The sequence below is a fragment of the Paenibacillus sp. sgz302191 genome (assembly GCF_057749925.1).
The window spans coordinates 1-115343 of the sequence record NZ_JBYLHY010000017.1 but is presented as its reverse complement, the minus strand read 5'-3'; the positions used below and the strand labels follow the sequence as shown (position 1 = coordinate 115343).

Annotated in this window: 95 protein-coding genes, 1 pseudogene, 2 riboswitches and 1 other annotated feature (1 of these 99 running past the window's edge); of the genes and pseudogenes, 76 read left to right on the top strand and 20 right to left on the bottom strand. The window is 50.3% G+C overall.

Annotation, left to right across the window (positions count from 1 at the left end; genetic code table 11):
- The 6 genes from metA to AC3G2T_RS23265 form a co-directional block, all read left to right on the top strand.
- Window positions 1-22: the 3' end of a homoserine O-acetyltransferase MetA gene (metA, locus tag AC3G2T_RS23290; protein WP_488437076.1), read on the top strand. 917 nt of this gene lie to the left of the window's left edge; only the last 22 of its 939 coding nucleotides appear in the window; its start codon lies off the left edge, out of view; its stop codon occupies window positions 20-22.
- A complete protein-coding gene (locus AC3G2T_RS23285; protein WP_488437075.1) occupies window positions 22-1191 on the top strand; it encodes an aminotransferase class I/II-fold pyridoxal phosphate-dependent enzyme in 1170 nt (389 codons plus the stop codon). Before metA ends, AC3G2T_RS23285 begins: the two co-directional genes overlap by 1 nt.
- Complete coding sequence (locus tag AC3G2T_RS23280; RefSeq protein WP_488437074.1) at window positions 1188-2360, top strand: trans-sulfuration enzyme family protein; 1173 nt, start codon at window positions 1188-1190, stop codon at window positions 2358-2360. Before AC3G2T_RS23285 ends, AC3G2T_RS23280 begins: the two co-directional genes overlap by 4 nt.
- 167 nt (window positions 2361-2527) lie before the next feature.
- Complete coding sequence (gene mqnC / locus AC3G2T_RS23275; RefSeq protein ID WP_488437073.1) at window positions 2528-3664, top strand: cyclic dehypoxanthinyl futalosine synthase; 1137 nt, start codon at window positions 2528-2530, stop codon at window positions 3662-3664.
- A 222-nt stretch (window positions 3665-3886) separates the two neighbouring features.
- A complete protein-coding gene (locus AC3G2T_RS23270; RefSeq protein WP_488437072.1) occupies window positions 3887-4351 on the top strand; it encodes a GNAT family N-acetyltransferase in 465 nt (154 codons plus the stop codon).
- A 12-nt stretch (window positions 4352-4363) separates the two neighbouring features.
- Window positions 4364-4627 (top strand): hypothetical protein, encoded by a 264-nt coding sequence (locus tag AC3G2T_RS23265; RefSeq protein WP_474686938.1) that lies wholly within the window; start codon window positions 4364-4366, stop codon window positions 4625-4627.
- Here the strand turns inward: AC3G2T_RS23265 and AC3G2T_RS23260 are convergent.
- The 3 genes from AC3G2T_RS23260 to AC3G2T_RS23250 all read right to left on the bottom strand — a co-directional run bounded on the left by AC3G2T_RS23260 (window position 4624) and on the right by AC3G2T_RS23250 (window position 6883).
- Window positions 4624-4866 carry a hypothetical protein gene (locus AC3G2T_RS23260; RefSeq protein ID WP_488437071.1) on the bottom strand — a complete coding sequence of 81 codons (243 nt, stop codon included), beginning with the start codon at window positions 4864-4866 and terminating at the stop codon, window positions 4624-4626. The genes AC3G2T_RS23265 and AC3G2T_RS23260 overlap by 4 nt on opposite strands.
- Window positions 4867-5298: 432 nt before the next feature.
- Window positions 5299-5526 (bottom strand): hypothetical protein, encoded by a 228-nt coding sequence (locus AC3G2T_RS23255; RefSeq protein ID WP_474686941.1) that lies wholly within the window; start codon window positions 5524-5526, stop codon window positions 5299-5301.
- Between the two features lie 256 nt (window positions 5527-5782).
- Window positions 5783-6883: a GGDEF domain-containing protein gene (locus tag AC3G2T_RS23250; RefSeq protein WP_488437070.1), complete on the bottom strand. Its 1101-nt coding sequence runs from the start codon at window positions 6881-6883 to the stop codon at window positions 5783-5785.
- A 200-nt stretch (window positions 6884-7083) separates the two neighbouring features.
- Between AC3G2T_RS23250 and ytxC the strand changes: the two genes are divergently transcribed.
- From ytxC to AC3G2T_RS23220, 6 genes are all read left to right on the top strand, one after another.
- The gene (gene ytxC / locus AC3G2T_RS23245) at window positions 7084-8010 is read left to right on the top strand and encodes a sporulation protein YtxC (RefSeq protein WP_488437069.1); all 927 of its coding nucleotides are present in this window, start codon (window positions 7084-7086) and stop codon (window positions 8008-8010) included.
- A gap of 341 nt (window positions 8011-8351) precedes the next feature.
- Window positions 8352-10286 (top strand): threonine--tRNA ligase, encoded by a 1935-nt coding sequence (gene thrS / locus AC3G2T_RS23240; RefSeq protein WP_474686946.1) that lies wholly within the window; start codon window positions 8352-8354, stop codon window positions 10284-10286.
- A 165-nt stretch (window positions 10287-10451) separates the two neighbouring features.
- Entirely contained in the window at window positions 10452-11177 is a 726-nt protein-coding gene (locus AC3G2T_RS23235) for a 3D domain-containing protein (RefSeq protein WP_474686947.1), read from the top strand.
- A gap of 81 nt (window positions 11178-11258) precedes the next feature.
- Window positions 11259-11384, top strand: a complete 126-nt coding sequence (locus tag AC3G2T_RS23230) for a hypothetical protein (RefSeq protein ID WP_474686949.1) — start codon at window positions 11259-11261, stop codon at window positions 11382-11384.
- Between the two features lie 133 nt (window positions 11385-11517).
- A complete protein-coding gene (locus AC3G2T_RS23225; RefSeq protein ID WP_488437068.1) occupies window positions 11518-13047 on the top strand; it encodes a methyl-accepting chemotaxis protein in 1530 nt (509 codons plus the stop codon).
- Window positions 13048-13125: 78 nt separating this feature from the next.
- Window positions 13126-13506: a hypothetical protein gene (locus AC3G2T_RS23220; RefSeq protein ID WP_474686952.1), complete on the top strand. Its 381-nt coding sequence runs from the start codon at window positions 13126-13128 to the stop codon at window positions 13504-13506.
- A 1259-nt stretch (window positions 13507-14765) separates the two neighbouring features.
- On the opposite strand, the gene AC3G2T_RS23215 is transcribed toward AC3G2T_RS23220, so the two are convergent.
- Complete coding sequence (locus AC3G2T_RS23215) at window positions 14766-16055, bottom strand: ammonium transporter (RefSeq protein ID WP_474683468.1); 1290 nt, start codon at window positions 16053-16055, stop codon at window positions 14766-14768.
- A 273-nt stretch (window positions 16056-16328) separates the two neighbouring features.
- Here AC3G2T_RS23215 and liaF point away from each other — a divergent pair, with 273 nt between their 5' ends.
- From liaF to AC3G2T_RS23155, 12 genes are all read left to right on the top strand, one after another.
- A complete protein-coding gene (gene liaF / locus AC3G2T_RS23210; protein ID WP_488437067.1) occupies window positions 16329-17444 on the top strand; it encodes a cell wall-active antibiotics response protein LiaF in 1116 nt (371 codons plus the stop codon).
- A gap of 9 nt (window positions 17445-17453) precedes the next feature.
- A complete protein-coding gene (locus AC3G2T_RS23205) occupies window positions 17454-18515 on the top strand; it encodes a HAMP domain-containing sensor histidine kinase (RefSeq protein ID WP_488437066.1) in 1062 nt (353 codons plus the stop codon).
- Complete coding sequence (locus AC3G2T_RS23200) at window positions 18512-19162, top strand: response regulator (RefSeq protein WP_474683471.1); 651 nt, start codon at window positions 18512-18514, stop codon at window positions 19160-19162. Before AC3G2T_RS23205 ends, AC3G2T_RS23200 begins: the two co-directional genes overlap by 4 nt.
- 90 nt (window positions 19163-19252) lie before the next feature.
- The gene (locus AC3G2T_RS23195) at window positions 19253-19666 is read left to right on the top strand and encodes a YugN family protein (protein WP_488437065.1); all 414 of its coding nucleotides are present in this window, start codon (window positions 19253-19255) and stop codon (window positions 19664-19666) included.
- A 150-nt stretch (window positions 19667-19816) separates the two neighbouring features.
- The gene (locus AC3G2T_RS23190; protein WP_488437064.1) at window positions 19817-21409 is read left to right on the top strand and encodes a S1C family serine protease; all 1593 of its coding nucleotides are present in this window, start codon (window positions 19817-19819) and stop codon (window positions 21407-21409) included.
- 139 nt (window positions 21410-21548) lie between these two features.
- Window positions 21549-22238 (top strand): response regulator transcription factor, encoded by a 690-nt coding sequence (locus tag AC3G2T_RS23185; protein ID WP_474683474.1) that lies wholly within the window; start codon window positions 21549-21551, stop codon window positions 22236-22238.
- A gap of 3 nt (window positions 22239-22241) precedes the next feature.
- Window positions 22242-23717, top strand: coding sequence for a sensor histidine kinase (locus tag AC3G2T_RS23180; protein ID WP_474683475.1), 1476 nt, complete (start codon window positions 22242-22244; stop codon window positions 23715-23717).
- 50 nt (window positions 23718-23767) lie between these two features.
- Window positions 23768-24724, top strand: a complete 957-nt coding sequence (locus AC3G2T_RS23175; RefSeq protein ID WP_488437063.1) for a 4-hydroxy-3-methylbut-2-enyl diphosphate reductase — start codon at window positions 23768-23770, stop codon at window positions 24722-24724.
- A 55-nt stretch (window positions 24725-24779) separates the two neighbouring features.
- Entirely contained in the window at window positions 24780-25301 is a 522-nt protein-coding gene (locus AC3G2T_RS23170; RefSeq protein ID WP_474683477.1) for a DUF2062 domain-containing protein, read from the top strand.
- A gap of 183 nt (window positions 25302-25484) precedes the next feature.
- Entirely contained in the window at window positions 25485-26528 is a 1044-nt protein-coding gene (gene aroF / locus AC3G2T_RS23165) for a 3-deoxy-7-phosphoheptulonate synthase (RefSeq protein WP_488437062.1), read from the top strand.
- A 238-nt stretch (window positions 26529-26766) separates the two neighbouring features.
- Window positions 26767-28191 (top strand): type I glutamate--ammonia ligase, encoded by a 1425-nt coding sequence (gene glnA / locus AC3G2T_RS23160; RefSeq protein WP_488437061.1) that lies wholly within the window; start codon window positions 26767-26769, stop codon window positions 28189-28191.
- Window positions 28192-28303: 112 nt separating this feature from the next.
- Complete coding sequence (locus AC3G2T_RS23155) at window positions 28304-28849, top strand: NADPH-dependent FMN reductase (RefSeq protein WP_474683480.1); 546 nt, start codon at window positions 28304-28306, stop codon at window positions 28847-28849.
- A gap of 53 nt (window positions 28850-28902) precedes the next feature.
- Here the strand turns inward: AC3G2T_RS23155 and AC3G2T_RS23150 are convergent, their stop codons facing one another.
- A complete protein-coding gene (locus AC3G2T_RS23150; RefSeq protein WP_488437060.1) occupies window positions 28903-29151 on the bottom strand; it encodes a hypothetical protein in 249 nt (82 codons plus the stop codon).
- A gap of 216 nt (window positions 29152-29367) precedes the next feature.
- On the opposite strand from AC3G2T_RS23150, the gene AC3G2T_RS23145 reads away from it, so the two are divergent.
- Window positions 29368-29895, top strand: a complete 528-nt coding sequence (locus AC3G2T_RS23145; RefSeq protein WP_488437059.1) for a mismatch-specific DNA-glycosylase — start codon at window positions 29368-29370, stop codon at window positions 29893-29895.
- Window positions 29892-30512, top strand: coding sequence for an NUDIX hydrolase (locus tag AC3G2T_RS23140; protein WP_474683482.1), 621 nt, complete (start codon window positions 29892-29894; stop codon window positions 30510-30512). Before AC3G2T_RS23145 ends, AC3G2T_RS23140 begins: the two co-directional genes overlap by 4 nt.
- A gap of 162 nt (window positions 30513-30674) precedes the next feature.
- Here AC3G2T_RS23140 and AC3G2T_RS23135 read toward each other — a convergent pair whose 3' ends face one another.
- Together AC3G2T_RS23135 and thpR are read right to left on the bottom strand one after the other, a co-directional pair.
- Complete coding sequence (locus tag AC3G2T_RS23135; RefSeq protein WP_474683483.1) at window positions 30675-31847, bottom strand: aminotransferase class I/II-fold pyridoxal phosphate-dependent enzyme; 1173 nt, start codon at window positions 31845-31847, stop codon at window positions 30675-30677.
- Window positions 31848-31889: 42 nt separating this feature from the next.
- Window positions 31890-32128, bottom strand: a binding site (T-box leader).
- A 704-nt stretch (window positions 32129-32832) separates the two neighbouring features.
- Window positions 32833-33435: an RNA 2',3'-cyclic phosphodiesterase gene (gene thpR, locus AC3G2T_RS23130; RefSeq protein ID WP_488437058.1), complete on the bottom strand. Its 603-nt coding sequence runs from the start codon at window positions 33433-33435 to the stop codon at window positions 32833-32835.
- A 140-nt stretch (window positions 33436-33575) separates the two neighbouring features.
- Between thpR and serC the strand changes: the two genes are divergently transcribed.
- The 5 genes from serC to metE all read left to right on the top strand — a co-directional run bounded on the left by serC (window position 33576) and on the right by metE (window position 41637).
- On the top strand, window positions 33576-34664 hold the full coding sequence (gene serC / locus AC3G2T_RS23125) for a 3-phosphoserine/phosphohydroxythreonine transaminase (protein ID WP_488437057.1): 1089 nt from the start codon (window positions 33576-33578) through the stop codon (window positions 34662-34664).
- Window positions 34665-35146: 482 nt separating this feature from the next.
- Window positions 35147-35353, top strand: a riboswitch (cobalamin riboswitch).
- A gap of 137 nt (window positions 35354-35490) precedes the next feature.
- The gene (gene nrdI / locus AC3G2T_RS23120) at window positions 35491-35850 is read left to right on the top strand and encodes a class Ib ribonucleoside-diphosphate reductase assembly flavoprotein NrdI (RefSeq protein ID WP_474683486.1); all 360 of its coding nucleotides are present in this window, start codon (window positions 35491-35493) and stop codon (window positions 35848-35850) included.
- Window positions 35837-37921 (top strand): class 1b ribonucleoside-diphosphate reductase subunit alpha, encoded by a 2085-nt coding sequence (gene nrdE, locus AC3G2T_RS23115; RefSeq protein ID WP_474683487.1) that lies wholly within the window; start codon window positions 35837-35839, stop codon window positions 37919-37921. Before nrdI ends, nrdE begins: the two co-directional genes overlap by 14 nt.
- 22 nt (window positions 37922-37943) lie before the next feature.
- Window positions 37944-38912 (top strand): class 1b ribonucleoside-diphosphate reductase subunit beta, encoded by a 969-nt coding sequence (gene nrdF / locus AC3G2T_RS23110; protein ID WP_474683488.1) that lies wholly within the window; start codon window positions 37944-37946, stop codon window positions 38910-38912.
- A 65-nt stretch (window positions 38913-38977) separates the two neighbouring features.
- Window positions 38978-39187, top strand: a riboswitch (cobalamin riboswitch).
- A 146-nt stretch (window positions 39188-39333) separates the two neighbouring features.
- A complete protein-coding gene (gene metE, locus AC3G2T_RS23105; protein ID WP_488437056.1) occupies window positions 39334-41637 on the top strand; it encodes a 5-methyltetrahydropteroyltriglutamate--homocysteine S-methyltransferase in 2304 nt (767 codons plus the stop codon).
- 94 nt (window positions 41638-41731) lie between these two features.
- Here metE and AC3G2T_RS23100 read toward each other — a convergent pair whose 3' ends face one another.
- A complete protein-coding gene (locus AC3G2T_RS23100; protein WP_474683490.1) occupies window positions 41732-42445 on the bottom strand; it encodes a response regulator transcription factor in 714 nt (237 codons plus the stop codon).
- A 144-nt stretch (window positions 42446-42589) separates the two neighbouring features.
- Here AC3G2T_RS23100 and trmL point away from each other — a divergent pair, with 144 nt between their 5' ends.
- A complete protein-coding gene (gene trmL / locus AC3G2T_RS23095) occupies window positions 42590-43054 on the top strand; it encodes a tRNA (uridine(34)/cytosine(34)/5-carboxymethylaminomethyluridine(34)-2'-O)-methyltransferase TrmL (RefSeq protein WP_474683663.1) in 465 nt (154 codons plus the stop codon).
- A gap of 99 nt (window positions 43055-43153) precedes the next feature.
- On the opposite strand, the gene AC3G2T_RS23090 is transcribed toward trmL, so the two are convergent.
- On the bottom strand, window positions 43154-44356 hold the full coding sequence (locus AC3G2T_RS23090) for a sialidase family protein (RefSeq protein WP_488437055.1): 1203 nt from the start codon (window positions 44354-44356) through the stop codon (window positions 43154-43156).
- A 324-nt stretch (window positions 44357-44680) separates the two neighbouring features.
- Between AC3G2T_RS23090 and AC3G2T_RS23085 the strand changes: the two genes are divergently transcribed.
- The 6 genes from AC3G2T_RS23085 to AC3G2T_RS23060 all read left to right on the top strand — a co-directional run bounded on the left by AC3G2T_RS23085 (window position 44681) and on the right by AC3G2T_RS23060 (window position 52436).
- Complete coding sequence (locus AC3G2T_RS23085; protein WP_488437054.1) at window positions 44681-46483, top strand: PrpR N-terminal domain-containing protein; 1803 nt, start codon at window positions 44681-44683, stop codon at window positions 46481-46483.
- 786 nt (window positions 46484-47269) lie between these two features.
- Entirely contained in the window at window positions 47270-48862 is a 1593-nt protein-coding gene (locus AC3G2T_RS23080; protein ID WP_474683493.1) for a type 2 periplasmic-binding domain-containing protein, read from the top strand.
- A 120-nt stretch (window positions 48863-48982) separates the two neighbouring features.
- Entirely contained in the window at window positions 48983-49954 is a 972-nt protein-coding gene (locus AC3G2T_RS23075; protein WP_474683494.1) for an ABC transporter permease, read from the top strand.
- A 12-nt stretch (window positions 49955-49966) separates the two neighbouring features.
- A complete protein-coding gene (locus tag AC3G2T_RS23070) occupies window positions 49967-50842 on the top strand; it encodes a carbohydrate ABC transporter permease (protein ID WP_474683495.1) in 876 nt (291 codons plus the stop codon).
- Window positions 50843-50884: 42 nt separating this feature from the next.
- Window positions 50885-51973, top strand: coding sequence for a sialidase family protein (locus AC3G2T_RS23065; protein WP_488437053.1), 1089 nt, complete (start codon window positions 50885-50887; stop codon window positions 51971-51973).
- Between the two features lie 208 nt (window positions 51974-52181).
- Window positions 52182-52436, top strand: a complete 255-nt coding sequence (locus AC3G2T_RS23060; protein WP_474683664.1) for an AbrB/MazE/SpoVT family DNA-binding domain-containing protein — start codon at window positions 52182-52184, stop codon at window positions 52434-52436.
- Window positions 52437-52716: 280 nt separating this feature from the next.
- Here AC3G2T_RS23060 and AC3G2T_RS23055 read toward each other — a convergent pair whose 3' ends face one another.
- The 4 genes from AC3G2T_RS23055 to AC3G2T_RS23040 are packed head-to-tail and all read right to left on the bottom strand — an operon-like array spanning window position 52717 to window position 57668.
- Window positions 52717-53784 carry a phosphodiester glycosidase family protein gene (locus tag AC3G2T_RS23055; RefSeq protein ID WP_474683497.1) on the bottom strand — a complete coding sequence of 356 codons (1068 nt, stop codon included), beginning with the start codon at window positions 53782-53784 and terminating at the stop codon, window positions 52717-52719.
- Window positions 53784-54215: a hypothetical protein gene (locus tag AC3G2T_RS23050; RefSeq protein ID WP_474683498.1), complete on the bottom strand. Its 432-nt coding sequence runs from the start codon at window positions 54213-54215 to the stop codon at window positions 53784-53786. The genes AC3G2T_RS23055 and AC3G2T_RS23050 overlap by 1 nt, the downstream gene beginning before the upstream one ends.
- A gap of 46 nt (window positions 54216-54261) precedes the next feature.
- Window positions 54262-55884 (bottom strand): response regulator, encoded by a 1623-nt coding sequence (locus AC3G2T_RS23045; RefSeq protein WP_474683499.1) that lies wholly within the window; start codon window positions 55882-55884, stop codon window positions 54262-54264.
- On the bottom strand, window positions 55881-57668 hold the full coding sequence (locus tag AC3G2T_RS23040) for a cache domain-containing sensor histidine kinase (RefSeq protein ID WP_488437052.1): 1788 nt from the start codon (window positions 57666-57668) through the stop codon (window positions 55881-55883). The genes AC3G2T_RS23045 and AC3G2T_RS23040 overlap by 4 nt, the downstream gene beginning before the upstream one ends.
- A 176-nt stretch (window positions 57669-57844) precedes the next feature.
- On the opposite strand from AC3G2T_RS23040, the gene AC3G2T_RS23035 reads away from it, so the two are divergent.
- The 5 genes from AC3G2T_RS23035 to AC3G2T_RS23015 all read left to right on the top strand — a co-directional run bounded on the left by AC3G2T_RS23035 (window position 57845) and on the right by AC3G2T_RS23015 (window position 63416).
- Window positions 57845-58711, top strand: a complete 867-nt coding sequence (locus AC3G2T_RS23035; protein ID WP_474683665.1) for a carbohydrate ABC transporter permease — start codon at window positions 57845-57847, stop codon at window positions 58709-58711.
- A complete protein-coding gene (locus AC3G2T_RS23030; protein WP_488437051.1) occupies window positions 58712-59548 on the top strand; it encodes a carbohydrate ABC transporter permease in 837 nt (278 codons plus the stop codon).
- A 144-nt stretch (window positions 59549-59692) separates the two neighbouring features.
- On the top strand, window positions 59693-61015 hold the full coding sequence (locus AC3G2T_RS23025) for an ABC transporter substrate-binding protein (RefSeq protein WP_474683502.1): 1323 nt from the start codon (window positions 59693-59695) through the stop codon (window positions 61013-61015).
- A gap of 108 nt (window positions 61016-61123) precedes the next feature.
- Window positions 61124-62353 carry an MFS transporter gene (locus AC3G2T_RS23020; RefSeq protein ID WP_488437050.1) on the top strand — a complete coding sequence of 410 codons (1230 nt, stop codon included), beginning with the start codon at window positions 61124-61126 and terminating at the stop codon, window positions 62351-62353.
- A 112-nt stretch (window positions 62354-62465) separates the two neighbouring features.
- The gene (locus tag AC3G2T_RS23015) at window positions 62466-63416 is read left to right on the top strand and encodes an NAD(P)/FAD-dependent oxidoreductase (RefSeq protein ID WP_488437049.1); all 951 of its coding nucleotides are present in this window, start codon (window positions 62466-62468) and stop codon (window positions 63414-63416) included.
- Between the two features lie 164 nt (window positions 63417-63580).
- Here the strand turns inward: AC3G2T_RS23015 and AC3G2T_RS23010 are convergent, their stop codons facing one another.
- A complete protein-coding gene (locus AC3G2T_RS23010; RefSeq protein ID WP_488437048.1) occupies window positions 63581-64300 on the bottom strand; it encodes a DUF2161 domain-containing phosphodiesterase in 720 nt (239 codons plus the stop codon).
- Window positions 64301-64469: 169 nt separating this feature from the next.
- Here AC3G2T_RS23010 and AC3G2T_RS23005 point away from each other — a divergent pair, with 169 nt between their 5' ends.
- The 5 genes and pseudogenes from AC3G2T_RS23005 (at window position 64470) to AC3G2T_RS22985 (ending at window position 69049) form a co-directional block, all read left to right on the top strand.
- Window positions 64470-65789 carry a sn-glycerol-1-phosphate dehydrogenase gene (locus tag AC3G2T_RS23005; protein ID WP_488437047.1) on the top strand — a complete coding sequence of 440 codons (1320 nt, stop codon included), beginning with the start codon at window positions 64470-64472 and terminating at the stop codon, window positions 65787-65789.
- 397 nt (window positions 65790-66186) lie between these two features.
- Window positions 66187-66387: a hypothetical protein gene (locus AC3G2T_RS23000; RefSeq protein WP_488437046.1), complete on the top strand. Its 201-nt coding sequence runs from the start codon at window positions 66187-66189 to the stop codon at window positions 66385-66387.
- Between the two features lie 110 nt (window positions 66388-66497).
- Window positions 66498-66743 (top strand): annotated as a pseudogene (locus tag AC3G2T_RS22995) (IclR family transcriptional regulator domain-containing protein); the annotation flags it as partial.
- Between the two features lie 67 nt (window positions 66744-66810).
- The gene (locus AC3G2T_RS22990; RefSeq protein WP_474683671.1) at window positions 66811-66996 is read left to right on the top strand and encodes a hypothetical protein; all 186 of its coding nucleotides are present in this window, start codon (window positions 66811-66813) and stop codon (window positions 66994-66996) included.
- 157 nt (window positions 66997-67153) lie between these two features.
- Complete coding sequence (locus AC3G2T_RS22985) at window positions 67154-69049, top strand: PrkA family serine protein kinase (protein WP_488437045.1); 1896 nt, start codon at window positions 67154-67156, stop codon at window positions 69047-69049.
- Here the strand turns inward: AC3G2T_RS22985 and AC3G2T_RS22980 are convergent.
- The 4 genes from AC3G2T_RS22980 to AC3G2T_RS22965 all read right to left on the bottom strand — a co-directional run bounded on the left by AC3G2T_RS22980 (window position 69022) and on the right by AC3G2T_RS22965 (window position 75214).
- A complete protein-coding gene (locus tag AC3G2T_RS22980) occupies window positions 69022-69573 on the bottom strand; it encodes a hypothetical protein (RefSeq protein WP_488437044.1) in 552 nt (183 codons plus the stop codon). The two genes, AC3G2T_RS22985 and AC3G2T_RS22980, sit on opposite strands and share 28 nt — an antisense overlap.
- 276 nt (window positions 69574-69849) lie before the next feature.
- Window positions 69850-71412 (bottom strand): PAS domain S-box protein, encoded by a 1563-nt coding sequence (locus tag AC3G2T_RS22975; protein WP_474683509.1) that lies wholly within the window; start codon window positions 71410-71412, stop codon window positions 69850-69852.
- A 392-nt stretch (window positions 71413-71804) separates the two neighbouring features.
- Window positions 71805-73400 (bottom strand): response regulator, encoded by a 1596-nt coding sequence (locus AC3G2T_RS22970; protein ID WP_488437043.1) that lies wholly within the window; start codon window positions 73398-73400, stop codon window positions 71805-71807.
- On the bottom strand, window positions 73397-75214 hold the full coding sequence (locus AC3G2T_RS22965) for a cache domain-containing sensor histidine kinase (RefSeq protein WP_488437042.1): 1818 nt from the start codon (window positions 75212-75214) through the stop codon (window positions 73397-73399). Before AC3G2T_RS22965 ends, AC3G2T_RS22970 begins: the two co-directional genes overlap by 4 nt.
- Before the next feature lie 193 nt (window positions 75215-75407).
- Between AC3G2T_RS22965 and AC3G2T_RS22960 the strand changes: the two genes are divergently transcribed.
- The 10 genes from AC3G2T_RS22960 to AC3G2T_RS22915 all read left to right on the top strand — a co-directional run bounded on the left by AC3G2T_RS22960 (window position 75408) and on the right by AC3G2T_RS22915 (window position 90207).
- Window positions 75408-76748, top strand: coding sequence for an ABC transporter substrate-binding protein (locus tag AC3G2T_RS22960; protein WP_488437041.1), 1341 nt, complete (start codon window positions 75408-75410; stop codon window positions 76746-76748).
- 86 nt (window positions 76749-76834) lie between these two features.
- On the top strand, window positions 76835-77725 hold the full coding sequence (locus tag AC3G2T_RS22955) for a carbohydrate ABC transporter permease (RefSeq protein ID WP_474683513.1): 891 nt from the start codon (window positions 76835-76837) through the stop codon (window positions 77723-77725).
- Window positions 77726-77737: 12 nt separating this feature from the next.
- Window positions 77738-78562 (top strand): carbohydrate ABC transporter permease, encoded by an 825-nt coding sequence (locus AC3G2T_RS22950; RefSeq protein ID WP_488437040.1) that lies wholly within the window; start codon window positions 77738-77740, stop codon window positions 78560-78562.
- Window positions 78563-78769: 207 nt separating this feature from the next.
- On the top strand, window positions 78770-80353 hold the full coding sequence (locus tag AC3G2T_RS22945) for a family 20 glycosylhydrolase (protein ID WP_488437039.1): 1584 nt from the start codon (window positions 78770-78772) through the stop codon (window positions 80351-80353).
- 179 nt (window positions 80354-80532) lie between these two features.
- Window positions 80533-82542 carry a beta-galactosidase gene (locus AC3G2T_RS22940; protein ID WP_488437091.1) on the top strand — a complete coding sequence of 670 codons (2010 nt, stop codon included), beginning with the start codon at window positions 80533-80535 and terminating at the stop codon, window positions 82540-82542.
- A 217-nt stretch (window positions 82543-82759) separates the two neighbouring features.
- The gene (locus tag AC3G2T_RS22935; protein ID WP_474683516.1) at window positions 82760-84274 is read left to right on the top strand and encodes an apiosidase-like domain-containing protein; all 1515 of its coding nucleotides are present in this window, start codon (window positions 82760-82762) and stop codon (window positions 84272-84274) included.
- 179 nt (window positions 84275-84453) lie between these two features.
- A complete protein-coding gene (locus AC3G2T_RS22930) occupies window positions 84454-86229 on the top strand; it encodes a family 43 glycosylhydrolase (protein ID WP_488437038.1) in 1776 nt (591 codons plus the stop codon).
- A gap of 36 nt (window positions 86230-86265) precedes the next feature.
- A complete protein-coding gene (locus AC3G2T_RS22925; RefSeq protein ID WP_488437037.1) occupies window positions 86266-87801 on the top strand; it encodes a DUF5597 domain-containing protein in 1536 nt (511 codons plus the stop codon).
- A gap of 236 nt (window positions 87802-88037) precedes the next feature.
- Window positions 88038-89186, top strand: coding sequence for a mandelate racemase/muconate lactonizing enzyme family protein (locus AC3G2T_RS22920; RefSeq protein ID WP_488437036.1), 1149 nt, complete (start codon window positions 88038-88040; stop codon window positions 89184-89186).
- 16 nt (window positions 89187-89202) lie between these two features.
- Window positions 89203-90207 (top strand): alcohol dehydrogenase catalytic domain-containing protein, encoded by a 1005-nt coding sequence (locus AC3G2T_RS22915; protein WP_488437035.1) that lies wholly within the window; start codon window positions 89203-89205, stop codon window positions 90205-90207.
- A 52-nt stretch (window positions 90208-90259) separates the two neighbouring features.
- Here AC3G2T_RS22915 and AC3G2T_RS22910 read toward each other — a convergent pair whose 3' ends face one another.
- Window positions 90260-90889 carry a GntR family transcriptional regulator gene (locus AC3G2T_RS22910; protein ID WP_488437034.1) on the bottom strand — a complete coding sequence of 210 codons (630 nt, stop codon included), beginning with the start codon at window positions 90887-90889 and terminating at the stop codon, window positions 90260-90262.
- Window positions 90890-90963: 74 nt separating this feature from the next.
- Here AC3G2T_RS22910 and AC3G2T_RS22905 point away from each other — a divergent pair, with 74 nt between their 5' ends.
- The 12 genes from AC3G2T_RS22905 to AC3G2T_RS22850 all read left to right on the top strand — a co-directional run bounded on the left by AC3G2T_RS22905 (window position 90964) and on the right by AC3G2T_RS22850 (window position 105959).
- Entirely contained in the window at window positions 90964-91599 is a 636-nt protein-coding gene (locus AC3G2T_RS22905; protein ID WP_488437033.1) for a GntR family transcriptional regulator, read from the top strand.
- 99 nt (window positions 91600-91698) lie between these two features.
- Window positions 91699-92556, top strand: a complete 858-nt coding sequence (locus AC3G2T_RS22900; protein WP_488437032.1) for a fumarylacetoacetate hydrolase family protein — start codon at window positions 91699-91701, stop codon at window positions 92554-92556.
- Window positions 92557-92579: 23 nt separating this feature from the next.
- Window positions 92580-93347, top strand: coding sequence for an SDR family NAD(P)-dependent oxidoreductase (locus AC3G2T_RS22895; protein ID WP_488437031.1), 768 nt, complete (start codon window positions 92580-92582; stop codon window positions 93345-93347).
- A gap of 34 nt (window positions 93348-93381) precedes the next feature.
- Window positions 93382-94311, top strand: a complete 930-nt coding sequence (locus AC3G2T_RS22890; RefSeq protein ID WP_488437030.1) for an SMP-30/gluconolactonase/LRE family protein — start codon at window positions 93382-93384, stop codon at window positions 94309-94311.
- A gap of 323 nt (window positions 94312-94634) precedes the next feature.
- Window positions 94635-96356 carry a sensor histidine kinase gene (locus AC3G2T_RS22885; protein ID WP_488437029.1) on the top strand — a complete coding sequence of 574 codons (1722 nt, stop codon included), beginning with the start codon at window positions 94635-94637 and terminating at the stop codon, window positions 96354-96356.
- A gap of 5 nt (window positions 96357-96361) precedes the next feature.
- Window positions 96362-97969, top strand: coding sequence for a response regulator transcription factor (locus AC3G2T_RS22880; RefSeq protein ID WP_488437028.1), 1608 nt, complete (start codon window positions 96362-96364; stop codon window positions 97967-97969).
- A 231-nt stretch (window positions 97970-98200) separates the two neighbouring features.
- The gene (locus tag AC3G2T_RS22875; protein ID WP_488437027.1) at window positions 98201-99940 is read left to right on the top strand and encodes an extracellular solute-binding protein; all 1740 of its coding nucleotides are present in this window, start codon (window positions 98201-98203) and stop codon (window positions 99938-99940) included.
- Window positions 99941-100013: 73 nt separating this feature from the next.
- Complete coding sequence (locus AC3G2T_RS22870; protein WP_488437026.1) at window positions 100014-100970, top strand: ABC transporter permease; 957 nt, start codon at window positions 100014-100016, stop codon at window positions 100968-100970.
- 22 nt (window positions 100971-100992) lie between these two features.
- The gene (locus AC3G2T_RS22865) at window positions 100993-101877 is read left to right on the top strand and encodes a carbohydrate ABC transporter permease (protein WP_474683530.1); all 885 of its coding nucleotides are present in this window, start codon (window positions 100993-100995) and stop codon (window positions 101875-101877) included.
- Window positions 101878-101927: 50 nt separating this feature from the next.
- Window positions 101928-103004, top strand: coding sequence for a family 43 glycosylhydrolase (locus tag AC3G2T_RS22860; RefSeq protein WP_474683531.1), 1077 nt, complete (start codon window positions 101928-101930; stop codon window positions 103002-103004).
- Window positions 103005-103038: 34 nt separating this feature from the next.
- On the top strand, window positions 103039-105483 hold the full coding sequence (locus AC3G2T_RS22855) for a glycoside hydrolase family 3 N-terminal domain-containing protein (RefSeq protein WP_488437025.1): 2445 nt from the start codon (window positions 103039-103041) through the stop codon (window positions 105481-105483).
- 221 nt (window positions 105484-105704) lie between these two features.
- A complete protein-coding gene (locus AC3G2T_RS22850; protein ID WP_488437024.1) occupies window positions 105705-105959 on the top strand; it encodes a glycoside hydrolase family 78 protein in 255 nt (84 codons plus the stop codon).
- Between the two features lie 32 nt (window positions 105960-105991).
- Here the strand turns inward: AC3G2T_RS22850 and AC3G2T_RS22845 are convergent, their stop codons facing one another.
- Window positions 105992-106738, bottom strand: a complete 747-nt coding sequence (locus AC3G2T_RS22845) for a TetR/AcrR family transcriptional regulator (protein ID WP_488437023.1) — start codon at window positions 106736-106738, stop codon at window positions 105992-105994.
- 158 nt (window positions 106739-106896) lie between these two features.
- On the opposite strand from AC3G2T_RS22845, the gene AC3G2T_RS22840 reads away from it, so the two are divergent.
- From AC3G2T_RS22840 to AC3G2T_RS22815, 6 genes are all read left to right on the top strand, one after another.
- Entirely contained in the window at window positions 106897-110271 is a 3375-nt protein-coding gene (locus AC3G2T_RS22840) for an S-layer homology domain-containing protein (RefSeq protein ID WP_488437022.1), read from the top strand.
- Between the two features lie 907 nt (window positions 110272-111178).
- On the top strand, window positions 111179-112198 hold the full coding sequence (locus AC3G2T_RS22835; protein ID WP_488437021.1) for an SDR family oxidoreductase: 1020 nt from the start codon (window positions 111179-111181) through the stop codon (window positions 112196-112198).
- Window positions 112199-112550: 352 nt separating this feature from the next.
- Window positions 112551-113003, top strand: coding sequence for an RrF2 family transcriptional regulator (locus AC3G2T_RS22830; protein WP_488437090.1), 453 nt, complete (start codon window positions 112551-112553; stop codon window positions 113001-113003).
- A gap of 252 nt (window positions 113004-113255) precedes the next feature.
- Window positions 113256-114299 carry an NAD-dependent epimerase/dehydratase family protein gene (locus tag AC3G2T_RS22825; protein WP_488437020.1) on the top strand — a complete coding sequence of 348 codons (1044 nt, stop codon included), beginning with the start codon at window positions 113256-113258 and terminating at the stop codon, window positions 114297-114299.
- Window positions 114300-114538: 239 nt separating this feature from the next.
- On the top strand, window positions 114539-114805 hold the full coding sequence (locus tag AC3G2T_RS22820; RefSeq protein WP_488437019.1) for an MBL fold metallo-hydrolase: 267 nt from the start codon (window positions 114539-114541) through the stop codon (window positions 114803-114805).
- Between the two features lie 58 nt (window positions 114806-114863).
- The gene (locus tag AC3G2T_RS22815) at window positions 114864-115118 is read left to right on the top strand and encodes a hypothetical protein (RefSeq protein WP_488437018.1); all 255 of its coding nucleotides are present in this window, start codon (window positions 114864-114866) and stop codon (window positions 115116-115118) included.
- The last annotated feature ends 225 nt before the right edge of the window (window positions 115119-115343 follow it).

Below are 115343 nucleotides of genomic sequence, written 5' to 3'. Positions count from 1 at the left end.
AGAAAGGCAGGTACAGGTTTAATGAAAATCGAAAGTCGTCTTGCTCAAATCGGTTCACAAAACGAGCCCGCAACCGGAGCGGTCAGCTTCCCGGTCTATCAAGCTACCGCGTTCCGCCATCCGAAGCTCGGACAAAGCACTGGTTTTGACTACGCGCGTACCAAAAGCCCGACCCGCAAAGTGCTCGAAGACGCGATCGCCGAACTGGAATCCGGTGACGCAGGCTTTGCCTGCTCATCGGGCATGGCTGCGCTGCAAACGATCTTCGCCTACTTCAGCCAGGGTGATCATCTGATCGTATCGCTGGATCTGTACGGCGGAACGTACCGCTTGCTGGAAAAGATCATGAGCCGCTTCGGCGTGACGGCCAGCTACGTGGATACGAATGATTTGGACGGTTTGGAAGCCGCTTGCCGGCCGAATACGAAAGGCATTGTGATCGAGACGCCTACCAATCCGCTGATGATGATTACCGATATTGAGCTTGTATGTACCTGGGCCCGTAAAAAGGGCATCGTGTCTATCGTCGACAACACGCTTTTGACGCCATTTCTGCAGCGGCCGATCGAGCTTGGCGCGGACATTGTCATTCACAGCGCGACGAAGTACCTGGGCGGTCACAACGACGTGCTCGCCGGACTGATCGTCACGAAAGGCAAAGAGCTTTCCGAGCAGATGGCTTTTCTGCACAACTCCATCGGCGCGGTGCTCGGCCCGCAGGACAGCTGGCTGCTCATGCGAGGCATGAAGACGCTCGCGCTGCGCATGGAGCGCCATGAGTTCAATGCGACGGCGATCGCCAAGTTCCTGCAGGAACATCCGCTCGTCGATGAAGTGTTCTACCCGGCGTTTGAGTCCCATCCGGGCTACGCGATCCAAAACAGGCAGTCGAGCGGCAACACCGGCATCTTCTCCTTTAAAGTGAAGGACGCTCGCCTGGTCGAGCCGGTTTTGCGCCACATCCGGCTGATCGCCTTCGCGGAAAGCCTTGGCGGCGTCGAATCGCTGATGACGTACCCGGCCGTGCAAACCCATGCGGATATTCCGCTGGAAATCCGCCAGCAAGTAGGCGTCGACGACCGCCTGCTGCGGTTCTCCGTGGGCATCGAGCACATCGATGACCTGATTGCCGATCTGGCGCGCGCGCTGGACCTTGCGCAAGCGGAGCTGGAGGGAGGCGCCGCCCGATGAGCGCTCACGATAAAGAAAACCGCAAGCCGCACGGCAAATTTGCGACCCGGTTGATCCATTTCGGCGCGGAAATCGACGAAACGACAGGGGCGTCCAGCGTGCCGCTGTACCAGGCATCGACTTTTCATCAGGCGGATCTCGAAGTTTCGCCGGAGTATGACTATACGCGTTCCGGCAACCCGACCCGCCAAGCTTTGGAAGATTACATCGCGCTTCTGGAAGGCGGTGTACGCGGCTTTGCGTTCGCTTCCGGCATGGCGGCGATTTCATCGGCTTTCATGCTGCTGTCCAGCGGCGATCACGTCATCTGTACGGAGGACGTGTACGGCGGCACTTACCGTCTGCTGACGACGATTATGAATCGCATGGGCGTCGAATCGACGTTCGTCGATATGACCGATATGGATCAGGTGCGGGCCGCGCTGCGTCCGAACACCAAAGCCGTGTTCATCGAAACGCCGTCCAATCCGACGCTCAAAATTACCGACATCGGCGAAGTCGCCGCGTGGTCCAAAGAGCACGGACTTCTGACTATGCTCGACAACACGTTCATGACTCCATACCACCAGCGCCCTATAGAGCTGGGCATTGACATCGTGCTGCACAGCGCGACGAAATTTCTCGGCGGTCACAGCGACGTCTTGGCCGGATTGGCCGTCGTGGCGAATGACAACCTGGGGGGCCGGATGAAGCAGATCCAGAACGGCATGGGCAACGTGCTCGGCATTCAGGATTCCTGGCTGCTTATTCGCGGAATGAAGACGCTGCAGACGCGTATGGAAGCATCCGAGAAAAGCGCGCGCAGACTTGCCGAATGGCTGTCCGAGAAGCCGGATATCGATTTTGTGTACTACCCCGGGCTGCCGAACCATCCGCGGAGAGACATTCATGAGAAGCAGTCCTCCGGCTATGGCGCTGTCGTTTCTTTTGACGTAGGCTCCGGTGAAAAAGCGAAAAAATTGCTTAGCAAAGTTCGGATTCCGCTCGTTGCGGTGAGCTTGGGCGCCGTAGAAAGCATCCTCTCTTATCCGGCTATGATGTCCCACGCTGCCATGCCCAAAGAAGTGCGGCTGCAGCGCGGCATCACCGACGGTCTCATCCGCTACTCCGTAGGGCTTGAAGATATCGAGGACATAATTGAGGATCTGGAGCAGGCGCTCCGGGGCTAGATGCATATGCAGCAACGCGAAGTGTACACGGCGCGTTGCTGTTTGGTTTTTTTGGACGGATTCCCGTCTGTAAGTTTTAGGTATTGGCACAATTAGCCGTGACTGTTCGGCGGAAAATATGTTACGATAAGCGTATACAAGTGCTTAGAAAAGAGGAGTGAGTAGACGTGAAACCGATTGATCGCATCTTACATAAAGCTTCGGCTGGCGGACGGATTGATGTAGAGGAATGCATCACGCTGTTCGAATCCGACCAAATAGAAAAAATGGGCCATACCGCCAATCAAATTATGCAAAAATGGCACCCGGAGCCGATTACGACTTTCGTCATCGGACGCAACATCAACTATACGAACATCTGCGACGTTTATTGCAGATTTTGCGCTTTTTACCGGCCTCCAGGCTCGGAGGAAGGCTATGTACTGCCGGATGAGACGATTTTCCAAAAAATTCAGGAGACCCTTGATGTAGAAGGAACGGAAATCCTCATGCAGGGAGGGACGAACCCGAACCTTCCGTTCAGCTATTACACGAATTTGCTGCGGGAAATCAAGAAGCGTTTTAACATTACGATGCACTCTTTTTCTCCGGCGGAAATTATGAAAATGCAGGACGTGTCGGACGGACTGTCCCTCGAAGAAGTCGTACGCCAGCTGCATGAAGCCGGATTGGACTCGCTTCCGGGCGGAGGCGCGGAAATTTTGGATGACCGGACAAGACGCAAAATCAGCAAATTGAAAGGCTCCTGGCGCGATTGGATGAACGTGATGCAAACGGCGCATAAGCTCGGCATGCACACGACCGGCACGATGGTGATCGGTTTCGGAGAGTCGATGGAGGAGCGCGCGCTGCACTTGCTCCGCATCCGGGACGCGCAGGACGATGTGCTGCTGCAAAAACTGAATACGCCGGGCTTCCTGGCGTTTATTCCGTGGACGTTCCAGCCCGACAATACGAACATGAAGGTCGAAAAAGCGTCGCCCGAGGAGTACCTCAAGACGCTCGCGATCAGCCGGATCATGCTCGATAACATCCCGAATTTCCAGTCCTCCTGGGTTACGATGGGACCGGAAATCGGCAAACTGACGCTCAGCTACGGCTGCAACGACTTCGGCAGCACAATGATCGAAGAAAACGTCGTATCTGCCGCGGGCACCACGCACAAAGTCAACATCGGCTCGACGCTGCAAATCATCCGCGAAGCGGGCAAAATCCCCGCACAGCGCAACACAAAATACGAGACTCTGCGCGTATTCAACGACGAGAGCGCGAAGGTGGATCGGGATTTTGTAATGCAGAACTAGGCAATAGCAGCATAATTATAGCGCTTATCTAATATGAATCCGCTGGAAGGATAAATATTTGGATAAGCGTTTTTTTGTCGTGCAGGAGCAGCAAGAGGGCAATTTTGGCCTTAAACAGACCATCCAGGGCCTTGCTCCAATAGGGGGAATGAGTTACAACAGCGATAAATGAATGGTACAATGAATTACAAACCGTGATGAGCAATAATTCGGGGGTGCGCAATGTATATCAGAACATACAATTCATCGGATCATGATGCTGTGTGGGAACTTCACAATCTAGGTTTAAATCAGACAGGTACAAATCTGGGAAATGGAAATTGGGATGATGATTTACATGATATAGAAAGCGTTTATCTTCAAAATCGCGGTGAGTTTTTAGTCGGGGTTGTTGACGAAAGGGTCGTTGCAATGGGAGCGTTCAGAAAAACGTCGGATACCTCTGCTGAAATAAAAAGAATGAGGGTACGTCCGGATTTTCAAGGGAAGGGTTGCGGGCGGTTGATTTACGAAAGTCTTGAAGCTAGTGCCGTCAGGCTGGGATATAAAAAACTGCATTTGGACACGACGGCCAAACAATCGCCTGCTCTAAAACTCTATGAAAAATTTGGATTCAAAGAAACAAGCAGGGCTATGTTTAATGGTTTAGAACTTATTTTTTATGAGAAAACGATAGACAACCGTTAAGGGAGATGACAAATGAAGCTAAAAAGAACAGCTTGGGCTGCATTCGCTATCGTGTTTGGATGCTCCTTGATTTTAGCGTACTCCGTACCGTCTTTCGCCTGCGCTTGTGAAGGAGAGGCCCCTAATGACCTCGGTGGCTATGCAATTTTCTTTCTTGGAATTTTTATTTTTCTAAGTATTACTGTGTTTACCATGATAATGTCGATTAAAGTATTGATGCATTGGAGAAGCTCCAACAATAAAAACAAAACCCCAGTAAATGGGGCGAAAGATTAGAAAATCCTGCAGGTGTCCAACAAAACAATAGCAAGCAAGTCAAACAAAACCAAAGGCAAAATAAACGGAAAAAAGGAGATGTGTGCTTTTCCATCTTTACGGTTCGGTACAACTTTGAGATATACTCTGGAGCCGTCGACTTTCGCAATTTTGCCTCTGTACGTTCCATGAATGGTTGTGATTTGAACGGTTCGGTTCACATATTTTTTGCATTTATTTCTCATTGCAATTACGGACATTGTTTGTCCACCTCCTTACCAGTTGATAGATTAGTATATGATTGGAGATAGAATTGTGTGTGGATTTATGTTAGAAGAATGGATCTAATCTACCGAATGATCGTACATTTTTAATAGAGTAGGCGACACTTTAGTTTTTACGTCGTTGGAGAAATTTAGAAGGCGGGATACGGCTCTTTTTGCGTGGGATCAATATGATAACGTATGGGTGTATAGCGGCGATGTGGGAACTTATGTGTGGCATAAAGATCATGAAGAAAACTGGAGCAAAGCTGCATATGCATCAAATAAGAGTCTAGCTCCTCCTGATGTATTTAAAAAGATTCGACCTAATCTCTTTGGAAATTAGCCGGAATCAAAACCCGCCTTGCGGCAAACGCATGGCGGGTTTGAGTTTTTATGAGCAAGGTGGAGGCCGCCCACAAGCCAGAGCTAGTCACAAACTCTGCCTAGTTGCGCGAAAAAACCTGCAAAAGTACAGTTTTTTGCTCGATGGATACGCTGGCCACGAAAAATTCCTGCAATTGTGCAGGCTTTTTGCCGCGAATAGGGGCTCTGGTTCATTTTCATCGAAAATACCTGCACAATTGCAGGCTTTTCGCCAAAATGGACCACGTTTACGAAAAAAACCTGCACTTTTGCAGGTATTTTCCCTTCCAAGCCGCCTTGCCCCCATCACTTCAGCACTGCAACCTGTATAGGAGATACGGGTCCCGTTCAGTACTGCAACCTGTATAGGAGAGACGAGTTCCATTCAGCGCCACAACCCGTGTAGGAGAGACGAGTTCCATTCAGTACTGCAACCCGTGTAGGAGAGACGAGTTCCATTCAACGCCGCAACCTGTGAAGGAGAGGCATGGCCTACTTCACGCCGCGCAACCCGAGTAAGGGAGGCACGGGTTGCGCCGCTGTCAAGTCAATTAGCCTCCTCAAACGCAGGGGTATAGATGACGGTTTTGTTTTTGCCGGTTTTTTTGGCTTTGTACAAAGCCTGGTCTGCGCCGGTGAAAAGCTGTTCTTTGCTGCTTCCTTTTAGATACTGGCTGAGACCTATGCTGATCGTTACCGCGTGGCCGTTGCATTCCTCGTACTTCGTTTGCGAAACGTGCCAGCGGATATGCTCAAGGATCTCGAATACCTCTGAAATGCTTTTTTCCGTGAAAATAATCGCAAATTCTTCGCCGCCATACCTGGCTGCAAAATCGTTGAGTCCCACCCGCTCTTTCAATACGGCGCCTACTTTTTTCAGTACGGCGTCACCGGCTCTATGCCCGTAGGTGTCGTTGATTTTTTTGAAATTATCAATGTCGAGCACGGCCACATGGATGAATAAATACCCGCATTCACTTTGCTCGATAAGCTTTTCCAAATATTCATGAAACGAAATGTGATTGTATAGATCGGTCAAGGCATCCGTTTTTGAGAGCTTGTCCATCAATATATTTTTGATCATGAGCTCTTGCTTCGACTCTGTAGTTTTTCTCAGGTTGTCCAGCAGCTCGACGCCGTGCCTCATAATGCCGAGGGCAATGAAGGAGGCAAATCCGACAATCGGGATCATGGAGACGAGGTCCTGGGGCATGTAGCCCGCAAAATGGCTCAATCGATTCAGATAAAGGATGAAAATCGAAATGCCCGTCAGTGCGATGGAAAATATAATTCGTGATCGCTGGAAATAAAAAATCGCTATGAGAATCGGCAGCAGCAGGCTGAGTATCACGCTTTTCACGTCAGGATTTACATAAATGACGATAAAAACAATTATCGCGCCGCCGCTGATAACACAATAATCCAAAAGCTGATCGGCGAATTTGTGGGCGATTTCCAATATAAGCATGACGAGAATCATGACCAGCGTCGGAATGGCGATATGTTTGAGCACATCGTGGTCACTGGCTTGCCCATAGAGGAGGTGGAGGAATTCTACAGGAATGAGCGCTATGATAACTCCCCAGTAAATGTTGATCAGTTTGCGGTTCCATTTTTTCCTGTCTTGGCTATACGCGTTCGCTTCCATCGGCATTTCACTCCACTGAATATCCTACTTAGGAACTAAGCATCTGTATCATACCACGAATAACTCGCCAATTGGAATAACTTTCCTTGAAAATTCGACAATACTTGCTAACATCAGCTGGCAAATTGTTCGTTGTATATCTAATTCTGATCGACCATATACTTTTATCAGGATGTACAGATGGAAAGGAGAGTGGGGTCATGGAGCTGTTTGCAATTGCTGTTATGAATGCGGATGAATCTTATGTCAGTAAGCTAAGTTCACAGATCGAGAACGAGCTGAGGCTTTTACATATGCTTCAAGTAAAATATACGCTGCATGGAAAATATGCATACATTTATGGGGAAGCGGATTTGAAAAAAGAGGATCCGGCGTCCTTGCAAAGCAAGCTGACGGAAGGGCTTGCCGGCGTGCTGGCGGATCATATTATTACGGTCAAAGAACCGTCCATTCTCCGCGAATTGATGAGCAAGGAGTTTAAATTCGAAGCCAAGGAAGATATGGATCTCGTTGCGGGATACTGCAACCAGTTATTGGACGGCAAGAGCGATTTTGCCGAGTCTGCGCGTTCCACCCTTGGAGTGGGGACTGCCCGTCGCAAGCAAATATTGGTGCAGCTGCTTATTCAGTATTTGAAAGAGCGGCACGAGTTTGTATTGGAAGGCTTTCTTCGGTTCCGGCTGCAGGAGTATTTGGGCGAATTGCGGGAAATTATCGAGTATGCAGTCGATGAATTTATGATGGACCGACAGTACCAGGAGTTTATTTCTCTGCTCCAGTATTTCGTATATATTCAGGAAGCCAAAATACCCGCGGCTCATCTGATTCATAAAGGCGGGCACGAATTTGCTATATTGAACGAGCGGTTTGAGCCAATCGATACGAATGAAGTGGATGCGACTTTCAAGCTTGAAGTGCTGGAAAAAGACATTAATTTCGAAGATATGATTGTCAGCACCCTGATTTCCGTGTCTCCCGCCACCATTTACATCCACACCCGGGAACCGGAAGTTCCGATTATTAAGACGATCATGCAAATATTTGAAGACAGAACGAGCGTGTGCTCATACTGCCGTCTGTGTCATTCCCGTCTGGGCGACCGCCAACAGGATCAGCTTTACCCTTGACCTCGGCCGCTGAGCCAACTATAATAGATGCGAAGGCGTTAAGATCAAAGATACGAATTTGTTGCATGAGCTGTTCAGAGAGAGGAGACCCGGCTGCAAGCTCCTTCAGTGAATCTGCAAGTTTACCCCTTTGAAGCCGTGCTGTGGAACTTGGCTTTTTAACAGGCTAACAGTAAACCGCACCGCGTCATCCCCGTTACCGGATGCTGATGAGGGTTCGCTATACATCCATCGGATGCCGGCGAATCGAACTAGGGTGGAACCACGAGCTGAACGCACTCGTCCCTTTTGGGATGAGTGCTTTTTTGCGTTCATAACGATGTTACAGGAGGATGCAGGACATGGTTGTACAAGTGAAATTGCCTGATGGGGCGATCAGAGAGTATGCAGTCGGCACAACAATTGAACAGGTGGCGGAGTCGATTTCGACCGGACTCAAGAAAAACGCGATTGGAGGCAAAGTGAACGGCAAGCCGGTTGACCTTTCGTTTGCTTTGGAGCATGATGCGGATGTGGAAATTTTGACGCTCGACAGCGAAGACGGACTGGAAATATACCGTCACAGCACGGCCCATCTGATGGCTCAGGCGATTAAACGCATTTATGGGCAAAAAGCGGTCAAACTGGGCATCGGGCCTGTTATCGAGGACGGTTTTTATTACGACATCGATCTGGAATCGCCGCTGAACCCGGAAGATCTCGTCAAGATCGAAAAGGAAATGGAGCGCATCGTGCAGGAGAATCTGCCGATTACCCGCAGAGTCGTAAGCCGCGAAGAAGCGGTTCGCATTTTCTCGGAGCCGGAAGATCCGCTGAAGCTGGAATTGATTCGCGATCTTCCTGAGGAAGCCGTCATTACGATTTATGATCAAGGCGAATTTTTCGATCTTTGCCGCGGACCGCATCTGCCTTCTACCGGAAGAATCAAAGCGTTCAAGCTGCTCAGCGTCGCGGGAGCCTACTGGCGCGGAGACGCCAAGAACAAAATGCTGCAGCGCATTTACGGAACGGCGTTCCCGAAAAAAGCGCAGCTCGACGAGCACCTTCACCTGCTGGAAGAAGCGAAGAAACGGGATCACCGCAAGCTCGGCAAAGAGCTGAAAATGTTCGCTTTCTCCCGCGAGGTTGGCCAAGGGCTGCCGCTTTGGCTGCCGAATGGCGCGAAGCTTCGCCGGACGATGGAGAGATACATTGTCGATTTGGAAGAACGTCTGGGCTACAGCCACGTCTACACACCGGTGCTTGCCAATGTAGAGCTGTACAAAACTTCCGGCCATTGGGAGCACTACCATGAAGATATGTTCCCAAAAATGATTATGGACAACGAGGAGCTCGTGCTTCGTCCGATGAACTGCCCGCATCATATGATGGTGTACAAAAGCGACATGCGCAGCTACCGCGACCTGCCTGTAAGGATCGCCGAACTTGGAACGATGCACCGCTACGAAATGTCCGGCGCTTTGACAGGGCTGCACCGCGTCCGCGCGATGACTTTGAACGATGCGCACATTTTCTGCCGTCCGGATCAAATCAAAGAGGAATTCGCGAGAGTCGTCAACCTGATCCGCGAAGTGTACGAGGATTTCGGCATCACCGATTACCGCTTCCGCCTGTCTTACCGCGATCCGAAGGATACGGAGAAATATTTTCCGGATGATGAAATGTGGGAAACTTCGCAGCGGATGCTGCGCGAGGTGGTAGAGGAGCTTGGCCTGCCGTTCTTCGAAGCCGAAGGCGAAGCGGCCTTCTACGGTCCGAAGCTCGACGTTCAGATCAAGACGGCGCTCAAGAAAGAAGAGACGCTTTCCACGGCGCAGCTGGATTTCCTGCTGCCTGAGCGCTTCCAGCTGGAGTATATCGGCGAGGATGGCCAAAAGCACCGACCTGTCGTTATTCATCGAGGCATTATCAGCACCATGGAGCGGATGACCGCATTTTTGCTGGAAAATTTCGCCGGAGCGCTGCCGACATGGCTCATGCCGGTACAAGCGAAAGTGATTCCGGTTTCGCCGAACTACGAGGCTTATTCCAATCAAGTCACTGAGCGCCTGCTGCGCGCCGGCATCCGCGTCGAAGCCGATAACCGCAACGAGAAGCTCGGATATAAAATCAGGGAAGCCCAATTGGAAAAAATCCCTTACATGCTCGTTGTGGGCGAAAATGAAGTGACCGGCGAAAGCTTGTCCGTCCGCAAGCGGGGGCAAGGCGATCTGGGCACGCATCCGGTCGCGCAGGTTATTGAAATGATCAGCGAAGAGATTCGCAGCAAAAAATAAAAAACGGTTTTTGGCAGGGGAGCCCCAGGCTCTCCTGTTTTTTTGTTTTTTATATGCATAAGTCGGCATAATCAGGAAACCTTAACAGTGAGTCCGGACCCTTCGCAGGTATAAAGCGGGGAGGAGTTGGACAACCTGCTATAGTAGGGGGAGGTATCGAAAATTATGTTGACTGAAATGTTGAGCCAGTCCAAATGGTTCAGTTTGCTTTTGCTCGTTAATATGCTGTTTGCATTTTTCGGACACGATGACGCCCAAGTTGCCCAGCCGCAGCGGCAGGTTCAATCGGCGTCGGCGGACACTTACACCGATTCCGGCTCAAACGGGCAGGCCGTCCGTTCAATTCCAAGCTATGGCGCGGCGGACGCCGCCACTTATATACCGATGAAGCTGGAAGAAGCTCCGCTGCAAACCGCGCCTGCGGCGATTCCCGTATCCAGGGAGCAGCAGGCAAACTTCAAATATGCGCCTAAACTGGACTCTGACTTGTCTAAACTGAAGGCGGTGGAAGTTGTGGCCACGGGGTATTTCGCAGGCAAGGAATCGACAGGCAAAAACCCGGATCACCCGGAATACGGAATTACGTACTCGGGAATTAAAGTAAAGCGCGATGACAAAGCTTTGTCTACGATCGCCGCCGATCCGACGGTATTCCCGCTGGGTACCGTTTTGTTCATACCCGGTTACGGATATGGAGTCGTAGCGGATATCGGCAGCGCCATCAAGGGCAAAAAAATCGACTTGTATTTCGATACGAAAGATCAGGTTTACAAAGAATGGGGCAAGAAAACCGTTAAAGTTTATATCGTGAAAAACGGAACGGGCAAAGTGACCGAAATGATTTGGAACCAGCTGAAGGATGAGATTTTGGCGCCGAGCAAGGCGCTTTAGACTCCAGAAGCGAGCCGTAAATTTTTCCATCATAATTACTCCTGCTTGGGAAACACTATTTATATAGGGGAGGTGATGGACATGGCTAAGAACAACAACAAAAAACCGGCACAAGAAGTGGAATTTGCCTCCGAAGCTGCAGTACCTAACAAACAGTCGCAGCAGCAGGCGAACACTCAAACTCAAAACCAAAGCCAAAATCAATAACGAAATAAACAACATAACCGAAAGAGGGACAATCTTGTCTCTCTTTTTATTTTTCTTTTCAACCTCTGCTTTTTTCGATATAATGTAACAAAAAATAACATAAGTTCCTTTTTGGGAGGGGTGCCAATTACCTATGAAAGAAGATGCGAAAAGCACAAGCTTGCTCTACGGATTCATTCTGCTCGGGATTGCAGTCAGCTTATTGTCAGTCATGTGGCCGTCCCGGTTGCTGATTGCCGCCACGCTGGCTGTTTTTTTGTTTTTGGGGGTTTATTTAACGCTTCGGCGCCCGAATTTTTCGAGATCTTCCGGACAACGCGCGGAGCAGCTGCAGCAGGAAGAACAAATGATCGCGTTTATCCGGGAGTCGCAAGTAGTGGCGGACCGTTTGGCGGGCGCGGTCGAAGAAGTGAGCCGTTCCGTCGGGCAGCTGAACCGAATCGCCGATGCTTCCATTCAAGGCGAGGAAGAGCTCAAAGCGCGGAGCAGCCAGGCGGTCGGGCGATTGCAGGGAGCGTTTGCATCCATGCAGCAGGTAGCTGCAGCGGCCGATCAAATATTGGACTCCTCCGTTCATATGCACCGCGAAAGCGAGCAGACGAAAAATACGGTCGTTGACGTATGCAGATCGTTGAATGCAACCGACGAAGTTATGAATGATTTGCACAAAAATACCGATATCATGCAAAAGAAAATACAGGATCTTACCGTACATACGTCCAAGATCGAGGAAATCAACATATTTATTGCCGAGGTTGTGGCCCAGACTTCGCTTCTGGCCTTGAACGCTTCTATCGAAGCGGCACGGGCGGGCGAACAGGGGCGCGGTTTTTCCGTCGTGGCGCAGGAGATTAAAAAGCTGGCTGCACAGAGCCATGATGCGGTCACCCGCTCTTCCGAAATCCTCACATCCATTGAAAGCGGCGTTTCTCAAGTCGTTGCGGCTGTAGCAGAGGAGAAAAAATCCGTCGAGCACGGAATTTTAGAAATGAAAGTGATGAAGGAAAAAATCGATGAGATTTTTTCACTGGTTCTCCACGTGAACGGCCTCGTGTCGGGCACAACGAGCGCTACGGAACAGCAATCGTCGTTAGTTGCAGGTGCGGCGTCATCGCTCGGCCATGTCGTCGACTTGATGAACGAGACCATGACAAGCGTAGAGGACACGCTGGAACAAATGAAAAAGCAGCGCAAGGAAGTAGCGATGCTGCAAAATATGAAGCAAAATCTGGGGCGCTCCTCGGCAGAATTAATTACCGCCATTCAGGCGGTCAATCTCCGGAAGCGCGAAGCGGCGGCTCATGCGAATGTCAATGAGATGAAGCGGGTGCTTGGCTCCATTGTTCTGATGCCTGACATCGTATCGCTGGATGAAGGGACGCATGCTTCGCAGTTGAGCGCCGTTTTGCGAAAAACGGAAGGGATCGAAGCGATTTGGTCGAATCGCGCGGACGGTACCTTCATCTATTCCTTGCCGGAAGCGGGCTTGGCTAATGCCAAAGGCCGGGAGTGGTGGAAACGGGCTATGGAAGGCGAGCTGTTCATATCTGAAGAGTACGTGTCGGCCATTACCAAAAAACCATGCATTACGCTGTCCAAAGCTGTACTTGACGCGCATGGAACCCCTGTCGGTGTCGTGGGAATCGATTTAGAGCTGAAATAATAGTTCTCATTTTTATTGTTTTAGTGTAAAATAAGATTACTGTGATGAATGTTAACATGGGGAGATAGGTGACATGTTATGTTAAGTGCAATGCAATCGGACGGAACGCCTCAAAGTAAAACAAGAAAAGCTGCCGAAATATTTCCGTTTCTGGAAGCGTATATTGCCCGCAGGGAGCAGCAAGTTGCGGAAATCGAGCAAGTGGTCGAACGCTATGAGAGGAAAAGATTGAAAGAAGAACGGGCGTACCAATCGATGTCTTCTTTTCGGCGCATGTTCTCGGGCAAGAAACCGGATCATCATCTGGCGGTCGAATATATTCATTATGTAAAGAAACCGATGGAACAAGTGCGGAAGCTGCGCGAGGAGATCGACCAAGCGCGCGCCATTCTGAATGATTCCAAGCCGAACGATGACATTGCCGTACCGGCCGAGCTCGAGCAGCACTTATTTGAATAAGCGTTGAGCGTGAGCAAGCAAAAGAACCTTCGAATCCGCAAGTGAAGTGGATTCGAAGGTTCTTTATTATTTTTAAAAATCTCATTTGGGCGGGGGTTAACAATCGCAAATGGAATTTTCCGGGACGGCCCCGTTCTTACACACGGTGCCGGACAAAGATTCAAGAATGAGTAGGCCCAGGCCGTTTATGAACGGGTGGGAGCGTGTGTGCCTGCAATCATACAGGCACCAGAACCCCGCGCTGGGGCTGGTGGCACAATCTGTCCGGCTGCTGCACTGGAAGAAAAAAAATGCAAACGTCAGCTACCCAGAACCCCCACGTCAGAGCTGATGGCACAATCGGCCCGGCTGCTGCACTGGAAGAAAAAAATGCAAACGTCTGCAACCCAGAACCCCCACGTCAGAGTTGATGGCACAATCGGCCCGGCTGCGGCACGGAAGAAAATGTGCAAACGTCAGGCTATCCAGAACCCCCACGCAGAGGTGATAGCACAATCTGCCAGACTGCGGCACGGAAGAAAATATGCAAACGTCAGGCTACCCAGAACCCCCACGCCAGAGGTGATAGCACAATCTGCCAGACTGCGGCACGGAAGAAAATATGCAAACGTCAGGCTACCCAGAACCCCTACGTCAGAGGTGATAGCCAAAATCTGCCAGACTGCGGCACGGAAGAAAATATGCAAACGTCAGGCTACCCAGAACCCCCACGCCAGAGGTGATAGCCCAAATCTGCCCGGCTCACGAAGAAAACCTGCAAAAATACATGAATTTGTGTCCTTGATCGCTGGCCACGAACAATTCCTGCAATTGTGCAGGCTTTTTACCGAATATATGGACTTAGATTCACTTTCAGCGAAAATTCCTGCACTTTTGCAGGCTTTTCGCCAAAATAAGCCATTTTCAAAGAAAAAGCCCGCACTTTCGCAGGCTTTTTCTTTGACGAGCCGACTCGTGCCCCTCGCTGAGCAGCGACACAAGTGGTCGACCGACCGCCGTCATGCAGCGCAACACCGCGCGCGGTGCGAATCTGCGTGGATTAGGCGCGATAGAGAAAATTGGCTGAACGGAAATAATCTGATTTTCGCAGATTTTCTCCCCGATGTACTCAACCGGCTGCCGCGCCGCGCAGCGCGACAACGCGCGCTGCGCGGCACCTCCCGCCCAGCGCGGCACCTCCCGCCCAGCGCCACGACGCACGCCGGGAGCGGCTCTGCGCCCCTTCGATGCAGAGCGCGCTTCCCTGGCATGCGCGGAGCTTATTTGCCGCCCTTCAACTCGCCCAAATCGATGAAGCCGTCTTCCTGGCTGTATGCAGGCACGCCGTGGATGCCGACGTCCAGGCCGACCAGTTCTTCATCTTTGCTGACGCGAAGCGGAACGGCGAGGTTGATCAGCTTCAGGACCCCCCATGTCAGCAAATATCCCCAGATGCAAACGACTGCAAGGCCGAGAGCCTGCACGCCGAGCAGCCCGAACCCGCCTCCGTAAAACAATCCGGCTGTTCCTTCGCGGATAGCATCCGGCTGCGCGAACAAGCCTACTGCAACGGTTCCGATACACCCGCTGATGCCGTGAACTGGGAATGCGCCTACAGGATCGTCGATTCCCTTGGATTCCAATATTTCAGTGGCATACACCATGGCGATTCCGCATACGATTCCGATAATAATGGCCGCGACGTCACTTACAAACGCACATCCGGCGGTAATCCCGACAAGGCCCGCCAATGCGCCGTTGATGACCATCGGAGGATCGGCTTTGCGGTACCGAAACATGGTGAACAAAATGCAGGTTGCGCTTCCGGCCGCAGCGGACAGCATCGTCGTTACCGCAATATGTCCGATGGAGGTATTCGTAGCGCTGAGCGTGCTTCCCGAGTTGAAGCCGAACCAGCCGAACCAGAGAATAAAGGCGCCTACGGACGCGAGCGGCAAGTTGGACGGAGGCACGATGTTGGCCGACCCGTTTGCCGAAAATTTGCCGATGCGGGGACCGATAATGATGGCTGCCGCGAGCGCCGAGAAGCCCCCGAGAGCGTGTATGACGGCGGACCCGGCAAAATCGACCATGCCCAGCTTACCCAGCCATCCGTTAGCGGCCCAAACCCAATGGCCTGCGATCGGATAAATCATTCCCGTCATGGCGATTGTATATAAAATATAGGCGCGGAAATTGATTCTCTCGGCAACGGCGCCGGATACGATAGAGATGACCGCGATAACGAAAGCACATTGAAACAGCCAGTACGTTTCATGGGATATGGATAAATCGATATGTGTCAAGTCTCCTCCCATGAAAAATCCGCTCGTGCCGATGAAGCCGCCGGCATCTTTTCCGTACATGAGCCCAAAGCCGACAAAATAAAAAATAAGTGCCCCGAAAGCGATATCGACGAACACTTTCATAATGATGCTTACCGCATTTTTTTGCCTGACAAAGCCTGCTTCCAGCAAGGCGAAGCCGCCTTCCATGAGCAAAATCATGGCTGCCGTCAGAACGACCCAAATGGTGTCCAAACCGCTGGAAAGCTGTTTAATTGCATCCATTATCCCATCTCTCCTTGTATATTGAGCAATACTTTCGCCTAAATTATACGTTTCTGATGATAAACATGTCAACGAATGACGTAAGAATACGTAACATATTATCCGTAATGTTCGTAATCTGCCAAAAAGCATGTAAGTTATTTCGCATATACCTGCAAAAACTCGGTCTCCAGACTGAGGACACCTTCAATCCCTCGTCTCTTTTCATTGCCGGCTGCATCTTATAGACTAGAGGTATCTTAACAAACACGTACACAATTGGAGGAAGCAAGCATGAATCCGAATCTGTTCGGGCGAATCTTCTGGGGGCTTATTCTTGTCACCGCAGGCGCATTTTTCCTGCTGGATCAAATGGGGCTCATCAAAATCGATATCGCGTATATCTTTTCCACTTACTGGCCAATCATTCTCATTTTCTATGGTTTGACGGGATTCGTTTGGCAGCGCAAGTATCATTGGGGAAGTTCCGTCTGGAGTGTACTGCTGTGCGGGGTAGGCACCATTTTTTTGCTTCATAACTTGAAGCTTACCGATTTGTCGATCGGGGAAATGTTTCGATACCTTTGGCCGGTGGCGCTGATTTTGTTCGGGCTGAATGTGATTTTCAAACCTTGGAAAAAGCATTCGCACGCCGATCGGGATGCTTACCGCGATGCGAAAAGAGACGCAAGGGAAGCGCGGCGCGCGGCGCTCCGCGAAGAGCGCGAGAAATACAAGCGTCAATGGAAGGAATTCAAGTGGGAGCATCATGCGTCATCCGATGCATCGGCCCATAAGGAAGACAAGCCCGAGATCAAGAGAGAACTGAGCGAAGAAGAGAAGGCGGTGCTGAAAGACATTCACGGCGAGTTTGATCCGCACAAATACGGCGATGCTTGGAAAACTGCGGAGGAAACCGCTTCGATTAACCTGTCCAAGCATGAAGACGCGACCGGCAAATCGCAGAGGGGGCTCCATCACAATCACCGGCATCCGCGCTATCAAACGTTTGGCGGCGATCATTCCGGAGATACGATTCACAGGCACGGCTTTATCGGCGACGTGCACATGGGGCAGGAGCCATGGGAGCTCAAGCCGCTGCACATCTCTCATTTTATCGGGGATTCCGTCATCGATTTGACCCGCGCCTCCGTTCCTTTGGGGGAGACGCCGATTTTTGTGACGGCTTTTATCGGGGACGTGAAAATTTTTATTCCCAACGATATCGATCTGGAGGTCAAAGTGATGGCCAGCTCGTTTATCGGGGATATGAAGGTACTCGATCGCCGGGAAAGCGGGTTTATGAGCAGCGTTCGGACGGAAACCGCCCATTTTGACGAGGCGCAGCGGAAGCTGATCGTGACGACCAGCATGTTTATCGGAGATATTACGATTAAAAAAATAGGTTGAGGTCGGATCATGTACAAATTGCGGATGTTCAATATGAAGTGGCAGTTGTTGAGCTACTTCTTTATTGCAAGCTTGATCATAGTGTCCAGCATCTTTATCGCGCTTGAATATTTCCAGGATTATTTCGCTTACTGGGAATTCAAAATGTGGTTTTTGATCGCCATTCTGGCGGTTTGTTTATCCACGGGCTATGTGGCAACGAGAAGGTGGCAGCGCAAAGTGGACGAACTTCACCTGGCCATGCTGGAAATATCGAAAGGCAACTTTTCCAGCCGGATTGAACTGGAACCGGTCGAGCCTTTCCTCTACCTGTATGATACGTTCAATACGATGGCTTCGGCTATCGAGGCCCGCGTACAGCTGCTGCAGCAGTTGGGCGAGGCCGAGGCGATTCGCGACCAGGAACTCACCGAAACCGCGGTCATGGAAGAGAGGCGGAGGCTTGCGCGCGATCTGCATGATACGGTCAGCCAGGAGCTGTTCGCTATCCATATGTCGGCGTCCTCGCTTCCGAAAATGCTGGAAAAAAATCCGGCCGCAGCCGAAGGCGTCATGACTCAACTGATTCAAATGTCGCATCATGCGCAAAAGCAGATGCGCGGACTCATCTCGCAGCTGAGGCCGATCGAGCTGAACGATATGACGCTGCAAGAAGCTCTGGAGAAATGGTTCCCCGAATACTGCCGGGCCCATGAACTTCAGGGCCAGCTTGATGTTATCCTCGGCGAAGCCATATCCGAAGCGATCGAGCACCAGCTGTTTCTCATCGTACAGGAAGGGATGGCGAATGTCGTTAAGCACGCTTCCGCGAAGGAAGTTCGCCTGTCGATTCACGAGCGGGAGCACCAATACATTTTGCAGCTGCAGGATAACGGCCAGGGCTTTGAACGGAGCGGCATTCCTTCGGCCTCGCACGGGCTGACGACGATGAAGGAAAGAGCGCAGAAGCTCGGCGGCGATGTGGAAATCTTCAGCAAACCGGGAGCGGGAACGAGGGTGCAGGTGAAAATTCCGCGTTTTGCGGACGATACCGAAGAAGCGATTGTCAAAAGGAGAGGAAAAGTCGAATGAGTAACGCGATAAAAATTATGATCGTCGATGATCACGATATGGTCCGGGTGGGGCTACGAACTTATATATCTTTGGAACCGGATTTGGAAGTGATCGGGGAAGCCGGCAACGGAAAAGAAGCGCTCGACCTGCTGGAGGGCGCACTTGCGGAATCGCTCCCGGACATCGTGCTGATGGATCTGACGATGCCTGTCATGGACGGTATTGCCGCCACCAAGCTGATCGGCGAAAAATATCCCCGGACCAGAGTCATCATGCTGACGAGTTTCCTGGAAGAGGCGAAGGTCGTTGAAGCGATCGAGTCCGGGGCCATCAGCTATATGCTCAAAACCGTCTCATCGGATCAGCTCGTCCATGCCATTCAGAGCGCATACCGCGGTATGCCGGTCATGAATTCCGACGTTTCTCTCGCGCTGACCAGAGGGATCCGGCAAAAAAGCGCCAAGCCTGAGGAGGACGTACTCACGACCCGCGAAAAAGAAGTGCTTCTCCTCATCGCCGATGGGAAGAGCAATAAAGAAATATCCGAAGAGCTGTTTATCAGCATCAAAACGGTAAAAACCCACGTCAGCAATTTGCTGATGAAGTGCGAGCTGGAGGACCGGACGCAGCTTGCCATCTACGCCCACCGCAAAGGATGGGTTTGACCGGAGGCGGATTCGCACATAAAATCTACATTTTGGCACATTCTAAAGCGTAAGAACTTCAATTCGAACGACTAAAGGAGTGTCAGACCCATGCAACTCATTTCTTCCTCGCTGGAGCAAGTGCAGGAGAGTTTCGGCAGTGTGCGTGAACGCCTGCATGAATTCGACTTTGCCCTGGGCGGCAACTGGGACTACGATCACGGATATTTCGACCGGCATTTGGACGAGGCGAACAAAGTTTGGCTGCGCATCCCGTTCCAAGTCGTAACCGGTCGAATCGAAGGCGACAGTGAGGCGACGGATGCTGTCGTCAGGCTCGGAACGCCCTTTGTGCTTAAGCATGTATATAATGAAGGACTCGATTACGATGCCGAAGCGGCAACTTACGGCGCAATGGTCGATCAATTTCAGACGCCTCTCGATTCCGACGCGAAAATTGAGGGAAACTGGATCGAAGAAGCGGCGGAATTACTGCAAAAAGTGGAGCAATCCTGGGCGCAATAAGCAAAATTTGTTTTTTTACCTCCCGTTTATTGATTTTTAATGTTGGTTTAAGGTTATGGGTGCATGATAGAGCCATAGACAACTAGACCTACAATATTTGGACCCCATAGCATGCACTCATTCTTATTCAAACATGGAGGTAAGAAAAATATGGAAGACAATAAAAAGGATTACAGCGATTTTTTCAAGCCGCAGAACAACGATAACGGCTCGGACAAACCGCACAACGAGCAATCATCCAACCAAGAAAGGCCTTCCTACTATTATTCTTACGGTCCTTACAAGTCGGCATTCAGCGATAACAACAGCTCGGAGCCTTTGACCACATCGGTTTCTGGCGCAGAGGGCACATCAAGCGTTGAAGTGACCCCGCCCAAAAACCTGCGTTCGTTCAGCTTCCAGTCCGAGTCGGGGCAACCGGGAGGTCCGGGGCAATGGGATTACAATACACGTAAACGTACGTCCGGCAAAAGCATTTTCGCCGCCTTCATGGCAGGCGCTCTGGTAGTTGGCGCATTGATGTTCGGAGCGGACAAAATGAATCTGTTCACAGGCCATCAACCGCTGTCAGCCAGCAGCTCTTCCGCATCGACGAAAACTTCGGCCGCTGGCTCAAGCAGCGGCAGCAACGATTTGAAAAACGTAGGACTCGACTTCGCGCGTCCGAACAACATCTCCGAGATTGCGCAAAATGCGGGTCCGGCCGTAGTCAAAGTCGAATCTTTTGTCAAGGCGAAGAAATCGACCCGCGGCAGCGGAAATTCCTTGTTCGACGATCCGTTCTTCCGCCAATTTTTCGGCGATGAAGGCAGCGGCGGCAGTGGCGGTGGAAGCCAAAACGACAACCAGCAAGATTCAGGCAGCGGCACCTTGCAGGAAGCGGGCATGGGTACAGGGTTTATTTTTGAAAAATCCGGCTACATTTTGACCAATGAGCACGTGGTCGACGGCTCCGACGAAGTTCACGTAACCGTTCAAGGCTACGACAAGCCGTTTACCGCCAAGCTGCTGGGCAACAGCTACGATCTCGACTTGGCGGTGCTCAAAATCGAAGGCGCCAAAGACTTCCCGATCCTTCCGCTCGGCAAAGCCGAAGACGTGAACGTCGGCGACTGGGTCGTCGCGATCGGCAACCCTTACGGGTTCGACCATACCGTAACCGTCGGCGTGCTCAGCGCCAAAGAGCGTCCGATCAGCATTCCGGATTCCAAGGGAACCCGCGAGTACAAACATTTGCTGCAAACCGACGCATCGATTAACCCCGGCAACTCCGGCGGTCCGCTGCTGAACTTGAACGGCGAAGTTATCGGCATCAATACGGCGGTAAGCGCGCAGGCGCAAGGCATCGGATTTGCGATTCCGACCAGCACGATCTCATCCGTTCTCGAAAACTTGAAAAACAACGTGGAAATTCCAAAAGAGCCGGTTCCGTATTTGGGCGTAGGCTTGCAGGATATCGGCAAGGATTGGGTCAGCGAACTGAAGCTTGAAAATACGGACGGCGCCCTTGTAGGCAGCGTTCAGCGCAAAAGCCCAGCTTTCCAAGCCGGACTGCGCCAATATGACGTCATCGTCGATATCAACGGCGCCAAAGTGAAAAGCTCGCAAGATCTGATCACGAAAGTTCAGGCGACCAAAGTAGGCGACAAAGTGACGCTGGGTGTTATCCGCGACGGCAAACGCATGGAAGTCCCCGTAACGATAGGCGATAAAAACACATTGTCGGCGACAACCAACAAATAAGACTCAGTTGCATTAAAGGAAGTGGAGACCCGCGGCCGCAAGCTTGCAGGCTCTGCTTTCTTTTTGCTTTCGCGCGATTTTGTTACAATGTATATATCAGGGTTGTAAAATGAAGGGTACAAGAAAGGCGGCTGCTTGCATGAGAGAAAAAATTTTAGTAATAGACGATGACGAAAAAATCACTTCAATGTTGAGGCGGGGCCTTGCCTTTGAAGGATATATGGTAGTGACCGCAAGCAATGGCGCCGAAGGCTTGAAGCAGACGCTGCTGAACGATCCGAATCTGATCGTTCTCGATGTGATGATGCCGCAGATCGACGGCTGGGAGGTCGTGCGCCGGGTTCGCGAGAGCGGCAGCGAGGTGCCGATCTTGATGCTGACGGCCAAGGACGAAATCAGCGACCGGGTCAAAGGTCTCGACCTCGGCGCCGACGATTACCTCGTGAAGCCTTTCGCGCTCGAGGAATTGCTGGCGCGGGTCCGTGTACTGCTGCGCAGACGCGCGGAGCGTCCGGAGCAGCCGACAAACCGGCTGACTTACGAAGATGTGACGCTCGATCTGGATACGCGCGAAGTTTTTCGCGAAGACAAGCTTGTCGAACTGACGACGAAGGAGTTCGATCTGCTGCATTTGTTTATGCTGAATCCGAAGCGGGTGCTGTCCCGGGACATCATCATGGAAAAAATTTGGGGCTACGATTACAGCGGCGAATCCAACGTGCTCGAAGTTTACATCGCCCTGCTTCGCCAAAAAACTGAAGAACACGGGCACAAGCGGATCATCCAGACAGTCCGCGGCGCCGGCTACGTGTTGAGGGGGGAATCGTAAGCGATGTCTCTCCGCCTCCGACTAACGCTCTGGTATTCCGGCATATTGGCGGTGACCATGCTTGTTTTCGGTATCGGGCTTTATTTTTTTCTGAACTATTTTTTGTATGATGGCGTGAAAAGCGATCTCAAAGAGGAAGCCGAAATGAGCTATTCCCGCGTGCAAAAAAGCGTCGCTCTTTCGATCAAAGGGCTGGTCATCGATCTGGAGTTGGAAAACAGAGACTTGAATTCCAATAACATCTCATTGCAGCTGTACAACGTAAAGCTCAAAACGGTGACCCGTTCGGCATTGCTGCTATACAACGGCATTGCTCTGCCTGTTCCGCCGCTTGACAAATTTGCGCATACACCGTCTTATTTTGAAAAGACGAAAGTAGCCGGGAACCAGGATATCCTCATTTATCACATGGGAATATACGGGAGCCTGGACAGACCGGATGAATTGGTCGGGGTGCTGGAGGCTGCTTTTCCGATCGGACACTATGAGTCGACCCTGCTCAAATTGCGTTATGCGCTGGTATTCTGGGCTTTGATTACGATTGTTCTGGCTGCATCCTTGGGCTGGTTCATGTCCAGAAAAGCGTTGATGCCTATCGATCAGGTCATCGAGGCGGCGAATCAGATCGAGAGCGGGACTGACCTTGAGAAGCGGATTCTTTATGACGGTCCGCAGGATGAAATCGGCCGCTTGACGGAAACGATCAACGGAATGCTGTCCCGCATTCAAGTGACGTATTCCGATCTGGAGGAAGCTTACCGGGCTCAGCGCCGCTTTGTATCGGATGCTTCCCACGAGCTGCGGACGCCGCTTACGACGATACGCGGGAATGTGGATTTGCTTGAGAAAATGTGGAAGCAGACTTCCGGCAATGCGCAGCTCGCCACGCCGGATCAAATGCAAATATCGCTGGAAGCGATGCAGGATATCGCCGGTGAAGCGCAGCGCATGAGCAGGCTGGTGAACGATCTGCTCGCGCTTGCGCGGGCGGATGCGGGAGTGCAGATGGAGATGTCCGAGCTCGATATGCTGCCGCTTGTTCAGGAGGTCATACGCCGAACGCAATTTTTGTCGCGTACAGCCGACTGGCAGGTGGGCGATCTGGATGCGCTGAACGACGCCGTCGTGCAGGGAAACCGCGACTATTTGCAGCAGCTTTTGTTCATTTTCATCGAAAATGCGTTCAAATATACGCCGTCAGGCGTCGTCATGCTCGATGCGCTTCGCTCGCCGGGCCTTGTCGGACTGCGGATCGCCGATACCGGGATCGGCATGAACAAGGAAGATGTGCCGCACATTTTCGACCGTTTTTATCGCGCGGATCTGTCCAGAGGCCAGACGAGCGGCACAGGACTCGGCTTGTCGATCGCCAAATGGATTATTGACGAGCACCGCGGCTCGATCGAAGTTACAACCCGCAAAGACGAAGGCAGCACTTTCATCATCTGGCTTCCCGCCAACTTCCCTCTAACCGTTTAATCCGTTATAATGAAAGAACAAAACTTATATCCGGAGCAGGTGGAGCAAGCATGAAAGTTGTCAAAATATCGCCAAGAGGCTACTGCTACGGCGTCGTAGACGCAATGGCTTTGGCTATGCAAACGGCTAAAAACCTGAATCTGCCAAGGCCTATATATATATTAGGAATGATCGTGCATAATTCGCACGTGACCGACTTCTTTAAGGAAGAAGGCGTAATTACGCTCGACGGCGAGAATCGTCTGGACATTTTGGAGCAAATCGATACCGGAACGGTCATCTTTACGGCGCACGGCGTTTCTCCGGAAGTAAGGCGCATGGCGCGGGAAAAGGGGCTTACCGTCGTTGACGCCACATGTCCGGACGTTACCAAAACCCATGACCTGATCCGCGAAAAGGCTGCCGATGGCTATGACGTGATATATATCGGCAAGAAGGGCCATCCCGAGCCGGAAGGCGCTGTCGGAGTCGCTCCGGGACACGTGCATCTGATCGAGAAGCTGGAGGAAGCGGAGAAGCTGGACATCCGTTCGGAACGAATTATTATTACGAATCAAACGACGATGAGCCAGTGGGACATCAAACATATTATGAACCGCCTGCTGGAGCTGTTTCCCAAAGCCGAGATTCACAATGAAATATGTCTGGCTACCCAGGTACGGCAGGAGGCGGTGGCCGAGCAGGCCAAAGAAGCCGATCTGGTCATCGTCGTCGGAGATCCGAAGAGCAACAATTCCAACCGTCTGGCCCAAGTATCGGAGGAAATTGCGGGCGTCAAGGCGTACCGGATATCCGATATCACCGAGTTGGACCGGAACTGGCTTGCCCATGTTCGCCAGGTAGGCGTCACTTCGGGCGCTTCCACGCCGACTCCGATCACCAAAGAGGTCATTGCGTATTTGGAGAGCTACGATCAGAAAGACGAAACCACTTGGGAATTGAAACGTACTATAAATATGAAGAAGCTCATCCCGGCTGCAAAATCCAAAACAGCGGCGAGCGAGTAATTGTTACCAATTCAACTTGATAGGATTGAGAACCGGCATGCAAAGTGCACAGAAGGTGAAACCCAAACATATTCGCTACGATTGGAAAAGCACCAAGAAATGGTTCAAGTATAAGTATTTGCTGCTTTTGCGTGCCAAAGGGGGGCCGTCAAAAGTAGCGCGGGGATTTTCGATCGGTTTGGCAGTCGAAATGTTCACGCTGCCTACGGCCGGATTTGCCTTCCTTCTCATCTTTCCTCTAGTATATTTGCTAAGAGCGAATTTGGCGGGGGCATTAATCGGATTTGTGTTCGGCAAAATCATTTATATCCCGCTCGCATTTTTGAACAAGCATGTCGGAGACTTGCTGGTTCCCAAGCCTTTTAAACATTATCTCATTCATCATTTGCCCGACCTGTTATCGAATATTATCCGCGGAAGCCTGGATTTGATCGTAGGCGGGATGGTCGTTGGAACGATGCTCGGCATTATTATGTATTTCCCTATTTTATTGCTGCTGAAATATCATACGAACCGCAGGAAAGAAAAGCGCAGAATTCGCAAGGCGGAGCTCCTTTTGCCGAACGGCGCGGAATAAAAAAATAAATTAGTGCTTGACGAACTTTCGTCAAGCATTGTATATTTACTTTAGTGATTAAAAGCGTAGAAGCGAGCAAGCGTTTAAGCATTTAAGCGTTCAAGGGGTTATGCGACAAGTTGGAGTAACATAGTTTATCGGCCAGCAGTAGACTGGTTCATATTTTAAGGAGCGTGAATTCAGATGATCGCAATTACATCGAACAAAATTTCCGGCGAGCGGATCCAGGAGCTCGTTCAATGGATTGAAAAGCACGACGTGCAAGCGCACGTATCCAAAGGGGAAGACCGCACGGTTATCGGTATTATCGGCAAAGCGGATCCCAAGATGGCGGAGCAGCTTCGTCAAATGTCGGGAGTTGAGCAAGTGGTGAAAATTTCCAAATCCTACAAGCTGGCGAGCCGTGACTTCCACCCGGCCGACACGGTGATCAAGATCAAAGACGTGGAAATCGGCGGAGAACAGCTCATCATCATGGGCGGCCCTTGCGCGGTGGAATCTCCGGAGCAAATCGACGAGATCGCCCGTCTGGTCAAAGCCGCAGGCGGCCAAGTGCTCCGCGGCGGCGCATTCAAGCCGAGAACAGGTCCTTACAGCTTCCAGGGCGTAGGCGTCGAAGGCTTGATCATGATGGCCGAAGCGGGCAAAAAGCACGGCCTTCTGACCATCACGGAAGTGATGACGCCGGAATACGTGGACGTATGCGCGGAATACGCAGATATCCTGCAGGTGGGAACGCGCAATATGCAAAACTTCGATCTGCTTCGCAAATTGGGAACGATTCAGACGCCTGTACTGTTGAAGCGCGGCTTCAGCTCTACATATGACGAGTTCCTGAACGCGGCCGAATACATTCTTGCAGGCGGAAATCCGAACGTTATGCTCTGCGAACGCGGAATCCGAACATTTGAAACCTACACGCGCAACACACTGGATCTTTCGGCAATTCCGGTGCTCAAACAGCTCAGCCACCTGCCTGTCATTTCCGATCCGAGCCACGGCACGGGCCGCCGCGAACTGGTAGAGCCGATGACCAAAGCATCGGTTGCAGCCGGAGCGGACGGTTTGATTATCGAAATGCATACGGATCCTGATAATTCAATGACAGGCGACGGCGTGCAATCCCTGTTCCCGGATCAATTTGCCAAATTGCTGGTCGATTTGGAAAAGCTCGCACCGCTTCTCGGAAAGAAATTCGATACGAAAAAAGAGCCGATTTTGGCTTAAATAAAGCTCTCACCGGAGGCTGCGCTTCTTCGAAAACGAAGAAGCCGGCCTTTTTCCTGCTTTTATCACAAATCTGTGAACAGTGTAAGCATAGCTGACACATCCATAAAAAATACCTGACATAAGTATTGACGGTAAGAAGTTAAAAGCTATATAATATGTGCAAGATAACAAGAAAAAGTTGAACAATCATCACGCAAAGTACGTTGAATGTACGGAAATAGGAGGTATTTTTAAAATGTCAGTTCAAAACGTGTTGAACCTCATCAAGGAAAAAAACATCGAGTGGGTAGATTTCCGTTTCGTAGGTCTTTCCGGTAAACAGCAGCATATTTCTTTGCCTGCGACGGAAGTGGACGAAGATACTTTCGTAAACGGCGTAGCTTTTGACGGTTCCTCTATCCCGGGCTTCCGTGGTATCGAACAATCTGACATGGTTATGATGCCAGATACCGAGACTGCGTATGTAGATCCTTTTACAGCGCATCCGACTTTGGTTATTATGAGCAACATTCATACTCCAGAGGGCGAACGCTATGACCGCGATCCTCGCAGCATCGCTCAAAAAGCTGAAGAGTACCTGCAAACTACAGGTATCGGTACAACTGCAAATTTTGCTCCTGAATCCGAGTTCTTCATCTTTGACGATGTGCGTTACGAGTCCGGCATGAACAAATCCTACTTTGAAGTGGATTCCGAAGAAGCAGCGTGGAACTCCGGCCGCAAAGAAGAAGGCGGAAACCTGGCTTACAAAATCCCTGTTAAAGGCGGTTACGTTCCAGTAGCTCCAACCGACAGCCAACAGGACATTCGTTCCGAAATGTGCCGTCTGCTTGCGGAGACAGGTCTTCGCATCGAGCGTCACCATCACGAAGTTGCTACAGCGGGTCAAGCTGAAATCAACTTCCGTTTCGACACTTTGACTAAAACTGCAGACAACCTGCTCAAATACAAATACATCGTTTCCAACACAGCTAGACAATACGGCAAAGTGGCAACATTCATGCCAAAACCTCTGTTCGGCGACAACGGCAGCGGTATGCACGTTCATATGTCCATCTTCAACGGCGGAGAGCCTCTGTTCTATGAAAAAGGCGCTTACGCGAACTTGAGCGAAATGGCTATGCATTACATCGGCGGTATCCTGTACCACGCTCCTGCGCTGATTGCAATCACAAACCCAAGCACGAACTCTTTCAAACGCCTGGTTCCTGGTTACGAAGCGCCGGTTAACCTGGTATTCTCCAAAGGCAACCGTTCCGCAGCCGTTCGTATTCCGATCGCAGCTGTGACTCCTAAAGGCTGCCGCATCGAGTTCCGTACTCCGGACAGCACGGCTAACCCATACCTTGCTTTCGCAGCTATGCTGATGGCGGGTCTTGACGGTATCAAAAAGAAAATCGATCCGACCGCTCTTGGTTACGGTCCTTTCGACAAAAACATCTATGAAATGTCCGATGCTGAAAAAGCGGAAATCCGCAGCGTTCCTGGCACGCTGGACGAAGCTTTGGACGCTCTTGCGGCAGATTCCGACTTCTTGCTTGAAGGCGGCGTATTTACGCAAGATTTCATCGACAACTACATCGAATTCAAACGCGGAGAAGCAAAACAAGTGGCTATCCGCATTCATCCGCACGAGTACTCCCTGTACTTCGATTGCTAATCTGTACGCTCTTATACTATTATTAAACAAGCTGGTTCTTCGGCAGTCATTTGCCGGAGGACCAGTTTTTGCATCTAAATACGACACCCACTGACGGGAAGGATGAGCTGGAATGAACATAGCCTTACTTGCGGGAAGCAATCGGAAAGCGGCAGCGAGCACGGGGCTGGCCAAATATATCAAGCAGGCGATCGAGCGGAAGGGCAATCAGGCTGTGTTGATTGATTTGTATGCAGCGCCTCTGCCATTTTATTCGCCCGACACGGTATATACCGATCACGAAGGGCTGGCCGCGCTGGCAAAAGCGATGCTGGGTGCCGACGGCATCGTGCTCGCATCGCCGGAATATCACGGCAGCATGACCGGCGTTCTCAAAAATGCGCTCGATCACCTTGGGCAGGATCATTTTAAGGGCAAAGCCGTGCTCGCAGCCAGTTCCGCCGGAGGGGCGGTCGGCGTCAGCACGCTCCAACATATGCAAGTAACGGTGCGCAACCTGCACGGCATCAACTGCCCGGAATGGATCTCGATCGGCGGCGATCAGAGAGCAGGCTTTGAAGACGGGCCTATAGAAGCCCAGATAAGCCCCAATGTGCAAGCCCGCGTTCACCGGGCGGTTGACGCTTTTCTGCATCTGGCGGGCTTGCTTAGGAAATAAGCATGGCTCTAGCCGGATGGGGGGGCTGGAGCCCTAAAGTTTGGCGCGGCCGTTCATGAAATGGCTGGCTGAGCAGCCCGGAAAACCTGCGAAAGTGCAGGTTTTTTCCGGGAAAGCGGCTCGTTTTGGCGAAATTCCTGCAATTGTGCAGGAATTTTCGATGAAAATGAGCCTGAGCCCGCGTGTTCGATGAAAAACCTGCACATTTGCAGGAATTTTTCGTTGCCGGCGTATTGACGAGCAAAAACCTGCACTTTTGCAGGTTTTCTTCGCGCAGCCGGGCAGATGTGCTGCTGGGCCAAGCAGGCTGCCCTGTGTCAATGCGCAGCCAGAGCTGTAACGGTACCGCCGATGATTTCCGGCGGTCATCTCCAGCGGACTGTACTAAAGCCATGAATCTTGGCTGAGGAACTGGCCGGACTCAATTGGCAAGCTTGGCGTGTCAATGCCTTTTAGTGGTAAAATGATAGAGAATTGGAGAACGAACGAATAGCGGGAAGAGCGGCAAGGAGAAACCCATGGAAGCAAAGCCAATAACCGACCATTTGCAGCATCATTTGCGGATTCTTTTTATCGGCTACAATCCGAGTATCCGCTCGGGAGAGACGGGCCATCATTATGCGAGCCCAAGCAACCGTTTTTATCGCATTTTGCATGCGGCTGGGTTGACGGATCGCTTGTACAAGCCTCAGGAGGACGGGGACATGCTCCGCCTTGGTTACGGCTTCACGAATATTGTCGCCAGACCTACCCTGACGGCCGCCGAGATTGCGCCGGAGGAATATAAGGAAGGCCGGGAGATTTTGCGCAAAAAAATCGAAATTTACCGGCCGCGAGTCGCATGTTTCGTCGGAAAAGGCGTGTATGAGCAGTACAGCGGCAGACGGGGAATGGCCTGGTGCGTGCAGCCGGAACCGGTCGTGCCCGGCGTCATCGAATATGTGTGTCCCTCCTCCAGCGGCCTCGTTCGCATGAAATTGGAGGAGATGGTGTCAATATTTGGCGGGATGCTGACGTTAAGCGAAGCGGAGGAGGATAAAGGATGAACATTCCATGGCTCGAATGGGCGAAACAAATTCAGGCGATCAGTCAGGCCGGGCTTGAGTATGGCGAAAACGGGTACGATCTGGAGCGCTACGAGGCGCTGCGCAGCATCAGTGTCGAGATGATGAGCTACTTTACCGAAACGCCGGTTGAAAAGGTGAGAGAGCTATTTGCCAGCGATTCGGGCTATGCGACGCCGAAAGTGGATGTAAGAGCCGTCGTCTTCAGGGAGGACAAAATTTTGCTTGTCCGCGAAAGAGCAGACGGCGCCTGGTCTATGCCCGGAGGCTGGGCGGATATCGGCTACACGCCCTCCGAGGTCGCCGTCAAGGAGACCAAGGAGGAAGCCGGCTACGACGTCAAGCCGGTCCGTTTGCTGGCGCTGCTGGACAAAAAGCGCCACCCGCACCCGCCCTCGCCGAACCACGTGTACAAGATATTCATCTTGTGCGAACTGGAAGGCGGCGAGGCGTTGACGGACGCCCTGGAGACGACGGGCGTCGGCTTTTTCGGCGAGAGCGAGCTGCCGCCGCTCTCGATCGAGCGGAACACCGCCTGCCAGGTGCAGCGGATGTTCGAGCTTTACCGCAGCCCCGGTTCGCAGGCGCTGCTTGATTAGCATAACGTTGCAAGCATACGTTCAAACTGTACCGAATCGTTCAAGTTTTAAACGTAATCCCAAAAAGCTTTTGTGAATGTAACGAGCCGAGACACCCTTATTTCGTGGTAAACTGTCCGTTTGAACGATGGGGGAACCGGTTCGTTACAATGCAGCTGCCGGTCAGAGCGTTTGAAGGAATGCGTAAATCCGTTCCAACGCTTCGTCCAGCAAAACCTGCGAAGTCGCGTAGGAGCAGCGGACAAACCCTTCTCCGCCGGAGCCGAAAACTTGCCCGGGAACGGTTACGACATTGGCCTCCTGCAGCAGCCTGTGAGCAAACTGTTCCGAGCTTAACCCGGTATGCGCGATCGAAGGAAACGCATAGAAGGAGCCCAGCGGTTCGTGGCAGGGCAGCCCGACCTGCCTTAAGCCTTGAACGAACGACTTCCGGCGCTTATTGTAGGAGGCGATCATCCGGTCTTTTTCCTCCAGGCCGTTCCGGAGGGACTCGATAGCGGCAATCTGGCCCAAAATAGGCGCGCACATGAGCGTGTACTGGTGAATTTTCAACATCGCCGAAATGAGCTCCCGGTGGCCGCACACATAGCCGACCCGCCATCCGGTCATGGCGAACGCCTTCGAAAAGCCGCTGACCACCAGCGTCCGGTCTTTCATTCCGGGTAGCGAAGCGAAGCTGACGTGTGTGCTGCCGTACGTCAACTCGGCGTAAATTTCATCCGAAATTACTACGAGGTTGCGTTCTTCCACAATTTTAGCTATCGGCAGCCAGTCCTCGCGGGTCATAATTCCGCCTGTCGGATTGTTCGGGTAACAAAGCACAAGCACTTTGGAACGGGGAGTCAGCTTTGCTTTCAGCGACTCTGCCGTAAGCTTGAACTGATCTTCGGCAAAAGTTTCGACAGCTACGGGCTTGCCCCCGCCTAGAAACGTAATCGGCGAATAAGAAATGTAGCAGGGGACCGGGATCAAAATTTCATCGTCCTGCGTAATCAGGGCGCGCAAGGCCAGATCGATGGCTTCGCTGCTGCCTACGGTAACCATGATTTCGTCAGCGGGGTCGTACGTCACCTGAAAGCTAGCGGACAAGTACTCCGCAATCGCCTCCCGCAGCTCGGGCAGCCCGGCGTTGGGCGTGTACGAGGTTTTGCCTTTTTCCAGCGCATGAATGCAGGCGTCCCGGACGTGCTTTGGCGTAACGAAATCCGGCTCGCCTACGCCAAGCGAGATTACGTCTTTTCTGCCTGCCGTGAAATCGAAAAACTTGCGGATGCCCGAAGGCGGCATATCGCGCACCGCAGGCGTCAATAGTTCCCTTATGGATGAATGAGTCATACTGGTTTCCTCCTTTTTTTGGAAAACAAAAAAACCCGCCCCATAAGGGACGAGTTATTACCCGTGTTACCACCCTAGTTTCACTTCATGCGAAGCGACACTCCGTTCACGTATCCATCAATACGTGTTCCCGTTAACGCTGGAATTGCGGCAGCACCTACTTGGTTTTCAGCCTGCTTCTCGGAGATGGCTTTCGGTTATCGTCTGAACGTTGGCTCGCACCTGCCCCAACTCTCTGCGGATCAGCCGGATAACTTACTCTTTCTCTTCACAGAATTTCGAACTCATATCAAGTTGAGGTTATTATAAGCATAGACGCTGAAAAAAAGCAATACTTAAATTATTAGACCCGCTGAAAAGTGGGGGAGCAGGTATCGCATGCAGGCCCCTGGGACAAGGCGGCTTGGCAGGGGAAAGCCTGCGAAAGCGCAGGTTTTTTCTGTAATAATGGGTCATTTTGGCGAAAATCCTGCGATTGTGCAGGAATTTTCGATAAAAATGAACCAAAGCCCATGTTCGCGGCGAAAAGCCTGCACAATTGCAGGAATATGTCGTAGCCAGCGTGTCAACCGAGCAAAAACTGCACTTTTGCAGGTTTTCTTCGCGAAATCAGGTAAATTGTGCGTCAGGTTCAGGCATGTGGGTTTCTGGGCAGCTTGCAAAAAGAAAGTGCGGGGATTTTCGCCCAAAAGACAAAGAGACGGTTTAGTCGCCTAACCTGACAGCATTGGCGGGTATCGGCGGGAGCGACATCGGTGGGTGCTGATGGAAGTTGGCGCTGCGAGAGCGGCACCGGCGTGAGCGGGCGCCCGCGAAAGCAGCATCGACGAGCATGGGTACCGATAGCGGCGTCAGTGAGAGCCAGCGGAAGCAGCATCGGCGGAAGCGGGCGCCCGCGAAAGCAGCATTGGCGAGCGCGGGCACCGGTAGCGGCGGCAGTGAGAGCCAGCGGGAGCGAGCGCCGGTGGAAGCCGGCCGAGCGGCGTCAGTGCAGACCCGGCGCGCCCAGCGGGAACGCGCCGAGCGGCTCGTAGGCCGGCTGTCGGCCCAGGTGGCTGCGGTAGAGGACGATGTCCTCTACCCGCCACGCGGCCCAGCCGGCCGCAGGCGCCGCCTCCGCCAGCGCGGCGCGCCGGAAAGGCCCCGCCGCTGCGCGGTAGCGGCGGGCCAGCGTGATGTGCGGCCGGTAGGGGCGAGCCTCGGCCGGGAAGCCGTGGCGGGCGCAGGCGCCGCTGACCTCGCGCTGGAGCTTGCCCAGCGCATCGAGGTCGCCGGCGACGCCCGCCCACAGCACCGTCGGCGCCGCCGGCGGCCCGAACACGCCGAGCCCTTCGGCGTGCAGGGCTAGCGGCGGCGCCGACGCGGCGAGCTGGCGCAGGTCGTGCGCCAGCGCTTCCGCAGTCCCGGCGGATGCGTCGCCGAGGAAGCAAAGCGTAATGTGGACGTCCTGCGGATGCGTCCACTTGTGAAAAGGCAGCTTCTCCTGAGCGCTGCCTTTCCACGCGTCCAGCGCCGCTTTGGACGCGTCGGGGAGACGGATGCCGACGAACAGCCGGTACGGGTCGGCGGAAAAATTTTGAAGAGACATACTATTCCTCCTAGAGCTTTGTATTGGTGCCGTTTGACATGCGGACTTAAAGCTTAGCATGTCCAGCAGAGGTTTTACTTGATGCGTGAGGCGAATCTTGCTATCATAACCATAGTATATTAAGCAAAGGTGGGTTATTCATGAGCAATCGTGCGTATAATTTTAATGCGGGGCCAGCGGCGCTTCCGCTCGAAGTGCTGCAAAAGGCGCAGGAGGAGCTTGTCGAATTTAAAGGAATCGGCATGTCGATTATGGAAATCTCTCACCGCAGCGCGGAATATGAGCAGGTCCACAACGAAACTCAGCAGCTGCTCAAACAAATTTTCGGCATTCCGGAAGGGTATCAGGTGCAATTTCTGCAAGGCGGTGCGAGCACGCAGTTTGCCATGATTCCGATGAACTTCCTCAAACAGGGCAAAGTGGGCAGCTATGTTCTGACCGGCGCTTGGGCGGAGAAAGCGGTTCAGGAAGCGGGAATGTTCGGCGAAGTGTCCATCGCAGCCAGCTCGAAAGAGCAAAAGTTTATGAAAATTCCGGATTTAAGCGAAATCAACATTCATCCGGATGCAGCCTATTTGCACCTCACTTCCAATGAAACGATCGAAGGGGCGCAGTTCCAAAGCTTCCCGGACACAGGCAGCGTGCCGCTGATCGCCGATATGTCCAGCGACATTTTGAGCCGTCCTGTCGATGTGTCGAAATTCAGCATGATCTACGCGGGCGCGCAAAAAAACCTCGGTCCGTCCGGCGTTACTGTCGCTATCCTGAAAGAGGACATGCTCCAGGATTTGCCAAAAACCATTCCAACGATGCTGCGCTATGAAATCCATGGCAAAAACAACTCGTTGTATAATACGCCGCCGGTGTACTCCATCTACATGGTAAACCTTGTGCTGAAATGGATTCAAGAGCAGGGCGGACTTGCGGCCATCGAAAAAAACAACCTCGAAAAAACAGGCCTGATCTACAGCGCGATCGATCAAAGCGGAGGCTTCTACCGCAGTCCGGTCGATGCGGGCAGCCGTTCGATGATGAACGTGACGTTCCGTCTGCAGGATGAGGAGCTTGAGAAGAAATTTATTAAAGAGTCCGAGCAGAACGGCTTTGTCGGTTTGAAAGGCCATCGCAGCGTAGGCGGATTAAGAGCTTCGACTTACAACGCGGTGACATATGCTTCCTGCAAAGCGCTGGTTGACTTTATGGCCGATTTCCAAAAGCGCAACGGATAAATCGACCGGCTGGACTTGTATCATTCAATTTTTAAAGCTATTCAGGGCGTTGTTCCGTCCCTGGATAGCTTTGTTTGGTGTTTTGGCATAAAATTGGATTTATTTGGGAGAGAGGGCTTCGTCCCGTTGTTGTTGCATGGGGTCCTAAAGGCCTATGAGGATGCTGGCATGGACCTATTTTTTTGTTTTTGGTGCACCACTTTCGTACCGGATTATCCCCAGTTTATCCCCAGATTTGCAAGCGAATATCCCCAGCGCATTGCTCTGAATGATGAAATCAGGACTCCGATTTAGCCCGCGCCGGACAAGGAACAGCCGAAAATGACGTTCCTTATTTTGCCATTTCACGCCTTTTATCCACATATTTTTTGCCGTTTTTTATAGCTGAACGAGGCTTCCGAAATGAGAGATTTTCGAGGTTTGATAGTCGGATTTGCTCATTGACAAACACTATATCTTGATATAAATTGAAATCTATCAACTATATCTCGTGATGGATAGGTGCTTCGCGTTCTAGAGACACGCACGAAGCTTAATAGGGAAGTCCGGTGCAAATCCGGCGCGGTCCCGCCACTGTTCAGGAGGAGTTTTCATCCGATTGCCACTGGCTTGCTCCGATAGGAAAGCCGGGAAGGCGGATGGGAATGATGATCCCAAGCCAGGAGACCTGCCTATTCGTAAGAATCACCCCTACGGCAGATAGGAAGGTGTCCAGACTCCCACTCCAGTGGCAGGCGTTATGTTCGCATGTTCCTGTGGCGTATTCGGTCCTTCTTTTTGCCGAATGCGCCATTTTAATGGTTTTGACAGAAGGAGACGAAATCCCATGCTGATTGCTTACGATTCCAAGACGGGAAATGTCCGCAGATTTATTAAAAAATTAAATTTGCCTGCGGTTCAAATTGAAGAGGCGATGAAGATGGATGAACCTTTCGTGCTTGTCACCTATACGACAGGCTTTGGTCAAATTCCGGAGAAAGTCGCACACTTTTTGGAGCGGAACCATCCTAGGCTCCAAGGCGTAGCGGCCAGCGGGAACCGGAATTGGGGAGATGGATTCGCAAAGAGCGCGGACCGCATCGCCGAGCGTTACGGCGTGCCTGTGCTCGGCAAGTTTGAACTGTCCGGAACCCGGCAGGATGTTCAGCGATTTGTTCAGGAGGTGCACGCAATTGCGGCATATTGAGTTAAACAACCAGATCATGCAGCGCGGTGTCGACGGCTTTTTTCAATTGGAGAAAGACCGGGAAGCCGTGCACGAATTTATGGAAGAAGTGAACCGCAACAGCCTTCATTTTGCCGATACGGCTTCGAAGGTTCGTTACATGATAGATAACAACTTTTACGAGGATGTTTACGAGAAATATTCCGCATCCGAAGTTGAAGATACATACAAAATCACTCACGAATATAACTTCGAATTCTCCTCGTATATGGCGGCTTCGAAGTTTTATACGGATTACGCTTTGCGCAGTGACGATAAAACCCTTTATCTTGAGCATTATGCGGACCGGGTCGCGATTGTGGCGCTTTACTTGGGTCGCGGCGATGCGGAAACGGCGAAACAGTTGGCGAAATCGATGATGGAACAGCGGCTGCAGCCTGCGACGCCGACGTTTTTGAATGCCGGCAAAAGCCGCAGGGGCGAGATGGTATCCTGCTTCCTGCTGGAGATGGACGATTCGCTGAATTCGATTAACTATGTGCTGGGCACGTGCATGCAGCTGTCCAAAATCGGCGGCGGCGTGGCCGTCAATCTGTCCAAGCTGCGCGGCCGCGGAGAATCGATCAAAGGCGTCGAGCGTGCGGCCAAAGGCATTATGCCGGTGCTCAAGCTTATGGAGGACGCTTTTTCCTATGCGGATCAGATGGGCCAACGCAAAGGTTCCGGAGCGGCGTATTACAACATCTTCGGATGGGACCTCATGGAATTTTTGGACAGCAAAAAAATCAATGCGGACGAAAAGTCGCGCCTCAAAACGCTGTCGATCGGTTTGATCGTGCCGAATAAATTCTACAAACTGGCCGAAGAGAACCAGCCGCTGCATGTGTTCGCGCCTTATACGGTATACAAAGCGTACGGCAAGCACCTTGACGATATGGACATGGACGAGATGTACGACACGCTGCTGGCGGACCCTAGAGTCAAAAAGAAACCGGTGATGAGCGCCCGCGAAATGCTCGTAAAAATCGCCACGACGCAGCTGGAATCCGGCTATCCTTACATGATGAACCGCAGCAATGCAAATTTGGCGCACCCGCTCAAGCAGATCGGCGCGATCAAGATGTCCAACCTTTGCACGGAAATTTTTCAGCTGCAGGAGACGTCGGAGATCGGCGATTACGGCGATGAGAACCTGATTCGCAGAGATATTAGCTGCAATCTGGCTTCCTTGAACATAGCGAATGTCATGGATCTGAAAAAGCTGCGCGAATCGGTGCACGAGGGCATGATTGCGCTGACCTCCGTCAGCGATATGACGACGGTCGCCAACGCGCCGGGCGTAGCGAAGGCGAACCGCGAGCTGCACTCGGTCGGACTGGGTGCGATGAACCTGCACGGATATTTGTCCAAAAACAAGATCAGTTATGAGAGCGAAGAAGCGAAAGATTTTGTCCGCACGTTTTTCATGGCGATGAATTTCTTCTCGATTGAAAAAAGCATGGAGATCGCGAAGTCGAAGGGCGAGACGTTCGACGGGTTCGAGCTTTCGGAATATGCCGGCGGCGCTTATTTTGACCGCTACTTGCAAACCGATTACCGCCCGGTCACAGACAAGGTGAAACAACTGTTCGAGGGCATGCAGATTCCTTCTCCGGACGATTGGGCCAAGCTGAAGGAAGAAGTGCGCGCTCACGGGCTTTACCATGCGTACAGAATGGCTATCGCTCCTACGCAAAGCATTTCGTACATCCAGAATGCGACTTCCAGCGTCATGCCGATCGTCGAGCCGATCGAAACGCGGACGTACGCGAACTCGACGACGTATTACCCGATGCCGTATTTGCGGAGAGACAATTTCTTCTTCTATAAATCGGCGTATCAAATGAACCAATTCAAAATTCTTGACCTGATTGCCGAAATCCAGACGCATGTCGATCAAGGCATTTCGACGGTGCTTCATGTCAACAGCGATGTGACGACCAGACAGCTTGCGCGCTATTATTTGTACGCTGCCCGCGTCGGGTTAAAATCGCTCTATTACACGCGGACGAACCAGCTCTCCGTTGAAGAGTGCGTCAGCTGTTCGGTGTAACGGGAAGGGGAATGAATACAAGATGACCACCAAGAGAGCCGTCAACTGGAACCGGCCTGACGACGATTTTACGATCACGTTCTGGAATCAAAATATTATGCAGTTTTGGACGGACGAAGAAATTCCTCTGTCTGACGATAAAATGTCCTGGATGACGCTGAACGAAGCGGAGCGCGACCTGTATATGAAAGTGCTGGGCGGGCTTACGCTGCTCGATACGATGCAGGGCGGCGTAGGGATGCCAAGAATTTTGGAGCATGTGGACGGGCTGCAGCGCAAAGCGGTGCTCAGCTTCATGGGCATGATGGAGCAAATTCACGCCAAATCGTACAGCAGCATTTTTACGACGCTGTCTACGACGGAGGAGATCAACGACATTTTCCTCTGGGTGGAGCGAAATCCGTATTTGCAGTTCAAGGCGAATACGATTGCCAAATATTACGACGGCATTCACACCCGCAAGGATCTGTATTTGGCTATGGCGGCATCCGTGCTGCTTGAAAGCTATTTGTTCTATAGCGGCTTTTTCTATCCGCTGTATTTGGCCGGCCAAGGCAAGATGACTAGCAGCGGCGAAATCATCGATCTGATTTTGCGCGACGAAAGCATTCACGGGCTGTATGTGGGCGTGCTTGCCCAGGAAGTGTACGAGGAGCTGACTCCGCAGGAGCAGGACGAGGCTTACGAGACTTTGACCGCGCTTCTGAAGGAGCTTCATGCGAATGAGGAAGGGTACACGGAGGATCTGTACAGCGCGATCGGCCTGGACCGGGAAGTGAAGGCGTTCCTGCGCTATAACGCGAACAAGGCGTTTATGAATCTCGGGCTCGACCCTGCATTCCCGGAAGAGGAGATCAATCCGATCGTGTTGAACGGTCTTAGCACCAAGACGAAGCAGCACGACTTTTTCTCCAAAAAAGGCAACGGCTACGTTCGCACGATTCATGTGGAGCCGCTGAATGACGACGATTTTGTTTTTGACAATTTGTAAGAAAATCTTGTATAAAAATTAATATTCATGTATAGTTATACATTGTATCGAATGTAAGCAGACAATTGCATATTGTGGAGACAGGTGCTCTTGCCCGAACGAATCGTTCTTGGGCTTGAGTTTAAAAGGGAAGTTCGGTGCAAAGCCGACGCGGTCCCGCCACTGTAACAGAAGAGTCGCAGCAAACATCGCCACTGGTTGAATGAATAACCGGGAAGGCTGCTGCCGATGATGACGCTGATAGCCAGGAGACCTGCCTGTTTCAACGACACTGCTTTTACCTACGGGAGATAGGGAGGTGTTAGATGGCAACCGATAAGTATAATCGCGAGGCGTCTTTCCCTTTGTCTTTTTGAGGGAACGACGTCTTTTTTGTGTTCCGCTCAGAAAGTACAAATGAGGAAAACGGAGGCGAGCTTAAGTGGCTGGTGTAATCAAAATTGGCAATTTGGGATATCCGAGAATCGGTGAGGACCGGGAATGGAAAAAAGCGCTGGAGGCGTTCTGGTCCGGTAAAATAAGCGAGCAGGACTTAGTGGCGGAGATGGAGCGGATCCAGCTCGCGCATGTGCAATTTCAAAAATATGCGGGGCTGGACGAAATCCCGGTAGGCGATTTCACTTATTACGATTCGATGCTGGATATGGCGGTCATGTTCGGTATCGTTCCGGCGAGGTTCGCGCATTCGGGAGGGCGCGTGCCGCTTGCCACTTATTTCGCGATGGCGCGCGGGAACAGTCAGGGTGCAGCCTGTGAAATGACAAAATGGTTTAATACGAATTATCACTACATCGTCCCGGAAATCGGGGAGGACGCACCAACGTTAACATACAACAAACCGCTGGAGGCGTACCGCTTTGCCAAGTCCAGGGCGGACGTCGAAGGCAAACCTGTGCTGGTCGGGCTGTACACGTTCCTCAAGCTGTCGAAGGGGTTCGCGGCTTCGCGGCTCGGCGAGAAAGTCGGGCAGTTTTTGCCGGTCTATTTGCAGGTGTTGAAGGAACTGGCGCAAGAGGGCGTCGCTTGGGTGCAGATCGATGAGCCCGCCTTGACGACGAATCCGTCTGCGGAGGAACTTGAGCTTGTGGAGCAAATTTACGGCGCCATCCATCGGGAAGTGCCGGGGTTGAACGTGATGCTGCAGACTTATTTTGAGGCGGTCGAGCATTATGAGCGGGTGGTCCGCTTGCCTGTTCAAGGCATCGGACTGGATTTCGTGCACGATGGCGGGGCCAATTTACGGGCTGTGGAGGCGCACGGATTTCCGGCCGACAAGCGCCTTGGCGCAGGCATTATCGACGGGCGCAACATATGGCGCGCCGACCTGGAAGCGAAGCTGCTGCTGGCGCAAAAGCTTGCGGCACACGTACCGCACGAGCGGCTGGTGCTCCAGCCGTCCTGCAGCCTGCTGCATGTGCCTGTAACCGTTGTGCGGGAAACGAAGCTTCCCGCCGCATTAAAGCAGGCGCTTGCTTACGCCAACGAGAAGCTGGTCGAACTGAGGCTGCTCGGCCAGGCGCTCGCAGGCGGACAGGAATCCGCTGCGGCCGAGTGGCAGTGGAACCGGGAGGCGCTTGCCGGCTTCCGCGCGCTGCCTGAGCGGAACCGCCAGGATGTAGCCGCGCAGTTGGCCGGGCTTGAGGCGGTCTCGCATACGCGCGGTCTGCCGTTTGCCGAGCGCTTTGCGCTGCAAGCCGCTCACTGGAAGCTTCCGCTGCTGCCGACGACGACGATCGGCAGTTTCCCGCAGACGCCGGAGGTACGCAGCGCCCGCCTGAAATGGCGGAAGGGCGAGCTGGACACGGCGAAGTACGAAGCGTTCATCGATCAGGAGATTGCCAGCTGCATCAAGATCCAGGAAGAGATCGGCCTGGATGTGCTCGTCCATGGCGAGTTCGAACGCACGGACATGGTGGAATATTTCGGCGAGAAGCTGGACGGCTTCGCCTTTACGCAGAACGGCTGGGTGCAATCGTACGGCTCCCGCTGCGTCAAGCCGCCCGTCATTTACGCGGATGTCGCATTCGCGGCGCCGATGACGGTGAAGGAAAGCGCCTATGCCCAGTCGCTGACGGCTCTTCCGGTTAAAGGCATGCTGACCGGGCCGATCACGATTTTGAACTGGTCGTTCGTCAGAGACGATTTGAGCCGCGAACAGGTGACGAACCAGATCGCGCTGGCGCTGCGCAAGGAAGTCGAAGCGCTGGAGAGCGCAGGCATCGAGATGATCCAGGTTGACGAGCCGGCACTCAGAGAGGGCTTGCCGCTGAAGGTGAAGGATCAGCAGAGTTATTTGGAATGGGCGGTCAAAGCGTTCCGCATCGCCACTTCCAGCGTCAAGGATACGACGCAAATTCATACCCACATGTGCTACTGCGAGTTCCATGACATGATCGATTCCATACGCGCATTGGATGCGGACGTAATCTCGATTGAAACATCCCGCAGCCACGGCGAGCTGATCTCGAGCTTCGAGCTGCAGGGCTACGATCACGGCATCGGCCTGGGCGTGTACGACATTCACAGTCCGCGCGTGCCGCAAGCGGAGGAAATGACCGAGATGATCGGGCGGGCGCTCCGGGCGCTGCAGCCGGAATTGTTTTGGATCAATCCCGATTGCGGCCTGAAAACGCGGAAGTGGGAAGAGACGGAAGCCTCTCTGCGGCATATGGTGGAAGCGGCCCATCAGGCGCGCGAAGCATTTAGCGAATCGGTTCGGGCTTAATAGACGGCAGGAATAAAAAAGAGCACCTCCAACCTCTCCGGTAAAGAGAGCTGGGGGTGCTTTTTCGTTCATGAGGGGGATGCGCCAGTTGCGGCTAGGCAAGCGATTCCTTCACGGCAGGCTCGGTCAGCTTGTAGCCGACGTTGCGAATCGTGACGATATATTCGGGGTTGCGCGCATTGTTCTCGATTTTATCGCGCAAATGGGAGATGTGAACGTCGACAATCCGCGTATCGCCGAGGAAATGGTAGTCCCATACGCCGTGCAGCAGCTGCTGGCGGCTGAGCACTTTCCCGCGGTGCTTGCAAAGGAAGAGCAGCAGTTCGAATTCTTTGGGCGTCAGCTCGATCGGAGTGCCGCTGACCGTAACTTCGCGCTGATCCGAGCGGATCGTAATCTGGCCGATGTGCATAGGCGCGTTCTCGTTCGTGGACGGCAGCGCCTGCACGCGCCGCATAATAGCCTGGATGCGGGAGATCAGCTCCTGCGGGCTGAACGGTTTGGTCATATAATCGTCCGCTCCGTTGTCCAATCCGGCGATTTTGTCGGTCAAGTCCTGCATAGCGGTCAGCATAATGATCGGCACGAGATTGTTTTGGTTTCTCAGCTTGCGGCAAACCTGGAAACCGTCCATTTTGGGCAGCATCAGATCCAATACGATCAAATCCGGACGGAACGTCTGGATAGCTTCAAATACGGCTTCGCCGTCGTAAACGCACTGTACTTCGTATCCTACCAGTTTCAAGTTGAATTCTATAAGCATCGAAATGGACGGCTCGTCATCCACAACTAATATTTTTCTTTTCATCGATATGTCGGCTCCTTTAATCGAATGATAAGTCTATTATGAAGGTATTCTATCAACGACATATTAAGATAAAGTTATCCCTGTGTTAAATTGATTTCCTGCTGCTCTTATAATAGGATATAATGTGAGGTGAATTTGACGGAAATGGCTTTTCATATCGTGCTGGTCGAACCAGAAATACCCGCAAATACAGGCAATATATCCCGCACTTGCGCGGCGACGGGAACTTATCTGCATTTAGTAAGGCCTTTAGGCTTCCAAACCGACGACAAAACGTTGAAACGCGCGGGGCTTGATTATTGGCATTCCGTAAAGCTGGAATACCACGATTCGTTTGACGAGGTGCTGCAAGCATATCCGGACCGGAGGTTTTTCTTCGCGACGACGAAGGCGGAAAAGCGTTACACGGATTTTACATTTCAGGACGGCGATTTCTTTGTTTTTGGCAAGGAAACCAAAGGCTTGCCTGACTCTATCCTGAGCGCGCATCCGGAAACTTTGATGCGGATGCCGATGAGCGATGCGGTGCGGTCGCTTAATCTTTCCAACTCCGCCGCAATTATTTTATATGAAGGTTTGCGGCAGACCGGTTTCGCCGGCCTCACGTAAGCTGGCGGATTGATCGCCATGCTCAGGCACCGCGGCGCGGCAAAAAAAGCCTATGAGCTGCCCGTTTCCGAAAGGAAGCCGGCAGTTCACAGGCTTTTTTCACTCCATCGGGAAATTGTCCCATGGCCATTTGTTTTTTTCGATGCCTTTCACCCATTGTTCGGAAAAGCTCACGTATTTAATGTGTGTGCGGGTACCGAATGCATAAGCGGCATGGATCATTCCGTCTTTCGATTGGATGAGAAAGGGGTATTCGTATCTTCGGTTGAACTGCGCATTCTTTTCCCCGCAATAATGATCTCCCGTGTCAATATGCCGCATGTACGGCCAAGTTTTTCCTTCGTCCTCGGAAATCGCTATCGTAATGGGAACTCTTTCATAGGGCCAAATCGTCACATCCGGATCTTCGTTTGCGCTGCAATTGTTGAAAATGATGGCGATGCCGCCGCTTTGGAGGCGAATGGCGCGGATCGACGCATTGTTGTTCGGGAGCTCTGTTTTCTCGGGCACGGTCCAGCTTTCCCCGTAATCCGACGATCGGCTGGAATAAATCCGGTCCGCATTGCGGCTGCGGAAAAAAGCAGCGAGCTTGCCGTCGTCAAGCTCCACGATGGAAGCGTGGACTCTCCCTCTGCTGCCGGGAATTTCAATTTTTCGCCATGAACGGCCCTCATCGTCGGATACGTGCACGGCGCTGTAATCGTGGCCGAATTGCTTCGTTTCGTCGAGACTGCTGTACCAGACGGGGAATATCCAGCGGTTGTTGCTCAATACTGCAATGGGATGACGGCAAAAAGTTCCCGGCTCGTCAAACAGCGCCTCCGAAGGCCTCCAATGCTCCCCGTTGTCGGCGGAGATCCGGCATTGCACCTGTGACGTATGCTGCATGGCGAACGGCCCTGACGCCTCTTTGCTTTTGAGCATGGCCTGCCATTCGGCCAGCGAGCAGCCGCGGGTGTCCATCGACGTGTGCAGCAGCCAAACTTTTCCGTCGGGGGCTTGAAACAGGGACGGATTTTGATCGGCTTTGGCAAAGTCGTCGGAGAGGCGGACAGGGGGCGTCCATTGCGCTTGCCGGTGGCCCAGCCTGGACATGTAAATTTTAATGTCGCCGGCCCCTTCGTCAGATCCGCCAAACCATACGCACAGCAAGTCTCCGTTATCCAGTTCGATCAAAGCGGGGGCGTGATTGGTCGGCGCGGCGGCAGGAATCAGCGCTTCGATCCGGTCGGATTCATGATGCAAATAGCATTGCCCGTCTTGCAGCAGCGATTTTAAATGGACGATTTTGGTTTGATCCATACGAGTTCCCCTCATTCTGTGCAGGATATAAAGCGCTTTCTAAATTTTGCGGGCGTGTTAATTAATGCGGCAATTCGGTTTATTGGGATGATTGGATTTACTAATTTGTGTTGCGATATAGCGCTTTTTAACGAATATATCATGTGATGGATAGGTCGTCAATTCATTTATTGTTATATTTTGAAACAATGCTGCTGAATTAGCGATTGTTGTGAAGCGGTTGCCCGGCGGACAAAAATATATCGAAATTTCTTCGTTTTCATAATTGCAATTTTCGCAGAATTGAGCTATATTATGCCTAAAATTGCAACAGAGGGTGTAAACGTGAAAATAAAGACATTGGTCATTGCCCCGTATCGCGGGCTTTTGGAGCTGATCAACAATTTGGAGAGCGAGCTTCCGGAATTTGAGATTACAGCTATTCAGGGCGACCTGTCCGAAGGCCTCCATGCGTTCAAAGAACGTTATATGAACAGAGAGTTCGATGTCGTGATTAGCCGCGGCGGCACGGCGAGGCTGCTCCGGAATCATATTCCGCAGCCCGTAGTTGAAATCCAGGTTTCGGGATTTGACATTTTAAGAATTTTGACGCTGCTGAAGGGCTACAAATCGAAAATCAAAATCATCGGATTTCCCAACATCATTCAAGGTTTCGGCGCCGTATCGAGCTTGATGAATATCGAAATTCCGTGCGCGGAAGTTCAGGGGGAGCATGAAGTCGAGCCCGCTTTGAGAAAAGCGAAGGAAGAGGGAGTTATCGTCGTTGTCGGCGATAACGTGACGACCCGCCTGGCCAATGAGCTCGGCATGCAGGGGGTTTTGATCACGTCGGGGCGGGAGTCGGTGCTTGACGCTTTTTACTCGGCCAAGCAGATGTACCGGGTGCTGAACTCTTCCAAAATCCGCAATGTCGTCTATGAGGATTTGTTGAACCAGGTGGATCAGGGCTTCGCGATCGTCAATGAGCAGGGCGTAATGGAGTATGCCAATGCTTTGTTTAAGCAGCGCCTGCAGTTGGAAGAGCAAGAGAGCGAAGCGAATTCATTGTTCGCGGATCATCCCTACTTTTTGAAATTAATCGAGGATTTGCAGCGGGAGCAGCCTTTGTATGAGCCGTTGAATTTTTATGCGGCCGGCAAGAAGTTGACGGTTTCGGCGAAACTGCTGAACCTTGTTCCTGCCAAACCTTCATATTTGTTCAAATTGACCGCTTCGGAGGATGCAGCGGACAGCTTGCATATCATTTACCATAAAAAAAGCGGGGCTTCCGCATTTCCCCCGATCATTACGCTCGGCGAACCGTTTCAACAGGCGTTCATCGCCGCGGAACAGCGGTTCCGGGAGCATTTGCCGATTGCCGTTTACGGCGAGACGGGAAGCGGGAAAATGCTGTTTTGCGATATGCTGTATCAAATGGAGCGGTATAAAGACGGGAGCATGATGGAAATCGTGATCCAGGATGGCAGCGAGGAGACGTGCACCCGACTGCTTAAAGTTGTGCAAAACGCCCAAGCCGACTCGTTGGTGTACATCAGAGGCCTGGAAAAAACGCCGGCTTCTTTGCAGCGGAAACTGTGCCAAATGCTGCCGAAGCTGACAAGTTATTTTGTGTTTTCGTTTTTGCGCAGCCCGGATCAATTGAAGGACGAAATGCTGCTCGATTCGAAAATGTTTGAATCGCTCAGCCGGGCGAGCTTGTTTTTTCCGCCGCTTCGCGATCATGCGCGATATTTGGAGGAGCTGGTGCGCACTTTTATAGTGCAAAGCAACGAAAAATACGGCAAACAGGTCGTTGGCATCCGTCCTGCGGTGCTGGAGGAGCTGCGGACGCACCCTTGGAAAGGGAACTTTATCGAATTGAAAGAGATGATCGAGGAATCCGTAAAAAATGCGAGCGGCGAATATTTGGAGGATGACGCGCTGCAGCTCCTTTACGCTTCGAACAGCGGCGACAAACGGCGCGGCGGAGCGGCCGGGCGCATCGATATCAGCCGCCCGCTGGAAGATATCGAACGGGAAATCATCCAGCTTGTTCTGGAGGAAGAAAACATGAACCAGTCCAAAGCCGCCAAAAGATTGGGCATCAACCGCTCCACTCTATGGCGCAAAATAACGGAAAACAAATGAGAACAAGGCGCGTATCCTTCGGGAATGCGCCTTTTTTGTGCGTGGTCGGCCGCCGACCGCCGTTATGCAGAGGCAACACCCGTGCGGTATTTCACTTGACGGGCGACTGGGGTCTTTTGTTCGCGCAAGATGGCGCAACCGGCTGGGTGGCGCAAGCTGAGCCCGGCTTGCCTTGCGAGAACGAAAACCTGCAAAAGTGCAGGAATTTTCGGCTGTAGTGGCTCGATTAGGGGAAAAGACTGCAAAAGTGCAGGAATTTTTGCCGAAAACGGGTCTGAACGAGAGTTTGGGCGGAAAAGCCTGCACATTTGCAGGAATATTCCGCATCGAGCGAATCAGGGCGTAAAAAGATGTACTTTTGCAGGTTTTTGCGTGCGGTGCTGATCAGTAATGCGTTAGTGCAGGTTTTCTGCGCGATGCTAGACCGGGGAAGCGCCGGCGGATGAGGGGCGGAAGCGGGGCAAGGCATGAGACGATAGGAAAATTTTGATTCTATTTTCCTGTTCGGCAGTTGTGTTATGTTGAACTCAATCGGGCGGGGGCGGTACAGGTGGGCTTCCTGTTCTAATCTTTTTTGCATCGATTTTGTTCGTTGATAATATTTTATTTCAAAAAAAGGTTGATTTATTGTTGTAAAATGATATAAATTATTCTTGTAATCGTTATATTTTATGAAAATAGAAAATTTAGGAGGTTAATGTTGCTAAATGCAATATGTCACTGAAAACTCTCCGATTTCTTGAAAGCGTTTGCCTTGGTAAAACAAATCGAAAGGGGAAGCTTTTAATGAACATGAAGCGGGCTATGAAAGTAATACCGGCTGTGACGTTGACAGCGACGTTAGTTTTATTGAGCGCGTGCGGCAAAGATGGCGGAGGCAGCGCCGGGGCAAGCGCGGCTCCAACCGGCAGCACTGCTGCGGGATCAAATGGAAGCGCTTCATTCTCTTATATGATGGCGGGCAAGTACGTGAACTGGCTGAAGGATTTGAAATGGTTTCCGGAACTGCAAAAAGCAACCGGCACTCAGGTCAATTTGGTTAACGGCGGGGAAGACGACGATGTTTATCAAAAAAATCTGGATTTGAAAATCGGATCGGGTCAATTCCCCGATGCCGGCATCGTATCGCTGGCCCAATCCGAGGTTTACGGCAAGCAGGGCGTGTTTGTGGATTTGAAGCCTCTCATCGACAAATTCGCGCCGAATATAAAAAGCTTTTTGGACAAAAATCCCGACTACAAAAATCTGGTGACCAACAAGGACGGAAACATTTTCGGTTTGCCGCAGGAATACCCGACTATTACCGGCGTTACTTTTTATCGCGAGGACATGTTTAAAAAGGCCGGTATTGCAAGCAACCCCAAAACGATCCAAGAGTTTACGGACGATTTGAAAAAGCTGAAAAATACGTACAGCAGTGATCCTAACTTTTATCCGTTCACTGGACGCGACGGTTATCTCAAATTTGCCGAAGTGTTCGACGCTAACGATAAAGTGGATTCCAGCGGCAAAGTTCACGGGATTTATGAGAACGGTTTGGGTTTCGATCTGAACAGCGCCGGGTTCAAAAAGCAAATCGAATGGTACAAACAGTTGTATGCGGATAAGCTCATCGATCCGGAGTGGGTGGCCGGCACCGCAACCGAAGAAACGTGGCAGACGAAAATGCTCACAGGCAAAGGAGCGATCGGCAACGACTTCTTTACGCGTCCGTCGTGGTTTATGAACAATGGCGGGCCGAAAAATGACCCGAACTACTCCATCAAGGTCATGGATCCGTTCATGACGATAAGCGGACAGCAAAGCAAGGTTCCGCCTGCGGCACAAAAATACAAAACGGACCGCGTGTTTGTCATCAATTCCAAATCGAAAGATAAAGCGGAGGCTATCGTCAAGTTTATGGATTATGTGTTCTCCGATCAAGGGAGAACGCTGATGGACTATGGCGTGGAAGGCCAATCCTACAAAGAAAACGGCGGCAAAAAAGAATTTACCGTCGAGTTTGCCAAAGAAGGCAACCAGCCGCTCGGCACGCCTGTCTGGAATTTCCTGCAGGACAGACTGACGTTCCCGGCGCCGGTCAACAACGCCGCTTATTATCAATGGATGGACCCGCTGACGAAATCTTTTGCAACGACTTATTTTGATAAGTTTACTGCTCTCGATTTGCCGATTATCAAATATTCGGCCGACCAGTTAAAGGAAAGAACAAGCTTGCTGGCCGCCGTGAAGCCGGAGCTGAACGCCAATCTCGTCAAGTTCATTACCGGTAAGCGGGATATGTCCCAGTGGGATGCGTTCCTGAAAGAGATGGATCAATTGGGTTACGGCAAAATCGTTCAAATCGATCAAGCCGGATTCGACGCCATGAAAAAATAGCTTGCGGCAGCGTTCACTCCATCCGTTCACGCAAGGGATGGAGTGAACGCTCAAACGCATGTCGGAACAGGAACGGGAACGGGAACGGGCTTTCAACCCATCGAAAAAAGGTGATTCCATATGAATGTACTAACCGAAAAGAAAACCGTCGGGAATGTAAGAACCGCAGCTCGGACCCGCAGCAGTTGGCTAAAGCCGATATGGGATGCGAGATTGCTGTATCTCATTCTTTTGCCGGGCCTTGTCCATATGATCATATTCAAGCTGCTGCCTTTGTTCGGACTCGTGATCGCGTTTGAGGATTATAACGTGTTTCAGGGCGTGTTTGGCAGCCAATGGGTCGGCTTGAAGCATTTTGTCACGTTTACGCACGATCCTTATTTCTGGAAGCTTGTGGCGAACACGCTTTTGCTCGCTTTTTACAACCTGCTGTTCGTATTTCCGATTCCGATCGTCTTTGCGCTGTTTTTGAATGAAGTCCGCATTTCGTTCGTGAAGCGGTTTGTTCAGACGTTCAGCTTTTTCCCGTACTTTATTTCTTCCGCCGTCATGGTGAGCATTTTGTACAAACTGCTCTCTCCGCAGGGCGGTTTGGTCAACCAGGCGTTCGGGGCGATGGGAATCGAGCCTATTTTTTTCATGGCGGATCCCGGCTGGTTTCGCTCCTTGTATGTGGGCTTGAACGTCTGGCAGCTGTTCGGCTACAGCTCGATTATTTATTTGGCGGCGATGACGAGCATCGATCCGAGCTTGTACGAATCAGCCGAAATCGACGGGGCGAACCGCTGGCAAAAAATAATGAAAGTGACGCTGCCCTCGATTTCCAGCACGATTGCGGTCATGTTTATTGTGAACATCGGCCAAATATTAACCGTCGACCTGGACAAAATTTTGCTCATGTACAACCCGAGCGTTTACGATACGGCGGATGTGATCCAAAGCTATGTGTACCGCCGCGCATTCGCGAATACGGGTTTCCCCGATTACAGCTTCGGGGCCGCTGTCGGCTTGGCGCAGTCGGTTGTCGCTTTCATACTGGTCATCGCCGCCAACAAGGGTTCGAAAAAATTCTCTGAATCCAGATTGTTCTAGGAGGCGATAGTGATGCGCACAAAAATACAAGCCTTCGACTTGGTCAACAATACGATTTTGATCATCATCGCCCTGGCGTGCGTATACCCGTTTCTCAATATTTTGGCGACTTCGCTGAGCGACGGTGCCTATGCCGCTTCCGGGCAGGTGTATGTGCTCCCCAAGGGGTTTAATTTCGAGACCTATAAATATATTTTGACAAATTCCAGAATCGGCGTGACTTCAGGGTTGATCAATTCCCTGTTCTATACGGTCGTCGGCGGAATCGTCGCAGTTGCCGTAACGTTCATGACAGCGTACCCTTTGTCCCGGAAAAGGCTGAAAGGACGCTACGTCATCATGACGGTTTTCATTTTCACCTGGGTTTTCGAAGCGGGAATCATTCCGAACTATATCATATATAACGCGCTCGATCTGGTGAACTCCCGGCTTGTCATGATACTGCCAATGGCTGTCAACACGTTTTTGCTTATCATTACGAAATCGTTTTTGGACGCTTTGCCGTACGAGCTGGAAGAGGCCGCTTTTATTGACGGGGCGAACGACTGGAAAATGATGTGGAAAGTGTTCTTCCCGCTGTGCAAGCCGATCATCGCTACGATTACGGTTTTCAACGCGGTGCTCATTTGGAATCAATTTTTGATTCCGGTCATTTATTTGCAGGACAGGAACTTGCAGCCGATTACCGTGATTTTATACAACATGATCATCAATTCCAGCAAATCGGGAACGACGCTTGAGAACATTACTGTCAATGGCTATCAGCTGCTGCCGCAAAATCTTCAAGCCGCGGCGATCTTTTTGGCGGTTTTGCCGATTTTGTTTGTTTATCCGTTCACGCAAAAATATTTCACCAAAGGCATGCTGCTGGGTTCCGTCAAGGGGTGATCCGCCTGCTGCTTTTGGACATTGACGATTGGGGGCATGAACGTGAAGTACGCCAAACCAGTAACGCCTGAACAAATGGAGCATACCGTCATTTATCGAAATTCCGGCGGATTTTGCTCCTGGCCGTTTAACGGCGGCATGTGGAGAATCGCCAAGGACAACATTCTGGTCGCTTTTATGAACATTGCCTGCGATTATTCGATCCCGGGGAATTTGAACCATGACCGGGTCGAGACGTTCGGCAAAATTATCGGGGTGCGGACAAGAGACGGCGGGCGAACGTGGAGCGGGCCGATCGAGATCGCCGACAACAACAAACTGAACGACGAACTTCATTACGGCAGGCCGCACATCTGCACGGAAGGATGGGATTTTGCCGATCCGAATACGCTTCTGGAATGCTGGTGCACGCCAAACTCGGCGGTCGGCCATGCGCAGGCATGGGTGAAAATGTCGAGCGACGGCGGAGAGACGTGGGGAGAGCCGGTGATGCTTCCCGATTGCGGAATTCCGCGCTATCAGGGAAGACCGTCGTACATCGTACGTCCGGACGGAGTCGTGCTGCTGTTCTTGACGGCAAGACCGCACAATAACGTTCATGACCGTCCGGTCGTGTTCGCCTCTTTCGACCAAGGCTGCAACTGGGCGCTCGTTTCGTTGATGCCGCACAGCAACGAATACCGGGTCATCTGCCCGTCACCGGTTATGCTGCAGGACGGCACGATTGTCGTGGCGGTCAGATGCAAGCCGTCCATGGTTGCGGCGTGGGATGAGCTTTACGCCTCGGAAGACGGCGGGCTGACCTGGCGCTTAGTCTCGCGGATCAACGATCACGGGGATACGGTGCATTTGACGCGGATGGAAGACGGCCGCCTGTTTGCCGTGTACGGGTACAGACGGCCGCCGTTCGGCATCCGGGCGCGCGTCAGCGAGGACAACGGGCTGACGTGGGGGCCCGAGTTGATTTTGCGCGACGATGGAGGAAGCAACGATCTCGGCTATCCGCGGGCCGTAGAAATAACCCCGGGCCAAATGCTCGCCTCCTATTATTTTAACGACCGTCACGACATCGTCCAGCAGCGGGGCGGAGTTCGGTATATCGGAGGCACGATCCTGAATTTGCGGCAATAAATGAACGCGCTCAAAGAGAAGCCCGGGACGATGGTTGTCATCATCCCGGGTTCTCTTTTTATGATCAATAGAAAAATAAAAAAATTCAGCCAGAACTAGAAGGAATTTCATAAAAGGCGGCGAAATAGGTACGTACTCAGTGCACCTACATATATTGAAGTAGTGCCAGGGACATGGAAATCAAGAAAAAGAGAGGTGAGGTCCTATGATGAAACCAGCAGGGGTCGTGCGAAAAGTCGATCAATTAGGGCGGATTGTACTGCCGAAGTCGCTTAGAAAACGGTATCAAATGAATGAAGGGGATCCTGTAGAAATTTTGGTTCAGGGCGACCATATCATTTTGGAAAGATACCGCCCCAAATGCGTGTTCTGCGGAAATATGGAGGCTGTCAGCGAGTTCAGAGAGCGCCATATTTGCAGCGTATGTCTGGGCGAAATGAACATGCTGAAAACCCAAGTATAAGCTGTCGACGCAAAGAAAAAGCATCGCTCTCAACGGAGAACGGATGCTTTTTTTGCGTTTAAGAGGCGAATGGCTTACAGGCCTCTGGTTTTATCCTCGTTATAAGCAGCCGTCATCATGGCGACAATAAACAGCACGAACGTCGTAATGACCAGCCAAAAGGTAGATGATAATCCAAACATATTGTGCACCTCCTATAAAATTGAACGCTTACAGCCACAATTAAAATCTATTATACCCAACCTGCGAAAAAAAAGAAACAAATTAATGTGAAATTTTCTCATTTGAAAAACAGGAAGTGCGTGGCGAGCGGCCTCAGCTTTCCGTCCGACGGGCGGTTAATGACGCTGCCGTTGAAGATGAGGGTGGAGGACCCGCCCCCATCCAGATTGTAGGCGTCGACGATGCCGAGCTGCTGCAGCTTGTCCTGCAGCTCCGCCAGCGTCGCTCCGGAATTGCCGCTTTCATCCTGCCCATCGGTGACGACGAACAAGAGCTGGTCGTGCTTGTAGCTACCGACGACGGTCCGCGCGGCTCTGGCCGGCGAGCTCTGCCATATGGCGGGAATCGACGTCTTGCCGCCGTTCTTCAGCAGCGTCGGCACGAAGGTTGAGCCCATCAGCGGGTTCAGCTTGTCCAGCTCCGACTGGCTGCTGAATTTGCCGCCGATCAGCTTGCGGTCTTTGTTCAGTCCGATAAAGATCGAATCGTTGTTGCTCGGAAAAAATCCGTTTACATATTTGCCGCCGATGATCGTCGTATCCAGCGGAAAGCGTCTGCCTTTGCTGTCGTCGGCAAAACCGCCGGCGTTCACGCCAGCAATCGCGCCGTACCGTTTGGCGGCATCCAGCGTCGTTTCGCTGCTGCCCATCTTGTCGTTGCCCAGCACGAGTTTGACCGCTTTATCGCTCTTGAGGTTCACTTTCAGGGCATACCCGGAATAATTGCTGTCGCTCAGCGCGAACAGCTTCAAGTCGATATTGCCGGAGGACGCTTGCCGGATCGGGCTGCCCAGCTTCGCGGTAATCCGGTTGTCGTAGATCAGGCCGGGCTTCGCGGCTTGGGCGATGGCGCTTGTGAGCATGCCGGCCACTTCTGCGTTGCTCTTTTCGTACAGTTCAAAATATTTCTCGATCGTCGATTTGGTTGCCGCGGCATCGCCGTTCGCCTGATCCAGCTTGCCGTTCATGACCTGCGCTTCGCTGCGGATCGAAAAGCCGGACGCGGTAGGGGCGGCAAGTCCCGGCATCTGCACATGCGTGTTCACGAAGAGCAGCCAAACCAGCATGCCGAGAAAGGGGGCCAAAGCGAGCAAAAAAAGACGGTTGATTTGTTGAATCGAATTCATTATTTCAACACATCCAGACTTTTCTCCAGCTCGTCCAGCTTTTTCTTCACATCGGCTAGCTGGGTGTACAGCTGGTTGCTGTTGTCTGTTTTGCTGTTTGCGCTATCTTTCGTAAAAGCGAGCAGTTCGTTGAGCGAGTCCACTTTCTTCTGCAGGGCGGACATGTCCGTGGTCACGCTTTGCTTCAAATCGCTGACCTGCTTTTGGTAATCCGCTTGAATCGCCTGCAATTGCTGTTGGGTCTGGCCGGCAATGTCCACTGCGATTTGCTGTCTCAAATGCTCGGTGTACAGCACGGTTGCCGTCACTCCGATCGCGATCAGGAGAGCCCAGCCCAGAAACAGGTAGATGTACGTTTTTCTCTTTGCCTTGGATGCCTTCGATGGTCTCGAAATTGCGTTAGCGGCAGTCGTCTCGATAGGCATGTTCATGAAAATCACCTCTGTCATAGTAGTATAGCATAACGCCGTTTAAGTCTTAGACCTGTTTTTTGCGGTATTCGTTCGGGGAGACTCCCTCTTGTTTTTTGAACACTTTGCTGAAATATTTCTCGTCCTGGTATCCGACCATTTCGGCGATTTGCGAGATGCGCAGGTGCGGATTCAGCAGCAGCAGCTTCGCTTTGTCCATGCGGATTTGCCCCAGGTAGTCGGACAGATTGACGGAAAACTCCTGCTTGAATTTGCGGGAAATGTACTCCCGGCTGAGAAAGAAGCGGCCCGCAATATCCTGCAAAGTGATATCCTCATGATAATGATTTTCCAAATATTTGGAAATTTCGAAAATGACGTTTTTATCCTGCTGCCGGTGCACCATCATCACCTTGGAAAGCTGCACCATATTGCGCGTGAGCTCCTGCTGCCACACGGACAAGGACAAAATGCCGCGCTCATCCAGCGGAACAATGATGCCGGCAGGATCGTCCGCGACGATTTCCTTGTATTCGTCCTCGCTGAGGCCGGGGTTCATTTCCTGCACCCAGCGGCGCTTCAGCACGCAGTATTCCCGCCACCAGCGGTCGAGGTGATCGGGCGTCACGGTATCCAGCTGCTTGATGGCATCCATCCACAGCTTTACGGCCGTTTGAATTTGTTCGGCGCTGCCGCTTTGGACGGCAAGATGGATGCGCTCCTCGAAATCGCTGAACTGCGGCATGCGGCCGGCCGGCTTAAGCGGCTTGCCGGCGCTATGTATCCAGGTCTCCTTGGACAGCAGATTGCGCTGTCTGAGAGCATCCCGCGCTTCCTGATACGAAGCGGAGAGACCGGCCGGGAACGGCATGACGCTGCCCAGGCCCAAATCAACGCGGCTGCGCAGCGCCGAGCGCATCCCGTCGTTAATTTGCGCGAGCAGCGTCTCCGCCTCGCCAAGCTCTTTCCATAGCAACAGCACGATTTCGTTGCCGTTGTTCCAGTAACGGAAGGCAAAGCCGCGCTGCCTGACGCGCAAAAATTCATTGCAAATATTAATGAGAGAAAAAAACAATAAATCCAGGTTCTGGGCGAATTTGTCCTTGAGCGTGCGCTCCATCGTATCCAGGCTCAGGACGGCCGCTCTGCAGCTTGCCGTGCCTGGCGCAAGTCCAAGCTCTTTTTCCAGCTGTTCCGCGCAGCTGTCGTAGGAAGAAGGCTCGGCAAGCAGGCCTGAAAGCAGCTTGTCCCAATAGACCGGCTTCAGCTGATTCATTTCGATGTTGCGGTTCAGCTCCGTCTGGCGAAGCTCTTCTTCCTTGCGCCAGGCATGGATGGCCTTCTCCAGCGCCTCGTTAAGCTGCTCGGCGTCGATCGGCTTGAGGATATAGTCGGTTCCGCCGTATTTCACCGTATGTCTCAGCAAAGCGAAATCGTCATGGCCGCTGATCACGATCGTTTTGCTCTCCGGGGCGTGAGCGTACAGCCATTCGAGCAGCTGCGCGCCGTTTTTATTCGGCATCAGCATGTCCGTCATAATGATTTCCGGCTTCTCCGACCGGATGCAGCTCATGGCCGCATCGCCATCCGCAGCTTCGAGAACCGTGTCGATCCCGTGCTGCCGCCAATCTACGAGCAGGCGAATCGCATCCCGGACATGTTTTTCGTCGTCGACGATGAGTGCTTTCATTCCGTTGCATCCTTTTGTAATGGTATGGTAATGACGATTCGCAATCCCTGCGGCTCGTTGGCGCTGATTTGCAGGTCGGCCTCGTCGGAAAAATAAAGCCGTATGCGCAGCAGCACGTTGCTCAGGCCGATACCGTCATCGTCGGCGGACACTTTGCGGAGCGTTTGCCTGACTTCCTGCAAACGTCCTTCCGTCATGCCTTGTCCGTTGTCTTCGACCTGAATTTGCAGCACATTGCGATGTTCTTCAACAATTTTCGTCGTTTGAATGCGCAGCAGCCCCGGTCCAAGGCTCGGCTTGAAGCCGTGCTTGAAATAGTTTTCCACCAGCGGTTGCAAAATCATTTTGGGCACCGGTATCGCATAGGTGCTCTCTTCGATGCTGAAAGAAATGTCGAATTGCTGCTCGAAGCGCTGTTTTTGCAGCTCCAGGTACGATTTGACATGATCCAGCTCCTTGCGCAGCGGCACGACGGATTCGCTTGTGTTCATGCTGTAATGCATCATTTTCGCCAGAGACGAGATGAGCGCGTAAATTCTGGGCGCCTCATGCTGCAGGGCCAAAGTGCCGATCGATTGCAGGGCATTGTTCAAAAAATGCGGGTTAATCTGCGCCTGCAGCGCCATCAACTGATTGGATTTGTTGGCAAGCTCCAGCCTGTATTCCCTCAGCACCATCTGATTCAAATCCTGAATCAGCGCATGGAAGCGGTTGGCCAGAATGCCCAGCTCATCGGTTCGTTCAAGCTCGATATCCGCGTGCATTTGGCCCGTTTGAATGCGCGTGATGTAGCGGATCAGCTTTTTGATAGGAGCTGTGAAGCGGATCGAGATATAGATCGTGCCGATAATAGCTATAATAAGCGAGAGCGTAAGGATGAACAAATTGATCAGCGTCAACTGGCGGGCGTTCTCGTACAGCTTACCGTAAGGCAGGCGTTTCACGATGATCCAGTCCACGGAATCGGTTTTCATCTTTTCATACAGATTGATGCCTGCGAGACTGCCTTTTTTCCACTCGATCGTTCCCTGCTCCTGCTCGCTATGTACGGCTTCGCTCACCCAGGCTTCCTGCAAAGGCCGCCCCCATTTGGCCGGGTCCGGACCGAATACGATCTTGCCCTCGTTATCCAAAATGTACAGTTCCTCTTTGCCCTCTTCATATAAATTGCGGCAGATGGAAGCGATCAGATCCAGATTGAGATCGATGACCAGTTCGCCGAGCGTATCGTTTGCGGGCGAGTAAATAATTTTGCGATGCATAGACAGGACAGGTTCGGGAGCAGTATAACTGGTAAGCGGAATGTCATAATTGCCGCTCATATGAGTGGTCTCGAAGTAGATGACTTTGTGCTCCGGAAATGGCTTCAACTCCGGATATTTGCCCTCTGCGCTGCGGCGGATCTCATTGACGATCAGGTAGGACCGGTTGCTGGAACCGGCATACATATAGATTTGTTTGATTTCTTTGATGGAATGGTACATGTCAAGCAGGCTGAGCGTGACTTCCTTGTCGCTCTGGTAGTCGATTTCTTGATTGTAGAGCAAAATATTGTACCATTTCTCATTCGTATAGATCGTCAGCGACGTTTGCATAACGCTGTTCAGGTAATTCAGCAAATTGGCCTTGCCTTGCGCGAGCAGGGCGGAATTGTTCTTGATGGTATCCTCGGTCACCTTCTGATTCGTAAACCAATAGGAAACGATCAAAGACGTGGCAAAGGGGATAAGCAGAGCCGCCAGCAAAAAAAGAATCAGCTTGTTGCGGATGCTGTTTTTGATCAAAAGGCATCAACTCGGTTCGCTGTAGGTGTTTTTCCCCTACAATTGTAGCAGGTGAGGTCAACAAATTCCACCTAAAGCGTCACCATAGTCGGTGTTGGGCTCCCCGCAACGAATCTATACTTGGTATATAGTTATTTCATCGCAAGGGGGCAAATCCCGTGAAAAACAACAAAGGAATGGCAGGGCTTCTCCAGCAATGGGTATTCGTCGGCCCGGCACTGCTCTTTTTCCTCGTCATTGTCGTTATCCCTTTTCTCATGAGCATTTATTATTCGTTCACGGAATGGAACGGCGTTACTACGGACGTCAAATTCAACGGCTTGGACAACTTCAAGCAAATTTTGCTGCATGACGACGATTACCGCAATGCGTTTTGGTTCACGACCAGATTGACCGTAACCAACGTCATTTTGACCAATGCGGTCGGGTTTCTGCTGGCGCTGCTGCTCACTCAGGCGCTCAAAACGAGAAATGTGCTCCGCACGGTATTTTTTATGCCCAACGTCATCGGCGGGCTGCTGCTCGGATTTATCTGGCAGTTCATTTTTGTCAAAGGCTTCGCTACGCTCGGCGACCTGACGCACATCGGATTTTTTGAACTGCCATGGCTCGGCGACGCGCCGACGGCTTTCTGGGGAATCGTCATCGTCAGCGTATGGCAGGGGGCCGGATATTTGATGATCATCTACATCGCAGCTCTGTCGAACGTGCCCAAAGATATGCTGGAAGCGGCTTACATCGACGGCGCGTCGCGCATGCAGGTGCTGCGCAGCATCATCGTTCCGCTCATTATGCCGGCTGTAACCGTCTGCCTGTTCCTGACGATTTCGTGGTCCTTCAAAATTTTCGACCTGAACTTCTCGCTGACGAAGGGCGGTCCATTCAATTCGACGGAATCGGTCTCGATCAACATTTATCAGGAAGCGTTCCGCAACAACCGGTACGGTCTGGGCACGGCCAAAGCGTTCATATTTTTCATCGTGGTTGCGATCATATCGACTATCCAGGTGATGTATACCAAACGGAAGGAGGTCGAAGTGTAAATGGATGCAGCCAAAAAATATTCCGCGCGCCTGCTGTCGCTTGAAGTGCTCGGCATTCTGGTCGCGCTGCTGTTTCTGGTGCCTTTTTACTTCGTCATCGTCAATTCGATGAAAACATTCCCCGAGCTGGCGGCGAATACGGCCAAGCTTCCGAAGAGCCTGAACTTCGACAATTTCGTTAAAGTATGGTCGATCATGAAGTTCCCGAAAGCGTTCTTCAACTCGTTGTTCATTACTGCTCTAAGCAATATCGGTCTCGTCGTGATCAGCTCGTTGGCCGCTTACCGGATGGTAAGAAGGCCGAGCAAGTTCAACAATCTGGTGTTTCTGGCTTTCGTGGCGGCCATGGTCATTCCGTTCCAATCCATTATGATTCCGCTGGTGCGCGTGGCAAGCCAGGTAGGACTGATGGACAGCAAATTGGGGCTCGTCGCGTGTTACTTCGGATTCGGCGTTTCCCTGAACGTGTTCCTGTACCACGGCTTCATCAAATCGATCCCGCTGGAGATCGAAGAATCGGCGACGGTCGACGGAAGCTCGGCTTACGGCGTGTTTTGGAGAATCGTGTTTCCTCTTCTGAAGCCGATGTCGATCACCATTATTATTCTGAACAGCTTGTGGATATGGAACGATTATTTGCTGCCGTCGCTCGTCCTGAGCAGTCCGGAACTGCGTACGATTCCGCTCGCTACGTTCTCTTTCTTCGGCCAGTATACGAAGCAGTGGGATTTGGCCCTTGCAGGTCTGACGCTCAGCGTGCTTCCTATCGTCATCTTCTTCCTGTCGCTGCAGCGGCATATTGTCGAGGGCATTACGGCAGGATCGGTCAAAGGATAGAACAAGCATTTTATCTAATAAATAGCTGTTTTGTTTAATATCTTCCACCTTAATGTTCAATATTGTCCGTGTTGCGGAGTTACGCAGCAGCTTACAATAAACCGTGTAAGGCGAAACGAACCATAAAAAGGGAGGCTCACTCAAATGAAAAAATTGACGATGCTCAGCATGGCGGCGGTGCTCACTCTATCTGTGGCAGCGGCCGGATGCGGAAAAAAAGATGAGACAGCGCCGGCTCCGTCTTCGACGGCAGGAACGGCGGCAACAACAGCGCCGGCGGCCGGCGGCAAAGAAGTCACCATTAAAATGTTCCAATTTAAAGTAGAGATCGCAGACCAACTGGCGAAGCTCGTACAAGAATATCAGAAGCAAAATCCGAATGTGAAAATCCAGGTGGATACGGTAGGCGGCGGTGCCGACTACGGCGCGGCATTGCTGGCGAAATTCAACTCCGGCGACAAACCGGACATTTTCAACAACGGCGGCTTCTCCGACCTGGACAAATATATCGACAACCTGGAAGATCTCTCCGATCAGCCGTGGGTTAAAGATCTGGTCGACGTAGCCAAAGAGCCGATGACCAAAAACGGCAAGCTGTACGGCCAGCCGCTCAATCTGGAAGGCTACGGATTCATTTACAACAAAGACCTGTTCTCCCAAGCGGGCATCACCGAGCTGCCTAAAACGTTAACGCAATTGGAAGACGCCGCGAAAAAGCTTCAGGCTAAAGGCATCACACCTTTCGAAAACGGCTATGCGGAGTGGTGGGTGCTGGGCAACCATTTCGTGAACCTTCCGTTCGCTTATCAGCCGGACCCGAATGCGTTCATCGACGGATTGAACAAAGGAACGGCGAAAATTCCGGGCAACGAAGTGTTCAATAATTGGACGAAGCTGTTCGACCTTCAGTTGAAATACGGCAACAAAAATCCGCTGCAAACGGATTACAACACGCAGGTGACCGACTTCGCAACCGGCAAAGCGGCTATGACGCAGCAGGGCAACTGGACGCAAGTGCAAATTTCCAAAACGAATCCGGACATTAAAATCGGATTCTTGCCGATGCCGATCAGCGATGACGCGACAGCCAGCGATAAACTGTTTGTCGGCGTGCCGAACAACTGGGTTATCAACAAAAACTCGCCTGTAAAAGAAGAGGCGAAAAAATTCCTGAACTGGCTCGTGACCTCGGATACAGGCAAAAAATATATTACCGATGAATTCAAGTTTATCCCTGCCTTCAAATCGATCAATGCCGACGAGAAAGTGCTGGGGCCGTTGGCCGCCGATATTATCACTTACAGCAAAGCGAACAAAACGCTCAGCTGGAACTGGTTCAAATTCCCAGGTGGCGAAGCGTCGAGCAAAAAATTCGGCGATGCGATGCAAGGCTATGTCGCGAAAAAGTATACGAAGGATCAAATGCTGGATGAATTCCAGAAAACGTGGGATAGCCTCAAGAAGTAAGTCGATAACGAGCTTTAATGAAGCCTCAGCGTCTTTGCTGGGGCTTTTTGCCGTTTAACAGGGCCCAGGTACCCTGATACAATGAGAAAGATTGGAGGGTTGCCGCATATGTTAGGTCAAATTCAGACAAGACTTCTGGCCAAAAAGAATCCGCTTCCACTGGAAAAACGTCTATCGCGGGAAGCCATCATTTCGCTCACCATTCATTCGACCTTTCAATTCGGCGCTTCGATGTCGGGAGTATTCCTGAACTTGTATTTGTGGCGGCTCACGCAAAGTTTGGCTGTCAACGGCACGTACAACATCATCGTTTATTTGCTGACTCCGATCGGCTTCGCGCTTGGCGGCTGGATGATCAAGAAAAAAGACAGAATGGTATCGTACAGACTGGGAATCACGCTGATCGCCGTGTTTTATTTGTGCGTCATCCTTGCGCAGGGGAAGCTGGTCGAATACTACATGCTTTTTGCCGTTTTCAACGGTTTGGCGTCGGCTTTTTATTGGGTCGGTTACTTGACGCTGATGTATGACGTATCGACGGAACAGAACCGGATCCGGTATTTGGCGTTCAATATGATATTTTTTACGGCGGCGACGCTCGCCGGCCCTGCGCTGGCAGGCTTCATCATCCGTCAGGAGGAAGGGCTGCGCGGCTATACGATCGTTTTTTCCATCGCGTTCGTCATGTTCCTGATTGCTACGCTGATCAGCTTGAAAATCAAGGCGACGGGCGGTCATCACAAAGCTTATTATTTGAAATTCGCCGGGCTGCTGATGAAAAAAGACCGCAGGTGGCGGCATTCTTTGTTCGGATTTTTCGGCATGGGCCTGCTGCAGGGGACGATGCTGTTTCTTCCGAACATACTGCTGTTTAAAGTGCTGCCGCGGGAAGATTTGGTCGGATACCTGGGGGTGCTGTTTTCCAGCTTGAGCATCGTGACGGGCATTTTCATTTCCAAATATGCGCAGGCGTGCAAAGCGCGCCTGTATTTGACCATATCGACGGCAGGTTATGTCATCGGCTCGCTGCTTTTGATCGGCAGCATGAATCTGGCTTCGGTCATCTGCTTTATGATTTTATATTCCATATTTTCACCTTTGCAGGGAAACACGATGACAGGCTATTACTACGGGCTGATCGCCAAGCTGCCGCTCAAAGGCGAGCTGCGCGTAGAGAGCGTTGTCACCAGAGAGCTCTTTTTGAACATCGGCCGGGTCATTTCAATTTTGTGCCTGATCGCTTTCGGGGGCGGGCTGGACGGAGGGTCGATTCCCTGGATTTTGACCGCCGCATCGCTTACCCAGTTCGGCATCGTGAAATTAATTAAAGATCATTAGCGGCATCGTCCAGGTACGGCATTGAATCGTCCGAGTGCGGGCATCCTACATACAGAAAGTGTAAATACAACCAGATTGCAGAAGAATGCGGGAAAAGAGGGCGCATAGGCTAATGGATCACTATGACAGCATAATCGTCGGCGGCGGCATCGCCGGTCTGCAAGCGGCCATACAGCTGGGAAGATACGAGCATCGGGTGCTCGTGATCGACGCCGGCTATGGCCGTTCTACGTTATGCCGCAGCTATCACAACGTGCTCGGCTGGCCGGACGGCATATCCGGCAGCGAGCTGAGACGGCTCGGCAGGCTGCAGGCGGAGCGGCTCGGCGTCGTTTTCGTCCGGGGCGAAGCGGTCCGGGCGGTCCGAAAGGTCGAAGACGGTGCGGGATTCGAGCTGTGGGACCAAACGGGCAAAAGCTATGAGGCCGTCACGCTGCTGCTCGCGACAGGATTGCTGGACAGCTTTCCCGATCTGCCCGGCTTGACAAGCTGTCTTGGCCTTACCGTCTACGTATGTCCGGATTGCGACGGCTACGAAATCAGCGGCAGGCGGACGATCGTCTTGGGCTCAGGCGACGCGGGAGCCGGTATGGCGATAACGTTAAGCAGCCGGACAAGGGAGATCGTCTATATCAATCACGGGAAAAAAGCGGTCAAGGAAGAGCTTATGAAGCGGCTTGAGCAGCTCGGCATTGCCTGCATCGCGGAGGATATCAAGGAAGTGTCGTCGAGCGGGGACGGCGAATTTCACGGTGTCCGGCTCGCGGACGGGAGACTGATCGAGGCGGAACGGGGTTTCATCGCCTTCGGCGGCAATGAAGTGAAATCCGATCTGGCCCGCCAACTGGGCGCGGAACGGCTGGAGAACCGCCACATCATGACCGATCCGCGCAGCAAAATGACCAGCGTACCGAACCTTTGGGCGGCCGGAGATGTCGGCGTGCATGCGGAGCAAGTTACGATCGCCATGGGCGAAGGCTCCCAGGCCGCGATTTGGATGCACAAGGCGCTGATCAAGCGGAAGGAAGCGGAGCTTGGGCGAAAAGAGCCGGTTCGGAGTTGATAAGCTCGGGAGAGGAGCGTTGAAGGCGAGACTCCTAAGGAGTCTCGGAAACCTGCTCGTCGAAGGCGGACGCTACTTCCGGTCAGACGGCAGGAAGCGGAGCTTGGTCGGAAAGCGCCGTCGGAGCTGATAAGCTCGGGAGAAGAGCGTAGATGGCGAGACTCCTAGGGAGCCTCGGAAGCGGGATCGCTGAAGGCGGACGCTACTTCCGAATATGTATCCAGCGCCTGCTCGCCGAGCGGGGTAATGCCGTAGATGCCCCGGCTTTGGCGGACGAACCAGCGGTAAAAGTTTTTTTGCAGCAGATCGCCGGCCGCCTTATTGCCGGTCAGCTCGCGAAGCCGGCGCGGGCTTAACGGCCCCTGCAGGCGGATCAGATAGGCGCAGTGCAACGATTTTTCGCGGTAGGCGGTCATCAGTTTCCGCTGGGTGCTGCCGCCTACGTTGTAATCTCCGCTCCGTTCGCGAAATTCGTGAACGACCCGGGCGGCTGCGCGCTTATTGTGGCGCGGCGTGTAAGGAACGGGCTCGCAGACGATGTCGACTGCGGGTTGTTTGCGTTTGTAAAATTGCACGGTTATGATCCCGAGACCGAGCCTCCGGCATAAGCGCCGCACGTCGTCCCAATGCAGGCGGTGCGGAGCGCGCCCTTTGTTCGGCAGCTCGAAGGCGACGTACACCTGATCGGTCATTTTCAAGCGGTCGATTCCTTGCACGAGCAGTGGAATGTTGAAGCTCTTTTTAAGCTCGACGATGACGGGAGGCTCCTCGCCCCGCATGGCGACCAGGTCGCAATGCTTCACCTCGCCGCGGACCGTATATCCCAGCTTTTCGAAGTATTGTTTGATCGGAGCGTACAGCTCCGTTTCGCTTTGAATCGGCATAACGGCAAACGTCCTCCTGCGCTGGAATGCTGAAGTAGTTGTACCATTATAGCACAGGATTTGATAGAATAGGGACAGATCTACTTGTACGTACATGTTCAGAGGGGATGCCCGGGACGACCGGGGGCTTTATGGGGCAATTGCACGAATTCGTGGGAGGATGAGGACAATGAAATCGACTCAAGGGGATTCCGTATTGGACGCATGGCTGGACCAAAGCTTTGATTGCGAATGCGGCAAACGGCATGAGGTGCCGATCCGCCGCATCGTCATCGAGCGCGGCGCATTGGAGGCGGTGGCCGGCTATGTGAAAGAAGCCGGCTACAGCCATGTGACGCTTGTTGCGGACGGCAAGACGCAGCAAGCGGCGGGAGAAAAGCTGCGCGGGCTGCTGGAAGCGGCGCAGCTCAACGTTTCGGTCAGCGTGATTCGCGAGAACGCGCTGGGCGAGGTTGCCGCCGACGAGGAGGCGATCGTGCAGGTACTGCTCGATACGCCGCTGGCGTCGCAGGCGCTTGTGGCCGTGGGCGCGGGCACCGTCCACGACATCGTGCGCTTCGCCGCCCACCGGACGAAGCGGCCGTTCTTGTCCGTGCCGACGGCCCCGTCCGTCGACGGCTTCGCGTCCGTGGGCGCGCCGCTGATCGTCCGCGGCTTCAAGCAGACGATCGCCTGCTCCGCCCCGGAGGCGATCTTCGCCGACCTCGCCTTGCTGGCGGAGGCGCCGCAGGCGATGGTCGCGGCCGGCTTCGGCGACATGCTCGGCAAGTTCACATCGCTTGCCGACTGGGCGCTGGGCCGCCTGCTGCTGGACGAGCACTACTGCGAGCTGTGCGCGCGGCTGACCGTGCAGGCCGTGGAACTGTGCACGGCCCATTTGGACGAGATCGCCGCGCGCAGCGACCTCGGTATGCAAAAGCTGATGGAAGGCCTGATTTTATCCGGCCTTTCGATGCTCCTGATCGGCCATTCGCGGCCGGCCTCGGGGGCGGAGCACCATCTCTCCCATTACTGGGAGATGGTGCTTCTGCAGCAGCGTCGCCGGGCGCTGCTGCACGGCGCGAAGGTCGGCGTCGCGACCGTGATGATGGCGCAGCGCTACCAGGCGCTGCTCGCGGTCACGGCCGGCGAGGCCGCCGCGCGCCTCGCGCAAAGCGCTGTCCTGGGCGGCGCGGCGGATGCGGAGCGCATCCGGCAAGCCTACGGGGACATGGCCGGGCAGGTCATCGCCGAGAACTTCCCGGCGGATGCTGCGGCCGTCGATGCGCGCGCGCTGAAGGCGCGCATCGCGGAAAAATGGGGCGATGTGCAGGACATCGCCCGTACGGTCCCTGCACCCGAGCAGCTTAGCGCGTGGCTCGCGGCGGTGCAGGGACCTTTGACGCCCGGGCAGCTCGGCGTGGAGCCGGAGCTGGTTGAGGCGTCACTGCGGGATGCGCTGTTCGTGCGCAACCGGTTCACGATCTTGCGCTTGCAGCGGCTGCTGTAAGCGCCGAGCAAGGCGGCAGAAAGCGATCTTCGTTGCTTTCTGCCGCCTTTTTGTTGGCGTCCTTTGGGAGCGCCGCTCGCTCAGCGCAGCGGCTACCCTGAAACCAACACGCCGGAGCCGGTAACCCATCTACCTGGTTGCGCGTAAAAAACCTGCAAAAGTACAGTTTTTGCTCGACGGATACGTTATCCACGACAAATTCCTGCAATTGTGCAGCTTTTTCGCCTCGAACATGGGCTCAGATTCATTTTCATCGAAAATTCCTGCACAATCGCAGGCTTTTTGACCAAATGAACCATTTTTGCAGAAAAAACCTGCACTTTCGCAGTTTTTTCAGTATCAAGCCGCTTGATCCCCCCACTTCAGCTCTGCAATCCGAGCATGGAGTGGCGTGGGATTGGAGAAGAGCGGCTATGCCCCCTCTAACCTAACAATCTGTTTTTCGCAGGTTTTTTACGCGTTTTTAGAGTTCCGTCTCTCCAATGTTCGTTTTCTGGTGCAGCTTGAAAAGTACAGCTTTGTCGATGCAAACGGGCCGTTTCGGGGAAAAGTCTGCGATTATGCAGGAATCTCCAGTTTAGATGGACTAGAACGGTAGTTTTGGTGGAAAAAGCCGCAAATGTGATCGACCGACCGCCGCCAAGCAGCGCAACACCACGCACTGGGAGTTACGCGCGGTGCGAAAAAGTCCAATGAATTTCCCCTTACATGAGAGGAGGGGCATTCGCCTCCATTCCTATGCGCAATCTGGCGCGGAAGGTGTGGGAGTCCTGCCATTTAAGCGTTCTGCACGATGGTGAGTTAGTCGTGCTGCACCAGGCGGAGAGCCCCGGAAAGATCCGCATTTCCATCGAAGTGGGCTCCAAATTCGACGCGCTGCATACGGTATCGGGGCGGCTCCTGCTCGCTCACCTTCAGCAGGAAGAAAGAGAGCGTTATTTGGCGGAACACGAGGGGTATCAAGCGGCGGATGCCGAAGAGCGGCAGTGCATCGTCTCGGAGCTGGATATGAAATCCATATGTGGATCGCGATATCGCCGTGCTGGCGGGCAATCCGAAGGTCGGGCTGGCGGCCGCTGTGGCCGTGCCCAGCCTGATCGTATCGGGGAGGCAACTGGCGATCGAGCTTTTAAGGAAAGAACTGACCTTCTGCGCGCTTGAAATTACGAAAGCTATGGGGCTCAGCTCCGCTTCCGAACAGGGCTGATTTTTTGGCCTTTTGCATCGGCAAGAAAGCCGGTCTTTCACGTCTGCGGCAAAAATTTCGGGAAACTTATCCTCCATGAGTGCATAGGATTGTAATACACAATTCACCATCACGAGCCGACCTGGCATCACAAAGGGGGCTGTGAAAGGAGGTACCCATGGACATATTTAAAAGAATCACGGAGCATCGTACGGAGAAGGAAATGCTGGCCTGGACCGGTACGTTCGCGGAGTACATAGAGCTGGTTCGCAGTAACCCTGGCCTCTCGAAAACCGCACACTCCCGTGTTTACGAAATGATCGCGTCGCAAGGCATTAACGATGAAACCGGCAATAAATCTTACAAATTTTTTAATCAGGAAATGTTCGGCCTTGACCGCGCTATCGAGAAGCTGGTGGAAGAATATTTTCACTCCGCCGCCCGCCGTCTGGATGTCCGCAAGCGGATACTGCTGCTGATGGGGCCTGTCAGTGGAGGAAAATCGACCATTGTGACCATGCTCAAGCGGGGGCTTGAACAATTCTCCAAAACGGACCGCGGTGCCGTCTACGCCATTAAAGGCTGTCCGATGCATGAAGATCCGCTTCATTTGATTCCGCATGAGCTTCGCTCCGAAGTGGAGCGCGAGCTCGGCGTGCGCATTGAGGGAACTTTGTGCCCGTCCTGCCAAATGCGTCTGAAAACGGAGTACAAAGGATGCATCGAGGACGTGCTCGTCGAGCGCGTGCTTATTTCCGAGGAAGGGCGGGTCGGCATCGGGACGTTCAGCCCGTCGGACCCCAAATCGCAGGATATCGCGGATTTGACGGGAAGTATAGATTTTTCGACCATCACGGAGTACGGCTCCGAATCCGACCCGCGGGCTTACCGTTTTGACGGGGAATTGAACAAGGCGAACCGCGGCATCATGGAATTTCAGGAAATGCTCAAATGCGACGAGAAGTTTCTTTGGAACTTGCTGTCTTTGACCCAGGAGGGCAACTTTAAGGCAGGCAGGTTTGCGCTTATTTCCGCCGACGAGCTGATCATCGCGCATACGAACGAGACGGAGTACAAATCGTTTATCGCCAACAAAAAAAATGAAGCACTGCAATCGCGGATGATCGTGATGCCGATTCCTTACAACCTCAGAGTTGCCGACGAGGAAAAAATTTACTACAAACTCATCGGGCAGAGCGACATGTCGCACATTCATATTGCTCCGCACGCCTTGAGAGTCGCGGCTATTTTCTCGATTCTCACGCGACTGAAGGAAACGAAAAAACAAGGCATGGATCTTGTCAAAAAAATGCGCATGTATGACGGCGAAGCCGTCGAGGGCTACAAGGAAGCGGATTTGAAAGAGATGCAAAACGAGTTTATCGAGGAAGGCATGAGCGGAATCGATCCGCGGTATGTCATTAACCGCATCTCAAGCGCCTTGATCCGCCAGGATCTTCAGTGCATTAACGCGTTGGATGTGCTTCGCGCCTTGAAAGACGGGCTGGATCAGCATCCGTCCATCACAAAAGACGAGCGGGAGCGCTACCTCAACTTTATTTCCATAGCGCGCAAGGAATACGACGATATCGCCAAGAAAGAGGTGCAAAAAGCGTTCGTCTACTCTTTTGAGGAGTCGGCCAAAACGCTGTTTGACAATTACCTCGACAACATCGAAGCCTACTGCAACTGGGGCAAAATTAAAGATCCGCTTACCGGCGAGGAAATGGATCCGGATGAGCGGCTGATGCGCTCGATCGAGGAGCAGATCGGCATTTCCGAAAATGCAAAGAAAGCGTTCCGCGAAGAAATTCTCATTCGCATTTCGTCGTACTCCCGCAAAGGCAAAAAATTCGATTACAGCAGCCATGAACGGCTCCGCGAGGCGATTGAGAAAAAGCTGTTTGCCGACCTGAAAGATATTGTGAAAATCACGACATCGACCAAAACGCCGGATGAGAAGCAGCTTAAGAAAATCAACGACGTAACGAAACAATTGATCGACGAGCACGGATACTGCCCGGTTTGCGCGAACGAACTGCTCCGCTACGTAGGCAGCCTGTTAAACCGGTAATCCCGCTTGGTCGAAACGAAGACCGCCTCCCGAATTTGCGGATTCAGGGGAGCGGCGCGATGAAAACCGGCGTGCCGCGAAGAGAACTCGCACCCGGTGCTCCCGGTGTGATGTAAAAACCGCCGCGCGCAGAACGCCTGCAAAAGCACCATCGGCGGAGGCCGCGCGCGGAAAGCGGCAGAAGCACCGCCGTCGGTGGCCACCACGCAGAACGCCTGCAAAAGCACCATCGGCGGAGGCAGCGCGCGGAAAGCGGCAGAAGCACCGCCGTCGGCGGCCACCACGCAGAACGCCTGCAAAAGCACCATCGTCGGCCGCCGCACGCAAAAAGCCTGCAAAAGTGCATCTTTTTGCGCCGCGATATGCCGGATGAGGATTATTCCTGCAAATCTGCAGTTTTTTTCGCTAAAATGCGGGTCTCCGCCCACGTTGATCGGAAATTCCTGTACAATTGCAGGCTTTTCACTGAAATGAACCATTTTTAGGGAAAAAACCTGCACTTTCGCAGGTTTTCTCCCTGCCAAGCAGCTTCGCGCCTCCCACTTCGGCGTGCCAACCCGAGCGTGACGGCGGGGAAGAGTGGCTGCGCCCTCTCTGAGTCCTCTTTCGCCGGTTTCGCGAAAGCTGCTGCATCGGCCCCTCCGGCCCGATGGACGTCAAACCCTCCACGGAACGATCGTACCGTGGAGGGAACGCTCCGCCCGGGGCCGGCGGAACGATGAAAACGGGCGCGCCGGCCCTCCGGCCGCTCAGCGCCCAAAAGCCTCCATCCCTTACGGATATGGAGGCTTTATTCCGTATCAAGGGGAGACCCCCTTGATATTTTTATAAGTGGGCAACGTGATTTCGACAACCGTGCCCTGGTTCATTTTGCTTCGGATGTGCATGCGGCCGTGGTGGTTTTCGATGATCCGGTAGCTTACCATGAGACCGAGTCCGGTGCCTTTTTCCTTCGTCGTATAGAAAGGCTCGCCCAGCCGCGGAAGCCTGTCCTCCGGAATGCCGACGCCGTAGTCGGTAAAGACCAGGGCGATTTCGTTTTCACCGTGGAGCCGGGCCTCGACGAATATTTCCCCGCCATCCGGCATGGCGTCAATCGAATTGTTCAGGATGTTGATGCACACCTGCTTGATCTGGTTCTCATCGCAGTGAATCGGCGGCAGGCCGTCTGCCAAATTGCTGGCGATTTCCACATTGTTCATGATCGCCTGAGAGCTGAGCAGGGCAATCGTGTTCGTTAAAATCTCCTTGATATCTTTGGGCTGGAAAGAAACGGCTTGCGGTTTAGCGATGACGAGGAATTCGCTTACAATAAAGTTAATCCGGTCCAGCTCGGAGAGCATAATGTCGTAATAATGCCGGTAATCGGTAGTTTTGTTTTGCAAAAGCTGGACAAATCCTTTGAGCGAAGTAAGCGGATTGCGGATCTCATGGGCGACACCGGCGGCGAGTTGTCCGACGATGGAAAGCTTTTCAGACTTGATCAGCATTTCTTCCGACCTTTGCTCCTCCGATATATCTTTGCAGATCGCATATACGCCGGCGATTTGCTCGTTGACAATAATGGGCACGTTGATCACGCTTAAGGATACCGGCTGCCCGAGCTTGTGAATGAACGAAATCCGGTAAGTTTGCGTTTCGCCCTCCAAAGCTTTTTGAAAATGCTGCTCCCAATGCTCCACGTCCTGCGGAACGATCATGTGCTTCATCGATTTTTGCAGCAGTTCGTTCGCAGGGTAGCCGGTTATTTTCTCCGTAGCCGGATTGACACTTATAAAAATGCCGTCCGAATCGAACGAACATATCGCATCGGGATTGTTTTCATACAATGACTTGTACCGCTGCTCGCTTTGCTCCAACAGCTTTTCGGCCCGCGCCCGTTCGTAGATCGCCTGAATCATCGCATAGGATCTGTAAAACTGATCGTCGCCGTTCTGCGAAATCATTTTACGGAGCTTTTCGTCGGAATCGCTGTCTGCAGGGAAGCCCTTATCCTGCTCGTGGCTGGCAATGCGAAGCATTTCCATCACATTGGTGATATGTTCGCGATGAATGCGCGCCGCGGAGGCCGTTTTGGAGAACTGCTTGCCTGGAGTGCCCAAATAGACGATGCCCTTGCCAGGATCGTAGTCGGTAATATAGTTCATATTGACCAAATTCGTCTGATCGATCAGCCGGAATCCGTCTTCATACAGCCATTCTTCAAAAGCATCGGGAGAGGAGCAGTAATAATAAGCGTCCTCCAGCGTATGGATGATGTACTCCTTGTTGCGGATACATTCAATCTTGACTACGTCTTCTGATGAGATGAGCAGCGTTTTCGAACCGCGTTTACCATCGCGAGTAACGGGTATCTTGGGCATACTTTCAACTCCTGGTCCATTCATGCTGTATGAATCTCATTATACAGTTTTCTGTGAAATATTTCTTTATTTCGTATAAAATCGGAGCAAAAACAGGATTGCAAAGCAAAGTATGAAAACGATTTAATACAATTATATACATTATGTAACATTTTTGTAAATTTAAAAAGTTCAATCTAAGAAAACCTTGATAAATCAAGTGTTATTTATGTTTACCTCACTTTCGCTCATCACCAATTCCGGGAATCGGAACGGGTGTTTTTGTGACAATAATATCCTGAGCTGATTGTCCGGCAGGTGGATTGAAGTGTTTAGCGTTTCATGTACAAGTTACAAAATAACTGTATCGGTGGTTAGAGAAGGGGACGACTAGCCCCCTCCTACTCAATTTCTCATCGTATAGGCAAATTATTTCGATATTGATTTGGGGTCAGTCCAGTGTACTTCCTAAAAACTTGAGAGAAGTATTTTTCATCTTGATAACCGACTTGATAGGCGATTTCACTAATTTTGATCCCAGGATTAGAGAGCAACTCTATGGCACGGTCGATTCGGATCTTATGCAAATATTCTAAAAAACCCATGTTTAATTGCTGTTTAAAAAGAATACCCAGGTAGCCAGGGGTTATGAAAACTTCTCTTGCCACTATGTCTCGGCTGATATCTTTGTTGTAATTTTGATTTATATAAGCCAGAGCTTCTAGAAATATCCTATTATTGTTTTTGGATGAGTTTATTTGATCACTTATTCCGCACATAATCCCTGTTATTACACTTTTAATCACATCCATGCTTGAACTAGTGAGGATCTTTGACAGCTTTGGGAAATCCTCGACGAAGATTTCATCGGTATTTATGTTTTTTTCGATACAAAAGTGAAACAAACTAAAAGCTAGAGCAAGCATGGAGTTGAGAACATGGCTTTTCGAGCTGCTTTCGGGTTTTAATGCATAATGAAATGCATTAAACTTTTCGACCATTACTTCCCGACTACCAGAGATAATGGCCTGAATAATGGCTTTCTCTTCAGAAAGGGGATATGAAGTTGCTTCTATATCCTCCTCCATGTAATTAACGATTTTTTCCGAGCCTTTAAAAAACCGTTTTTCTAGTGCATCTACAGCTTCACGGTAAGATGAATGAAGGTAGGAAATTCCCTTGTCCATACTTCCAACACCTATTGAAATTGTAAGTGGAAGATGCTGACTAACTCCCGTTTGTAACTCCATCATAATCCCCTGGAAAGCCATCGTATCAATCCACTGATCTGTGTTAAGGATCAATACAATGCTGTCCTGATGTTCAAAGGCTGCACAAACGAGCGTTTGCGAAAGTATTTCTTCCGTGATATTTTTAATCGCAAACTTAAACAGCTCAATCTCCTTATAATTGAATTTTTGTTCCAACGTGTAAAAATTATCAATTTCAAGCACCAGAACGCCAAACAACATCTTTGGAAATGTAATGTGGTTAAGGCTTAGCATCGCTTCAAGACGATCAGATGGGGGACGCTCTGATAATACCAAGCGACTCAATGTCCGGTCCCGTAACAAAGGCAAGCTACTTTGAAAACCAATACGTAATTGGTCCAACGCTTCACTTTGCTTTTTTTCTTCGTTAATATGATTTGCTTGTTTCTTGATAACGTCCAGAATCTCATCCGGCCGGCTCGGTTTTAATAAATATTCGCATGTGCCGAACGTCATGGCTTTTTGAGCATAAGCAAATTCATCGTATCCACTGAAAATAATGTTACGAATGCTAGGATATAATACCGACACTTCCTTAATTAACTCGAGGCCATCCATAACTGGCATTCGAATGTCAGTGATCATGATGTCTACTGGGAATTGTTTAATTATCTTGAGCGCTTCAGCCCCATCACAAGCTTCACCTGCAATATGGATGTCATGCGAATTCCAATCAATTGCATTTCGGATCCCTTCACGGGCACGCCTTTCATCGTCAACTATCAGTAAGTTAATCATAAGATTACCTCCCTCTCGCCCTGATTTAATGGGATTCGAAGAAATACTTTTGTACCTACACCAATCTGACTCTCCACTCTTAGCGTATATTGATCATTATAAAAGTGCTGCAAGCGTGCAAAAACATTGTGAGTTCCGTAGCCGCTGGTATCGCTCGAAAGATTGGACCTGCTTGGAGGGACGTATTTCATAATTTTATTTATTGTAATTTCATCCATCCCGATTCCATCATCCTCTATCAGAAATTCAAGATTGTTGTTGACTAAATTACCAGAAACTCTAACTGCTCCACCTTCATGTTTTTTCTCAATTCCGTGTATTATTGCATTTTCAATAAAAGGTTGAAGAATCAGTTTTAGAATGACGTAATGATCAAGCTCAGATGGGATTTCAATGCTGTATTGAAGCTTTTCCTCAAATCTCATCTTCTGAAGAGCGAGATAATGGCCGATAAGTTCTTTTTCCTTCGCTACACTGGTTAGACTGCTACCACGGTTTAAATTAAGCCGAAGCAGCCGAGAAAGACTAATAATCATATCGGAAATTTTTTTGTTTCCGGAAGTCTGAGCTTCCCAAAAAATTGTATCCAGCATGTTATAGAGGAAATGTGGGTTAATTTGTGCTTGCAAGGCTTTGAGCTCTGCCTCTTTTTCGCTAAGTTTAAGCAGATAGACATCATTTACTAAGGTTTTGATTTTCGAAACCATACTGTTATATCCCCTGCCAAGTTCACCAATCTCATCTCGATATTTGATGTTCACGCGTTCTTCGAAATTTCCATTTTGAAACCTCTTCATAGATCTCTGCAAAGCTTTAATTGGTGCTGTAAGGAAGATTGTGCAAACCAGCATTAATGGCAAACTTAGAATTAGGCATATGAAAATTAAGATGAACGTGAATTCTTTTATAGCATTCAATTCATTTGTGAGGAAAGCAAGGGGGACCGTGTAAAAAACACGCCAACCTAAGGAATCCATCGTGCTAAAGGTGACTAGCAATTTTTCACCGTTTACTGTTACGATTTTGGTCCCTGTTAGCGATTTGTCATCTATACCGTTTAAAACCTTTATGAACCCATCCATCTGATATTGTGGCATTCCTGCTTGCATTAATAGCGTACCTTTCTGATCCAATAAGACGATACCATGATCATTATCATAAAGATTTTTTAGATAAAGCTTTCGGACCGTTTCCGTGTTAATGCCCAAAAACAATAATCCGATATGTTTTCCGTTGTAAACATTACGTACGATTCTGCTCATGCCAATCATTTCATTTTGGTCATCGTGAACAAATGTATTTTTTTTATCCGTTAACGGAAACCAAAGTGGAGCACCGTTTTTCTGAAGAATTTGCGAATAAGTTGGACTTTCGTGAATATCGGAAAGCGCATAGGGATTGCTGCCGTTGCCAGTGGATTCACTAAAAAGAGGGTTCTCCTTGGTTCCGTAAAGGGATAAGTAATCAAAAATGCGGGTAGTCAGCATGTAATCCATAATGGAGGCTGTTGGTCCATTATAAAGGGTGTTCCCTAGTGACTCACCTGAGCTGCCTCCTTGTGAAAGTTCAGATTGAATGGGCTGAGAAGAAATGAATACGGTTGCCCAATCCTCAACTTGCTTACGCATGGAGGATATGCTGTTCCCGATCTCTCTTATGATTCCAATGTTGGTCGTACTAACTTTATCGATAATCTGTTTTTTGACTGTCTGGTACGAATAAAAACCTATTGAAAGCGTGATCAGTGCGATAACTGAATAGAATACGACGAAAATTTTGAGACGTATGCTTAAATCCAAGTAAAGTCTTTTCATAAGGTTCGCCGCCCTTTCCTCATCAAGGTGTCATTCTATCAATTATAATCACGTGTTCGAACGGGAACAATATGGGTGTTGCTAACAGTTACGAAATTTCAACCTTACTGTCTTTTTCTCCGCTGAAATTTCACGATGTCCATGATAAGATTGCTCACGTAGCAACAAAATGAACTTCCAAGGGGGAATACAAATGCATAGAAAGACTGCAAGCAAATTGCTCTTCGCATCACTAGGTCTGATGGTTCTATTGACAGCATGCAACAATGACAATGGCAATTCGAGTTCCAGTCCAAACTCCGCTACGGATTCTGCAGCACCGGCTAAAAAAGTAACGTTACGTTTCTTCTCGAACTTGCCGGATCGGAAAGCTGGTCAAGGACTTGCTGAACAAACGATTATTAACAATTACATGAAAGAGAACCCGAATGTAACAATCGAGGTTGAAGCACTAGGGGAACCTTTCTCAAATAAGTTAAGAACTTATATGGCATCGAACGAACCAATTGATATCACTGCAGTATTTGGTGGAGCAGAACTAAATGCTCTGCGGCAAGCCGGATATGTAAAAGAATTGAATCCTAAAGATTATAACAACGATAGCTTCGGTTTCCTGCCGGGTTCACTTAAGAACTTTACGTATGAGAGCAAGCTGTACGGACTACCTAGGAGCAGCGACTATGAAGTCATTTATTACAACAAAAAATTGTTCGAAGATAACGGCGTGAAAATACCGACGACAACCGATGAACTGATCGCTGCCGCGAAGGAATTCCGTAAAAAGAACATTGCTCCAATGTCTATGAATGGTAAGGATCAGTGGAATCTGGCGGAGTTGTACCAAAACGTTGTTCAGCGCGTAAATGGCGATCAGCAAGCCATTCTGGATGCAGTGGACGGCAAGAAGTCCTTAAAAGATGATCCAAGCTTCCTCGAGGGGGCGAAGATTTTCAAACAGTTCCGGGATGCAGGTCTGTTCCAAGACGGCTTTATGACGGCTGACTATGGAATGTCCCAAAACCTGTTTACGCAAGGGAAAGCAGCAATGTGGTATATGGGTTCTTGGGAATCTGGCATGGCTACAAATGCAAGCCTTCCTGAAGAGTTCCGAAACAACCTGGACGTTATTAAATTCCCTGTCGTAAGCGGCGGAAAGGGCAAAGATACCGATTTGCAGGCGTGGAATGGTGGAGGCGTTTCCCTAGTCAGTGCGTCCCCACATCCGGAAGAAGCAAAGAAATTTTTTGATTACATGATGGGTGCTGGGCAATGGCCTAAAGTAAGCTGGCAAGTTGGAGGCCTTGTGCCGGCACAAAAATATGAATTGGCAGGCAATGAATCCAAAGTCCAAAAGCAAATGAGTGACATTCTTACAAGTGCCACATCCACACCAGGTATCTCCTGGATTGACCATGGTACCCCTAGCTTAAAAAATGATATCCAAAATGTATTCGGTGAATTCTTCAGTGCATCATCTTCGCCTGAACAACTGGTCGACAGGTTACAGGCAGCAATTGATAAACAATCAAAATAAGTAAAGTATGGGTCAAGGCTAGGCTAAATGTGTGGGGTAGGGCTGAGTACCTGCTCCATACTTTTAAAAGTATGAGGTGGTGCATCATGCAAAAAGTACTCAGTAATAGATTGTCCATTTTAATTTTTGTTTTTCCAGGGTTACTGTTATTTTTATTTATGTTTCTGGCTCCGATTATTTTAAGTGGATATTATTCTTTCACGGAAACAATGGGACCAGGAACGAAGATTACGATGGTTGGTATGGACAATTATCGAAATTTACTGTTTCATGACAAGCAGTTTTGGGTTTCGTTGCGAAATGCTCTTCTGCTCGGTCTGGGTTTCATCTTTATCCAACATCCGCTATGTATCTTTTTTGCTCTCTTGCTGGACCGGATCGGAGGTAAGGCTGAGAAGATTTTTCGCACGATTTTCTTCATCCCCTGCGTAATTTCAGTTGTCGTTATCGCAAAAATGTGGCTGTCCATTCTCGATCCCAATTTTGGCATATTTAATAAGTTCCTTATTTCAATCGGTTTGGGGTCGTTAAAACATGCTTGGCTGGCTGATACGAACACGGCTTTGGGGGCAATGCTCCTTATCTTAATTTGGTCGGGATTTGGATGGGGATTATTGTTTTACTATGCGGGAGTCAAAGGAATACCGGAGGATATGTATGAGGCGGCGCGATTGGATGGAGCTTCCGGATTTAAACTTCATTGGAAGATCACGGTCCCTCTTTTATCCCCGGTAATTACGATTCAGGTTACTCTGGCGATTATCGCGGCGTTGAAACAAATGGAAGGAGTTTATTTGACCACGGGCGGCGGTCCTGGAGATGCCACGCAATTTTTAGCCGTTTATTTATATAACAAGGCATTCAAGGCAAGTGAGTATGGATATGCCAATGCAATCTCGATATTGTTTATTATCATTTGTTTAATTGCCTCCTACATCAGCAATAAAATCACGAGTCGCAACTCAGTTGAGTATTAGGAGGTTTGGGGAATGAAATCATTGAAGAAAGTTTGTCTATGGATATGTTGTATCTTAGCTGCTCTTGTGCAGTTATTTCCTCTGATCTGGTTGGTGAATTACTCTTTCTTGGATAGCAGTGAGTTTTATTCATCGGAACTTATTAAGTGGCCGAGCTCACCAAAGTGGGGAAATTACGCAAATGCTTGGGTTGATGGTAATTTCTTGAAATATCTTACAAATAGCATCGTCGTATCAGGCGTCTCGATTGTTCTTACGGTCTTAATATCTATAATGCTGGCCTACGCATTCACCCGAATGAGGTGGAAATTCAGAGGCATCTTTTATACGATCATTCTGCTTGGTATCATGATCCCTCTTCACGCAACTTTGCTGCCTGCCTTTGCTATGTTTAAGACATTAGGGTTGAGGGATAGTTACTGGGCACTGATTTTGCCTTATACAGCTGTAAATGTACCATTAGGAATGTTTATCCTTTCAGGATTTATGCGTACTATTCCGTCTGCGCTTGAAGAATCAGCGATCATTGACGGTTGCGGTATCTTTAGACTTGTATTTCAAATTATCCTTCCATTGATGATGCCTGCCGTCGTCACGGTTGCGGTCAACTCCTTTTTGACTTGTTGGAATGAATTCATTATGGCAGCAACGTTTTTAAGTAGGGATACTTATAAGACATTGCCGTTTTCAGTTCAGAATTTTACAGGTTTGTACTCATCCGATTACGGCTCTCAGTTTGCCGTAATGGTATTGATATCGGTACCAGCAATACTTATCTACGCGCTATTTAACGAACAGATTACTAAAGGTGTTACGGCAGGCGCGGTAAAAGGGTAGCTTGGGTCAGAACCATTTAAAGAGAAATGATTTTCTGGGAGAAGATGAGCAGTTTAGACCCAAATTAAGTTGCATTGAAGAATGGAAGTGAACTAAATGAGAATGAAAGGAGGGGTGAGAGGAAAAATTCTGGTTATTAAAGGAATCTTGTACCACCTGCTTCGACTATACCCTAAAATTCTTTAATAATTAGGAGGATGTCAAAAGATGAAACAAGTATGGAAAGGTGTAGTCGGTTCTGCGTTGGCTGTCATCATGCTGCTGAACGTGGGGGCGAAAGCAGAAGCTGATTCGTCTAATTCGTCGAGGCCAATAACCATCCCGGCTCTGCGTGAGTGGACGGGATCGTCAGGATCGTTCCAAATTGGTAAGCACCCCTATGTTCTTATTCATCCATCAGACGAATCTCGACTTCGTTCCGATGCCGAGGTCTTTGCCGATGACTTGGAAGCGTTGACCGGAAAAAAAGTCAAAATCAAGGTTACAAAAAAGGATCCCGATCCAGGTGACATATTGCTTGAGCTTGGCTCACAGGATACCCAGATTGGTGATGAAGGATATAAGCTCACAGTCGGATCGTCCGTGAACATCAAGGCGACCACATCAGCAGGCGCCTTCTACGGGACTCGCACCTTGCTCCAGTTGCTGAAACAGTCCCCTTCAGTACCTGCTGGCGCCGCTCGGGATTGGCCACGCTATCCCGAGCGCGGACTGATGATGGACATAGCCCGCCGTAACATTTCGTACAACTGGCTTGCGGCGCGGGTTCGGGAAATGGCCTATCTGAAGCTCAACTATCTCCACCTCCATTTCACGGATGATCAGGGCTGGCGCATTGAAAGCGGCCAGGGCCTTCAATCGCCACAGTTCCTCACCAAAGATCAGATTCGAAAGCTGGTGACGCTTGCGGCGAGCTACCATATCACGGTCATACCCGAGATCGACATGCCGGGGCACATGGGCTGGGCTCTGAAGAATCACCCCGAGTTTCAACTGAAAGACCAGAATGGTGTAGCCGTCCCCAATAAGATCGACTACACGATCCCTGCTGCTCGGGAGTTCTTGCATAATCTGATCGAAGAGTATCTCCCGCTATTCCCGGGGAAGTACTGGCACATGGGGGCTGATGAGTTCCTTGGTGACAGCGAATATCAGAACTATCCGCAGCTCGAGCAGTACGCCAAACAGACATATGGACCGCTTGCCACGGCGAAGGACGGTGTTCACGGATTGATTAATGAAATCAATGGGTTGGTCCGTGCCAAAGGTAAAACATTACGGATTTGGAACGATTCTACCACACCAGATCATACCATTCCGATCGACAAAAACGTCGTCATAGATTGGTGGACGGACCTGAACACCCCATACCCTAGTCCTACGAATCCGGTATCACCTCAACAGCTCCTGCTCGAGGGGTACACCATCCAGAACTCCGGCTTCTGGCCTACGTACGACTTTCCTGATTACGGCTACACGCCCGTGCCGTCGATCCAGCACATGTACGAGGACTGGGCCGTGAATCTCTTCCACGGTTTTGCATACAACTATCAGGACGGAAGCAGCGGGACTCTGACACCGCTCTATGACGTTGGAGCGGCTGAACCCCGAAACCTTGGTTCTTCACTTAATTTCTGGAACGACGTGAACGGATTGACCGAAGAGCAAGTGGCCGCCTCGATCTTCCCAAGGTTGCGGGTGATGGCACAGAAGACCTGGGAGTCTGCTCCACTTGTCACAACCTACGCAGACTTTCAATCAATAATCCAAAGCGTTGGATCAGCGCCTTAACGCATCATAATTGAAGCTAGGATAATCAATTAGTCCAAGAACCTCTTTGCATTCCATCTTGGCTACCGGCTGAACACCTTCAGAATCCCGGTCTATGACCGGGATTCTTTAAATAGGTAATATCTAGAAAACTTCAGATTAATATACGTCCAATTAGCAGAAGGAGCATTTAAGGAATGATTAAAGAACTTCTCTACGGTGTTGCTTATTATGATGAGTACATGCCTAATGACAGGCTGAACGAAGACATTCGGATGATGAGAGAAGCCGGTATTAACGTAGTCCGAATCGCGGAATCGACATGGAGTACACATGAACCTCAGAACGGCGACTTCGATTTCAGTTCCGTAGACCGGGTACTTGACGCGATGCACGCTGCCGGCATTCACGTTATTGTCGGCACGCCGACCTATGCTGTCCCGACTTGGATGGTGAAGGAACATCCCGCCGTGCTTGCCATCACGCCGCTTGGGCCGGGTAAATATGGCCCCAGACAGATTATGGACATTACAAACCCGGTCTATTTATTCTATGCAGAGCGGATTATTCGCAAGCTGATTTCGAGAGTGGCTAGTCATCCCGCCGTCATTGGGTATCAAACGGATAACGAAACGAAGCACTATAACACGGCAGGACCAAATGTACAGCTTCAATTTGTCAAATACATGCGAGGGAAATTCGGATCCTTGGATGAGATCAACCGGCGGTTTGGCCTAGACTATTGGAGCAATCGCATCAACAGCTGGGAGGACTTCCCTTCTGTCATTGGCACGATCAACGGCAGTTTAGGAGCTGAATTCGCACGTTTCCAGCGGAAGCTAGTGACTGACTTCCTCGCTTGGCAGGTCGCTATCGTAAACGAATACAAGCGTCCCGGCCAGTTCGTCACGCAGAACTTTGACTTCGAATGGCGAGGGTATTCGTACGGTGTGCAGCCGTCGGTGGACCACTTCGCTGCAGCGGCGCCTTTCGATATTGCGGGCGTCGACATTTACCATCCTTCCCAAAGCAAGCTGACCGGCATCGAGGTATCGTTCGGCGGGGACATGGCGCGTTCGCTGAAACGGGCAAACTACCTTGTGCTCGAAACGCAGGCACAGGCGTTTCCGAACATGACGCCGTACCCGGGCCAGTTGAGGCTTCTGGCGTTCAGCCATGTCGCATCTGGTGCTTCGATGGTTGCCTACTGGCACTGGCATTCGATTCACAACTCGATCGAAACGTACTGGAAGGGCTTGTTGAGTCACGATTTGCAGCCGAACCCGGTTTATAACGAAGCGATGACGATTGGCCACGATTTCGCCCGGCTCTCTGACGAGCTGATCGGCTTGCGCAAGACGAATCGGGTCGCGGTCATGGTCAGCAACGAAGCGCTGACGGCGTTGGAATGGTTCAAGCTTCCCGACGGACGAACGTATAACGATGTTGTCCGCCGGATGTACGACGAGCTCTATAAGATGAATGTGTCCTGCGACTTTATCCATCCGTCCTTCGAATGCCTGGACGATTACGGACTGATCGTCGTGCCTGCGCTTTACGCGGTGCCGGACGAAGCGCTGAAGCGGTTGAACGCTTATACAGCGGGAGGCGGTCATGTCGTCTACTCCTTCAAGAGCGGCTTCGCCGATGATACGGTGAAGGTGCGGACTACGAGTCAACCGGGCATCATCTCGGAAGCCTGCGGCGTCTCGTACAGCATGTTCGTCGAGCCGAAAGGTGTCGGACTTGCGGGCAAACTATTCGACGGTGCTGAGGAAGCGGGGACGGTGGAAAGCTTTATGGAGCTGCTGACGCCCATGTCCGAACAGGCCGAGGTGCTCGCCTCCTACGTCCATCCGCATTGGGGACAATATGCTGCGGCGACCCGCAACCGGCACGGAAGCGGCTGCGCGACGTATATCGGCGGCCTGTTTGATGCCGCTTCGATGCGGCGCGTGCTTCGGTCGGCCGTCGATGCGGCGGGGCTGTGGGGAACGGACCAGCAGCTCGCGTTTCCGCTGATTGTGAAGACCGGCGTGAACAGAGCGGGCCGGACGGTACGGTTCTATTTCAACTATTCCGACGATACGCAGACGTTCGTCTATTCGTACCAAGGCGGGGCGGAGCTGCTCTTCGGTGAAGGTGTGGAACAAGGAGAGGCGCTCAATATCGAGCCGTGGGGCGTTCGAATTATAGCTGCCGAGGGCTGATTGTACGGCTGGTGGAATGAAGCGATGTCTGGTCCTGACTGTAATTAGTTCTATTGGGTATCGTGGATATAAGTTGGCAACATAACGGCTGCACCTCGAGTGTTTTTAGTTTCTGTGACTGTCAGGTCGTTTACGCAAAAGGCCCGGAAGCAGGGACGGAATTAAAGAACATCAATTTGAGATTAGCATTTACAATTGAATTGAGGCGCGAAACGAGATGAAATTTACACACAACGTTGAGCAGTGGGACATATTTGAAGTTGAATTGCAGGCTTCTCATACCTTCATTAATCCATTCAGGGATGTGAACCTTTATGGGGAGTTTTGGAGTGGGAAGGGATGGAAGCGAATTAGGGGCTTTCATGATGGAGGCGATACTTGGAAAATTCGGTATATGCCGGAATCGCAGGGGGAATATCGATTCAGGGTGTTATCAGATTATGCAGATTTTGAAGGACTCGAAGGTATGTTTCATGTAGCAGCCCCTTCTCAGGGAAATCATGGACCTATCCGAGTAATAGGTACACATTTTTCCTATGCAGACGGTACTCCCTTTTTTGTTATGGGTACTACTGCATACGCCTGGACTTACCGTCCGGAAGAAGTTCGACGGAAGACGCTGGAATCTTTCTCCAAGTATGGTTTTAATAAAATACGTATGCTCGTATTTCCGAAATTCATGCGAATTGGTGGCGAGGTGAGCGAGATCGATATCTCCTACGAGCCGCCCGTATTCCCGTTTGAAGGCGAACCAAATTCTTTTGACTTTCAGCGGTTTTGTCCTGAGTATTTTCAAAATTTAGAAGATCGAGTCATGGATCTATTAAAACTTGGGATTGAAGCTGACGTGATACTGTTCCATCCTTACGATTGTTGGGGAATTGATCTTGGAATGAAACAGGATGATCATCTAACCTATATTAACTATATTATCGCGCGCTTGTCTGCGTACAGGAACGTATGGTGGTCTTTGGCCAATGAGTTTGACGTTGATAATACGCCGGAAGGTAAAACTTATGTACGGATGGATCGTAAAGATTGGGATTTGTTCGGTGCGACAATCAAGGCGAATGACCCCTACAGTCATCCAATATCAATTCATAATATTCCGTTTGGTTTTATTTATCCTAACCGTGACTGGATGACTCACGTCAGCTATCAACATCCGGATACTTATACACTCGTTCTTGAGTTAAAAAACAAATACATGAAACCAATCGTGAATGATGAATATCAGTACGAAGGAAACATGAAAGTAGAATGGGGCAGTAGTGACGCCGAAACAACTGTCTTGCGGCATTGGCTTTCGGCAATGGCCGGGGGATATGCAACACACGGTGAGGTTATCAAGTCTAACGGTAACGGGAAAGATCTATTTTGGTCGTATGGTGGCACGTTGATAGGCCAAAGCGCACCTCGACTCAAGTTCATGAAGCAGATCATAGAAACATGCGGTTTCCAAAGTATGGAAAGGGATGCGCTAAACACGGATGGGCATCACTATTTTACCTTACACCGGGATATGGACGAATACCTGATTTTCTGCCGTTACGATCTCCCTGGAAAAGGACTTTGGTGCGGACCGTTCGACGGCACTGAGTATGAGTATGAGGTAATTGCATATGATGTTTGGAATTGCACGGAAATTGAGCGGCTAACCGTTACTAATACCGGTACCCTGCCTATCAAGAGGTGGACTGTTTATCACTTAAAGTCAAAGAATAATAGATAATACGCAGACGTTCGTCTATCCGTACCAAGGCGGGGCGGAGCTGCTCTTCGGTGAAGGTGTGGAACAAGGAAAGGCGCTCAATATCGAGCCGTGGGGCGTTCGAATTATAGCTGCCGAGGGCTGATTGTACAGTTGGTGGTTTGTAGTGTTCCAAGATATAAAGTTAGGGGTTGGAGGAAATGACATTTATCTGTAATCCAATTAACATGCCATACAAATATCAATTTATTGAACAGCACGGAATTATGAAAATCAACAGGGAAGCCGCCGATCCATCCATGATTTATTTTAATCAGAAATACTATCTTTTCCCGTCCATGACGGCTGGATTTCTTTGGAGCGACAATCTAGCCGATTGGGAATTCCGTCCTCTAACGGATCTGCCGATCTACGATTACGCCCCGGATGTTCGAGTCATTGGAGAATATATGTACTTTTCCGCATCGAATTCTTCTCGTAACTGCTCATTTTACCGAACGAAAGATCCGATCAACGGATCTTTTGAGGAGATTGAAGGGACCTTCCCCTTCTGGGATCCGAATTTGTTCTTGGATGACGATGGCAGAGTGTACCTTTACTGGGGATGTTCCAATGATAAACCCATCTATGGAGTAGAGTTAAACCCTGAGGGGATGAAGCCGACAACGGAGCCGGTCGCGCTGATCTTCAGTAACCCATCCGTTAAAGGGTATGAAAGAAATGGCGAAAACCATATTACGCCCCGAACCCCGGAACAGATTGAGGAATTGGTTCAACTGAATGCGAGAAATATCCCCAATATTACGGATGAACAGTTGAATCATCTGAGAACAGTGTTTGAGAATGATCCGTACATCGAGGGCGCATGGATGGATAAACATAACGGCAAATACTATTTACAATATGCCAGTCCGGCTACAGAGTTTAACACGTACTCAGATGCCGTTTATGTGTCGGACAATCCGCTGGGTCCATTTACACTCGCCAAAAACAATCCATACTCCTATAAGCCGGGAGGATTTATTCCGGGTGCCGGACATGGATCGACAATGGAGGATCATCATGGAAACTATTGGCACGCCTCCACTATGAGAATCAGTGTCAACCACAATTTTGAAAGACGGTTGGGGTTCTGGCCAGCCGGTTTCGATCAGGATGGAGAACTGTTCTGTAACCAACGATATGGAGACTGGCCGATAAAGGTCGAACAGGCTGTGATGAACCCATGGAGTAACCCTGAATGGATGCTTCTCTCGTATGGCAAACCGGCAGCTGCATCAACTTTTGAAGCGGGTAAAGATGCGTCGAAAGCTATAGATGAAAACGTTCGTACCTGGTGGAAAGCAGCGTCCAATAGTCCCGGTGAATGGCTTCAAATCGATCTCTTACACTCCTGCGACGTCTACGCGATTCAAGTCAATTTTGCAGATGATGCGTTGAATATTCCTATTCCTGAGGGAGCAGATTTCCAAGAGGGGAGACACATTGATCAACGTAAGCATCATACCAGGTGGCTTTTGGAAGGGTCAGTGGATGGAAAAGAGTATTTTGTCATAGAAGATAAAACCAATGCAGCTACGGATTTACCGCATGATTTTATCGTAAGAGAAAATGGAATGAAAGTTCAATATATTAGATGTACGGTTAAGGAGCTTCCTTACAATCAAGCAGCGTGTATTTCCGGTTTGCGAGTATTTGGAATTGGCAAAGGGGAACTTCCGGAAAAAGTAACCGGAATCAAAACCGAAATGGTAAGCGAACTCGATCTTTATGTGAATTGGAATCAAGCAGAAGTTGTTGGATACAATGTTCTGTGGGGCTTCGCACCGGATAAACTGTATCATAGTTATATGGTATTGGGGAGTAATAAGGTCACAATTGGCGCATTAATCAAAGGGGAACCGGTATATGTAAGAGTCGATACCTTTAATGAGAAGGGAATCACCGAAGGTGACGTATTTCAAGTCATCTGGTAATGATCCCGCAGCCATATATCGGGAGGAGATAGCTAAATGAAACCTTTACCGCACTTAAGAAATGAAGCCGGAGTTACCAGGCTTTACGTGGACGGACACCCATTTATAGCTCTGGGCGGAGAAATTCATAATTCCAGTGCTTCTAGTCTTCGTTACATGGACGAGAAAGTATGGCCTTACCTTAGGGGACTGCATCTTAACACTGTCATTGTACCGGTTTATTGGGAGTTGCTTGAGCCAGCAGAAGGGAAGTTCGACTTTGAACTCGTTAACGGCATTATTACCCGTGCAAGAGAGGAACAAGTACGCATTGTGTTTCTTTGGTTCGGGCTTTGGAAGAATGGACTTTCGAGTTACGCACCTTCTTGGGTGAAGAGAGATCATCGCACCTATTTTCGTGCAAGATACCCAGGTAAAATCGCGTCGGAGACTATTTCCCCGCTTTGCCAAGCGGCCGTCGAGGCGGATGCCCGAGCATTTCAACGTCTTATGTCTCATTTGAGGGAAGTGGATGGCGAAGAACATACGGTCATTATGATGCAAGTCGAGAATGAAATTGGATTTTTGGGCGCTACGCGAGACTTCTCCGAAGAGGCTGACTTCGTATTCGGTGGTCAAGTACCAGAATGTTTGGCCAATGCGTTCGGAGTTGAAGGAACTTGGAAAGAAGCATTCGGCGAGGATGCTGATGAGACCTTTATGGCTTATCACTATGCCTGCGCGGTGGAGCGGATTTCCAATGCAGGTCAACAGGTCTATCCGCTGCCCATGATGGTCAACGCTTGGCTGGAACAGTTTCCGGGAATACCGGGCACGTATCCCAGCGGAGGGCCCATAGCGAAAATGATGCGGGTCTGGAAAGTAGGCGCGCCGACGATTTCCATTTATGCCCCTGATATTTATTTGCCTAACTTTAAGGAAATTTGCCAGGAATACACAACCAATGGGAACCCGCTATTCATTCCGGAGGCGAGAAGAGATCTGGTTTCGGCCGCTAATGTGTTTTATGCACTCGGCAAGCATGATGCTATAGGGTTCTCTCCATTTGGAATTGAAGATTTCCTTTCAGAAAATGTGGACGCGGTGGATGCCTCCCTTTTGTCGGCGCTAAATATTGAGCAATCCGGTTTTATATTAAATGGAACTGGACCCTATCTCGCAAAGAGCTATAAGCTGCTCGGCAACATGTTAGGATTGATTCAGCGCTACAACGGCACTGGAGCCATGACCGGATTCGTGCAGAATCGAGAAAAGGGATGCTTATTATCCTTTACCAAGTATGACATTAAAATCACATTTGGTACGCCGGAAGAGGGTAGGCCTGTTGCGGGAGGTATCGTCATTGAGACAGGTGAGAATGAATTTTTTCTGGCAGGCTATGGTTATACCGTAAACTTCTTGCCTAAGCGTAATGAACGCAAGCAAGCAGGCATTATCCGAATTGAAGAAGGTGAGTTTGAAAATGATAGTTGGCGGAGAGGTAGGGTGCTGAACGGGGATGAAGGCGTGTATCACGTCAAGCTTGGCAAGGACCCTGAAATTCTTCGAGTGGAACTTTATCAGTATGAATAAGAAAAAACATTTCAGGATGTGCGCCTTTATGGAGTGATAGCTCGTATGAGATCGGGGCATCGAATATTTTCCTTGAAGGCAAGGCGCCCGTCTTCCCCGCTAACTCTTTAAAATTATTAGAGATAGCAGGGAAGATCGGCCCGTAATTCGAAACTTGATGTATACAAGTTATACATCTTGTGGATACCAACGATTGCGTGCTACTTTTATCCTATAGATCGAGGGAGGTGTTGAACATGAAAATCACGGATATCCGCACTTATATCGTGGGGAACTCCTGGAAGAACTGGCTTTTTGTCGAAGTGAAAACGGATCAAGGAATTACCGGTATCGGCGAGGGAACATTAAATGCTTTTGCCAAAACGGTCGAGGCGGCGATTCATGAACTTAAGCATCTGGTAATCAGCATGAGTCCGTTTGATGTGGAGGCGATCTCCTTAAAAATGATTCGCGACGTCTACTCGGACGGCGGTCAAATTCAAGGCTCCGCACTCGCGGCAATCGAAACGGCGTGTTGGGATATTATGGGCAAGGCGACAGGGCAACCGGTGTATAAGCTGCTTGGGGGCAAGTGCCAGGATAAACTTCGCTGTTATGCAAACGGTTGGTATCGAGGCGGTACCGACGAGGAAAGCTTGTATAACCAAGCTAGAGAAGTAGTTTCGAAGGGCTATACGGCCTTGAAGTTCGACCCGTTCGGGGCTGCTTGGCGAACAGTGGAGCGAGCTGATTTCGCTGGCGCCATCCGTAAAATATCCGTTGTCCGCGAGGCCGTCGGTCAGGATGTGGATATTTTGATTGAGGGGCATAACCGCTTTAGCGTACATACAGCTCTCCAATTTGCAGAGGCGATGGCGCCGTATTATCCGACATGGTTTGAAGCGCCGGTTCCGCCGTATCGTCAATCGTCTGTGATTGAGGTAGCCAAGCGAAGCCCGGTACCGATCGCATGCGGGGAAGACTACTACAATCGTGAGCAATTCGCGGAGCTTCTTAAGCATGATGCCGTTCATATTGTTCAGCTGGAGCCGCAATTCCTGGGATTGAGCGCTTCCAAACAGATTTGCGGCATGGTGCACGCCCATAATGGCGTAACCGCTCCGCATAGTGCGCAAGGCCCTATTTGCTCCATTGTTTGCGCTCATTTGAATATGGCCAGTCCGAATTTTTTCCTTCATGAAATTTTTGATGAATTTAATGCTTCATGGGCTCAGGAAGTATTGTCTCCATCGTTCAAAGTAGAGAACGGCTACCTCCAGCCGCCAGATCGGCCGGGTCTTGGTTTCGAGCTTAATTTGGACGAAATTGCGAAGCATCCGTATGACCCAGGGCACTGGCTGCCGTTATTCAGGCAAGGTTGGGAAAAACGGGAACGAGTTCAGTAAAGGGGAGGAAATGGGCATGAAAGCACTCGTTTATGAGGGGCCGCGGTCCCTGAACATTCGTGAGGTTGCCGTCCCCGTTTGCGCTTCCGATGAGGTATTGATTCGGGTGAAGCAGGTGGGCATTTGCGGCTCCGAACTCAGCGGCTACCTGGGACATAATTCCTTGCGCAAGCCGCCCCTGATCATGGGCCATGAGTTTTCAGGCGTTATTGAAAAGTTGGGATCGGAAGTAAACGAATCGCACGGGTTGCAAGTCGGAGCTCGCGTTACAGCCAACCCGCTTGTGACATGCGGGCATTGCCGCTTCTGCCGTAATGGTCAATCTCAATTATGCGGCGAACGAAAATTGCTTGGGGCCCACAGGCCGGGGGCATTTGCCGAAATCGTTGCAGTCCCGGCAAGGAATGTGTATCAACTCGATGATCACGTGTCTTTCGGGGAAGGTGCATTTGCCGAACCATTTGCCTGCGCGATTCATGTATGCCGTCTGTTGGAGTTAAATGCGCAAGACCAATTGCTTATTTACGGTGCCGGCCCGATCGGACTATTCGCACTTCAGGCTGCTCAAGTGCATGGTCTTCGGAATATTGTCGTGCTTGACCGCAACGAGGCCAGACTCGAGATTGTAAGAGAGCTCGGCGGAATCGCCGCAACCGGCCTGGAACAGCTGGAGCCGTCATGGAGCGGGGACTTTGACGCTGCGATAGACGCAGTTGGCGCGGAGACGACCCGCAGAGGCAGCATACAGGCGGTGCGGCCTGGCGGTAAAGTAGTGTTCACAGGCTTGCATGAAGTGGAAAGCAAGCTGCAAGTAAATGATATGATACGCAACGAAACGATAACCATGGGGGCATTCGCTTACTCGTCTAAAGACTTTGATACGGCATTGCGTTGGATAGAGGAAGGGAAAGTCAATATGCTCCCCTGGGTTGAATTCGCCTCCATGAATCAGGGCAGCGAGAGCTTCGAGAAGCTGATCTCCGGTCCGGGCAAGGTCGCAAAAATCATTTTGAGCTGGTAACAGTCACGAGGTAAGGGGCGCTATGCGCCCCCTTTACTTTAGGCCGACAAGCCTACACCCACGTTCGTTTTAATACTTGAAGATAATGAAATAAAGCATCGCGGAATACCGCTAAATCACTTGGAATCGTTTCGATCAGTTGATCCAATATTTTAGTTGTTTCACCGTAGTTGGGCGCTTTCCATCTTTTCGTATTGGAAGTCCAAAATAATCTGGATGCGGTGTTTCGAAACAGTCTGGACATTTCTTCGTTGCGGGAAATATCGATTAAACCGAGCAACAGGTCATATTCAAATTCGATCAGAGCGCCAGGGTGACTAGCAGCCTCTTTCAGCAAATTCCTGAAGGAAAGAAGTTTCTTCGCGGAATAATCCGCCAGTTCAGATTGTTTTACATCCCATGCATAATGTACGGAGAACAATAGGAAGGAAATTGTGATTTCCAGAAGGTCGCTTATCCTTTGGGCGGATGAATCCAGAATAATGACTCCATGTTTGGGCGCTATTCGCAGATAGCCTTCTTGCTCCAGCTGTTGAAGAGCGGCTCTGACCGGAGTTCGGCTCATATCCAGCATGCCGCTTAACTCTACCTCGGAAGTCGCTCTTCCCCTGGGTAATTTTCCGGAAACAATCCATTGATGTATCGTTAGATAGGCTTGATGACGTAAGGACGATGTACTCATGAGCAACTTCCTTTCCGATTAGAAATGTTTATAATCATAATAAATCAATTAAATCTGGAAAGGAAGAATTCGGTATGATCGCAACAGGAACCACTTTAAGGGAAATTGCCTTTGAAACGATCAAGCAGAAAATCGTCAGCGGTGAGTGGGAAGGGGGGACGTTTCTTTCGGAGAAGCGGCTGAGCGAACTTCTGAGTATGAGCAAAACGCCGATCCGATCGGCTATGGACAGACTCGAGATGCTTGGACTAGTGAAGTTAACGCCGAACCAGGGTGTGATCGTTCAGGAGATGTCATTAAAAAAAATAATGGATATTTATCAGTTGCGGCTATCCCTGGAAACTTTCGCGGCCAAAGAACTGACAGGCAAGATGGATGCGGATTTTTTTCGTAGTTTGGATGAAAATCTAGCTCTTCAGGAGCAATGCGTCCAGCAAGAGGATATCGTAGCTTTCGTGCAGTTAGATCGCTATTTTCATGAGATGATGATCAAGGGGTTGGATAATGAAGAATACACGGAAGCGATGTCCAGGCTGCAGGATAAGTTTTTGATGGCGGTGAGGGCCACATTTTACAAAAATCATAGCCGTTTATGGGGAAGTTTGAGTGAACATAAGCAAATTCGCAAAGCGCTTGAAGAGAATGACCCGGCTGCTACGGAACAATTGGTTTACAATCATATTCAGTATGTAAAAAAGATTATGCTTTGATGTATACAAGTTAGACATCTTGTAGATGTAAACGGTCTCGTGCTACCTTTAATCCATAGATGAAATAAGTATTTTAAGCTTCAGGTGGAGGAATCGATCATGAAAATAGTGCAATATTATAGCTTGAATGATGAAAATCAGCAGCTTAAAGTTGGAATCTTGGAAGGAACCGATACGATTAAAGAATTAAACATTCGGGGTACCGCGAAGGATTTCATAGCTCAATTTAACGAGATGGGCGAATCGGATGTTGCAAATATTACGGAAGGGTCTCCGGTTTATGACTTGCATGAGGTTAAGCTGTTGTCTCCTTTGACAGACCCCGAGAAAATCATATGTATCGGGTTGAATTACCATGACCATGTCATTGAATCCAACATGCAAGTTCCGAAGGTGCCGGTTCTATTTCCGAAATATAATAACTGTCTAGTCGGACACAACGAGAAGGTGGTCATTCCCCAAGAGGTGCTTCAGTGTGATTATGAAGTGGAATTGGCTGTCGTAATCGGAAAAACGGCAAAGAAAGTCTCAAAGGATTCCGCCATGGATTACGTCTTTGGATATACCGTTCTAAACGACGTTAGCGCCCGCGATATTCAATTGAACGAACCTCAATGGACACGCGGGAAAGCGATTGACGGCTTTGCACCCATGGGGCCTTGGATTGTAACGAAGAATGAAATCCCGAATCCCGGAAAATTAAACATATATCTAACTTTAAATGACGAGGTTATGCAAAATTCGAATACGAAGGAATTGATTTTTGATATTCCTTATTTGATATCATTTCTTTCGAACACGATAACCCTTCGGCCTGGGGACATTATCAGCACCGGGACTCCGCCGGGAGTAGGAATGGCAAAAAAACCGCAGGTATGGCTTAAGCCGGGCGACATAGTAGAAGCTACCGTTGAAGGAATCGGCACACTTCGAAGTGTTTTCATATCTGAGCAATAAGTTAGGAAGAGAGGGATGTTCACATGAATTGGCAGGGGAAGGTCATAATCGTGACAGGCGGCGGAGGCGGCATAGGGCGAGCCGCGGCACACAAGTTCGCTGCCCAGGGTGGACAGGTCGCCGTCGTGAACCGAACCGCCAGCAAAGCGGAAGCTGTAGTGCAGGAAATTATCGACGCTGGGGGAGAAGCGATCGCTTTGCAGGCAGATGTTTCCTCAGAGGCTGATGTGAAAAGGGTTGTTCGTACTACGATGGAAAAGTTCGGTAAAATTGACGTTTTAGTCAATAACGCAGCAACTTGCCCGCAAATTTGTCTAACCAATATGAGCCTGGAACAGTGGAATCAAGTGATTACGAATAACCTTACCTCGGTATTCTTATTCTGCAGGGAAGTCATTCCGTTCATGCTTCAGAATGGCGGCGGTTCAATTGTGAATGTAAGCTCCGTTCATGCATTGGCTACGCTAGAGGGGTATTCTGCCTATTCGGCTTCCAAAGGGGGCATTGTAGCGATGACGAGGGCGATTGCTCTTGATTTTGCCCGTCAGAACATTCGGGTTAATAGTGTGCTGCCGGGGGCTGTACAAACTCCAATGCTTGAAAGCAGTGTGAAAAAGCTGAATGCGCCTCGGGAAGAAATCATGAAGCAATGGAATGAAGCGCAACCGGTCGGTCGTGTAGGACAACCCGAGGAAATAGCTGCTGTGATTATGTTCGCGGCCAGCTCCGAAAACTCCTTTATGACGGGAGCTACGCTAGTTGCGGATGGTGGTATGACCGCAGACCTTTAAGAGTTTGTTTGGCTAAGGAGGGATAAAGTTCATTGTGATTAATTCACTAAGAGTTGCGGCGGCTGTGAGGGCGTCGCTGGGAGAAGGCCCAAGTTGGGATGCTGAAACAGGAACATTGTATTGGGTAGATATCCTAAATCGTCGCCTTTATAGCTTAGAACTAAGCTCCGAACGGGTTAATGTGGTAGAATTCGACCAGATGATCAGTGCGGTCGTTCCTAAAATGGGTGGGGGACTTATGGTTGTATCAGAAACAGGATACCACACTCTATCGCTGAATGATGGCAAACTGATCCCTGTATATGACCCGGAAAGTGACCTGCCCAATAACCGTTTCAACGATGGCAAGTGCGATCCACATGGACGCTTTTGGGCCGGGACCAAAGATCTTGACGATGCTCCGCATAGAGGAAGTTTATATCGCCTGGACCCGGATCATAAGTGCTGCACAATGCTGAACAACATAACCATATCGAACGGTTTGGCTTGGAGCCCGGACCGTTTGACTATGTATTATATAGACAGTGCATCGGAAGAAGTAACGGCCTTTGATTACGACGATCCCAGCGGAGAGATTTCAAATTCTCGCTGTGTAATCGATTTTAGGCCGGAAGAGGGCTGGCCTGATGGAATGACGATAGACTCCGAGGGGATGCTGTGGATTGCCCATTGGAATGGCTGGCAAGTCTCCAGATGGAATCCGGCAACAAGGCAGTGCCTGGAGAGGATTTCAGTACCGGCGGCTCTTGTCACTTCCTGCATGTTTGGCGGTCCCGAGCTGAGGACATTGTTCATTACAACGGCGTCTTGCGGTCTAAGGGAAGAGGAGCTGCTTAACCAACCTCATGCAGGAGCTCTATTTGCTGTGGAGACCACAGTTACAGGAATTCAAACTTATCCTTTTGGGGAAAAAATCAACTCGTTGTGCACAGAACTCACAAACGAAAGTTCAGAATCCAAATAAAGTCTAATATGCCTCTCATCCCCTCTCTTATATACTTAATCACGAGAGATCTCTTACGCGCTATGGTCAAACAGCAACAATTTTCGAGTGACAGACGGCTTTCGCGCAAAATCAAAATCTCGGTCGAGTTCGAGTCGTCGTCCATTAAACGCTATACAATAGTAGCCGGAATGGCAGCCAGAAAACGAGCATCGATCGAGCTTGATTAGAAAAGAATCAAGGGAAAGCCGATTTGCGGCTCTCCCTTTTCCTCATTATATCGCTATGATAATAGAAGATGCTACCGATGCGACACCAACTTTTTATTCAGGGGAAGGTTAAAGATGCAGATGATCAAGAAACTAGGCTCACTCCCGATACTGCCGAAGATTGCGCTGACCTTTCTGATGGTGCTGACGCCGCTTTTCTACTTAGGGCTTCAGATGAACGAGGCCGGTGCGGACATAGTTCGACAAGAGATCGCAGGTTCGCTGTCTTCGCGCGTAGAGTTGTACATGGACATCCTGGACGGAGACTTTGACCGGACAATGCGGCTTCTGCGGGAGTACGTTAATGATGAGGACCTATTGAAACTCAGCACAACCTCGGAGATTATGACGGTCATTGAACGGAACCGTTCGGTGCTTCGGCTAAAGCAGCAGATGGACTTGTTGGGCCAATCAAGTGCTTTTATCGAGAATGCATTGGTCTTCATTCCCAAGATGAACAGGATTGTAGCATCCGATTCTAATTCGATTGTCGATTTCAATGACGAAATGTTCCGGGCGCTGTCCGTCCCGGTGAATCCGCTTGATTCGCCTTTTCTTATTTGGGATAACCGTGTCTTTATTACGATGCCGTATGGGTACCTCAACGATTCGCCGTTGTTTTTAATTGCCGTGGAGATATCAAGCTCGGAAATAACCGCACAGCTCAAGCAGTTTGCCTTGGAAGACAGTGTTGCCGTTCTGTCGAGCGACCAGATGGTATGGTCGTCATTAAGCGCAAGCGCCCCGGCATTGGACGACAAGACGAGAACCTTGTTATACACGGCGGAGGAAGGCAACCGAAGAGTCTCGATCGACAACCGGGATTATCTGTTAGCCGTCAAAAAGTCGGAAATTCTAAACACGAAACTGCTGATGATGGTACCGTCCGATAAGGTCGAGAGACCGCTCGAACGGTATCGCAACTGGGGATTTATCCTCTATGGCGTCTCCGTGTTGGTTATTATCGCCTTCTCGTTCAGCATGTACCGTATCATACATCGGCCACTGATGGTGCTTGTCCGTTCATTCCGAAAGATTGAGCAAGGCCGATTCGATGTGTCAATCGAATATCCCTTCAAAGACGAGTTCGGTTATTTATACAAGCAGCTGAATGCAATGGTACGGGAGGTCAAACGATTGATCCAGGAAGTATACGAACAGCAATATCGGATTCGCCTAGCCGAGCTAAAGCATCTTCAGTCTCAGATTAACCCACATTTTTTATACAACGCGTTTTTTATTCTGTACCGCATGGCGAAGCAGGACGGCAACGAAAGGATTATGGGATTGACGAAGCATCTCGGTGAGTATTTCCAGTTTATCACCCGGGACAATGGCGAGGAAGTCACACTAGCCAGCGAAGCGGCTCACTCAAAATCTTATACGGAGATTCAGTCGATTCGGTTCTCCAACCGCATCACGGTTCATTTCACTGATATACCGAAGGAGGCAGAGCAACTCCTCGTACCTCGGCTCATTCTGCAGCCGATTATCGAGAACGCGTTTGTGCATTCGTTGGAGAAAAGAGCAAAGGGCGGCATACTCGAAGTCGATTTCCGCATGACGGAAACCGAGTTGCGCATCCGCGTGGAAGACAGCGGGGGGATTGACGAAGAGAAAGTTGCCCTTCTACAGGCGCTACTGAACGGACAGCAGGACGTTACGGTTACGACGGGCATGATCAATGTACACAGACGGCTGCAGATTAAATATGGCGGCTCGGCTGGCCTGCATTTAAGCAAAGGTGCCCTCGGCGGACTTCAAATCATCATCACGATTCCTTTGCAAGGAGGTTAAAACCTATGTATAGATTAATGATCGTCGACGACGAACCGTTTACCGTGGACGGGCTTTACGAGATGTTGCAAGATGAGCCGGACATGGACCTGGATATTTACCGGGCGTACTCCGCGGAGGAAGCCATGGGGTGGCTATCCCGTACGAAGATGGATATCGTCTTAAGCGATATCCGCATGCCGGAAATGGACGGTCTGCAGCTGCAGCAATGGATACAGACCCGTTGGCCGCGCTGCAAAGTGATCTTCCTGACGGGAGTTAACGATATCCAATTTGCGCAGCAAGCGCAGCGCGGAGGCGGCGTGGACTATATTCTGAAAACCGAAGGCGACGAAGCGATCGTCAAAAGCTTACAGCGCGCTTCGGACGCGATTCAGGAAGACCTCCGCAACGAGGACCTGCTGATCCGGGCCAAAGGCCAATTGAAGGAGCTTCTGCCGATGCTGCGCCGCGAGTGGTTTACGGCTCTCGTGGAGCAGGGCAGACCCGCAACCGACAATCTCCCCGCCCGCCTTCGGGAGCTCGACACGCTGCTCCGTCCCGAGGAGGCGATTATAATGGTCTGCGGCCGCGTCGACCATTGGGATGAATGTTATAGCCTGTCCGATCAATCGCTGCTCTTATATGCAGTCCAAAATATTGCCGAGGAGTTCATGGACCGGGTCGTCATGCTCCCCGTCATGCTCGGCGGCGCTTACTTCGTATGGCTAATCCAGCCGAAGGCTTCCGGTGAAAGGGAGTGGGACGAATTGCCGGCTTACATTCAGGGAACGCTGGAAAGTATACAGCAAACGTGCAGGGCGCTGCTGCAAATACCGGTGTCGTTTATTAGTTACGGAAGCCAAGCGGATTGGGAAGATATCGCGAGGAACTATCATCTTTTGAAGCAAAGTCTGATCCTGGGGCTGGGCAACGGGGAAGAAATGATTCTCCTATACCGCGAGGAAAATGCGGCTCAATTCTCAGAGGCACCTGCACTGAACATATCCAGAATCGAGAGCGCCGTCGAGATGGGGCAGATGCCGTTGTTCTTGGAGCAGCTAAACGTGCTGTTCCGGAGCTTGCCCAATAAATTCACCGTTTATGCGCAGACGTATTATGCCGTTGCCGTTATTTTGCTCAATCAATGGAACAAAATGAACCGTAACGATAATAGTGACGATGCGGATGCCGAGATGACAATACGCAGGTTGTTTGACGTAACTGCACACAAGACAAAGGAGCAGGCGGTACAGTTCCTGAGCGACATTGGCTGCAATCTTATTCGGCATGGGAAACAAGAGCAGGACGAGCGCACTGAACGCATTATTAACAAGCTTAACCGCTATATCGTCGAGCATCTGGACAAGGATCTTTCGCTAGCCTTCCTCGCGGACGTCGTCTATCTTAATCCGTCTTACCTTTCCAGTCTGTATAAGACTTATACCGGACGCAACATTTCCGACTACATCACAGAGATTCGAGTGGAACGGGCGAAGGCTTTACTAGCAACATCTCAAGCGAAGGTGCAGGATGTTGCCGTCGCGGTCGGGTTTTATACTGCGGCTTACTTTACTCGGTTTTTCAAGAAGCATGTTGGCGTAACGCCGCAGGAATTCAGAAGCAGACTTTAGCCTGGGAGTGAGAGACTATTGTCCCGGTACCGTATTACGAGAACATTGCAAGGAAAGCCTAAATCGAGGCTTTCCTTTTTCCTTTCCTCCTGAAGATGAAGTCCGCGAACGAAACTTGCGAAGGAAAGTAAAGAATACAAACAGAGTGCAATATACGGTGAAGGGGCCTTTTTACTATACTTAATTCAAGAGATTGAGGTCTCTTACAAACAAAACCGGGGGGAACAAAGCATGAAAAAACGTGTCAGATTATTGGCTGCATCCAGTCTGTTGGTCTTTAGCTTAGTAGTAAGCGCATGCAGTTCTAACAATGATCCTGTGAATAACGCGAGCAAAGAGGGGAATGGCAACGCTGCTGCAACACCCGTATCGGAGTCCGCGAATCCAGAGGATCTATATCTAGGGAAGTATGCCAAACCCATTGAAGTATCGACGGTTCGTATTCTCGGTACTGGTGTAAAGTTTGCGGGGGGAGATACGATCGACAACAACGTCTGGTATAAGGAATATGAAAACAAGCTCGGAATTAAGCTCACGAATAAATGGAGCGTTGTCGGAAATGAGCCTGGAGGACAAGGGGAGCAGAAGATGAACGTCTCGATCGCCTCGGGCGATCTGCCGGATATCGTTCCGCTCAACGCCTCGCAGCTGCGGCAATTAGCAGAAGCGGGCAAATTAGCGGACTTAACCGAGATCTACAAGAAATACGCAAGTCCAATGGCCAAAGATATGTTGACACAGTCGGGACCTGCCGCGATGAGTTCCGCTACCTTCGACGGCAAACTGCTGGCGATTCCTGCAGTTTCGTCAACGCTCAACAATGCTCCGATGGTTTGGGTCCGTGTCGACTGGCTGAATAAGCTCGGGCTCCAGCCGCCAAAGTCGATGCAGGACGTGTTCAACATTATGGACGCCTTCGTGAATAGAGATCCGGATGGCAATGGGAAGAAGGATACGTACGGTATGGCCATGGATAAGGATCTGTACGGGTTCTTCGACGGGCTGGAAGGGTTCTTCAATAGCTATGGCGCATACCCGCGCCAGCAAGGAACAGGCAACTGGGTGAAGAAGGAAAACGGCACCATCGAGTTCGGGAGCATTCAGCCGGAAGTGAAGACGGCGCTAGGTAAGCTGCAGGAGTTGTATAAAAAAGGGTATATCGATCCCGAATTCGGCGTGAAGGATTGGAGCAAGGAGAAGGAACTGATCGTTGCCGGCAAAATAGGCTTGTGGTTCGGCAACATGCCGGTGCCGCTTCAATTGCAGGATCTAAAGAACAATGATCCGAATGCAGATATACAGTCTTTCCCGCTCGTGACCGTTGACGGGCAGCCGGCGAAATCGCAAGTGCCGTCCCTTTATTTAAACACACCGCAATACCTTGCGGTGACCAAGAATGCCAAGCATCCGGAGGCGCTGCTCAAAATGGTCAACCTGTTCTTTGAAGCTTCCTACGGTAAGAATTACTCCCCGGAAGAAGCCAACAATCTAAGAAAGAGCCCTGATGGCAGTGTTGAACGTTGGCAGTATTCTATTTATGCCGCCGAGCCGGAGAAGAACCTGAATACGCATCGTTTGTTTAAAGAAATTGTTGCCGGCACGAAGAGCGAATCGGAATTGAATTCTGAACAAATAACCGCATACCCAGCGATCAAAAAGTATCTTGCCGGCGAAAAAATGGAGACGTTTGACTGGGCAATCAATCGCATCTTCGGAACAAAGGATTCCGCATTCGCCGTTATCGATAACTATGCAAACAACAAATTGCTGATGCCGAACGCATTCAGTCAGATCAATACGGAGACGATGATTAAACGCGATGCGACGCTGCTAAAGCTTGAACTCCAAACATTTACGCAAATTATTCTCGGTGAATCACTCGACAGCTTCGACAAATTCGTAGCGAACTGGAAGAAGCTTGGCGGCGATGATATGACGAAGGAAGTTAATGAATTGATGAAAGCCCGTTAATGGCAAAAAAGTCCGAATTCTGTCCTTTGTGAGGGCAGAATTCGGCCATATGGGCAAGAAAGGATGATCCGCCGTGTTGAATAAAGTGACAGAAGATCGAATAACAATCGTGGAATCGGCGGCTAAGCCGGGGAAAAAGCGCGCTTGGAAGTTTCAATTGCCCTTACATCTGATGATTCTGCCAGGGCTGATCTTAATTCTCGTCTATAGTTACGGTCCTATGCTCGGCGCCGTCATCGCCTTCCAGGATTTCAACCCTGCACGAGGCATTTTCGATTCCAAGTGGAACGGCCTTGATAACCTCCGTTATGTAATGGCCTTGCCTGGATCCTTTCAGATTATCTGGAATACGCTTATCATTGCCGTGATGAAGATCGTGGTCGGTTTGATTGTTCCGGTCGTGGTTGCTTTGCTGCTTAACGAGATTCGCAAGGAGCTGTTCAAGCGAACGGTTCAGACCTTGGTCTATTTGCCGCACTTTTTGTCTTGGATTATTCTCGGAGGGGTTTTGATCGATATTTTGTCCCCTTCTTACGGAATCGTTAACCAAATGTTGAATTGGCTCGGAATTGACTCGATCTATTTCTTGGGCAGCAACAGCTGGTTCCGCTCCGTTCTGGTTACATCGGACGTGTGGAAGGAATTCGGATTTAATACCATCGTATATTTGGCCGCGCTGACCGGCATTAATCCAACATTATACGAAGCGGCGGTTATTGACGGCGCGAATCGGTGGAAGCAGACGCTGTACGTGACTTTGCCAGGTATGGCGCCGATCATTATTTTGACAGCAACGCTGGCTTTGGGCCAAGTCCTCAATGCCGGCTTCGATCAGGTATACAATTTGTATAGTCCTCAAGTGTATGAAACAGGCGACATTATCGACACCTTCGTTTATCGGATTGGCATCGTTGATGCACAGTACGGAGTAGCGACTGCCGTGGGTCTCTTTAAATCGGTCGTTTCTCTGATTATGCTTTCGGGGTCTTACTTCCTTGCCTACCGTTTCGCCAACTACAGGATATTCTAAGAGTGAGAGGAGTCGAGCAATCATGGTGGAACGCTTTACGCTGAGCCGCAAAATGTTTATAGGGTTTAATTACATTTTCCTGACTCTCTTGTCGGTTCTGTGCATATTACCGCTTATTCATGTGCTGGCTGTATCGTTCAGCTCCAGTTCCGCGGCCTCCGCAGGTTACGTCAAGCTATGGCCGGTCGAATTCACGCTGGAATCTTATAAGTACGTTCTGGGAAAAGAAGAGTTTTTCAAGTCGATCCTGGTGACGATCAAACGCGTTGCCGTCGGTTTGAGCGTCAATATGGTGCTGACGATACTCGTCGCTTACCCCCTGTCGAAAGAGGTAAACAAATTCCGGGGGCGGACAGTCTACGCTTGGGTGTTTGTGTTTACGATGCTTTTTAACGGCGGGCTTATTCCGTTATACATGATGGTGAAGTACACCGGAATTCTCGATTCCGTATGGGCGCTTGTATTGCCGCAAGCGGTGCCGATCTTTAATATGATCCTCTTGCTCAATTTCTTCCGGGGTTTGCCGAAGGAATTGGAAGAGGCAGCCTTTATGGATGGTGCCGGCCACTGGACGACACTCTGGAAAGTGTACGTGCCGTTATCCGCGCCGGCCTTAGCTACCATCACGCTGTTCACCATGGTATTCCACTGGAATTCCTGGTTCGACGGACTCATCTTCATGAATTCGCCGGGAAATTACCCGCTGCAAAGCTACTTGCAGACCGTGATTATTCAGCAAAATTTTAATAACGCAAGTCTTGAAACGATAGCGGAATTATCGAAAATCAGCGACCGCACCTTTAAATCCGCGCAGATCTTCCTTGGTTCGCTGCCGATTCTGCTCGTGTATCCATTTCTGCAGCGGTTCTTTATGAGTGGGATCGTGCTCGGCAGCGTGAAAGAATAGCAGTATTCAGGAGAAATCCCAAAGATGTTTACAACGAAGGAGTTAGTCGCATGACATACAATTCGATCAGACCGGGCCAGGTATGGCTGGACACCGAGGGCAAGCGAATTCAGGCCCACGGCGGATCTATTATTACCGTAGGCGATACGTTCTATTGGTATGGTGAAAACAAAGAAAAGACGAAGGCTGGCAGCGGGATTTGGCACTGGGGAGTAAGATGCTACGCCTCCAAAGACTTATACAATTGGGAAGACAAAGGCGTGATCATTCCTCCGGACGTAGATGACGTTGATTCGCCGCTGCATCCTGCACAATATATGGACAGACCGCATATTATCTTTAATCAGTCGACGCAGAAATTCGTATGTTGGGTTAAAGTCATGAGGCAAGAAGGTCAAAAATCTACGATCCTGACAGCGGACCATATCCTTGGTCCCTACACGGTCGTAAACAAAGATATTCGCCCTTTAAACATGGGCGCCGGCGATTTCGATTTGGTCGTCGCGCCGGACGGCAAAGCTTATTATTATTTTGAAAGAGTCCATTCCGAACTCATTTGCGCCGACTTGACAGATGATTATACGGACGTAACCGGCTATTATTCTACGCATTTTCCTCATGTCCAGCCTCCTTACGTGCGGGAAGCGCCGGCCTATTTCAATCGAAAAGGGCTGCACTATTTATTTACGTCGGGAACGACCGGCTATCATCCGAACCCATCGGAAGTCGCTAGTGCGAAAACCTTCCATGGACCCTGGGAGGTTCTGGGGGATCCGCATCCGGACGACCGGTCGCGCACGTCTTATAATTCGCAGATTACGTCCGTCTTTAAGCACCCGTTCAAGAAAGATCTCTATATCGCGCTCGCGGATCGATGGATACCGAACCTTCCGGAGCTTGTAGGGGATCGTTTTGCGGACGGAACGCAATCCCGCATCGCAGCCGACATTTATAAGTCGGTCTTCGACCCGGAAATCGACTATGTGCTGAAAGAGGAAGACAAACTGCCTGTATCGATCGATTTCGATACTTGCAATTCCGATTATGTATGGCTTCCGGTCCGGTTTGATGGGACAATGGCTTACCTGGATTGGAAGGAAGAATGGAAAACAGAGGATTACGAATAATAATAATTGACTTAAACGGGAGTGGAAGATACGCATGGACAGAAGAACGTTTAACTATTTGGATTCTTCCCTATCTGCTCAAGAGCGTGCGGAAGATTTATTGCAGCGTATGAGTATTGAAGAAAAAATGGGCCAAATTGTCGGCTATATGCCGGATAAAGGGTCGATTGAAAAGCTGGAGAAGGACTTTCCCCAGGGCGCAGGGGAAGTCGTCATGTTATTCGCGGGTGGATTGGATAACAAGGAGTCCGTCGTTGAAAATGTTACCCACATCCAGAATAAAATTATGGAGTTAAGCGAACACAGCATCCCCGCTATTTTTCATGTGGAAACATTAACCGGTGCAATGCTTCCTGAAGCAACAAGCTTCCCGACGGGAATCGGACAAGCCTCCACCTGGAACCCCGCGCTTCAGAAGGAACTGGCCACAATTATTCGCAATCAGGCCCGGGCCGTCGGCGTTTCGCATGCGTTCGCCCCCGTGCTGGATATTAACCGCGATCCTCGCTTCGGTCGTCTTGGTGAAACGTATGGGGAAGACCCGGCATTGGCGGCGGCAATGGGAACGGCTTATGTGTCGGGTTTGCAAAACGATGGTGACCTCAAAGAAGGGATGCTGGCATGCGCCAAGCATTTTATCGGCTACCATATGACACAGGGAGGCATTCATGCTGCGTCGACGCCGGTTCCGCCAAGAATGCTTCGGGAGGTTTATGCGAAGCCATTCCAGGCTGCTATGACGCTTGCAAACATGAAATCGATCATGAATACGTACAGCTCTATCGATGGCGAAGTTGTAGCCGGTTCCCGTAAGTACCTCACCGAATTTCTGCGCGGGGAAATGGGCTTTGACGGCTTGATCGTATCCGACTACGTCTCCATCTCTGAGATTCATTCGAGGCATAGGGTTGCCGAGACCATAACGGATGCCGGTGAATTGTCCTTGAAGGCCGGAATGGAAGTAGAGTTGCCTTCAAAAGACTGCTATAACGACGAGTTAATGCAGCGTATTCGGGACGGGAAGATCTCCATGGAGTTTCTCGATCAAGCTGTCCGTCGCGTATTGATCGCGAAGTTTGAATTGGGCTTGTTCGAGAATCCTTATCCGATGTCGAGGGCTGCCGTGGAACGGATTTATGCAGATCCTAATAATAAAGCAATTAGCTTGGAAGCAGCGCGTCAATCGATCGTTCTGTTGAAGAATAATGGCCTGCTTCCGTTGCAAAGGAACGCGCAAAAGAAAATCGCCGTTATCGGCCACCATGCGGCATCCACCAGATCGTTTTTCGGCGGCTATTCGTATACGAGCTTGTTCGATGCCATGCACAATGTCGGGAACACGATGGCGGGCGTGGACTTTGAGAAAATTTCAAATCTGAATGCGAGCGAGTTCGGCGTGGCTAAGAATCACTACACGTATCCCGGAAGTATCGTGCAGGTCGAAAGCCCGAAAACGGAGGAACTCGTCAGAAAGCATTATCCGACATGTAATAATCTGCTCGAGCAGATCATTCTTGAATGTCCGAATGCCGAAGTGACTTACGCTTATGGTTACGCCTATGCCGGGAACGATACGTCCATGCATGATGAGGCATTGGCGGTGGCAGCAGAAGCGGACGTAGTCATCTTTACTTTAGGCGGGAAGCATGGCTGGGGCATGTTCAGCACAACGGGCGAAGGGATCGATACGACGAATATTGGGCTTCCAGACTGCCAGGAAAGCTTCATCCGGAAATTGGCGGCTTTGAAGAAGCCGACGGTCGCGGTTCATTTTGACGGCAGACCGATATCGAGCGACATGGCAGACCAGCACATCGACGCTGTTCTCGAAGCTTGGAATCCGGGACAATACGGTGCGAAAGCCGTGACGGATATTTTATTCGGCAATTATAATCCGGCTGGAAGATTGCCCGTTTCGATCGCTTACAACGCCGGACAAGTGCCTCTTTTCTATAATCACGATCAAGGATCGAGCTACCATGTCGGCACGATGAACGATTATACGAGTTATCTGGATTGCCCTCGCGAGCCCCGGTATTACTTTGGACATGGCTTATCGTACACTTCCTTCCGTTATTCGAACATGACGGTCAGCAAGGAAGCGTATGAGCCTGCTGAGCAAGTTGTCGTCACAGTCGACGTCACGAATACGGGAGAGGTATTCGGCGAGGAAGTCGTTCAGCTCTACATTCGCGACAAATATGCGAGTGTCGTACGTCCCGTACAAGAACTGGCAGGTTTCGTTAGAGTCCCGGTGAAATCGAACGAGACGAGAACGGTCCGATTCCATATGGATCCGGGTCAATTTGCTTTCCTGGATACCAACATGGTGTGGAAAATCGAGGCAGGCGAATTCGAAGTTATGATTGGGGCTTCTTCCCATGATCTCCGGGCGAAAAGCTCTTTCCGAATTTCATCTGATTTGTTCATTGACGGAAAAACAAGAGGGTTTTATGCGGATGCAAGCATTCAGTCGTAAAGGATGGCCGATGCGATAAGAGAGTTTTCAAAGGGGATAGGAGCGGCAAGGATATACATGCTGATTGGATTGGTTGGAAAGATGTAGACGCCAAACGAAGCCTATTGCTAAGCAGCAAGCGGAAATAAAAGAGAACAGTAAGTAATCCGTTGTAATCGCGGGTACTTACTGTTTTTTTACAAGCCGCGATCCTAAAGGAGCGAAGATTAATATGAGCTATTTTGCATGTTACGAACCTTCAGGTGAATTACAGAAAGAATCCATTGGGTATAGACGATACTCGTCCCCGGCTCAACTGGGAACTGACATCGGAGAAGAGAGGCTTTATCCAATCGGCCTATCAAATCGAGGTCGCAAATCATGGCGATTTCACGTCGGCATTGGTAAGGGACTCCGGCAAAATAGAATCGAACCGCAATGTTCACGTCGAATACGCGGGTCCTAAGACCCACCATTTTTTACCTACCATACCATAATTCCTATAAAAATAGATTTGGTGAACGTAATATCACAAGCCAGAAAGTAGTGGAAGTATCCCGTGGTAACACAAATATTCAAGATCTGGTTTGGAGTAATTAATCCCGGCTAACTGAATAGCCTCAAGCTGTTTTTGCGACAGATGAGATATCGGATACAGCCCCAGAATATACACCGAAAACGACCAAACGAAAGTGGCCTTGTTTTCTGGGGCCGCTTCAGGAAAATATTTGTCCAAGCTTGCAAATATAGTGTCCAGAAAATGGGTAACCTTTTTGAAATCTGCAAGCTTTTCAACACTGCTGTTGATCTCGAGAACTGAAAAGAGTATGGAAAGCAGCTTCAACATCTTTTCATGCGATAACAAAGTCTTCGTCAGAAAGCCGCTATATTGTTCCTTTGTCATCTTAGCTGTGGTGTTTATTATTTCCAACAGACTGGCTTGCCAACGCAGCAATTCCCGTGCCAGAAGGTCCAGCAATACCTCGTCTTTCGTCTTGTAATAGTTATAAATCGACGGGCGTGTAAAAGAAGTCATTTCGGAAATTGCCTTAAATGTTACGCCTTCATATCCGCTTTGACTGAATAATGTGTCGCAGGCATTGATGATTTCTTCCTGTCTGCTGCAGGTGCAAAGTATCGAGATAGCAACTTCAAGTGAATTGCATTCACGTGGGTTTACCAGTTTAGTTTTACGGAATCGCCTGCCGGACAGAAAAATGCTCAGCCTTTTCAGAAAAATTGCAAATGGAAGTCTAGAATCTAAACAAAGTCTCATTACGCTATATATTTGATTGAAATATACTTATTTCAGGAAATCTCATTAAATAAATGAGGAGGTAGATTGTTAATTCCGTAAGCGCTTGCAGATTCGAATCGTTAAGAGTTTCGTTATATTATTTACGGCTATTTTTCTATTTGAAGGGGAGGAATACGATGAAGATATCTAAAAAAACAAAAAAGAAATTTAAATGCTCTAAACTATTTGAACGGATAGCTGCTGCGGCCGGTGCGGTGATTATGTGGAGTACTTTATTAACACCGAGTATAAGTGCCGCTGCGGAGCCGTTAGAGAAGACCAAGTCTACGTCAGTTGAGGAGTGTACATCGCAGCAAGTATCCGGGCCTATATGGGTCACTCCTGAATGCGAGGATCCGGATTACAATCAACCGGTTATAGACACTGTGACCGATCTGATCACCCCGGTACCGCATCGAAAAGTATCTGGCCACTTTGAGGGCACGGATAAGAAGTTCAACTTTTACTTCCCGCCGAAGAGCCAGTGGAAAGGGCGTTTTTTCCAACTGGTATATCCGCTTTTTGACGAGAATGCCAGGGACGTAACGATCAGCTTTGGCGCAGACAGCGGTGCGTATACGGTACAGACAAACGGAGGCGGCGGATACCGGGTCGATGCAGCCGCCGCAAAATTTTCAAAAAAGGTAGCTGCGGAGTACTACGGCACTTCCAATCGGATCTACGGCTACATTTACGGAGGCAGCGGCGGCTCCATTCAAACTGTTGGTGCCATTGAGAATACCTCGGGGGTATGGGATGGTGCTGTACCTTTTGTCCCGGCCATACCGACATCTATTCCGAATAGCGCATTCATACTAGCCTTTGCGGGGTTTGTACTGAATGACAAGGCGCCACAGATTGCGGATGCACTAAACCCAGGAGGCAGTGGTGATCCTTATGCCAGTTTGAATGAAATGGAGAGGTCAGTGCTGCGAGAGGTAACGCAGTTGGGGATACCGCTTAAGGCATGGGAGAATTACAAGGCGCTCGGTCTGAGCAATCCTGAGGCGCTCCTCGGCTTCGCGGACGTGATTCGAGCAACGGATAGCACTTATGTCGAAGACTTTTGGACTAAACCAGGCTATCTGGGGACGGAACAATCGGACCTCGGCGATTTGTTCCGGAGCGCCAAGGTCGACCAATTCGCCACTATAACGCAAGTCATTCGGGATGAGCATAATGTACCGATTAGTTTTTCTGTGAATGGCCCACCGACGAAACTGACTCGAACCGGTACGGATTACACACTTTATGCGGTTGATGGAAAGGCAGAGGTCGGAAAACTGACAGGTTCACTGGATACAGCGACTAAAGTATTCACGATCGGGAGCGGAAACTCTGCTAACGTATTGAACGCCATAAAGAATGGTGTTAAATTGCATATCGACAACCGTTGGTCCCTAGCATTACTTTCGTACCATCGTCATCAGGTTCCGAGCAGGCCTGGCTTTTATCCTTGGGATCAGTTCAGAGCGGCTGATGGAACGCCGATTTACCCACAGCGTCCAATGGAGATTGGACCCATGATCATTGGTGGCGTGGCTGGCGGGGGAGTATCTTCACACAGCGGAAAAATTCAAGGGAAAGTCATCTTAATCACAAACCTGCTCGATCTAGGTGCTCTTCCTTGGAATGGGGACTGGTATCGTGCAAGAGTGAAGGAGTCCCTTGGAGAAAGCTTCGATGATAATTTCCGGCTATGGTACACCGACAATGCAGACCATTACGATGGTGAACCTCGCAGTCCTGTTGTAGTGAAGTATGATGGCATTTTTCAGCAGGCGCTTCGTGACTTAAGTGCCTGGGTAGAACAAGGTGTGGCTCCTGCAGAATCTACTCACTACGATGTAGTCGAAAGTCAGATTAAGTTACCGGAGAGTGCCGATGAACGAAAAGGAATACAGCCTGTCGTTGATCTTTTAGTGAATAACAGTAATACGATACATGTTGAAGCCGGTCAACGCGTTACCTTCGAGGGGAAAGCTGCAGTCCCGTCTGGTTACGGCAAGGTTGTAAGCACGAAATGGGACTTCGAAGGTACGGGCAATTTCACGGAAATGCCTTTCGGAACACCGGAGCCTTCGGTGACAGCATCGGTGTATGACACGTCTTCGGTTACAGCATCGGTGTATTACACTTATACCAAACCAGGTACCTACTTCCCATCGCTGAAAGTGACCTCCCAACGTGATGGTGACACGAAGACTCCATACGCACTGGTTGAGAATCTGGATCGCGTTCGCGTTGTAGTCGAATCATCACCAAATAGCCCAAGCAATAACGGTAGTGGAGGTTCCGCCCAAAACACGTCTGGCAACGGTTCCACCCAAAACACGTCTGACAACGCAATTGTGACTAACGGTCAAGTACTTGTTAAACCGATGACAAATGCTGACGGAACAGCGACAGTTAAGCTGGATGCTGTAACGATGAAGAGCGTACTTGAACAAACTGAAGGCAACAAACTTCATATTAAAGTAGAGACTTCTACAAATACAAATCAAATGGAAGTCGAAGTTCCGGTTGATAAACTTTTAAGTAAAGAAACAGCACCGATTAAAGATATCGAAATTGATACTGAATTGGCTACAATAACTGTTTCCACTAAACTAATTTCAAAGAGTTCAGCAGCAGCCAAGAATGTGAAGGTTTCAGTGGCTAAAGTGGATACCTCCAGCTTACCGGCTGAGATACGAGCTCGATTAAAAGATGCTGTAGTGTACGATTTTAATCTATCGGTTGACGGTCTGAAGGTTAGTAAGTTCGATGGTCGAAGTGATGTTCAAGTAGCAGTGCCATATCAGTTGAAGCCTGGTGAGAATCCGAACAAGGTTGTTATTTACTACATTAAAGATAACGGAGAACTGGAGATTGTAAAGAATGGCAAGTATAATCCAGCCAAAGGTAAGGTGGAATTCAAGCCTAAGCACTTTAGTCAGTATGCAGTGGCATATGCCGAAGTGAACTTTGCAGATGTAAAGCAAGTATGGGCGAAGGATCCAATCGAGATATTAGCTTCACGAGGAATAGTTAAAGGTGTGGATAATGAACGCTTCAATCCTGACGAAAAAGTGACAAGAGCTGAATTTTTATCCATGTTGATGAATGTATTCGAATTAACTGCTAAGGCAGGTGCGGTGACAACTTTTTCTGATGTCAGGACAGACACGTGGTACTTTGACGCGGTTGCAACAGCACACCAATTAGGCATTGTTAACGGCAGAACAGACGGCAGTTTTGGTGGGGATGACGAAATTACCAGACAGGATATGGCCGTAATGGCTTATAAAGTTTTAGTATATGCTGGGCTTGTGTTGAGAGTAGATGCCCCTATAGCATTTGCGGATGTAGATACAATTTCTCCGTATGCGTTAGAAGCAGTTATTGCACTGCAATCAGCTGGAATAATTAGCGGATTAGGCAACGGTGAATACGCACCGAATTCTCAAGCAACTCGCGCGCAAGCGGCAGTAATCACAAACAACATCTTAAAGTTAGTAAATGAGTGGTAAAAAAGGGATGGATTTCCCAAGTTTTGTTGCAATTAACGGTTTGTTATCCCGATCGCGTTCAAGTACGCTAAAAGCGGGGCTTGAGGTGAAGGCGGCGGGTCTGGTAGGCTGATGCCCGACGCTAAAAAGGCCCTGCCCCTTCGCCCATCGCGCGTACGCCGGACCCGCCAGAGGCTCCAGGTCAAGCCCTCGGCACTTGTTTGCTAGATTCCTTTTCAAAGGTTACACTTTTTGCTTGATAGTCTCCTGGCCGGTTATAGCACCGGCTTTTCTTTATTTTAACCTGGACATCTTGGCTCCTTCGTACCCTTCTCCATTCGATAAATGGTAAGCAAGTCCGGCCATATCATCAATTAAACGGACACCGCACCTAGTAGCTGATTGTGGTGCATCGGACAACGCCATCGTAGTGGTTTTGCAGCATTTTGGCCACTTCGACCATCGGAGTGAGTCGGCAGCGAAGTCCCCACTGAATCCAGTCTTCTGCTTCCAACAGACTGGCTTGCTAACGTAGCAATTCCCGCGCCAGAAGGTCCAGCAATACCTTGTCCTTCGTCTTGTAATAGTTATAAATCGACGGGCGTGTGCCTATCTGTTCCGATCTCCCTTTGAGCTTATTATAATGGGTTAGTTGACAAAATGTAAGTTATTGTGTAATATAATTACTGACATAGTGTCAATTGAATAATGAGGGGGCGGCAACATGAAAATGAAATAGTTACAGTTACAGGTGCCAAGTATCGGAATAGCAACTTCAAGTGAATTGCATTCACGTGGGTTTACCAGTTTTGTTTATTACGATCTGGTCGTTCTCGGAAAAAAGACCGGGAATTTTTCGATTTGACTTAAAGCCGGCTTAAAAGCGGTAGGCTCGACTAAGCTCGGCCTAGTCATTTTTGCGAAGGAAATGGCTAAGTGTCTGGAAGGTACGGATGTGACGATCAACAGCTTGCATCCCGGACTGATCAAGTCGAGCTTGCTCAAGCAAATGCCGAGCTTCATGCAGTTTATGTTCGGGCTGATCTCGGCAAAAACGGAAAAAGGTGTCGAAACTCCTGTATATCTTGCCACTTCGCCTAACGTGCAAGTTGTGAACGGGCAATATTTTGAAAAGCGCGAAGCAGTGAAAACATCGCCTGGAACAAATGATGAAGCGACAAATGAACGTTTCTGGTCGTTGAGCATGAATAAAGAAGATGAAAATGAGGAGGATATCCGTATGAGAAGAAAAATTGCGATCGTTACGGGAGCGAATCGGGGGATCGGGTTTGAAATTGCCAAACAGCTAGGAAAGCTTGGCGTCACCGTCATCATGACGGCTCGTGAAGAAGACAAAGGGATGGCGGCCAGTGACAAATTGAAGCAGGAAGGGCTTGACGTTCATTTTCACCAGCTTGATGTGTCTAACGAGTCCAGTATTCGCAAGCTGGCTTACGACATCCGGGAGCAGTTCGGAGTCGTTGATATTCTGGTCAATAATGCAGGCATCAATATCGATGGTAATAAGGATACGACAAATATCGATTTGGATACGGTTCGAACTACGATGGAAACGAATGTGTACGGTCCGCTTCTCTTATCGCAAGTGCTCATACCTTTAATGCAAAGCAGTACAGACGGCAGAATCGTCAATGTATCCAGCAGCATGGGAGCTTTAAATGATGGTATGGGCGGGTATGGCGGAAATTTTGCATACAGTATGTCCAAAACTGCCCTGAACGCGCTTACGATAAAATTGGCAGCAGACATAAGTAGCAGCAAAATCACGGTAAATTCGATATGTCCGGGATGGGTTCGTACCGATATGGGCACTGCTGACGCTCCGAGATCGGTTGAACAAGGGGCCGATACGGCTGTTTGGCTGGCGACGGGCAATGTAGGAGCGACCGGCAAGTTTTTTAGAGATCGCTCCGTGATCAGTTGGTAACAAAATAATCCCTTTTAAACTTTACATTCAGCGTATGGGTTTATTATTTAAGCCAATGAGCGTTAGCAATCACATAGCCGAAAAGTTAAAGAAAGAAGCAATTCACCTGGCCCTCGCAAAGCAGGTGAATTGCTTCTAAATAATCATTGAGCTAACGCATTCTCCTAGTTTACAAAAAACGTCGATTGTCCCGTATTGGATACTTTGGTTTAATAATGGGCAGTCTTTGAGCAACGCGACAAGAATAAATGCTAAAATTTAAAAACCCCTTTGTATATAGATGTTTCATTGTTTATAACGTGCTTATTAAAGTTACAATTTGAATTGGGAAGGAGGGAGAATATTGAGTACAGTGTCTCGTGGTGTTCACATTGGTCCCCCTCGGTTAAAAATAGCGATTCAAGCCATTCTTTGGATAGCCAAAAGTGGCAACTTGATAAACAGTGCGATGATAGCGAGTCAAGTCGATTCGCATGCTACTTTTATTCGCAGAGTTATGCAGTCATTGAACAATGCCGGTATTGTTGAATCAAAAGGCGGACGGGAGGGGGGATATTTTTTAAGAAAATCTTCAGCAGAGATTACATTAGGCGATATATACGAAGCAATAAGTAGTGTTTCCAATGATGCCGAAATTAAAGCGGATTATAAAGTGGATTATGATTGCGAAGCCGGAGAACGGTTAGATGTTGAACAGTTCGATATTGAACTTGAAAAGATTCTCCAGGAAGCCGAATTAAAGACAATTGAGTATTTGCGAAGTTACACGATTGCTCAATTAATGGATCGAGTCCAATTCATTTAAAGAACAAACAATAAAGCTCTATAGCTAACACTAAGTTGCAAGATCATATGCAACTTTTTATTAGAATAAATTGTGCTTAATACAAGCACAAAAAAAGAAAGGAGCCTCAAAGAAAATGCGGTTATCGCATATGTTAGAAGTCCAGATCGCACTGAAATGTCAAATCCGAATTTGAAGATTATCGTCGGAGAGCTAAATAATCAAGCTTTAGTTCATGTGTTTGTTTAAATAATTATAAATGGAGGAATTACTATGGAAAAGAAACGTGCTGTGGTGATCGGGGCGACGGGACAGATTGGGCGAGCGGCAGTGGATGCGCTGGCGCGGGACGGCTGGGATGTAACAGCGGTTTCCCGGAGCGGGGGGCGGGACGAAAGATGGCCTGACGAGGTACGGGTCACGCAGGCCGATCGGGCCGATGATGCGGCCCTGGCCGCCGCAATCGGCGACGGCTGTGACGTGGTAGTGGATGTCGTCTCTTACGGTGCGGCACACGCACGGCAGTTGACTGCTTTGGCGGATCGCATCGGCTCGGCGGTGGTCCTTTCCACAACGCTAGTATACGAGGACGACAAGGGGCGGAACTTCGAGACGGTGGCGGAACCGGACGGCTTCCCCCACTTCCCGTTGCCGATCCTCGAGAGCCAGCGGACGATCCGGCCCGGCGAGGCCACCTACAGCACCGGCAAGGCGGCTATGGAGCAAGAACTACTTGCTGCGGGCAACCAGTTGCCAACAACGATACTGCGCGCGGGCGCTGTTTACGGCCTATACAGTTCCTTTCCCTACGAGTTGTACTTCATCAAGCGTAACCTTGACGGGCGGCGTCAACGAGTTCTTGAGTACCGTGGGGCAGGTCTTTTCCATCGGGTGAGCGTTTACAATCTCGCGGAGTTGATTCGGCTGGCGGCTGCGAACCCAGGCTCTCGCGTGCTCAACGCCTGTGACCCTGAGGTGCTAACAGTGGCCGAGATCGGAGCGGCAATTGATGCCGTGATGGGCGTAGAGGCTCCCGAGACGTTACTGCTGGACGGTCCGGCTCCGTCGCGGTCCGTGGGAAAAACACCATGGATGGTTGATCACCCAGTAATCTGCGACATGGCCGCTGCCGAACGGGAGTTGGGCTACCGGCCAGTGGCGGCCCACGCCCAGAGCCTGATGGAGACGGTCGAGTGGCTGGCGGGGCAACTGGCAGGACGGGACTGGAGAGAAGTCTTCCCGTTGTTGGCCTATGCGCAGCCGTACCTCTTCGACTACGCGGCCGAGGACGCCTGGCTGGCTGAAGTCCTGAGGTGACATACGAGAAAGGGGTGGCCGAACGTCGGAGAGCTAAATAATCAAGCTTTGGTTCATCAAGCTATTGATCATTCTGATGTCGTAATTAGCACGCTTGGTCCAGCGTTAATGCGCAAAATAAATAGCGAATGGCAGGAGGAGTAAGAGGAATGGTTAAAGGCTATTGGGTCATAGGCATTGATGTCCACGACATGGAAAAATTTCAAGCATACATGGCAGCTACCCCTGAAATTTGAAGTATGGTGCTCGCTTTCTGGTGGGCGGAGGCAATCACTTGGTGCCAGAAGGGAGTCAGCAAGCGTCTTGTTGAGGATCCAAGCGGAGTTGGTGTTGGCTGGGTGCTTAGAAAATATGGTGGTATCAACGATATGAACGCCCAGCCAAGCACTGAAGATGTGATTGCAGCCGAGGGAGCGCCTCTCGCGGGTGTCTTTTTGACACACATCCATCTCGACCACGTAACAGGTCTACCAGCTGTCCCTAAAGAAACACCTATCTACTGGTAAGAACGAAGCCAACGCCCGTCTCTTCCTAAATATGATGGCGCAAGGCACAAACAATCGTATGCTGGCTGGACGTCCGCCTCTTGAAGAATTGCCATTCCGTAAAGATCCAGATGGCAGCTTGAGTGGTGTTGTCGATGGCTCATTCTTTGCCATTCCAACACCTGGTCACACGATTGGTCACGTGTCATTCCTGGCACGTACAAAAACTGGTGCTGTCCTTCTTGTTGCGAACAAGATCACAAAGTGGATAATATTCAAAATAATGAATATTCATAAAATGCGTTTTTTCTCAGAAAAAATGAAATATTTATAAATTGGCTAATTTGAGTTTTAATGTTATTCTCAGAAAAAACTGAAAAAGTCCTTTCGCGTTTTTCTAAGATGAAAAAAGACCGTTTTCAGCCTGTGAGAGGTAGCGTCAAGAAGTTTGTGTAAGTCAGTAGGGTAGCTCGTCGAAATAATGGATGAACTGTTATTTTGCGAATATTCAGAACAGATGGCCGGCGGCGGGTGTAGCCCAAGCGAAGGCGCGGGAGTC

Coding starts and splice junctions, on each gene's coding strand:
- AC3G2T_RS22815 (WP_488437018.1), top strand. CDS start 114,864: ATGCTGGCTGGACGTCCGCCTCTTGAAGAATTGCCATTCCGTAAAGAT.
- AC3G2T_RS22880 (WP_488437028.1), top strand. CDS start 96,362: ATGTATAGATTAATGATCGTCGACGACGAACCGTTTACCGTGGACGGG.
- AC3G2T_RS23060 (WP_474683664.1), top strand. CDS start 52,182: ATGAAACCAGCAGGGGTCGTGCGAAAAGTCGATCAATTAGGGCGGATT.
- AC3G2T_RS23055 (WP_474683497.1), bottom strand. CDS start 53,784: ATGAATTCGATTCAACAAATCAACCGTCTTTTTTTGCTCGCTTTGGCC.
- trmL (WP_474683663.1), top strand. CDS start 42,590: ATGGCTTTTCATATCGTGCTGGTCGAACCAGAAATACCCGCAAATACA.
- AC3G2T_RS23030 (WP_488437051.1), top strand. CDS start 58,712: ATGGATGCAGCCAAAAAATATTCCGCGCGCCTGCTGTCGCTTGAAGTG.
- AC3G2T_RS23200 (WP_474683471.1), top strand. CDS start 18,512: ATGAGTAACGCGATAAAAATTATGATCGTCGATGATCACGATATGGTC.
- AC3G2T_RS22985 (WP_488437045.1), top strand. CDS start 67,154: ATGGACATATTTAAAAGAATCACGGAGCATCGTACGGAGAAGGAAATG.
- AC3G2T_RS23195 (WP_488437065.1), top strand. CDS start 19,253: ATGCAACTCATTTCTTCCTCGCTGGAGCAAGTGCAGGAGAGTTTCGGC.
- AC3G2T_RS22860 (WP_474683531.1), top strand. CDS start 101,928: ATGACATACAATTCGATCAGACCGGGCCAGGTATGGCTGGACACCGAG.
- AC3G2T_RS22910 (WP_488437034.1), bottom strand. CDS start 90,889: ATGAGTACATCGTCCTTACGTCATCAAGCCTATCTAACGATACATCAA.
- AC3G2T_RS23005 (WP_488437047.1), top strand. CDS start 64,470: ATGAAATCGACTCAAGGGGATTCCGTATTGGACGCATGGCTGGACCAA.
- AC3G2T_RS23285 (WP_488437075.1), top strand. CDS start 22: ATGAAAATCGAAAGTCGTCTTGCTCAAATCGGTTCACAAAACGAGCCC.
- AC3G2T_RS23090 (WP_488437055.1), bottom strand. CDS start 44,356: ATGGATCAAACCAAAATCGTCCATTTAAAATCGCTGCTGCAAGACGGG.
- AC3G2T_RS23215 (WP_474683468.1), bottom strand. CDS start 16,055: ATGGATGCAATTAAACAGCTTTCCAGCGGTTTGGACACCATTTGGGTC.
- AC3G2T_RS22835 (WP_488437021.1), top strand. CDS start 111,179: ATGGCTAAGTGTCTGGAAGGTACGGATGTGACGATCAACAGCTTGCAT.
- AC3G2T_RS23190 (WP_488437064.1), top strand. CDS start 19,817: ATGGAAGACAATAAAAAGGATTACAGCGATTTTTTCAAGCCGCAGAAC.
- AC3G2T_RS23100 (WP_474683490.1), bottom strand. CDS start 42,445: ATGAAAAGAAAAATATTAGTTGTGGATGACGAGCCGTCCATTTCGATG.
- glnA (WP_488437061.1), top strand. CDS start 26,767: ATGTCAGTTCAAAACGTGTTGAACCTCATCAAGGAAAAAAACATCGAG.
- AC3G2T_RS22840 (WP_488437022.1), top strand. CDS start 106,897: ATGAAGATATCTAAAAAAACAAAAAAGAAATTTAAATGCTCTAAACTA.
- AC3G2T_RS23220 (WP_474686952.1), top strand. CDS start 13,126: ATGTTAAGTGCAATGCAATCGGACGGAACGCCTCAAAGTAAAACAAGA.
- AC3G2T_RS23250 (WP_488437070.1), bottom strand. CDS start 6,883: ATGGAAGCGAACGCGTATAGCCAAGACAGGAAAAAATGGAACCGCAAA.
- AC3G2T_RS23140 (WP_474683482.1), top strand. CDS start 29,892: ATGAACATTCCATGGCTCGAATGGGCGAAACAAATTCAGGCGATCAGT.
- AC3G2T_RS23015 (WP_488437049.1), top strand. CDS start 62,466: ATGGATCACTATGACAGCATAATCGTCGGCGGCGGCATCGCCGGTCTG.
- AC3G2T_RS23155 (WP_474683480.1), top strand. CDS start 28,304: ATGAACATAGCCTTACTTGCGGGAAGCAATCGGAAAGCGGCAGCGAGC.
- AC3G2T_RS22945 (WP_488437039.1), top strand. CDS start 78,770: ATGAAACAAGTATGGAAAGGTGTAGTCGGTTCTGCGTTGGCTGTCATC.
- AC3G2T_RS23265 (WP_474686938.1), top strand. CDS start 4,364: ATGAAGCTAAAAAGAACAGCTTGGGCTGCATTCGCTATCGTGTTTGGA.
- AC3G2T_RS23045 (WP_474683499.1), bottom strand. CDS start 55,884: ATGAAAGCACTCATCGTCGACGACGAAAAACATGTCCGGGATGCGATT.
- AC3G2T_RS23050 (WP_474683498.1), bottom strand. CDS start 54,215: ATGAACATGCCTATCGAGACGACTGCCGCTAACGCAATTTCGAGACCA.
- thrS (WP_474686946.1), top strand. CDS start 8,352: ATGGTTGTACAAGTGAAATTGCCTGATGGGGCGATCAGAGAGTATGCA.
- AC3G2T_RS22905 (WP_488437033.1), top strand. CDS start 90,964: ATGATCGCAACAGGAACCACTTTAAGGGAAATTGCCTTTGAAACGATC.
- serC (WP_488437057.1), top strand. CDS start 33,576: ATGAGCAATCGTGCGTATAATTTTAATGCGGGGCCAGCGGCGCTTCCG.
- AC3G2T_RS22975 (WP_474683509.1), bottom strand. CDS start 71,412: ATGCCCAAGATACCCGTTACTCGCGATGGTAAACGCGGTTCGAAAACG.
- AC3G2T_RS22855 (WP_488437025.1), top strand. CDS start 103,039: ATGGACAGAAGAACGTTTAACTATTTGGATTCTTCCCTATCTGCTCAA.
- AC3G2T_RS23025 (WP_474683502.1), top strand. CDS start 59,693: ATGAAAAAATTGACGATGCTCAGCATGGCGGCGGTGCTCACTCTATCT.
- AC3G2T_RS23185 (WP_474683474.1), top strand. CDS start 21,549: ATGAGAGAAAAAATTTTAGTAATAGACGATGACGAAAAAATCACTTCA.
- AC3G2T_RS23225 (WP_488437068.1), top strand. CDS start 11,518: ATGAAAGAAGATGCGAAAAGCACAAGCTTGCTCTACGGATTCATTCTG.
- AC3G2T_RS22820 (WP_488437019.1), top strand. CDS start 114,539: ATGGTGCTCGCTTTCTGGTGGGCGGAGGCAATCACTTGGTGCCAGAAG.
- liaF (WP_488437067.1), top strand. CDS start 16,329: ATGAATCCGAATCTGTTCGGGCGAATCTTCTGGGGGCTTATTCTTGTC.
- AC3G2T_RS22955 (WP_474683513.1), top strand. CDS start 76,835: ATGCAAAAAGTACTCAGTAATAGATTGTCCATTTTAATTTTTGTTTTT.
- AC3G2T_RS23270 (WP_488437072.1), top strand. CDS start 3,887: ATGTATATCAGAACATACAATTCATCGGATCATGATGCTGTGTGGGAA.
- AC3G2T_RS22895 (WP_488437031.1), top strand. CDS start 92,580: ATGAATTGGCAGGGGAAGGTCATAATCGTGACAGGCGGCGGAGGCGGC.
- AC3G2T_RS22930 (WP_488437038.1), top strand. CDS start 84,454: ATGACATTTATCTGTAATCCAATTAACATGCCATACAAATATCAATTT.
- AC3G2T_RS23280 (WP_488437074.1), top strand. CDS start 1,188: ATGAGCGCTCACGATAAAGAAAACCGCAAGCCGCACGGCAAATTTGCG.
- AC3G2T_RS22950 (WP_488437040.1), top strand. CDS start 77,738: ATGAAATCATTGAAGAAAGTTTGTCTATGGATATGTTGTATCTTAGCT.
- AC3G2T_RS23010 (WP_488437048.1), bottom strand. CDS start 64,300: ATGCCGATTCAAAGCGAAACGGAGCTGTACGCTCCGATCAAACAATAC.
- AC3G2T_RS22970 (WP_488437043.1), bottom strand. CDS start 73,400: ATGATTAACTTACTGATAGTTGACGATGAAAGGCGTGCCCGTGAAGGG.
- nrdF (WP_474683488.1), top strand. CDS start 37,944: ATGACCACCAAGAGAGCCGTCAACTGGAACCGGCCTGACGACGATTTT.
- AC3G2T_RS23205 (WP_488437066.1), top strand. CDS start 17,454: ATGTACAAATTGCGGATGTTCAATATGAAGTGGCAGTTGTTGAGCTAC.
- AC3G2T_RS22935 (WP_474683516.1), top strand. CDS start 82,760: ATGAAATTTACACACAACGTTGAGCAGTGGGACATATTTGAAGTTGAA.
- AC3G2T_RS23020 (WP_488437050.1), top strand. CDS start 61,124: ATGTTAGGTCAAATTCAGACAAGACTTCTGGCCAAAAAGAATCCGCTT.
- AC3G2T_RS23235 (WP_474686947.1), top strand. CDS start 10,452: ATGTTGACTGAAATGTTGAGCCAGTCCAAATGGTTCAGTTTGCTTTTG.
- ytxC (WP_488437069.1), top strand. CDS start 7,084: ATGGAGCTGTTTGCAATTGCTGTTATGAATGCGGATGAATCTTATGTC.
- AC3G2T_RS22875 (WP_488437027.1), top strand. CDS start 98,201: ATGAAAAAACGTGTCAGATTATTGGCTGCATCCAGTCTGTTGGTCTTT.
- AC3G2T_RS23175 (WP_488437063.1), top strand. CDS start 23,768: ATGAAAGTTGTCAAAATATCGCCAAGAGGCTACTGCTACGGCGTCGTA.
- AC3G2T_RS23180 (WP_474683475.1), top strand. CDS start 22,242: ATGTCTCTCCGCCTCCGACTAACGCTCTGGTATTCCGGCATATTGGCG.
- AC3G2T_RS22960 (WP_488437041.1), top strand. CDS start 75,408: ATGCATAGAAAGACTGCAAGCAAATTGCTCTTCGCATCACTAGGTCTG.
- AC3G2T_RS22900 (WP_488437032.1), top strand. CDS start 91,699: ATGAAAATAGTGCAATATTATAGCTTGAATGATGAAAATCAGCAGCTT.
- AC3G2T_RS23075 (WP_474683494.1), top strand. CDS start 48,983: ATGAATGTACTAACCGAAAAGAAAACCGTCGGGAATGTAAGAACCGCA.
- AC3G2T_RS23145 (WP_488437059.1), top strand. CDS start 29,368: ATGGAAGCAAAGCCAATAACCGACCATTTGCAGCATCATTTGCGGATT.
- AC3G2T_RS23035 (WP_474683665.1), top strand. CDS start 57,845: ATGGCAGGGCTTCTCCAGCAATGGGTATTCGTCGGCCCGGCACTGCTC.
- AC3G2T_RS22825 (WP_488437020.1), top strand. CDS start 113,256: ATGGAAAAGAAACGTGCTGTGGTGATCGGGGCGACGGGACAGATTGGG.
- AC3G2T_RS22920 (WP_488437036.1), top strand. CDS start 88,038: ATGAAAATCACGGATATCCGCACTTATATCGTGGGGAACTCCTGGAAG.
- AC3G2T_RS22915 (WP_488437035.1), top strand. CDS start 89,203: ATGAAAGCACTCGTTTATGAGGGGCCGCGGTCCCTGAACATTCGTGAG.
- AC3G2T_RS22885 (WP_488437029.1), top strand. CDS start 94,635: ATGCAGATGATCAAGAAACTAGGCTCACTCCCGATACTGCCGAAGATT.
- AC3G2T_RS23260 (WP_488437071.1), bottom strand. CDS start 4,866: ATGTCCGTAATTGCAATGAGAAATAAATGCAAAAAATATGTGAACCGA.
- AC3G2T_RS23230 (WP_474686949.1), top strand. CDS start 11,259: ATGGCTAAGAACAACAACAAAAAACCGGCACAAGAAGTGGAATTTGCC.
- AC3G2T_RS22925 (WP_488437037.1), top strand. CDS start 86,266: ATGAAACCTTTACCGCACTTAAGAAATGAAGCCGGAGTTACCAGGCTT.
- thpR (WP_488437058.1), bottom strand. CDS start 33,435: ATGTCTCTTCAAAATTTTTCCGCCGACCCGTACCGGCTGTTCGTCGGC.
- AC3G2T_RS22965 (WP_488437042.1), bottom strand. CDS start 75,214: ATGAAAAGACTTTACTTGGATTTAAGCATACGTCTCAAAATTTTCGTC.
- aroF (WP_488437062.1), top strand. CDS start 25,485: ATGATCGCAATTACATCGAACAAAATTTCCGGCGAGCGGATCCAGGAG.
- AC3G2T_RS23070 (WP_474683495.1), top strand. CDS start 49,967: ATGCGCACAAAAATACAAGCCTTCGACTTGGTCAACAATACGATTTTG.
- AC3G2T_RS22845 (WP_488437023.1), bottom strand. CDS start 106,738: ATGAGACTTTGTTTAGATTCTAGACTTCCATTTGCAATTTTTCTGAAA.
- AC3G2T_RS22865 (WP_474683530.1), top strand. CDS start 100,993: ATGGTGGAACGCTTTACGCTGAGCCGCAAAATGTTTATAGGGTTTAAT.
- AC3G2T_RS23080 (WP_474683493.1), top strand. CDS start 47,270: ATGAACATGAAGCGGGCTATGAAAGTAATACCGGCTGTGACGTTGACA.
- AC3G2T_RS23135 (WP_474683483.1), bottom strand. CDS start 31,847: ATGACTCATTCATCCATAAGGGAACTATTGACGCCTGCGGTGCGCGAT.
- nrdI (WP_474683486.1), top strand. CDS start 35,491: ATGCTGATTGCTTACGATTCCAAGACGGGAAATGTCCGCAGATTTATT.